We start from the raw sequence: 115,343 nt of genomic DNA, 5'->3' as shown, positions 1-115,343 counted from the left end.
AGAAGGAGTGCAATCTGAGTTAAAAAAGAACATTAAAAAGTAAACACATCTGCTTCTTAATATGATCTTTTTACAAAAAAAAGCACTTATCAATTTGATGCTAATTACCTATTCACAACGCTTCATCAGATTTCATTCACTTTTTTTGAAAGGCCGAGCCAGGGTACGATGAAGATACACGAACGCCTTTGTGTCTCAAGCGGGAGCTTTTTTTATAACGATTAGATTTTGATGGCTTTTGCTGATTTAGCTTGTTTTTGAGCAAATAGCCAATCCAATAAGCCGGGGGTCTCCACCACAGCCTCCCAAATGCCATGACCTCCATCCGGGTACTCCGTATAACGTGGCCGGCCACCAGCTTTCTGTATAGCAGAGACCATATCGCGGGAACCACTAACGGGAACATTTACATCTTTAGCGCCATGAAAAGCCCAAACAGAAACCGAGGTCATTTTCTTGGCTTGACTGGGATCTCCTTCGCCACAGACCGGTATAGCAGCCGCAAATAAGTCGGGGTGTAGGCCAATCATGTACCAGGAGCCATAACCACCGCGCGACACACCAGAGATGTAGCGCCTTTGCCCATCAATGGGATAGACCTTGTCCAGGGAAACAATTGCCTCAATAGCTAGACTAGCTATGGAGGGCGTATTGGCAACACCGCCCCATCCCGTGTGGGGAGGACAGCGAGGCACAAACACGAAGGCAGGATACTTCTTTTTGCTTTCTTGGCTACTAAGCCATCTGGCCATCGGACAAGCATCGATCTGCCGGGTGTTGTCTGTCCAGCAGGAATAAGGTAGGGCGACAACCAGCGGGTAACTTTTTTGAGGATCGTAATCAGTGGGTTTTAAGAGCCGATACAATAAGGTGTCCCCTTGAGGACTGACGTAGCGGCCCTCATCAAAAGAGTGTGCTAACGCAATTTGCCTCCTGGATATGTGAGTCAGGCCGTAGTTTTCGCTGGTCAAGGATATGCTTATAACCAGCAAATACAGGCTCAGTAGGACCAGTATGCCACGTGCCAGATGGAATCGATTCAAGGAGTCAGCGTTTTCTTGATCCGGAACAGCACGTCGGTATTCGTCCAGGAAATTTAAAAGCAACAAAACCGGCACTATTCGTTCGATTAAGAAGAGCCATTGTCGAACTGAATCAATGCTGTCCTTAACCGGGTAGGGTGGTACGTTCCTAAACCAAAACAAGGCCGATATATGGGCAAGGCAAAGCATGGCTGATACTATACCTGCTCGCTTTAACCAGGGTCTGTTGCTCGCTTTAGAAAACACCAGACTCAGTGCATACACTAGGTTGATGGTAACGCCAATTAATACGGCCGCATCCGGATGTCTTCGTAAAATGGGATACAGCGTTGCCGAAAACAAGTAGAAAAGGCTGGCAAACGTCGTTACAATAGCCACTATTCCAGTCCATAAGGCAGCCTGGTAATTTTGGTGACGATAGTAGGCGAGAACCAGAAGAGAAGTGATGAAGGAGATAACGCTGGTTGCCAGGAACCAGCTTCGAAACGAGGCCAAGGTATAGATGTCGATGCCCGCCTGAAAATGGAGCCAGCTTTGGAATAAGCCGACCATGCAGGTGAGCCCTAAGCCAAGGAGAACACTAGTATAAAAATCCCGGTTCATGCAGCTAGTTGTTCGTATCCGTGACCCATTTTGAAAGGATTCGGCATGAATAAGTTTTTAGAACTGAGGTTTTACTCGTATACCGTCGGCCGTCTTATGTGGGAGCGTTTAGAGAGAGCAATAATTGAGGGTGTTTAAAGCGATCTCTACTGACATATAGCTGTCAGTAAACCCGCTTTACTTTGTGTGGTTTAACACAAACTTACAGCTTCCATGAATTTTATCTCCGTTCGAATTATTACCGCCGATATCAAGCCCTTGGTTCGCTTCTACCAGCAGATTACGGGCCTAAAGGTAACCCAGTATACCGACGATTTTGCCGAACTACAGACGCCTTCGGCCACCTTAGCTATTGGAAGTACGCGCACTCTGCAACCCTTCGGGGGAGACCACATTGCCCAGGCTGCCCGTAATCAGTCCGCCATTCTTGAATTCCGGGTTAATGATGTGGATATGGAGTATCAAAAGTTAGCCGACATTCTGGGCGATATGATCGTTCAAACACCGACGACTATGCCTTGGGGTAACCGGTCTTTGCTGTTTCGGGATCCCGATGGCAATCTGGTAAATTTCTTCACGCCAGTTAGCCCAGAGGCACTCAAAAAACTTGATTGATAGCGCTTCAGAATGCTTTTTACTCTTAAGCAGAAGGGTTTTCTCAGAATCCTTCTGCTTAGAATAATTCACAAAAGTTTTGCCAATTTTGCCAAAAGCGATTAACCAAAAATGGACGTTACGAATCTGATTCGGCAAATCGAGTTTATTAAGGAAGTGGATAAACTCAAATACATACTTCGTAAGACGAAACTACTCGGTAGTGAGCGAAACGAGAATGACGCTGAGCACAGCTGGCATCTGGCCTTAATGGCCGTTGTCTTGGCCGAACATGCGAATACAGCAATTGATCTACTCAAGGTAATTAAGATGTTACTGATTCATGACCTGGTCGAAATTGACGCCGGTGATACGTTTATCTATGACTCGCAGAAAAGCCACGACAATACCGAAGAAGAACGAAAGGCGGCCGAGCGGATTTTCGGGTTATTACCCGCTGAGCAAGCCCGTGAGTTGATAGCATTGTGGGAAGAGTTTGAAGCCCGTCTTACGGATGAAGCCAAGTTTGCCCGGGCTATGGATCGATTAGAGCCCCTGCTACAAAATGTATCCAATAAGGGGGGTACCTGGCGAGAATTCGCGGTTGACTTCGATCAAGTTTATCAAAAAAAGCAGGTGATTCAGCAAGGTTCCGAGTCCATCTGGGCCTATGCCGAGCAGCTTCTAAATGAGAGTGTAGAAAGCGGCATTTTGAAGAAAACGAGGAGATCAGACTAAAATTGAATAAAGGCAGTAGCTTAGATAATGGGCAACTTCTGGTGCAAAAGGATTTACTAAATCCCTAAAATTCTCACCGTGTTTGCCCTCGCAACGGCCGGCATCGTATGGGTTGTAGTTGCTTAGGGTTAATGGGACTGAACAATTACATCTACTACAGCCATCACCAGCTCTACTGGTTACCTTTGCTTCAGAAGATTACGTTTGCCTTTTTTTAAGCTGGGCAGGTCTACTATACTGGGAAGTTTATAAAAAGCAGAAGTCGGTTTTGATGACAAAACAGCTTAGCTCTTGGCAGCCTGGTAACTAGACCTCGTTAGTTCCCAAATCGGGGGTAAATGAAGAACAAGCCCCTTACCTACCATACCAGTGTCACGTAGAATGACCCCTGAATGAAGTGGGCGCATCACTCACCAGTCGCTCCCCAATGAGACGAATGGTGAGTGATGCGATTTTTTATTAGTTCTCAAGTGCCATCAGTTGCCTACAGCTTAGATACAGCCAAAAAAATTAATAATATACCATTTGATAATTTGTTCATAAAACGATAACCCTCAGCTGGTACATAGGGTTATGCTACCACTCAACCAACGGGTTGATTAACAACTAACAAACTCAAGGTTATGAAAAAGATCGTATTAATGGGGGCTATGCTATTAGCCGTAGCCTCTTTCAGCGCCCAAGCCCAGTCCTCTACCAACGGAACAACATCAAATAGCGGCACCGGCAACGGAACGAATGGGTCGGCTAACCAAAATGGCACAACCACCAGTAGTGGCACTAGCAATGGGTCAACGATGGGGACTAATTCCGACAATAGTTCAAGCTCGTCGGGCAATGGCAAAATGAATCGGAATCGATCAGGTCGCCGGTCAACGATGGGCACAAACTCATCCAGTAACGGAACGATGAATGACAATTCGACCAGTGGTACGACAACCAGCAATGGGAATGCGAGTTCTCAAGGCTCAACACAAGGTCGTAGCGGCCGCCGATCGAAAAGTATGAGTGGCAGTCAGGGCAGTAGCTCTTCTACCTCTGGATCGACGGGCACTACACCGCCTAACAACTAGTTAACGAGATAGAGACCCATTAACGCAGGGTTTACTTAGCCTGGCAGAAAGGATTGTTTTTCTGACTGTTTGGCGCCAATGAGTATGAGTCGGCTACTATGTGTTGCCGACTCTTTTTTGTCTAACAAATTTACCAGAAAATGAATTTGGCTCATAACAGGGAGCGCTTTTTGGGGATAGCGGGGCTTACTAGCTGTCCAACGCTATCAGAGCATACCCCTACCCCACAACAAGACAGGGTTAATCTGTAACGATTAACCACTCCCCCAACAGAAGCACACAAGCGCCCCCGACATTACGCCATGGGGCACCCTACTGATTCCGGTGTACCTGATCCACAATGCCGTTTACCGCCCACGTTTGTGTGCTTCAGAGGCTATAAGGTTTGGCTGATCCCTTAGCATTTATTACCTATATAGGTGATAAAACCGCTTGCCGGTAGTATAAAAACAACTTTTCCAGATTCGTCTGGTGGTCGAATCGCTGATGGGCAAATGTGGTCTGGGTGGCTGTCAACCGGGCACGGTAGGAAGGTTGGAAACAACGAATTACCTCATCCGCCAAGCGGCTCACATCTGCATCCGGCAGAAGGCCTGACCCGACAGGTAACATTTCCGAAATTCCACCAACGGCCAGAGCCAGCACCGGCGTGCCTACCGCAAACGCTTCCAGTATAGCGAACGGGCAATTATCATTTAGAGCTGTATGCACATAAAGATCCGACTGGGCTACTAACGCCCAGGGGGCTGCCTGCTGGCCATAAAACCGAACCTGTTCAGCCAGATCGTAAAATCGAGGTATCCCCGCTGGCGTAGTTCATGACCAACCCTAAACAGTAATTGCTGGTTTTTCCGTTGATCGATGTAGCCCACATTGCTGATTCGGAATTGATCAGATCGACATCGGCTCAATTGGTCAGTCGTGGCCCGTAGATCGACCGTATTGTAGAGAATGTATTTGTTAAAGCTAACCGGCAAGAGATGTTTGGACTTGGCGTAAGCATACTCTGAACTGAACACATAGTGGTGGATGCTAGAAAACAGATAGCGGTACCAGCTCGAGAGTCGGGCCGTTGCCCAAGGCTTTAACGAAAAACTAAGGGCTAATTCAGTTACGGGATCGTCATTGAAATGACAGCTCAGGATGACGGGCACTTGCTTACCCAGGGCCAGCCAGGCAGCTACTCCTGAGCGGGCATCCTGGGCATGGATCAGATCGAATGTAACATGGCGCAGGTTGCGAACCGAAAAGTACACGCCCGTAAAATAGGCAAACTCATCAAAGGCCGCTCGGGCACTGCCACCCAGAGGGCGCATAATTCGTTTCAAGAGGCCCAAGCCTTTGCGCCAGATACGGGGCGTATGGGAAGAATCGACGATATGAACCTTAAAACCGGCCATGGCCAGATCAGCCGCTAGTTTTTGGTAGTATGTCACCACGCCTGAGGGTGAAGAAGTGACTAGATACGAAGCGATCAAAACGTTCATGGTGGTAGAGATTGGCACCAAACTGGGGTAGCTCAGTTTCTGGTCATACTATGTAGCGATCTAAACTACTATTCGTTAGAGGCTTACTTTAAAGGTAAGGTAGTTTGGTAGCATATAACGACCCTTTTATTATTCGGCACTTGCCGTGGTGTGGTAAAGTGACGAGAAGCATTGGAGGCTTGGTGATCGTGGAGTAATTTATGAGCTTAAAAAAATAATACCTAAGATCTAGTAGTATATATTCAATCTTAGTATATTTGAGCATGAATACTACTTCGCACCAGCTTCTCAAGGGAAGTCTCAATGCTATCATCCTCAAACTGCTGGCTCATACCGAGTGGATGTACGGCTATGAGATCTGCCAGAAAGTAAAGCAACTCACCGATGGCCAGCTTAAGATTAACGAAGGTGCCCTCTATCCCGCTTTGTACAAACTCGAAGCGGACGGCATCCTGATCACTAAAACCCAAATCGTGGAGGGCCGTGCCCGCAAGTACTATTCCATTGCCCAGGATCAACAAGGTAACGCCGTGGATAGACTGGCCCAGATTGAGCAGTTTCTTCATCAGTTACAACGCATACTTACCCCCACTGATCTTACTAAGCTTCCTATTACCTAATCAACTTTACAGCTATGACCCAGGCTCAACATGCACTTATCGTTACTTTTTTAACCCAGAAATGTGAGTTGATTGAAACCACTTTCATCCAGGAGATGACCGATCACTTTGTAGTCTCCGTAGAAGACCGAATGACCAATTCGCTTTCCTTTGAGAAGGCCCTTCAGCACACGATTGATGACTTTGGGGGATCAACTAACATCCAGAAGATGGAATGGACCTATCGGAAGGTATTTTTGAAAAGTTTGTTCCGAGACTGGTGGGCACTGGTAAAAAGCCAATTCGCTAGGCCCAAACGGGTTCGGGCACTGGTGATGGTTGGCTTGGTTACGTTTGCAAGCTTGTATTTTGGCTTGATGACTGATTTTAGGGGTGTACTTGAAGAGAAGATATTATGGAGTTCAGTTCAATGGGTAAGTATTATATGGGTTATCACATTGACTTGGTTTTTGCTCCAACGGGTTGCTCCTCGGATTAAGAAAGCAGTAATAGTGCGGTTCCCCACCTTGTTGATACGGTTGCTCACCTATCTGTTATGGGTTGGTGCGTTGTTGCTTTATTTAGGCATTAGTAGTTTGGAGATGTCCTTGCTGGCTCAAGGCTTAAGTTATTCCACTTTGTGGTCAAGTTTGGCTATATTGTATCTGGGGCTTTTAGATTACTCGATGCAAGCAGACCCCAACTCGTGGTACCAAACCAGGTAGGTAATAGATAGCTATATTGATTTCTGCTTCAGTAAACGCCCGATTTATGAAGTAAATGCATGAATGCTCTCTGGTCTTGAGTCGGAACGCTTTTCGACACAGTAGAGTATTTTGATAGTAACCAGCTTGGATAAATAACCTTGCCTGAACTCATTGCTCCCTCATGACTATTGATTGTTCTACTTTTTCGATTCGGTCCTGGCAGCACCATGACGCCCTGCATTTAGCTCAGTAGCCCAATGATAAAGACATCTGGCTAAACCTTCGGGGCCGGTTTCACTACCCCTACAGGAAGCCCCTACTTAAACACAAAGTTATACGATAGAGAGGCTATAGGAGCGGCAAAAATTTGTAGCTGATAGGCGTTGGTTTTCCCATTCTCTGCTTTAAAGAAGATAGAATAGGCATTTTTGCGGCCATACAGATTATATACCGTGAACGCCCACCGACCTTCCCACCGCCTGGTCCTCATGCCTGGGTTGTAAATAGTCCAGTTAAAATCGAGCCGGTGATAATCGGGCAACCGGCTATTGTTACGAATTTCATAAAATGGGTATTGCGCGCCATCGATGGTTACAAAACCGGTTGGCGCTGAATATGGACGGCCCGTGTTGTAAACAAAGGTGAAGCTGAAGCTATTATGGCGATCTACATCGATTGTCATGTTAGCATTCATTGAGTGGGGACGATCATAATTAGCCCGGTACCACTTGCCACTGTTTACATTCTCCTGCACCGTGGGCCCTTGGTTTACCTGATTAAGCGTTCGGGCATAGGTGTAACTCAACCAACCGGTCAGTTCTCCTTTCTTTTTAGAAATCATTGATTCAACACCGTAAGCCTTGCTGCGGCCTTGGAGAAGCTGCGTTTCAGGATACGGCTGTAATAAAAAATCGGCTCCCGGCCGGTAATCAATGATATGCTGGGTTGTTCGATAGTAGCCTTCCAGCGTTAGCTCGTAAATATTCTCACTGAAGGAATGAACAAACCCGGCTGTTACCAATTGACTGACTTGAGGCCGGATGTTTGGATCGGATGTTTTCCAGCGCGAGGTGGGCAGGGGCGTGGTTGTGTTGGTTACCACTTGTATATACTGCCGCATCAGGTTGTAGCCGAGCTTAACCGATGAATGGGCACCCAGCGTGTAACGAATGCCCAGCCGGGGTTCAGGACCGCCGTAGTGCTGGACAATCTGTCCGGCCCGATACCGGGTGGAGTCGATGACCGAGAACTCGTCGCGGGGTTCACCCAGGGCATAGTGCCGGACCAGCGATGGCCCCAGCGAGAGAAACTGAGAGTAACGGAGACCCGCCGAAATTGCTAGCCGGGTTCCTAAGCTTCGTTCATAGTCGGCATATAGGGCTAACTCAAGCGCCTTTTCGGTAGGGGTGGTTATGTAATTAACCTGATTACTTTGACCCGGCAGGAGAGTTCCCGGCTCAAGTTGGTAGTGTGTGCTGCTGATCCCGATTTCAAGTTTCTGATTGGGTAGCTGGTAGTTAAGATTTGATTTCAGTTGCCTTTGTAAGACCGACGACCGCAAGGTAACCAGATTACCACTTTGTTCAGGTGATAGAATTTTGGGTACATAATGCCCATATACCCCGGTCATTTGCCAGTTTAGCCGGGGCGAAAGCGTCCGAAACCAACGAGCCATGACGTTAACGGTCTGGTGATTATAGCGGGTCGATGTTCCATTTACATTGGGAAGGTTGGCCAGCAAGTCCGTTCGAAACACATCCAGACTGGCGTAACCCGTAACTGTCAGAGTATTCCGGTTGTCGATTCGCCAGAAGGCTTTCACGACACCATCGCCAAATTTTGCCCGGATATTGGCCAGCCGATCGGACACAATGGGCAGTAGGAAGTCGTTGAAAGCCCCTCGCCCGGTAACCAGTATACCAAACTTTCCCGGTACGATTGGCAGATCGGCGGTGAGTTTATTCGATACCAGACTTACCCCGCCCGACAGGCTAAACTGATCAAGGCTGGGATTGCGAAGCGACACATCGAGTACCGATGCGGCCCGACCGCCAAAACGAGCCGGGACATTGCCTTTGTAGAGATCGACAGTTCTCAGGGCATCGGGCGGGAATACCGAGAACAGTCCAAACATATGCGTCGGGTTGAAAATAGGGGTCTCATCCAGCAAAATCAGATTCTGATCGGTGGTGCCACCTCGAATATTGACCCCATTGGCCGCTTCGCCCACGCTCGTAACACCCGGTAGCATTTGTAGTCCCCGTAGTAAATCAACTTCGCCAAGCGCCGAGGGTAGTTTTTTTAACGTATTGATGTTTAATTGACTGGCTCCCAGAATGGGCTGGCGTAAGCTCTGGTCAAAACCTTTTGTCGTTACAACGACCTCTTCGAGCTGGCTTGCCACACTAATCATGGCGACATTGACCGTAAGTGAATCGTCGATCAAATGAATTTCCTTACGAACGGGCGTGTACCCAACCAGCCGGGCAATCAGGATATGATCGCCACCCTCTAAGGTGATCGCATAGTGCCCCTGCGCATCAGTGCTTGTTCCGGTAAGGTGCTTTCGATAGTCGATGATGACGGCCGCCCCAGACAAGGGTTGACCCGTTGCCGAATCGCGTACCGTTCCACGAACCAGAAACCGATTTGGTTGATTAAACACGGCCTGAACTCCCCCCATTACCAGAGGTACCTGATTCCGTTTCGCTGGCCCACTTAGTGGGGGCACCTGATCAATAGGTGCAGAAAGCTCTTTTGTCCGTATAAAACGTTCGGTGGCCAGTTGCTTTTCAGAAGCCGCTATCGCTTTAGTGACAGGTGGTTGGCCTAGTGCGGCAATCAGCGGCTTTGCCAGGGCAACACCTTCATCGAGTACAAGACTTCTTATGTCACTACCTGGAGAAACCAGGACCTCCCTTCCGGTAGCTACCGCACTGTCGGGTAAAAAAGCCGTTATGGACGGGCTGACAAGCTGCGTAAGTATACGCGTTTTTGAGAGGCTATCCGTTTCTGTTTGTTCATCCCATGTCCGGTGTTCAGAGCCGGGTGCTTTGCCATCATAAAGCCCGAGCATGGGCTGGGCAAATGCCAGCGTGCCAGTAAGGAATGATCGGCACAGGAGTAGGATTAGTTGAGTCATTGTAAACAGGCCTCGGGGATTGACGTTCATGAACCGTTACTCATTCCAGCCTGGCGGCAGCTGGTCTGTTCGGCTACTACTGGGTATACAAAGGGCTGATGAGGCACTACCGCCAAATGGACTGCTGCCGGGCTGCGATGTTTCCAGTCGGGGGGCGCGGCCGTTGATAGCATAGAAAAGCCCCTGGAATAAACCTGTATTGACGTCCTGACGCTTTATTTTGTGCCGACCGACGGCTACCGATGATGCAAAAAAATAACCTATTACGTTTTCGGCTGCATTCGTTACGTTTCGGATATTTCCTGAAATTGGGGCCGGGGGCGAATCGGCCAGCGTTCCCGTGTTCTGAACTTGGTCGGCAAACAGCCGATAATAACGGTAAGCATTCGCTGAAATGGAGAGTTGCTCCACCACGATCAAGGCCGGGTCGCGCTGGTAAATGGGAATGCTGGCCACCTTGTGCCCCACCTGGGGTTGCCCGTTGGTGTAGACATCGGAAAACGCATCGATGTCGGTGTTGTAAAAAATGTCCCAGCACAATCCCCGGCACGGATAGTCGAAGAGGTTGGTGGTACCCAGGGTCGAATCCCGGATGCAGCCAATAATGTCAATTGGCCCCGCTCCAACCGGACCAATATCCCGCACAACATAGCGCCCTTGCTGACAGGTAGCGCACCAGGTCTGTAGTTCATAAAGCCGCCATCGCCAGAGGTAAAAGTTACGGCCGTCGGCGGGGTCCTGCATGTCCAAATAAACATCATTGGCGGGTATAGACAAGCCATCCGCCGTTTTTCGGGGCCCCTGAGGAGTGAACTGATCGTAAACGCGCTGAATGGGGGGAACCGATACCATGGTTTCGACCGACGATTCATAAACCGTGCCTTCCGTTGTTTGAAAACGGAGTTGATAGGTGTTTCCCACTTTCCCCCTAAAGTCGGATGGAAACTGATAAGTGCCAGGCAGCACTTCGATCAAGGTTTCGCGTGTCGTGCCATTTATGAGTACCGTAACATGGGCCCGCTGAATAGGCACACTAACGTTGCTACTATCGGCGTTGGAGCGGGAGCGGCTCAGAGAAATGGTTTGTCCCTCGTTGAGGTCGGTAACAATACCACTGACCACAACCAGATTGGCATCGAGTGTCAGGTTGGGATCGTATGCGTTAATGCACCCCAGTAAGCCAAGTAATATCCAGCAAAGACTAATCCAACGAATAATGGGCGAAACTAAATGCATCTCTATACTGATTAAAATAGATACCCCGATGGCCCACCGGACTCTCAGTTAACACACTGTTATTATTATTTGCCCGCTCCGCTAACGGTTGGATAAGCCCCTTTAACGACCATTTTCTGTGCCAAAACGGGGCTGGCTACCACGACATCACCCGTTCTGAATGACCAGCGCTTATGGCCCGACATGGCATCGAGGGCATATAGATTGAAGTCGTTACTGCCTATGTAAACGGTGCTGTTTGACACAACCGGTGTCGAATAAATATCGAAGTTGGTGGCGAATGACCAGCGTTGTGTACCAGAAAGAGCATCAAGCGCGTAAAGTTTGTGATCACGGCTACCCACATAGACAACGCCATTGGCTACCACCGGACTGCCATAAAGTATGCCCTGTGTCGGAAACTTCCATTGCAGCTGTCCCGAGGCCGCATCAAGGGCATATAAGTTGTAGTCATAACTGCCTATATACACCAGGCCGTTAGCCACAACCGGACTGGCGTCGATACTCGAAGCCGTCAGAAACACCCAACGTTGACGGCCTGTAGCCGCATCGATCGCATAGAGCTTACCATTGCTACAGCCTACATAAACAAGGCCGTTGGAGACCACCGGGCTGGATAAAAAATAGCCATCGGCCGTAAATTTCCAGCGTAACAGGCCATTACCGGCGTCGACGGCGTAGAACTGGTTGTCCTGTCCGCCGATATAGACCAGTCCATCCGCCACCGCCGGGCTGGAGTAAAGCCCCAGGCCAGCCGTAAACACCCAGAGCAGGTTACCAATTGTTGCGTCGATGGCGTATAATTTACCATCCTGACTACCTACATAAACGATTCCATTGGCGATTACCGGGCTGGAATGAACGAAGTTGCCCGTTTTAAATGCCCACCGTTGTTGTCCTGTTGTAGCATCAATTGCATAAAGTTTGCTGTCATTACTGCCAACGTATACCATGCCATAGGCCACCACCGGACTTGACTCAAAGGAGGTATCAGCCCGAAAGACCCAGATCGGGGTACCCATTGCTGTATCCAGGGCATATAGCTTACTATCAAATCCGGCAACGTATAAAAGCGGAGCCGTAATGATCACCGTGGGTGGCGTTGTCGCTGTCACGGCTGCCGGGGGGGTAGGCACAGGCTTGATAATGAGCGTTGACTTCGGTGTACAGGCACTACAGGCAAGGCCAAACCCAATCAGCGTGTATCGCATAGCCACCCATGGCAAGGTAATTTGCAATCGGCTCAACCACCTACTTAGTAAGACAAGTTTATCGAAAGTAGTCATAAAGGTGGCTTATGGGATATATGAACTAGTCTACTCTCTAAGTTTTGCTTTTGAGCTACTACGGTCTAAAACAACCGCGATGAATCAGCTAATTAAGTTGAAGGGAAAATTCAGCTCAATCTAACGATTAACTAGATTAATATTTTGGATAGTCTTGTAGTAAGACAAAATAGCTTCTTTTACTCACGGCAGGAGTGCAAGAGCGATCCACTGGGGAACCTTTAGTGGCTTACAGACCCGTAGGTTCCCCAGTGGATCGCTCCGCTAGTAAAAGGTAGCTGATCACTTAAAATTGGCTCTAATTAAAGTGTATGCTACGGGTAGTAGATAGGTATTACAACAGGCGGTCACTTAAAATGCTCAAGCTAAGCAGTTGTATGAACGGTCCTTCGTCCCAAGCGGGAGCATTTTACGACACACTAACTTTTTGATATCTGTCAAACACAATCAGTCGCATATGTAAGTAGCCGCTCCTGTTCGATAGAAAACGGCTATCAGGGTGTACAGCAGATAAGGCTGGTTAAGTAAGGGCGGCAAGCTTAGGGTTCGGGTACGTACCAGAATGGAATCGCCACCAGTTCATCGGCTTCTTTTTTTCGGGGGTCTTGCAGGGCCACGCGGAGCAGGTTATGGCCTGTTTTAAGATTACCCGGTACCATTACCGTTTGCCAGCCGTGTTGCTCCTGAACCCCAGCTTTGGTGAACAGTAGATTAGGTTGAGTATAAGTCGAATCATTGACAGTAATGCGAATCAGCCTGTTGATCTGCTGGTTGCTCCAGATAGCACGCTGTTGCCGACGCGCTTGCCTCGACAGCGTATCGCTCCAGACTGGTTCGGGGACAACCTGCCGGAGCTTCGTATCAAGCGCTTTGGGATAGGCAATGAACAAGCGTAGGTAGGGTTCCCGAATCACGTCTGACTGGATGGAAGCCGTGCTAACAAACGCTCCCTCGGGGCGCTGGTTGTCATAGGCTGTCGGCTCGATGTAAAGACTATCGACACGAGCCGAGTAAAGATGTCGGCTGTTAAAAAGAGGCATCCGTCCACTGGTACGCGAGATATCGTTGGCGTATTCAAGGAAGAACACCCCAAAAAATACTATTATGAAAATCGCTGCCGTCTGAAGTAACTTGCCGGGCCGGATATTGGTATAAAACGTGTTTGTAACATAGGCCGAGTGTTTGTACATACCCAGCATCATCAGTCGCCCTACTTTCGTAAACTGGTAGTTGAGTTGAGTGCCCCTGGGTGTATCTTTTATCTTCTTCTGACTCAGTAATATAGAAGTTAGTAAGAACAAGGCCATCAGTATGCCTAAGGCAATTTTGACCCCAAACCAGACGTTGGGGGTCACATTGGGTTGAACCACTAAGTAGACCAGTAACCCCAGCAGGTAGAGTATGGCAACTACCACCAGCAGGAACACGAACTGAAAGGCAAGGGCAAACACGATGTTGCACCGTTTGTCGAGCCAGAGAATATAGCGGTCCAGCGGGCCAAATTCGTCGGCTAAGCGCTGCTGGGTATAAGGCGTAGAGAAGGGAATACGGTCGTAGTGGATGCCCGACGGAAAAACTGCCAGGAGACCTACCAGACCCACCCAAAACGCCCGCATCACAAAATTGGCCAGAAAAGCCGCAAACAAGACGTGACAAGTGGCCCGAATCAGACTATATACCATCGACGGCAACATGACCGTTGCACCCTCGGTTTGGGTCATGTAATTGTACCGGATGTAGCTAAACGCCGACTCCAGCAAATCGGGTAATTGCAGGATGGCGAACATGGCCACCCCGGAGATGGCTAATTCGAGGTTCCAGCTCTGAGTGGTTAACTCCCGGAGCTTGTCTTGCTCGTCGGGATTAAGTGGGGAAGCCGTCGATGGGTTGTTACCAGACATGAATGATCGTGTGTACTGATAATTATACGCTAAGTCGTAAAATCATCTTTATAGTAGCCAAAATACGAAAATGCCAAGCTAAATACTCATTAATACGTTGCTTCATTAAGCGCCCTATTTAAGATGCATATCCATGAACGCTCCTTCTTCTCAAGGGGATCGTTGTAGGAGACGCTGGTTTTTACTAACTATCTAACGCCACCAGTAGCATACGCTAAGGCTCCATATTCTTTGCAATAAGCTTACGCAGGCGCTCCTCATGCTGGTCACCCCATTGGCCGATCGCACCAATGATAGGAATGAGAGATTGGCCAAAATCAGTGAGATAGTATTCAACTTTCGGCGGAAGTACCGGATAAATCACCTTACCCACCAGCTCGTGACTTTCCAGTTCCTTCAACTGCACATTCAGTACTCGGCGGGATGCGCCCGGAATTTTTCGTTGTAGCTCGCTGGGACGTTGAAAGCCCTGGTGGATAAACCACAAAAGACGCATCTTCCATTTTCCATACAGCACTTCCCCGATCAGGTCCAGACCACACAGCAAGTCGGGCATCGTCTTTCGTTCGTACATACGGCAAATATAATCACAGGCTTCGCCCGCTTCAATAGGGATAAATTTATCTCTATCTGAATCGTAAGTCCGTACTTGTCAGCCCCTGCCGTACTACCGAATTTTGCCTTAAAAACGAGCTACAGTATGGACTTCAATTTTGAAAACGAACTAACCGGTAAGATCACGCTGGTAACGGGAGGCACGAAAGGGGCGGGCAAGGCAATCGCCGATAGACTGTTGAAAGCAGGAGCCACCGTGATCATAACCGCCAGAAACAAGCCAGAAGAGCCAGTCGATCGTATCCATTTCATCGCGGCTGATCTGAGCAAACCGGCAGGAACTCAGCAGGTAGTCGATCAAATACTCCACCAGTTTGGCCATCTGGATATCCTGGTCAATAATATGGGGGGTTCAGAAACGCCAGGCGGTGGATTTGCCGTGCTGTCCGACAACGACTGGGAAGCAACCATTCAAACGAATCTGTTGGCCCCTGTGCGGCTGGATCGTGGTTTCTTACCCGGTATGGTCGAACGCGGTGAAGGCGTGATTATCCACATCGCGTCCACTCAGGCAACACTACCGCTATACGATTCGACGCTCCCTTACGCGGCAGCAAAAGCAGGGCTGGTCAATTATAGCAAAAGCCTTTCCAACGAAGTTAGCCCGAAGGGCGTCCGCGTGCTTACTGTTTCGCCCGGGTGGATTATGACCACGGCTTCCAGCCGAATGATGGAACGTATTGCCAACAGCTCAGGCGGTACAGTTGAACAGGCTTATCAGGGAGTAATGGAAGCAATCGGTGGTATTCCATTCGGCAGACCCGCCAGGCCTGAGGAAGTGGCAGAACTGGTCGGTTTCCTGGTTTCGCCCAGGGCCTCTTACCTCACCGGGACCGAATATGTGATCGACGGAGGAACAATTCCTACGATTTAGAATAGGCATGGTCACCCATTCCTAAAAATAACCTCAGGTAATTAAATTAAAACCGGACAATGATTCAACTACCAGCCAGTATCGAAGGGTTTGTGCAGGCACAAAACAAACAGGACAGCACTAGATTTTCGCAATACTTTACGGCCAACGCCACCGTTTCCGACGAGAGACATACTTATTCCGGTCGGGCCGAAATCGAAAAATGGATACAGCAGGCGACCGAAACGTATCAAATGCAGGCCAAACCGATTGATTACCAGCAATCGGGTGCATCGACCATACTGACACTAGAAGTAACGGGAACATTTCCAGGAAGCCCAGTGGTGATGCACTATCACCTGGAGCTGGACGATTCATTGATCCGCTCTTTACGCATCACCGGGTAAACGGCCAAGCATGAGATTCACAGGAATGCACGTATTTTGGCCGTTCCTGCGAATCCATTCGCTATCAAACCAGACTTTTTTGACATGATCGCCAAACGTCGACTGCCCTTCCTCTTTTTCGCTTGGCTAGTTCTGCTTTTCTCAACCGATGGGTTGGCCCAGAAACAGGGGCCCATTGAGACAAGTGCTTCTTTTCAACGCATTCAAAGAGCGCCTGAGAGCGTCTTTACCCTCTTCCGCCAGGCTGGAATGCAGCCCGTTAACCGAACGTTGACACCGGTACAAAAAGAAAAGGTACGGCATGCTTTTGAGCGGTTACCGCCGGTGCATCAACGCATATTAAACCGACATTTGCAAAGCATCAGCTTTATGGACAATATGCCCAACACGGCCTTAACCTCATTACTCGACTCCGATGGCGGGACGAATAGGTTCAATATCACATTTCGGGCGAGCTTGCTGGAGGAGACGATCTCGGAATGGGCAAGCGGAAAGGAAAATACCTGTTTTGAGCCGACCGCGAATACGACGTACAGAGTACGCGTCGAAGGGGGCAACCTTGATGCTATCGTGTATGTGCTCATGCATGAGGCAACGCACATCGTCGACGCCGTCATGAACATCACCCCACACCCGGCCGAAACACAGTCGGTGGTTGAACCGACCCCCTTCACGAAAGGACTCTGGCACAAGATGAACGTACCCGACGATAAATACTTGGATACGCTGCTGGAAAAGACCCGTTTCCGAAGTGGTAAGCTGATGCCGATCCGCCAGGCACCAGCCGTTTACCAAACGCTTTCGAAGACACCATTCCCGTCCTTATATGCGATGGCGGCCTGGTCGGAGGATATTGCTGAGCTGGCTACAATCTATCACCTCACCAGCCAGTTAAACCAGCCATTTTATGTGGTCGTCACCAAAGACCAGGTCGAGTTGGTCCGGTTTGAGCCCATGAAGAGTAAGCTGGTTAAACAGCGCTTCAAGCAGCTTATGATATTCTACACCAACGAAAAGTCGAGTAGTGTTCGCTAAAGTGGCCCTAAGCCCTATTTCTTCTTCGGAGTCAGCAGCCGACCCAGCTTCGGAGAAAAATGAACCTGTCGCTTAGCCATTTATCCATTCTTCCTCGCCGTTTCTCCGGTTTTGCACTTTCTTTTAAAAAGGCTCCCCTTTGAGACGCAGAAGCACTAATATACCTGCTGCCTAAATTTGGTGTTTCACAAAATAGTAAACTTGCAAGAATTTGGCGAGCATAGTGTCAGATGCAAGTCAAAAATAAGGTAAAAAGCCACCTCCCGCAGTAGGAAACACTTTCTTAGCACTCTGTTATATACTTACTATTTGTATTATGCTTAAACATTGGTGGAAAGCCTTAACCATTCTCATTCTGGCCTATGTCTTCATAGCGGGTCTGATGAGCCCAGTGCCCAAATTACCCATTTTACACGAAGCCATCCGCAATACATTCTTCCATCCTCCTCTTTGGATCGCCATGATGACCTTGTTGTTAGCATCGGCCATTTTCTCGATCCGTTATTTAAGAAAGGGAAAGCTAGATGATGACTTAATCTCGGTGGAGTTGGCCAATACCGCCCTTTTATTCGGGGTGTTAGGCTGTATTACTGGGTCGGTTTGGGCTTATTTCGCTTGGGGTGATTTGTGGCCCAATGATCCGAAAACCAATGGAGTAGCCGTTGGCATGCTGTTGTATCTAGCCTATTTTGTGTTACGTGGGTCAGTGGATGATGAGATGCGTCGTGCCAGAATATCCGCTGTTTATAACATCTTTGCCTTTGCTGTTTTTATTCCGCTGATCTTAATCCTACCCCGATTGACAGATTCGTTACATCCTGGTAATGGAGGTAATCCAGGGTTTAACCAATACGATGCCGATAATTCAATAAAGCGTATTATCAGACCCGCCTTTGTGGGCTTCACTTTACTTGGTTTTTGGATTACTCAGCTTCGGGTCAGATTACGTCGGTTGGAAACGCTGTTCGATGAGCAGGACGACCTGAACAAAGCATCGACTAAGCAGTCATCCGATTTACAAAATATGCCAGACTTATAAATAACCTTTTATGGATCAGTTAACGGAATTATTACGCCAGGATGGTAAGATATGGGTGGTTGTAGCGGTGATGGGTATTGTCCTATTAGGCTGGTTAGTGTATCTGGTTGGGATTGGTCACCGAGTCAGCAAAATTAAGAGACGAGCTTATAGATAGTGTTTCTCAAAAAATGCTCCTATTAAAACGTAAAAGTGTTTATATAGCTACGTCTTGAACTGGCTAATACAAAAAACCACGTCTTTGGCAGGAGTCAATCAACTAAATCCAGGAGTTTCAATATATTGGACGTTGGTTTATATAAAACCGATTATACAACCCGTTTCATCAATGATTATCCGCAAAGAAACGGCTAAAGGCCTCCCCCATCTAACCGCATTGTATCAAGATGCGGCCCACATCAGTCAAGGGATCGATCGCCCGAACGGAAGGCAACGTGTCAGAACAATACATAACTAACTTGTACCAGCATATTAGCTGACAAGGTCTGATGCTGGTCAGTATTGACGCTCACACTAACGAGCTGATTGCTGAAATGCACGCGTCAAAGTATGGCCTGCGCATCTTCGAGCACATCCTGACTAGCCTGACAATCGTGGTCAAACCTAGCTATCAGGGCCATGGGGTTGGCAAAGCGCTAATCACCGCCTTCTTGAGCGAAGTGTATGAGAACTGGCCCGAAGTAGGCCGAATAGGGTTGGAGTCGTGCTCAATGAGTCAGCAGTCGATTGGTCTCTATAAAAGTTTGGGGTTCGTTCAGGAAGGCCGTATGGTCAATAAAACCAGGAATGCAGATAGTCGCTACGAAGACAGTCTACTCTTTGCGCGTACAAGGCCTAACTTTTCCTTCACTTTGCAAGTCAGCAGCTAGTAGTTCGTACACGGGTGTAGGCTCCGAATGAAGTCAGACTCGCTTTAAAAGGTACACCTCAAATAAGGCTCCCCAGTGAGAGGAACTGAACTAGCAGTTATATGTGATTAAAAAACCGGGCGATTAATTGGGCGGTTTATTGCAGTACCGGTTAACCACTATTCGTAGCATACGGCCCACTTCCTGCTGACGATATATAGCCCCTCAGATTAAACAATAAGTGCGTATGTTAATTTATACTTTTGTGGCGACTTCAACGTTCAGGGAATAAATCCTTAATCAGCTTGGCTACAGCACATGCCGCCCAATACTGTCCCTTGGTGTGTCTCCCGCTGACTACTTAGGCACAACTTCAGAAGCCTTACGCAAAACAAATCCGTTTTCCTTACTCAGCACATACGGCCTTATATGAGTATTTCACCATGGTTTTTACGAATCAATGGACTCGTTGCTTGTTGCCTGGTTTCTTTCTCGACCTGTTGGGGCCAGTATTATGCGCCCGATTCTCTCCTAAATCAGTACAAAACTCACCCCGCCTACTATTACCTTAAACCTGCATTTGGATTACACTGGTCCAATATGACCAAACAGGGAGACAACGGCTTTGCAAATGCGGATCCTTTCAATTTACGTAATTCACGATACGGTCTGCTTGTTGGTTATCATATCGGACAAGTGACTGTCGAAAGTGGAGCCATTACTCTACCAATTTATACCGGGTATCGATTTGTGGTTGATCCCAGTTTCGTTATAGGTAGTGGTACTAAAGTCACTTACTGGCAGTTCCCATTAAATATCCAGTACACCCTTTGGCGTCCTGCCAAACAATTGAACTTGAATGCCCTGGCAGGCATGGCGGTCAACACAGAGTTAGGGGAAAGCCTCCTATCGCCCACTTACCAAACTATCGCTACCAGGACGAGTCCAGGTGGTAGTCAGACGACTACTCGCTCTATCATCACTACTCTGTATAGAAAAAGTTTTCTTTCCACAAGCTTGGGCGTTAGCCTAAACTATCAGCTAGCCAGACTACTCGATGTTAATGTGCAGGTAAATCGCCTATTCAGCAGTAAGGATATTGTGAGTCGATCAGCCCAACTTCAGCAGAGTGGGAATTCATCTTTGTACAATGTTATGACAAAAGCTGGAGCTGGTGGGTTAAGCGTATTATTGGGGGTAACCTATCGATTTAAAACAATAAAATATTACAGGTTGCGAGATGATCAAGTCTACTAAACTTTACTTCGAAGTAAGTTGCGTATGTCACTAACTAAATTCGACAGTACTAAAAATCAAGGTCTCGCAAAAACGCTCCTGCATGAGCCGAGGTAATAGTCAACTATTTACTGGGTGTAAAGGACGCTTTTCTGAACGCTCAATCCGAATTGTGACTCGTGGCGCATGTTTTAATACCTGTTAACTACAATCCGCCAGATACGCATAGGCAGTACTTTGACAAGGTAAACAGATAATGGCGCTTAGCTGAATCAACGTGATCATGGATGATAAACGAGGCAGGTCGCTGTGACAGCCTGAATTAGGTTGTCGCAGCGACCTGCTTTCTTGGTCCTGATCGGATCGTTTTTCTCTTTTTTTAACCCTGGCTTCCCTCCAGAATTAGTACTAAATAGACTTACCTAAAGGGAAACTAAGGCAATCGATTTCGCATGCCAAGTAGTGAGAATCAGTCAGGCTTTTGGGTAAACAGATGGGCATTTCACGCTATCTTCTCCCACAGCAAGTCACGGGATAGCACATACGTTTGGCGACCGTTTGGCTCGATACAAGCCAATTGCACCCATCCATTTCCGAACAATTTTTGTAATACCGGTTGCGCTTGAATGATAGCATCCAGCAGCGGGCGGGGGGCATAGACAACCGTCAGTAAGCGCTGGGGCTGATGATAGGCAAGCTCGTCACTGGCGTAGACCGATTGCAAAGGTAAACCCGTCATCAGGTCACTACCATTTCCCTGCATGATGCCGATCTTGCCGGTGATATTCTGCGTTATTTTGCTCCCCCCGCCAAAAGCCACATTGTCCAGCGTAGAAAATAGGTACTGCGTATTGATCCACTCAGCGACGACCATAGGGGCCGTTAGAATCGTGGTGAGCGACGAGCCCGCTGGGTCTTGTGTATAATCGTATGAGTGCAGAAAAGAGCGACCTTGTAGATTAAGGGCTGAAGTCAGCTCACGCGGGCCGACAATAAAGGCCGCGTTACGCGCCAGTCCCCACTCGGGACGAACCTGAGCCCAGTCCTGCGACCGCAGCCAGGTTTGCTGAGCCCCACCGCTATGATCCGCGTTTTTTTGCATCTGCTTGAGCCGCTCAAGGCTGTTGGCCTGCCGCGCTTTGGCCAGATCCTGCGTCAATTTTTTACTCGCTTCGGATGCGTCATCGCCATAGAGGGTAACTTCATCCGTAGTCGTATTATGCTCAGCCGCGATAAACCGGGTGGTATCGGGTATCGCAATCCCTTGCTGACCGAGATAGGTTCTGACCTCCGCTTTATTCAGAATGCCCGCCAGAATACGGGCGTTTGGGGCTCCATGTCGTCCACCACAGGCTCCGCAGTCAAGCGCCGTTGCATAGGCGTTGTTCTGGGTCGTGCTGCCATGGCCGCAGAAAACAACCAGTGGCGCAAAATGATGGGTTAGCCCCATTACCCGCAACGCCCCTTCGGCATAAGCGCACTGATCGGCCAGCGGAAGTGTATCCAGCGATGAGACTACCGGCATCGGTTTCCGGATCGACTGGCCCACGCTGTGCTTGAGCCGGGATGCCAGGCCGGGTGTTAGGCTGCGTAATCCCATCCAGATGCCACTAGCCAGCCCCATACTTTCAACCAGCGCAAAGGGCGTCGTGAAACTATATTTCAGGGATTGATAGAGTTGCTTGAGCTTCTTCTGACGACCATAGGCCGTGCGATCCTGGGCGGCCTCGGCGGGGCTACAGCAAGGCGATTCGTGAACTGTATGTTTAGGCGCAAGGAGCACCGGACAGGAGGCATGCGTTTCGCCCGTTACGGTATCGGTGATCTGAACCGGGACACCAAAGAAACCCGCAAAGCCCAGCGTCTGGTAGTCACCCGTAGCTTCCAGGGCGCGTCGAAAGGGCTCCGATCGAACATCGATGCAGAAGACAAGTTGAGCGTCGGGCGTGCGGGATTCGGTCAGCGGCTGGGCGGCTAGTTGCTGAAGCAGTGGCATACGATACGTGTCTTCGGCCTGCTGTATGTTCGCCAGCACGTCCGATTTTGACCGAGCCTGTTCCACAGCCCCCTGATGCCAGCTCAACAACGCCTTCGCGTCCGGCCAAAGCAACTGGGTAATGATGAGCCGCATCGCCAGGTAGTCGATCTGGGTTACCGGATGGCGATGGTTGGCATCGAGTCCCGCCCAGTCGGTACGGTACCGGATGTAGGCTGCCCAGCCCGGCAGCGTTGTGAGCAGCAGGGTTAGGAGTTGCTGGTGTTCGGAAGGGGCAATTCCTGTGTGCCGCAGGTATAACTGTATGGCCTCCGCCGGATTTTCGGGCAGGGTGGTCAACCATTCCTGTTTTTGCTCATCGTTCTCATGTAAGCAGGTATCATGCCCGACAAGCTGTCGCCAGGCAGCATATAACCCTTCCTGGCGCAGGGGCATGGGTAGGGTTGCTTGACCATCGTCAAAATAAGCCTGTAACCATTTGATGGTTTGACGATTGATGGCTTCCATTGGCTCTGGTAAAGAAGCCTGCTGGAAATAGGCGCTGCCCAGGGGCAGGGCTTCCTCGAAAGGTAAATCCTCGAAGCCCTGCAGCGGATTGACCGCAATCAGATTTTTTAGGGGCCAGAAAGGCGCTATTAGTTTGAAGCTTTTCGCAACCAGACCAGCTATGTGGGCAGTGCTTAGGGCTTCGGATGGGTTTAAAAGCTGATAGTCTTCTTCGATTAAAACGGCTGTATCCATGACGGTTGTATGCATGATTGGAAGGATGGGCTTATTGATATTGATACTGGTTACGGTGTGTGGTGATGGTGTCAGGATGTGGCTGGCTCGCATTGAGCGCTGTCACGTAACCTTTCAGCATCCAGTCGGGCGACGAGGCTGCTTTCTCGGGTGTTCGTATGAATAGTCGGGACAGCCAGGCCAGTGTCAGGGCCAGTAGACCCGTCAGATGAAAACCATTCAGGGGTTGCGGCTGCATCAACGCCATTGGCGCCATAAACCAGGTAATCAGTTGTACGCTTCCGCCATAAACTATCCCAAAAAGACCCGTACCGATCAGGGCTAGAGGCAGGCTTCGCAGCGGTTTCGACTGGAGCAATGGCAGGGCGAATTGACTGGCCGTCAGGGAAGCCACGACGATTAAGACAAGTGTCGTGTCCCCGGCCAACCAGGCTTTACCACTCGAAACGGCGAAGCTGAAACTACCGGCTAGCCCACACAGAAGGGCGCAGATAAAGGCAATCGGACTGGGTAGATAGTTCTGATCAACCCGTTTTTCCTTGGCGGCACTGCCACTGGACAGGAACAAATATGCTTTGAACATGCCATGCCAAACCAAATGAGCAACCGCAGCCGGGAACAGCCCCAGTCCGCATTGCACGAACATAAAGCCCATTTGTCCCATTGTGGAACAGGCCAGCATCCGTTTTACATCCGGTTGAATAAGCTTCCATAGGGTGCCCAGCAACGCGGTACAAAAGCCAATGACGACTACTACATTCAGCAGGGACGGACTTTGCAGATACAGGGGGGCAAACCGGGCGAGTAAAAAACCTCCTCCGTTGATCAGACCGGCGTGCATGATGGCCGAAACGGGCGTTGGCGAATTGAGTGAGCTAATCAGCCAGCGGTGAAAGGGCCAGATGGCTGATTGGGTCATGGCACCGATCAGCAGGAGACCCAGTGCCAGTAAGGTGGTTGACGAAAGCGCAGGCTGGTGAATCATGGTCTGGATACTTGTTTCTCCGGTTGCCGTATAAAATAGTACGAAGGCACTCGCTACACATATGGCTCCCCCGACGAAGTTTTTTGTAGCCAGCAGTCCGGCGGATCTAGCGGCTTTCCAGCTAGTTTTATAGATCATCAAGCGAACCAGCAGCGCGTTACTCAGGCACCAGGCCATTAGCAAGAGAAACAGATGATCCGCACTGACCATTATCATGACCGAACCAATTAGCACCGCAAGCCGAACAAAAAATTGTCGGTATTGCGTATCCCCTTTCAGATACCGGTAAGCAAAGCTGCCAACACATACCCCAATGAAGACAACCAGTGCCATCATGGTCATGGACAGCCTGTCCAGATGAAATAGTTTGTCAGGTAAAAATAAAGTCATTTGATAGTCTCCTTATAAGTTATCTTTGTTTTGACGCTCAAATGTATTAGCTTTCCTAATATTAGAAAAACTCGAAATTCTAATACTTTACATTAGAAATTCTTATGAATATAGATACCATCGCCTTACAGTGTTTTATAGCCGTTGCTGAAACGGGAAGTTTCACCAGAGCAGCCGAGCGAGTAAGCCGCACCCAGTCAGCTATTAGTCAGCAGATAACCAAGCTGGAGTACTTACTGGGCAAGTCGTTGCTGGTGCGGGGCAAAGCCTTTACGCTAACTCCCGAAGGAGAAATTTTCCTGGGCTATGCGCGTCGAATTTTTGCGCTTCATCGCGAAGCCCTCGATCGGTTCAAAGAACCTGATCTTGAAGGAGAAGTTCGATTTGGGCTTCCCGAGAATTTCGCCAGCGTGTATTTATCCGACGTGCTGGCCGATTTTTCCCGTATACATCCACGAATCCTGCTCAATATCGAATGCGATCTGACCCTCAATCTATTCGATCGCTTCAAGCAGAACGAGTTTGATCTGGTACTGGTGAAAATGAACCGGCCGGAAGACTTTCCCAATGGGTTGGACGTATGGTCGGAGCCACTCAAATGGGTAGGTGATGCAAGTTTGATAGACCCGAAAACACCTGTTCCGTTAGTGCTGGCTCCGCAACCGTGCGTCTATCGCGCATCGGCTATTCAGTCCCTACAGCAGGCTGGTCGTGCCTGGCGGCTTGTGTTTTCCAGTCCCAGTTATACGGGGGCCGTTGCGGCTGTGCGGGCGGGTATGGGCATTTCAGTGATGCCTCAGACGATGATCCCTGATGATTTACAAGCCTTGGATGCGGGCGGGCTACCTAATTTAGCCGATACGCATGTATCATTGATCAAACACACGGCAAGTAACCCTGCCATCAATACGCTGGAGAAATTTGTCCTTCACAAATTGAAACATTAAAGGGAGGTGACAGGAATCTCTGTTTTGCGTATGTCAGTGATTCGATTGGACAGATATTAGAATGATAGTCAGCTAGTGTAAAACGAAATTTCTCACAAAAGGCTCCTATTTGAGACGAAGAAGCATGGATTTGCTTCAAAATGTGGGCGTTTAATTAGAAGGCCTATTTCAATGCATATCAAGTGGCCAGCAACGGCTGACAGTAGCCACTTCGGTCAAATTTACAGCTTACGCCAATTACGGATGAATACTTAGTCGATATGTATTTTGATAGTAGGTGAAACTTCTACGGTCTCGTTGCTCCCCTCTCTAGCCGCGATACCACTTATACTAGTATGGCTGAGGCAACCCATAACCCCTTCGACAACCTAAACAAAAGCGAGTCAAGAGATTATTATTTACAACTTCCCAATCTCCTGTTTGAGACGAGAAGTCTGTAAGTTTGCTTCAACAAAGGCAGGTTTTGCTGCTATGACCCCGTTACGTAGCGGGTTTTGTGATAACAATGTATGGCTCACTTAAGTATATAATAAGACAACACTACGTTAGTTGTCGAGGAGCCTGCAACTCCATAGGAGCCATGGCCAATGAGTCTATCAAAGTCAACTAAACTCATGTCCTCGTCTAAATCCTGACCAGCCAAGGGGTCCAAAGGGAAACATTCATCTTCATTCATAGCCGAAGAGTAAAAAGCGTAATCTTCCAGCTATGGCTACTAATGAGTTACCGATTTACATCAATCTTAAAAGCACACACTTCCCCCAAATCATGGAAAAGCACCCGATCCCCGTCGGCCTCCTCTAGTAGACTTGGCCATTCGGCAGGCGTCCTTTCAGGTATACCCTGCAAGTGACGCTCACCTGCGTATTATTTTTCGCTTAGGATATCCAGTGGTCCGCCCCAGCGGCTCAAACAGTATCATACGCTGGGTTATCAAAAGACCCTCCTGACCAACACAACAAGCTTCTCAATGATAAACCCTATAATAAGCCCGGCAACTCCACAAGCCAGGGCTTTGGCAAACCAGGCTACTACCGGTATTGAGGATAAACTCTGTTCTAAATCATGTAGTAAATGAGCGGTAAACGGTATGCCATGTGCAATAATTTCGGCACCTACCCAAAGCATGGCCGCTGTACCGACATACCCCAGCCAGCTCAAAAAATGAGGCATAAATTTTACTATACTACGGCCTACTTTCTGAGTAGTAAGCGGGTATTTATCGCTAGCCAGGTGTAGCCCTATATCATCGGCTTTAACAATCAAGCCAACAAACCCATAAACCGCCACCGTAATAAAAACGGCCACCGCCACCATTACCACAATCTGGTTTACAATCGCCTGGCCGGTTACCTGACTATAAGAAATGGCCATTATTTCGGCTGACAAAATAATATCTGTGCGAACTGCACTACCTACTCGTTGCTTCTCTAGTTCTTCGGGGGTAATCTCTTTTAGCTGCTCACGTTTGGTGGTCTTATCGTGGTGGCTAAACAGAGAATGAACCTTTTCGTAGCCCTCAAAACATAAGTAAGCACCACCTACCATTAAAATAGGCGTAATAGCCCAAGGGGCAAAATAGCCGAGCAACAAGGCTGCCGGACTTAATAACAGGAGCTTATTGATCAGCGATTTTTTAGCAATTTGATAAATAATAGCAAGCTCCCGCGATGGGTCCAGCCCCACCACATATTTGGGTGTAACGGCCGTATCATCAATGACAATGCCCGCCACTTTTCCGGTCGTTTTCACTACTTGAGTAGGTACATCATCTAAACTGGCGGCACTGGCTTTTACCAAAGCCGAGATATCATCTAATAAAGCAAAGAGTCCTGAAGGCATCGTTAAAAGGTTGGCTACTTATACAATTACTGAAGAGGGTACATTGTCAAAACCTTGCATTTTTAGAGTCCCTACTCATTTCCAGTAACCTCTACGGTAGTTTAACCGGCTTACCGGGCGAAAGTTGGCAACGAATTGCTAATTCACAACTGTTTTCCAACACCAATTTATAGAATGATAAATTGGTTTACCCAACTTTGACGCATCTGCTATAAATAGTACCGCGGTGGAGATGGGCAGACCCGGGCCACCACGGTCTGCCGACGCGGCACCGACTGCTGGCCACTTGTCAGTTAGTAAAACAAGCCGTTCAATTAAGCAACCTTTTTATAAAGCAAACATTTAAATCCTCTTATGTCTCACTTTGAGGAGCGTATGTTGAGAATACTCTTTTTATAATGGCTGTCTGTTGTTTTTACCTGCTCATAGGACTTGGCCTGATTACGAATCAACTCCGGCGCATAGAAGCCTGGGGCGTAGCTATGCTGGTCGCTCTATTGGTACTACATCTGGTGCTACCAATAAATATGCCCGCCTTGTATAAGTCGCTTACCGGCTGAATCGAATTTTTAAATCAGGGGCTCCTGTTCTTTGCCAGGATTCTTTTTTTATAAAATGCACAACAGCCGCGTAACGGCCCGCCGGGTGTTCCTTTTGGCTGTATGCGTAGGGCTACAGGGCATGCTTCAGCAGAACGGACACACGTTTCGTTCCATCTCTGCTGGACAACATGCCGGTATGCTGATAGGCTTTGTTGGCGTATTCTCTCTGTTTATAGCCGGACGTATGCAATGGATCGTCCACCCGCTTACCCTGTTTCTGGGCTGTATCTCCTACTCATTTTACCTCCTTCACCATTATTTGGGTAAACACGTCCTATTGCCCTGGATGGATAGCTTGGGTGTACCGTATGGCACGGCTCGTTTAAAGGCTATTCTGTTTTGTGTTATAATTGCCACTATCTTTCGTGTTTATATCGAGACACCTTCCAATACATACATACGTAACTGGTACAAGGCCCATAAACCCGTTGTGATTACCTAAGTACGCCCACTTACCCGTCTGAGCCATTTCGTTATCGTGGATAGATGATTTTGAAGCGGCCTGTGATACTCACCAGCGTGGGCAGCACCATTGGTCCTTTTTTCTCAAGGAGTGGTGCATCAACAACGGTGTACGTTCCCTCTATCACATCGGGCGTAACGCGCTGCACGTCGACCTGCCATTTTGTGCTCGCACTCGCCAGCCGATTGGTTTGTATGCGCCAGTAGCCCCCGCTCCCCTGGTCGTTGGTGAACGAGAGGTTGACCTGATCGCCCGTGTAGCTGCCCACGCCCCGGAAGGCAGGCCAGGTTATTCCGACTTGCTTCCAGCCCGTGGCCGCCCAGATTGTATTGAGCGTACACTCAAGGAAGGTTTGCCCGGCAGGCTGTTGCGCTTGATAAAGTGAACTCAGCTGACCGGTAAAACCCTCGGTTTTGCCCCCGTAGCTGACATCGCTGACAGGCGTCGTGAGCTGGCTTTGGTTGATTCGCACCCGCGTCGTTGTCGGGGAAGAGGGCGAGTTTCCCGATCGGGGAAGGTATCCCCAAGCTTCAATCATCCGGTCGACATTGGTGTAGTCCCAGAAGGGATCTCCCTCCGACTGGTTGTGCACACTGCTGTTTTCATCCACGATATTCTTGATTCGCATCGTGATGCGCTCCGGAACGGCCCCGGGCTTACTGAGGGTAAAGAGCAACTCGATATCAATGTAATCGGGGGTGATGGTTGTAATCCGAACCTGTTCGTCGGGCGTGGTTAAATCAATGATATCCCGACCCGACTGGCCCTCCGGAATCCGGATGAAGGGCGTGGCGATATAGGGATCAATCTTGCCTTCCCCACTATCGGCAGCTGCGTTGTAGATACGGTAGTTGCGTCCGGCCTCAATGGGTCCGTTCAGGTAGAGACTGATGTTATACTGATCACTGTAGACCTGAACACTTAACACCGAAGCGGCCAGATTCCGGCTATTATAACCGGCGCGGGCCTGCACCGGAAAGGCTTTGTCGGGCCCGAAGGCAATTGGCTGCCCGTCGATAGTACCGGTAATGGTACCAGTAATGTCTTCCCGCGAGCTGGTGCGGATACCCGGATGGCCCGTAAACAGATAGGAATCAGTTCGGTTAACGACTGGAGTGGTGAGGGGAGTCACCTCCTGACTCTGATCGGGAGATTGGCAGGCCGCTAACATAAGGGAAAGCAGCGCACCGAGGCAGGCATTCTGAAAAGATAGTCGCATAGCAGTTAGTCGATTAACGTTGTGTATTGATATATAATAACAGGAACGGATTGGATCACCGGTAGGTAATAAGCACCAGCATTTGCCCATCAAGGACACAGACACGCCAGCGGGCCGAGAGTGTTGCAGGTCAACGATTATTTTTTTGATGCTCGTCCATCCGAAATCCGGTATAAAAAAAACAGACTTGCTGCAACAGTTAGTTGGTTAGTTAGTGTCTATAGTCCTGGCGGGAAAGGTCCGAAAGAATCTGCCCAAATGCTTACTCAGCGATAAGTCTATGAATATACGTCGACAACTCATCTGGATTGGCTTGTTACTGAGCTGGAGCGGTTGCAATCACTATACCGATCAGCAGCCCACTCCCGACAGCGGTCCCCCGTCGGCCCGGGTTGAGGGACTAATCCAGCAGTACCCCCAGGCGCAGGACATTCTATTTACGACCCTGGCCAATAACCAGCTTTGGCAGGCTGATTTTATCCGGCAGGGCCAGTTATACAAAGCCCTGCTGAGCCCCGGGCGGCTGCTGACCACGGACCAACTGATGGAAGGCCGCGTGCCTGACTCGCTCGCCCGCGTACTGGACCAGACCGCAGTAGCTGGGGGAACCTTCAGTAATTTGCGCCTTCGGCAGTATGACTGGTTTAACAACCAGGCAACGAACGGGCAGGTGAAGCAGGTCTATGCAGACTACCGCTGGCAACAGCAACCGTACACCGCCAGCTGGACCCTCACCCAGCTACCATCCGGACAGGTGACGTATTATCTTGAGCTATTACCTTTTCAGTCGGGTGAATACCAGACCGATTCGCTGACTGAACTCCCCGAATCGCTGCAGGCAGCCCTGCGCCAGCAGGGTCTGACGTTCACCTACGCCTGGGTGCAGCTGGATGCCCTCCACCAGCGGCACGGCACCTTGTCGGTTCAGAAACAAGGGCAGCAACTCTACCTCAGCTACGATGATGAGGGGCGGCCAGTCGTAGTGAATAATCAGCCAACCGCGCAGTTTTTTCAGCAGATAGACCAGCTTCCCACCAGCATTCAAGCCTATCTCCAGCGGCCCGAATTGGCAGGATTTGGCGTGAAAGGGGCTGATGCCTCCCTCACGCACCATACGTATGCATCCCTGAGCACCTACCGCGTAAACCTGCAAAAAGACAACCAGGCCTGGCTGATGACCTTTTCAGGCCAGGGTCAGTTGATCAGTCGGTCCTTTTTGACCTACGGTTTTTTATAACTGATCGCTCAAGCCCCTCATCGCTGACCCTTTTGTACATGGCATTATTTGGCCGCAAGTCTTACCGAACCCTTACCGAACTGGTAGCAGGCTGCCAGCAACAGCAGCCCCGGGCGCAGCGAGCTTTTTACGAACGCTACCAGAGTCGTATGCTGGGGGTTTGTGTACGTTACGCCCGAACGGTAGCCGAAGCCGAAGACATCTTTCAGGAAGCCTTTCTGAAAGTGTTTGCCCATATTGACCAACTGACTAAGCCTGAGTCGGCCGACAGTTGGGTGAAGTCGATTGTGGTGCGCACGGCCATCAACTACTATAACCGGACCACCCGCTCCGAGCAGCACCTGACCAGCTACGAGGCCATCAGCGAGCCCCCCGCCAGTGAGGATCACCTCTTACTGCTGGCCGGTTACGACCAGGAAGCGTTGCTGGGACTGCTGGCCCGCCTGCCCGACGCTTACCGGCTTGTCGTCAATCTTTACCTGATTGAAGGCTATACGCATGCTGAGATCGCTAAACTCTTACTGATTCCTGAAGCTACGGCGCGTTCCCGCTTTAGCCGGGGTCGTCAATTACTGCTAACCTTTGTTGACCAACATGGCATTCAACGACATGAATTCCTGGGATGAAGACCCCGACGAGCAGCTGCGTCAGCGCTGGCAGCGGACATTTGCTGATTTTGAGGTTCAGCCCCGCTCAGCGCTGAGCCGACGTGTGCTCAACCAGCTACGGGCCGGGCGCCATCGCCGACGGGCCGTTTGGCTGGCGGCAGGGATATTGCTGCTGCTTGGCGTTGGTTTGCTTTACCCGCTTCGCTTCAGAGAACGTCCCGACCCGATGCACGCCAGCACGATACTGAGTCAGCGCGCCCAACCGAATGGGCCACTCCCCACTCGTCCGAAACAACAACCCGCTGTCCTGACCAGCCCTCCGACACAGCCCGATCAGTCGGCAACTGCTTTACCCACCAGAGAAAGCGTTAACGACTCACGGTCGGCGGTTCATTCGCCAACGGTTCCCGACCCGGAAACTACTCACCGGAAGTCAGTCCAAGTGACCATCGTACCGGCTGAAAAACTCGCCGGGTGGCACGGGAGCACGGAGAGGGCGCGTCGCCGTACCGAGTCAGGGGGAAGGCCATCCATTACGTCCGTATTCGTAGATCAGCCTTATGCCATCTCGCCCCATTCCCGTAGCACTCGCTCTTCGGTTCAGTCGTCAGATCTAACTGAAACGGTTAGCCCTGCGTTGCAATTAGCCCCGGTTGTGCTGCCGGTCAACGACAATCAGTCCGCGTTTTCACCGTCGCCGGCTAGTCAATCCGTAGCTACGCCTGAGCACATCCTATGGGCACAGCTCAACCCAACTGGCCTTTTGCACATGCGGAGCCGGCTAAGCGCCCTACCTGACTATATCCCCACCCTTGACCGGGTGGCCCGGCCACTGGCTAAATCCACCGGGGCCCAACCGGGTTGGCACTGGTTCGTTGAGGCTGCACCGCTGAGTAGCTTTCAACGGATGAGTGCCCCGCCAGTCGCCAGTTTGCACCTCTCGCAAGTAGAGACCCCGGCGGCTTTCTCCCCGGCTACCTGGGGCTATGAACTCAACGGCGGTATCCGCTTCCAGCGCTGGCAGGCCCATCTGGCAATCGGGCAAATTCGACGCTGGGCCTATTACACGGTTAACGAGAACCAGTACCGGATTGAGCCTGGTTCGGCGAATGCCCCTCGGTTAGTACGCGAATCGTACAGAGTAAACGAAAATGCAGCTCTGCCGATGATCGGTGCTGGGTTGATCCAGACGCATCATCTGGGCCATTTCGATGTAGAAGTAGGCGGAAAGTTATCGTACCTGCCATCCAGCAGCCAGATGCTGATTGGCCTGAGAGGGGGAGTTAGCCACGGGTTATCGTTAAGCCAGCGTATGGAGCTTCAAATAGGACTGAGGGGCGAATACAGCCTGAAGCGGCTGTTGAATGAACAGGGTCAACTAGCCATTCATCCGTTGCTTTTAGGCATAGGGTTCCGACTCCAGCCCCATTTCGGGCATCCGAAATTCTGACCCTGCAGGTGATTGAGTAACGTTGGCAGGTATGCTGCGGATTGTGTTGGACAGGTAGTAAAGAAAATGCCTCCACTAATCAGTAACATACGCTTTTTTTATCAGAGGCCAACTTTCGGGTACTCAGTATAACCGGTACAATACTCTCGTAGAACCCAGTTATACTTTTGATTTACAAGGACTTAGATGGCAAAATTGCAACGATTTTGCCGCTTATGGGAAAGGCTAACTAATAAGGCCCGGTAGCTTTTGTTTAATCCATCTAACCCGCCCTAATGATAATTTTTTCCCGATTTGATCTTTACTAAGTGGCATACCATATAGGTTCAGATTGGATCAGCATCAAAGGGGATTTTATTCTACTCAGTTCACACAATTAATAGTTTTTGTGAAAAAACTTTTCATAATATACTGTTTGATAGGCACTTACCCTGAAAACTGTATGTCTAGGTGAAAGTTTTGTACGGCACAGGCCGCCCTGCATTTATACAGGATACCCGATTAATGTGATGCTTTTTTGTAATAACTGTTAACGCCAGTTAGAAGCATACGGGTTTACTCTCGTTCGTACTTGATAGGTAACAGATCAAGTACCGGAGTTTTGAAAATACCTGAGCTATCCTCTAAAATCACCAAGGCATCAGAAGCATAGTCGGAAATCAATTCTCGACACATGCCACAAGGAGCCACGATCTTTCCGGTATGATAAACCGCGACAATAGAGCCTATGTCACTATCCCCCTGGGTAGCCGCTATGCCAATAGTAACGGCTTCTGCACAGACGGCTATTCGGCCAATGTAAGCTTCCAAATGAATGCCTTCAAAGACATTCCCTGACTTGGTTATTAGTACCGAACTGACCGCATGAACGTCAGGTTTATACCGACGGGTAATCAAATCCCGAGCCTGTCGAATCAGCTCCTGATCCCTATCATCAATTGGCAAACGAGTCATTATTCCACTTGTATAATTTTCATTTTGTCAGCCAAGGTATGAAATCTCAGGCTTACTACTCGTTGATAAACCGTCTCGATAATCGGCCCAACCAAACAGCAGACCCATGCATGAAAGCCCATTCGTCTCAGTTGGGAGCGAATATTGGGACAGTGATTTTTTAATAACTGTCAACTTCAATTAGTAGCCTATAGATTATCGTTGTTCTCGAACCCACTTCTAAGATCATCAATACGTTCAGCCAAAAATCGTTTGAAGTCAGAATCCTGCTCTTGCTCCAGAACTTGCTCAATGAGTGGTTTGTACGCCAAGTCGTAATGTCGGATCAAGCCTTGTAAAGCGTATAGTCTGATATTGAAAGGTAGGGTTGGATTCTGAATGGAATCAATAAAAACTTGTTTAGACACCTCGTTTCTTGCCGTTTTTATGACAATTTTCGAGGCTACTCCTGATTTACTACCTGGTTGTGGGCTTACAATCCAGTCTAATAAAACACGAGTCTGTTGTTGATTTAGTTGGAAGCCTTTGCCCACCCCATTGACTAATCCTTCCAACGCCAGAATGTACTCAAAATCCACTCAGGTTCTTGGGGTAGCGTTTCTGTGATTAAGTCGAAAAGCGGTTGAATGAAAGCCTCCTGATTTACTTCTCTGAGCACAGCTGCAAACCGATTATGATTCTCAATAAGTAGGGGGTGTTTGATCAAATAGACCAATCGTCGTATAAGCCGATGGTCTTTCTTGACCAAGATTTCCCAGAGCAGGTCGATTCGACGAGTAACGGATGGCAGCTCATTGAATTGAGCATAGAAATCATCTGTGGTCATATCTTTAATAAGCTAGAATTGAGGCTTTCTATTGTGCTGTATGCTTGCCAAAGTACAAAACTTCATGCTAAATACCATCTCTTTGAACACCCCAATCTATAGGCAAACCAGTGAAAACCCATTCGTTTTAGACAAGAGGGATTAGAGAGAATCCTAATTTTTGGTAGATTGGTGATCATGGAATTCTTTATCCTACTTTTTAGCTTAATGACACTCCAAGAAATCGTCCCCTGGGGGCGTACGCTAGAAGAATACGTACGCATGTTCGCCCTAACCCAAAAAGATCTTACTCGTAAGATTCTAGGGGTAGGAGATGGGCCCGCTAGCTTTAACGCAGAAATGACAGCGATGAGTGGCCAAGTCATCTCGATTGATCCCGTTTATGCGTTCTCCGCTCAGCAGATTGAGCAGCGTGTCCAGCAGACCTATTCTACGATTGTTAACCAAATCCGTTTAACGGCTGATGGCTATCGATGGGATCAGTTCAACGATGCCGATGAGTTAGGTCAGTATCGATTGACAGCCATGAAGCGGTTTTTGAGTGATTATCCAACGGGAAAGCAGCAGGGACGCTACTTAGCGAATCAACTACCTACTCTACCCTTTGCTGATCGGTCCTTTGACCTAAGTGTATGCTCTCATCTGCTGTTTCTCTACAGTAAGCACTTATCCGAGCAGCTACACTACGATTCAATCAAGGAGTTAATACGGGTCTCCAACGAAGTACGCATATTCCCTCTCCAGACTTTAGAAGGTAAACAATCGCCCTACTTAGATTCAATCGTAAAGACACTCACCGCTGAATCGATTCAAGTTGATCGGGTGCCCGTAGCTTATGAATTTCAGCGGGGGGCTAATGAAATGCTACGCATCCGATTGGTAGACTAAGGTCATCTTGGCTTATCCAACAAAAGACAAAACTACTTGCTAAAAGAAAACTACAAGCATTGTGCGCAAAAACGCCCAATTTGAGAAGTAGATAAACGAATGCTCAATCGTCTCCCTTAGGAGCGTTTTAAGAGAATTTGTAAATTATGAGCTAATTCCGCAAAGCCCTATTTCACACATGTGATTAATTCAATAAAAACGAAGCGGCAGACCTTTTGTAGATCACACTACCAAGTAGATTTGTAAAATGAAACGACTCTTCATCTTCTTCGCATTCAGCCTCTTTTTGGTTTTTCTAGCTCATGCCCACGAGTTCTGGCTACAACCGAGTACCTTTTTTGCCGAGCCGGGACAAATTGTTCCGGTTGAGGTGCTGGTAGGCGAGCACTTTCAGGGTGAACGCTCAGAGGGCAAGAAAAACCGAATTGTTCAATATGCGCATTGGTTCGGCAATAGCAAAGAAGATATAGCCCCTCAGCTTACCGAGGGCCATTACGGCTCGGTACCTGTAAAACTATCAACACCTGGCACCCATTTGATCGCTCTGGCGAATACGAATAAATACCTGGAAATGCGGGCCGATAGCTTCCTTTTATACTTAGAAGAAGATGGTTTAGACCAAGTCATTCAATGGCGTAAACAACGCAACCAAACTCAGAAACGGAGCCGGGAATTTTATCGGCGATGCGTTAAAACCCTAATTCAGGCCGGGCCTTTGACTACCAACGATCAGACCTATAATCGCAACACGGGTATGCCCCTGGAAATTATACCGGCTCAGAATCCGTATCGCCTAAAGCCGGGTGGTTCGCTTCAGTTGACTGTTCTGTTTCAAAATAAGCCCTTAGCTGGTGCGCTGGTGCGGTACTGGAACCGGCCATCTAACCAAAAGTCGTCTCCGGCTGATTTTACCGAACAGCAACAACGAAGCGATAAAAACGGGCACGTTCGGTTTGCTATCAAAGCAGGTAACAATATGGTCAGCCTAGTACAGATGGTGCCTTATGCAGACACCAAACAAGCCGATTGGCAAAGCTATTGGGGCAGCTTAACGTTCGGTTGCCGCTAAGTATACAATCATTCTTAATCCTGACGATTTGTGAAAAAGGGGATCTACCTTCTTTGGTTGGTATTCATGGGCTTACCTGCTTACGCCCATTTAGGCAGTCTACTCGGTACGGTTTACGACCAGTCAACGAACTTACCCATCCGCGGGGTTACGGTTCAATTAACCGGCCTGGGAAAAGCCACCTTTACGAACGAGCTGGGCCAGTATCGGTTTGATGGACTGGTGGCTGCTCCTTACAAAGTCGAACTCTCCCACGTTGGTTACAAAAGCCAGGTGACTGCGGTAACGGTCGTCGATGATCAGACGACCACCCTAAAAACCGTTCTGGTCTCCGCATCCGTTGACTTAAGCGAAGTGGTTGTGTCTTCGCAACGGCCCAATGAGCAGCAACTCATTAGTAGCCTAGACATTAAACTACGGCCAATTACCAACTCTCAGGAAATTCTTCGGATGGTGCCGGGTTTATTCATTGGTCAACATGCGGGAGGTGGTAAAGCCGAACAAATCTTTTTGCGGGGCTTCGATCTGGACCATGGTACCGATATCCGCCTGACGGTAGATGGTATGCCGGTCAACATGGTTTCTCATGCGCATGGCCAGGGCTATGCTGATCTGCACTTTGTCATCCCAGAGCTGGTTCAGGGTGTAGACTTCAAAAAAGGGCCTTACACGACAGATAAAGGTAATCTGGCCACAGCGGGTTGGGCCGATTTCAGAACCCGTACAGCCTTGGATCGTTCGTTTGTCAAACTGGAAGCAGGTCAATTCGATACCTACCGAGCCGTAGCTGGTATCGATCTGTTAGGCCAAAAAGGAAAGGATAAAAATCAGTCTGCCTATTTAGCTTCGGAGTATTCCTACTCTAACTCCTACTTCGATAATCCACAGCACTTTAAGCGTGTAAATGTGGTCGGCAAATATCATGGTCATCTATCGCCCAACACGAACCTTACCCTGACGGGTTCTACCTTTTGGAGTAAGTGGAACCACTCCGGCCAAATTCCGGATCGAGCGGTCGAGTCAGGTTTAATTGGCTGGTTCGGTTCCATCGATCCGACTGAAGGCGGGGAAACCAGCCGCACGAATGTCAATGCCCAATTGGTCACGGTTACGTCTAAGAACCATGTGATTAAAAACCAGCTCTTTTATTCCAATTATAATTTCGAGTTGTATTCCAATTTCACCTTCTTTCTAAATGACAGCATCAACGGCGATCAGATCCGCCAGAAAGAACACCGCAATCTATTCGGGTATAATGGCAGTTATTCAGTTCACTCTATCCTTGGTAAAACCAGTTGGACGACGACGGTAGGGGCTCAATATCGGCAAGATATTACGCATGGGACTGAACTGTCCCATACCAAAAATCGGGTAGAAACGCTCAACCGGATACAATACGGGAATGTGAATGAAATCAATGCCGCTCTGTATGCTAACGAGCAGGTGCAGGTGTCAAGCCGGTTTGTCATTGATGCGGGTATTCGCCTGGATTACTTTCGTTCCCAATACGAAGATTTACTACTCAATCCAGTAACGACGAAACGAGCAACGCAGTCGATTGTCTCGCCTAAACTGAATTTCTATTACACGTTTAACCCTCGTTTCCAGCTTTATTTAAATACGGGCAAAGGGTTCCACTCGAATGATGCTCGTGTGGTTACGGCTCAAAATGGCCGGGAAATTTTACCGGGTGCGTATGGCTCTGACTTGGGTTTCATTATTAAACCGTTTCCCAAGTTATTGATCAACGCAGCCGCCTGGTACTTATGGATGGAACAGGAGTTTGTGTATGTAGGTGATGAAGGGGTGGTTGAGCCAAGCGGTCGGTCACGGCGGGAAGGTATTGACTTGTCACTGCGCTATCAGCTTACCAAAACCTTGTATGCCGATGTGGATTTAAACACGGCCAATCCTCGCTCCGTCGATGCCGAAGCGGGTCAAAATTATCTCCCATTAGCGCCTGTGTTTACCTCCACCGGCGGTCTGTCGCTGCAAACGCCATTCGGGTTTAGTGGTTCGCTGCGGTATCGATACATGGCTGATCGCCCTGCCAATGAAGATAATACAATTGTAGCCAAGGGCTATTTTGTGCCGGATATGCAAGTGAATTATGCCCCGCCTGGATTGGCCCGTAAGAAGTATACCTTGGGTCTATCGGTGCAGAATCTGTTTAATACGCGGTGGAAAGAAACGCAGTTCGATACGGAGAGTCGGTTAAAAGGAGAAGCTGCACCGGTCGATGAGATCCATTTTACTCCGGGTACCCCATTTTTTGCCCGGTTAAGTTTGACCTATTTCTGGTAACAGCCGCTCCATTATTGAAGTCGATACATGCCAGTGGCTTTTCCTCAACTTTTGAGAACCTTCGTAAACCTATCCCTTCAGGATATGCCTCTGATTTACTCAGGATCATTCACTTATTGATTCGTTTGACTCGTGTAGCGAATCATTTGGACATAGTTATTGGCAATGTTGGTGGAATAATCCTCAAACATGACCGACGAATGCTCGGCAATACTCAACTTCGTTGGACCGTTGAAAACCGATAAAACATCAGCCGTCAGATTGATTCTGGGTGTGGCCAAAGTGGTCACCCTGGCACTCGTACCGGTAAACGGTATGGTAATCGTGCGAAGATTATTAATGGTTTTCTTGCCATTGTAACCGCCCCCAAAACCTCCGATGTGGTAAAAAAATAAATTGTTCTGGGCTGCGGGAGCGGCTGAGGAAGTGCCTTCCAGTTTGAGAAAAATATAGCCCGAGTTCCACTCCCAGTACATGGCGTCATGCGTACCCAGACCAGGATCAAGAACACCGGCACGCTGGCTTATATCCGCTAAACTGCGCAGACTATCCACACCAATGACAAACGATAATCCAGTATAGCTACCCGTCGGAATCGTGGAGAACGTGATGGATTGAGAGGCCGGTTTATCTTCCTGGATCAGAAAATAACTCTTATCCTGGGGTACGATATACTCCGTTCCATCGGAGCGTTTTAGCCGAAAGTTGCTCACGAAGTAATTCAGTTTAGTAACCTTGAAAGATTCACCAACGGCATTCTGGTAGGTACCCGTCCCTAATGCCAGGTCCTGACTACCGACAACGTTGTCGAAATGTACGCTAAGTGATCCTGTTTCGGGAGTACGTACATCGGGCTGACAGGCAAAAAAAGTGCTTAAACTTAAGCTCGTTACAAGCATGATTGACCAAATGGACTGACGCATACGAGTAGTTGGTTATAGTTTGGTTCATCTAAACATTAAAACTTACCGGTCACGGTTACGCCCAGCATCCGGGGACTACCGAGCATATAAGAGCCGTAGCCAAAGGCCATATAGCGTACATCCGCCAGATTCCGAACCCAAACCGCGACGTCCAGATGATGACTAGTCACACCGGCTCTGGCATTGACCATCCCATACGCTTTCTGGCTTTCGGTATTGTAAAAGTTCAGTTGGTACTCACCAATGTATTTGTATTCACCGCGTATAAAGGCTCTTATCCTTTGGGGTGATTTCGATACCGGTAGGCCATACTGAAGGGCTAGCATGGATTGAGCGACCGGATTATAGATGGCCTTATTGCCTTTGTAATCTTTGACCGAAGCGGTTTCTACATCGAAGAGTTCGAGTTTTTTATAGTCGCTATGAGAGGTGCTGGCCGTCCAGTCGAGCTGTAGATTTTTGACCGGTAGGGCCGACACTTCCAGTTCCAAACCCGCGTTATTCATATCGCCGACATTCAGGGTGGCATAGTTTACCCCATCCTGGGTAGTGGATACCTGTTGATCTTTCTGTTGAAAATAAAAGGCTGTCAGGTTTACTTTCAACCGATTATTCAGCAGATTATTTTTGATACCTACCTCATAGTTGTCCGATTTTTCCGGCCCGTAGATCGGGTTTTTTGTATTACCAAAATTAAATCCGCCGACTCTAAATCCTTTGGCATAGGACGCGTAGATCATGGACGTAGGCGTTAATTGATAACTCAGGGTGACTTTGGGCGTAAAGGCGGTAAAGGTTTTCTTCGACGTACTGTCGGCGGAAAGAATCGTAACAATCCCGGCCTTTTCAACCGCCGTATTTTGGGTAAGCTCCCGGCGTTCCACATCGTAGCGGGTACCAATCGTTAGGTCAAATTTTGGCGTTACCGCATAAGTTGCCTGACCGAAAAAAGCCATGCCCAACCCTTTACGTCTTCCATTATTAATGGAAGCGAAAGGGGCATTCGGATCGAATAGGACATAATCGGTATCAAAGTAGGTGGTATTCCCCGTTTTAACTCGTTCGCCAAACAGAAAGGAACCGAGGGTCCATCGAAACCGACTCCCATTGGCTGGCGAGGAAAAACGCAACTCCTGGGTCAGCTCGTTTTGTCGGGACCAGTTACTACCACTAATCAACTGAGCCGACGTGAAATCAAAATCAAAACGACCCGGAAACCAGATGTGATAATCAACAAAAGCGGTGATGGACGTAAAATTGAACTGACGACCAAAATATTTGACCGCTACCGACGTATTGAAGTTGGTTCTTCGCTCGGTATTGTCCCAGTTGCCAAAGACTTTGTAGGGTTCACTTCTGGCTGCGCTGTCGGAAGCTGACCACGGATACGCCCCTTTGTCGGTATCGTTTTCATAGCGCGTGTTCCAATCAATGGTCCAGTTGGACGATAGTAAATATTTCAGGTTCAGATTGCCCGTATAAGCCTCTCTACGATCAAACTGGGTGGTGTTCAGCGTTGGATTTTGATAGATAGCTCCCCGTTTGTTGAGCTGGAAACCGGCATTCATAAACAACTTAGCCTTCACCAGGGGCGTATTGAAGCCCACACTGTAGCGTTGCTGTCCATAGTTACCCAGGTCTATTTCCGCAAAGCCCGTCGTTTTGTTGCCGGGCTTTTTGGTAATGACATTAAGTACCCCACTAAAGGCATTGCGGCCATATAACGTACCCTGCGGGCCACGTAAAATTTCGATTCGCTCAATATTACTGAAATTTAATGGGGCTGAATAAAAATCAAACTGGTAGACTCCATCTACATAGGTCGCCACGGCCTGTTCACCCGTAAAGCCCATCGCCCCCCGAAAATTCAGGAAGTTTGACCCGGTACTGTTGCCATGCTCAATGGTGTACGCACTCGGTGCTAAAGCCGTCAGGTCACTAATCGTCCATACGCGGTAGTCTTCTAACTGTTTTGCATTTAGGGCCGTAACGGCTATCGGTGTTTTTTGTAAGTTGGCTTCCACTTTGTCAGCCGTTACAACCACTTCACTCAGGGCATTGGTATTGTCGACTAAGGTGACGGCAACCGGTTGCGTTTGGCTAGTCACGTTCACCGGTTGAATTTTGGTGGCAAACCCGATGGCACTGATTTGTAATTGGTATTTTCCTTGATTGAGGTCCAGGGAAAAATGACCGTCTTTATCCGCGATCACGCCGGTTGGGCTGTTTAACACAGCAATGTTGGCAAACCCGATGGCTTCGCCGGAGCTGGATTTGATTGTTCCGGTTATCGTTTGGGCAAAACTGCTCATGGCGAGCAACCAAAGCAGGACAGTACTGGTATTTTTGAGAGGCATGATGAGGGCTGATTAACGGGGATAAACTGATTGTCGATGGATCAATCAGTTAGACTTAATGGTGTCTTGCCTTAGCGTTTGAGGAAAGCCGTCGGCTCCTTTTTGAATCGATCTTTGCAAAGACGGGAGCAAAAGCCATAGGTTTTGCCCATGTATCGAGCCGTATCGGCTACCATGCCGTCTACCGACATCTGACAAACGGGATCGATCGTTGAGGTTAGTTTCAATTGAGCCTGTTTGGTGGCAACCGTTTTTTTGACCACCGTTGGTTTGGTGGCAATTGGGTTGGCTTTCCGTTTTGATTGAGTCCGAGCCTTACCCACAACCAACCCTGCTTGGGGCTCCCACTTATCGTATTCCATAATGCGGGCGATCTGCTCAGCAGCCGCCACGCCTTTCAGCCGGGACACGACATGTAGGGCTCCATCAATACCCGCCGAGACACCCGCCGTCGTTATGATCGATCCCTGATCCACGAACCGGGTGTTCTCCATCACTATAGCGGTAGGTGTCATTTGCTGCAACATATGCGTTGCGGCCCAGTGGGTCGTCACGGTTTTACCGGTCAAAAGTCCCGCCTTACTCAGCAACTGAGCCCCTGTACAGACCGACATCGTTAGTTTGCGTTGAGCTGTCGTGCGACGTATCCAATTAACGACGCTACTGTCCTGCATCACTTCTTCCATTCGTCCACCCGGTACCACTAAAATATCGGCTTGGGGTGCGGTTGATGGGGTATATTCCGGCACAACGGTCAGCATCTTTTGCATAATGGTCATGGGTCCCGATTGAGCGGCTACGGTATACACCCTAGCGCCTTCCATGTGATTAAACACTTCGAGTGGTCCTGCAAAATCGAGTAGTTCAACGCCCGGAAATAGCAGAATCGCGACGCGTATTGTATCTCTGGCGGTTGCTGTCTGAGCCTGAGTGGATCGACTTGTATAAATGGTAAGCAATAAGAGAATACATAAAGATTGACTAATCTTTTTCATAGGATTTGATTCGTTAATCCAACAGTTGCCAGAAATGAAATGGGTTTCGTCTAGCTCTGCTGGAATTTAGAAATAACTGATTGTCAGCGAATAATTGGATGTAATAGCGATTGACGTTGTCTGATCTGTTTCGATTCAGGCAACGTAATAGCAGCATTGGCCAGTACCCAGACCAGGTACGACCATGTTCTTGAACGAATGAGAAATAGAGCCCTCGGATTGGAGGAACTAGGTTCGATCAGCCAATAGAAAATATGGATAGATTCTATCGCTTACTCAAACAGCCAGGAATTGACAAGGGGGCTTTAGCAACCAACGGGCTGGCGTAGCGTATGAGCCAGTGAGATAGGCAAAGTTGGGAGTTGGAATGAACGTCGTTGGTTTACCAAAATTAAAGGTAAGCTGCTCTTCGCAGAACAGTTGAAGGGGTGCTGTTTGTTGAACGCGCTCGGAAGTTTCCTTATCCTGTCTGTCCTGCTCGGCTTTCAGGCGTCTGGCTAGATAGCATTGACCATTGCAATGCAACTGGGGTTTATCCCGATTTACGCAGAGATTACGAGCAATATAGTCCTGATTGAGATGATAATAGGCAATCGTTCCCCAAGGGCTAATGCTAGGCAGTAGCACCGCTATTAACAGGATATAGGTCAATAGAGAACGCATGATGCGACAAAAGTAAGTCAGATTTAAGAATTGTATTTCTTTTCTGAGCTATAAACTGTGAGAAATAAATAATTCCCGTTCTGTATAGGATAATAAGTAACTGATAAACGAGTGTGTCATCAGTATCGGAAATCGCCCATTTAAATAGACAATTTCGCTTTTAAACTTTTGCTTAAGAAGTGAAAGGGGCAACCATAGAAAATTGGATAGCCGCAGTTAGGTTAATCAAGTACGCTTTGTACTTTGGAGTAGCTCCTGATAATTATCGGGCCTGTATAGGCTAATCCCCTTCACACGCTCGAAATGCTTTGGATTAAGTGTAAATACCGGCACGTCAAAGACTAAGGCCGTACTTATCGTATAAGCATCCCCCACACCGGTATCTGGCCACCGACGGGCTACCTCTAAGGCTTGCTCACTAACGCCATCACTGTTCAAAACGATGTAATTGTCCAACCGCTTTCGATGCCGGTCATACTCGGCCCGGCTAATGGGCATGGCTAGGCCCCGTTGAATGAGTAACCAATGTTGTAACTCAATGAATACCGCCGTGCTAATGGTTTCCTGAAACTCCTCAATAGCTGTTTGATACGCTTCCAAGAAGGGTGATTTAGCCAGGGAAACACGGCTCAGCAGGCCCGTATCACACAATAGGGCAGGCTTAGTAACTGTAATCAAGGAATGGGCGTGGGATCAAGGTGTTTATGTTTACCCAACTCATTGGCAATAGCTAGTCCAGGGTCTTCGGTTGACAGATGACCCGATGGAATCAGGCCTTCGATCACCTGACCTGATGCGTTTAGTAGCTTCACCTTGAGGGGCCTCCTAGCTTTTGATTTTATGTTAGTCGTTGCCATAGCTTGATCGATGTTTACAAAATTAACAAAAGTTGGGGCTAATACCTCTCAGTTGTTCAGTATCAAAACCGGTTGATGAAAGCTGAGCCTAATACACGCTAGCTGTTACTCAGGAACAGGGCAGACTCTGTAGTAGTGTTGGCCAAATCAGTTTCTATAAATGCTCGTCCTTGAAACCCACTTCGTCTCAAGGAGGAGCATTTTGTGAGAATAAACGGATTGTTGCCGCCATTACGATAACCTAACGGTTGCTTACCCTGATATCCAGCAAATCTAATAAATGGGAGCCATGGACTTGTGCAGGGCTTACACAGTTAACTTTCTGACTCACAAGGCAGCGATTAACCGGCCCTCATCACTCCCTACTACAGGCAGTACCAATACCTCATTTTCTATTCAGATGTTTAACTGCCTTAAGGACAAAAGAGTCTTTTGAGGATAAGTCAAGGGCTTGACCGATGCGACATACCTGCTCGGTAAGGAAACCTACAAAAAGACTGACTAGTATCGCTTGGACGAGTGATGCGCACAGCGCTAAAACGAATTAACCATAAACGCTAAACGGCAAAATCCTATGGTAATGACAGGTGTAATCATTATTGCCGCCCTATTTATGGGCTGGCTTTTTAGCGGCTATGCCCATGTGCGAACAGGTAATGTCAGTCACCGGGCCGATGAACTCCATACGGAAACCGATGCCCGTGAGGCCGCCCAATCTGAGCACGAACCGCAAAGTAAATTGCGTAGGTACTTGTTTTCAGAAGATCATAAAACGATTGCCCGACAGTATCTGATTACGGGCATTAGCTGGGCCATCATAGGTATTTTTTTATCCGTCCTGTTCCGGCTTCAACTGGGGTTTCAGCACCTGAATCTCGATTTCCTGCGTCCGCTGCTGGGTGACTGGATCAACCAGGACGGTAAGCTCGATCAGGACTTTTACCTTCAACTCGTCACCATGCACGGTACCATTATGGTCTTTTTTGTGCTCACAGCCGGGCTCAGTGGTACGTTTTCCAATTTCCTGATTCCGCTGCAAATCGGTGCCCGCGACATGGCCTCTGGCTTTCTGAACATGCTGTCGTACTGGTTCTTTTTTACGGCGAGCGTAGTCATGTTATCGTCCTTCTTTGTGCCGTCGGGGCCGGCGGGCACGGGCTGGGTAATTTATCCGCCCCTCAGCGCCTTGCCCCAGGCCCATCGGGGGTCTGGTAGCGGACTAACGCTCTGGCTGATCAGTATAGCCCTGTTTATTATCTCCCAATTGCTGGGCGGCATCAATTACATCACCACGGTCATAAACCTACGCACACGAGGCATGTCGTTTAGTAAACTTCCACTGACGATCTGGTCTTTCCTGCTAACGGCGATCTTAGGGTTAATTTCATTCCCGGTCCTCTTGTCCGCGGTGCTACTACTCATTTTTGACCGCCATTTCGGGACGAGTTTTTATTTGTCCGAGATTTATATCAAGGGAGAAGCATTGCCCAATATGGGCGGAAGCCCCATTTTATTCCAGCACCTGTTCTGGTTTTTTGGTCACCCCGAAGTCTACATTGTTATTCTACCGGCCCTGGGGATCACGTCCGAAATCATCGCGACCAATGCTCGTAAACCCATTTTTGGGTACCGGGCCATGATTGCCTCCATGATCGGGATTGCCTTTCTGTCGTTTATCGTCTGGGGACATCATATGTTCGTGTCGGGTATGAACCCGTTTCTAGGATCTGTGTTCATGTTCCTGACGCTGATCATTGCCGTCCCCTCCGCAGTAAAAGCGTTTAATTACATCACGACCTTATGGCGAGGTAATATTCGCTTTACACCCGCCATGCTGTTTTCCATCGGTCTGGTATCGTTTTTCGTTTCCGGTGGTCTCACCGGCATCATTTTGGGTAATTCGGTTTTAGATATTCAACTGCATGATACGTATTTCGTGGTGGCTCATTTTCACCTGGTGATGGGAGCCGCTTCGGCCTTCGGACTGCTGGCAGGTACGTATCACTGGTATCCCAAGATGTTCGGCCGGATGCTGAACGAAAAGCTGGGGTATGCGCACTTCTGGCTAACGTTCATTGGCATCTACCTGGTCTTTTTCCCCATGCACTATCTAGGTATTGCCGGTTTTCCCAGGCGTTACTATGCCTTTACCAGCTATGATTTTACGAAAGGTACATTTGCCGACATGAATGCCTTCATCACGATAGCCGCCATTGTTACTTTCACGGCTCAGTGGCTATTCATCTGGAATGTTGTCTATAGCTACTTTAAGGGACAAAAGGCTCCCCAGAACCCCTGGCGGTCGAACACCCTCGAATGGACGGCGCCCATCCACCCGGGTCATGGCAATTGGCCGGGTAAACTACCCGCCGTTTACCGCTGGCCCTACGATTATAGCAAGCCCGGCGCCATCGACGATTTTATTCCGCAGAATGTACCTTACTCACTGACCCACTCGTCTAATCTGCCGCACGAAAATGAGCAGATTGCGCTAGAGAAAGAAGTTGAGGCCCAAAACCTAAACGATCCGTTTTCCCAGCCACACTGATTAAGGGTGTGGTAGAAACCGAACAAGGACTTTCCTTTCTGTCCGAAGCGATTATTGACACGCCCATTAGGCAGCGCAGCCGCTTTCCCCGCCTTACAGAAGCCCTGTAGCGTAATCCGGGCTTGCTGGTTATTGGCCTTCGCACCGACTCCGGCCTGGTAATTAGTCAGGGAAATATCCTGCGGGCCATTGGGTCAGGGGGCGTGTTTATGATCGATTCCGACAACATCAAGGACACGATTTTTCATGCAATTCCTGAACTTCAGTCCGTATATGTCAGTAACCTGCGTGTCAATATCCTGGCGCAAGGGGCGTCGTGCTTTTAGCAAGACCGGATATTCGTAAAAAGTGAAGAGATCGTTTTTTTTACGAAATCAATAGAATGCTGATTTTCTATGATCTTGATGATTTCAATAGGTTTCAAATCATCAAGATTGCATATTTCGGAGAGGTTGTTCTGAGTCACTTAAATCTCGGCTTGCTGCTGTTTGCGTTTGGTAATATCCCCGAATATCAAGCAGATGTATGATGATTTTATCTTCTCATTTGGGAGGGTTTTAGGGGACGATTAGATTATGAAACTTTTCGTGTAATAAGTGAAGCCGTAAGCGTTTGAGCTAACTTTAAAAATACTACTATATCGATCGATAATGGAACTGCTCACTCACTTAGGGCCTATTGAAGGAAACTATCGCTTATACACCGAGCCCTGGATTATCGATCAGATCCAGCAGATTGAAAAAAAACTTTTTACGACCGAAACTTTCCATTACAACCGAGACTTTGCCGAGTTTCCATTTAGACGCCCTTTCGACTATTACTATTTCGGTGAACACAACCGTCTGTTTCGGCGTGAATCAGATTACCAAGTACTTACTACCTTTTTGAGAGCGATTAACTCCACTTCTTTTTTCATTTCGGCACCGGCTTATGCGGCTTTGTATCCCTTGGAAATGTCTGTTGAATGCCCCTTTTCAATATATAGGGATACACCAGCTTATATTTTAGAAGAACTAATGGACTCGGGACCGCGCCCCCTTCAGCATCCTCGTTCTGGAGTAGGCTTTGTGACTATTCCACATGTATTTATGTTCGACAAAACTCAACAATGGGCCATGCTCAATGATGATGGCAATCAAGTGGTGACGATTGGCATTAGTCAACCGATTAAGACTCAGTTTGAGCAAGCGTTTAACAGCTTACCCCTAGTATCCGCTGGAGAGGCTTTGAGCATCATGGAACGCTTTCACGGTGGCAAAGTGTATGATGATTACCGAAGCCGTTTTTGTGCTTTGTACGAAAATCAGGTGTAGGGTATGCTACGGATACTGGTTGACAGTTACTAAGACAAGCTGTCCAATTAAATGCCCGTTTTTATAGGACGTTTCTTCACTTTCTCAGTCAACATGCTAAATCAGCGCGAAAAGTCTCAAATTGCTATCTCAGGAATCTACGTTTCAGATCTTGTACTAGATTTAAGTATGTGAGAAAGTCAGGAAGCTTAAGTTGGTAAAGAATACGCCACTACTCCCCTGCCGGGTATAACTGAAACTCGCTTATGCCGACACTACCCCAGGAATCCAAGATGACGAATCGAAAGCGCCGGGCGGTTACGGACGAGATCTTCTTTCGCCACTGCCCACTCAGTTGCCCGCCCGAGGCCAGGGTAACCCACTGACTGCCTTTTTGATATTGCACTTCGAAACGGGTGATGGCAGAAGTGGCCTTTCCATTATTTTTGCGTGCAAATTCACTGACAAACACTTCGCCTACCGACTCGGGCTGCCCCAAGTCGACCTCCAGCCAGCCCTGTTTCTCAAATAAAGCTTTCAGCTCATCCGAATCATACGATAGGGTTTTCCCATAGTATCCGGCAAAGTCCACGTCTTTCCGCCGACCTAATTTCCAGTACGTATTCGGATTATCATCGACGGTAGCCGGGGCATTATGTAGAAAATCGCCCAACTGACTGGACGCTACAGCTTTTTTAGCATAAGCCAGCGAATTCGACTGACTAAAGGGCGGAATTAATACCGATGCAGCAACGGGTTGATTGATTGTTAATTCAACAATTGTCGCCACCGAATCCCGCCGGTCGGTTGGAACGCTTACCGTTACCTGCTTACCGGACTGGGTAAACGCCAGAGCTGGCCCGTTGAGTAGGGTAGCAGATTTGATAGTCGACGGAAGAGGTGGGAGAACGACCTTATCTCCGGTTTTGCTTAGTAGATACAAGAAAACCCGGTTGCCTTTCTGACTGCAAACGTAATCGTTTGTTGGTAGATACGGCCCACCACGGGTCCCGTAAATGGCCCTGGCACGGGGATTGAGCCAGGCACCGATGTCGTTTAGCCGGTCTGCGAACAGGGCCGGAATCTGCCCCAGACTGTCGGGGCCGACGTTGAGTAGGAGGTTACCATTGCCTCCGATACAGCGTAGCAAAGTATGGACCGACTCTGTTACGCTGCGGGGTGTATCGTTGAATCCCCACGCCCACTGATGCCCCAAATTTGTACAGGTCTCCCAGGGAACGTTGCCAAAACCGGCTACAAATCCCTCGGGCGTTGCATAGTCGCCAAGCTGGCCGGGCTGGCAATGCGACTCGTCGGGGCTGAACGCTTCGAGCCGATTGTTCAGGATGATGCCGGGCTGCAGCCGATGCGCCAGATCGTACACTTTTTTGGGCTCGGTTGGGCAGGGAGAACCTTCATAATCGATCCACAACAAACTGATTTTACCGTAGTTAGACAACAGTTCATTGAGCTGCCCCATCATCCGGCCAACAAACACATCATTTGTGGCAGGGTTGCGGCAATCGGGGTCTTTCCAGTCGGCAACGGAAAAATACCAGCCCAGTTGAAGCCCTTCGGCATGAACGGCATCGGCCAGTTCTTTACATACATCCCGCCCAAACGGCGACGACATGATGTTGTAATCGGTCGTTTTAGTGTTAAATAAACAGAACCCATCGTGGTGTTTAGCCGTGAGCACCACGTACTTCAGCCCATTCGCTTTGGCCAGTTTCACCCATTGGCGAGCGTTAAATTTGGTGGGGTTGAACCGACTGTACAGCGAATCGTAGCGACCTTTGCCGTATCCCTCCCGCGACCAGCTTATTTCATTTCCGGTAGCCGTTACGGGTCCCCAGTGAATAAACATCCCAAAGCGGGCGTCGCGCCACCACTGCAACCGCTGGTCCTGCGGCAGTGCTTTCTGCGCCGTGGCTTGAACAGTGACAAATAGAAAAAGACATATAATTTTCGCTTTCATACAAAAGGGCCGGGATGAAATCAGATTAGGTTCGTTGCCGATCAGTTGCCGTAAAGATATCAGAAGCAGTCTCTCCTTAAAACCTCCTGTAAACGGGCTACCACTCCGGATAACCAATACGCTGGTAATGATGGACGATTAGATACTTTCGGGACTCTACGCACGTCTAAGAATCTACCGTTATACGCTATCCCTCTACCCTTTTCTGATCCCTTATGCCGTGTTCGCTTATCTTTAAAATGCTGCCTCTGCTAATCGGCTATCCGCTGATCATGCGGGCACAATCCAACATTAACAGCTCTAGCCTAACCTACTGGATCAACTACACACAACCATACATTAAAATACCCGTCACTGAAAACGGCCTATACCGGATCACACCGGCGGAGTTACGCCTTGCCGGTATGCCAACCGATCTGATAAGCCCCAAAACGATTCAGCTCTTCCACCGGGGTGTCGAACAAGCTATTTTTATTCAGGGTGAAACCGATGGCCGCTTCGATACCAGCGACTATATGGAGTTTTACGGGCGCCGGAATGATGGCGTAGCGGATTCGCTTCTCTACCACCCTCCTTCGGCACAGCCTCATCCGTACTACAGCCTTTTCACCGATACAACAGCTTATTTTCTAACTTGGGGCGTAGATACAGCCGGGAAACGCATGACCGCTTATGCCGATTCGTCGGGGGCAGGTCTGACACCCGAGTCATACCACTGGGCTGAGGATTTACGGCTTTTTACCGATAATTATCCAGGCTGGCCAAACGGCATAATGCCCAAAACAGAGTCCAGTTATTACGAAGCGGGTGAAGGCTACACGGGGGCTATCCAGCAGAAAGACAAACCCTTCCAGTCTATATTTTCACTCACCAACGCAGTTCGAAACGGTCCAGCTCCGCAAATAGCGGTCCTGGTGGTAGGTCGGGATTACGCAAACCATCGGGTCGACTGCCTGCTCGGACCAACGCCCGATAACCTGCGACTGGCCGATTCAATCCGTTTCCCGACTTACGACAATGCTCTGCTTCAACCGTTGCTAACCTGGACTGACGTTGGGGCCGATGGAAATTTGATTGGCTCGACCATTTCGCGGGGCGAAAATATCTCTGCCGATAACTATTCGATCTCGTACATCCGCGTTCGTTATCCACAGACTTTCGCGATGAACGGCCAGCAGGAGCAAACTTTCCAGCTGGCTGCCAATCCCGTTGGGCGGTCGTTGATTTCCATTACAAACCTGATGCCCAATACCCGTTTCTGGGATATTACCGACCCGACAAATCCAGTTCAGCTTAGCCATTCGATTCGTTCTGATTCGGCCGGGCTGGTTATTGATCACACAGAAACCGCCCGAACGCTCTTCAGCACCAGTCAGCCCAAACGGGTATCGAAACTTCTTCCTATACGCTTCACGGACTTGTCGAGTCGCAGGCCAACCTATGTGATCATTACTCACGAAGCCTTGATGACGCCCCTAACGGACTCCTTGACCGGTCGAGTTACTAACGCCATCCAATCTTATGCCGCTTATCGGGCCTCGGTCGCTGGTGGTACGTACGACACACTGACGGTTACCATGCAACAGCTTATCGACCAGTATAACTACGGCGAACGAAGTCCGCTGGCCATTCAGCAGTTTATAAACCAGATGCGGCAGCAAAGCAGCGAACACTTACGCTACCTGCTGCTTATTGGCCGGTCACGCAGCACGCCCGGTGTGCGCAACAACCCGAACCAGGCTTTACTGGATATGGTCATGACGGCCGGTTATCCCGGTTCCGACGGTTTATTTACGGCTGGGCCGGATGGGGTACCGGCCATTCCAACGGGTCGCATCAATGCCGGAACACCGATGGAGGTAATGAATTACCTGAACAAGGTGAAAGAATACGAAGCCCAGGCCGATAACGCTGGCTGGCGGAAGAGCGTGCTCCACCTGAGTGGAGGACTGTCGTTGGGCGAGCGGGATTTGTTCCGTCGGCTGGTAGACAGTTACCGGCTAACGGCAACGGCGGAATCGTTAGGCGCAAACGTATCGACGGTTTCCAAAGAAACGGATAACCCGGTTGAGTTCATCAGCCTGACGAAACAGGTCAACGAAGGCGTTGGGTTGATGACGTTCTTCGGCCACTCAGGATTAGCGATTACAGACCTAGCGATCGGGTTTTGCTCCGAAGATGCGCTTAATTACCGCAACAAAGGCCGCTACCCGCTCCTCTTTGTCAATGGTTGCGCCATCGGAGATTTTTTCTTCGGTCGGCCAACGCTCGCCACCGATTGGGTACTAACGCCAAACCGGGGAGCAATTGCCGCTTTAGCAACCAGTCACCTTGGGCAGACCGATGTAATGCACCGCTATACAACAGCATTTTATAGCCTGCTGGCCGACAGCGCCCAACTCAACAAATCCATTGGGCAGCTTCAGCAGGAAACCATTCGTCGGGTTCTAGCCAACTCAACCGACGGGCGCGATCTGGCGAACTGCCAGCAAATGGTTTTACAAGGCGACCCGGCCGTCCGACTTTTTCCATTCAGCACGCCCGACTATGCCCTCACCACCGGCGGGCTAACGGTTCTGGGCAAAACCGAATCCAGAAGCGGGCAGTCGTTAACGACGCTGAGCGATTCGGTACAGATGCTGGCTATTGTTGAGAATGCCGGGCTGTACCGAAATAGACCGCTTCCGGTTCGGGTGCGTCGCTGGGTGAATGGACAGGAATCAGGCGTGTTTAACCTGATCGTTTCATGTTCTGTTGCGTTTCGGGATACACTGGTGATTAGCTTCCCCAATGAACGTGATGCGGCAGGAGAGAACGAATTTGAGGTAACCATCAATCCGGCCGACTCCCCTCTGGCGCAGACAGAACGTAATCAAACGAATAATCAGGCCCGTATTCGCCTGACAATCCCCGGTCAGAATCCCGTTCTGATTTATCCGTCCCCGAACGGCATCGTTCACTCATCCGCTATCCAGCTTACGGCTTATTATCCACCCAATAAACCATATAATGCTGATATTGAATTAGATAGTACCATCAACTTTAGCAGTACCTTCAAACAAACCTGGCGAGTAACCAATACGACTGCTATCAGCGTTCCGGTACTATTGCCCACTCGTCCAGACGTTACCTATTACTGGCGTGTCCGATTGGCTAACAGCACCGCGTCCGGCCCGACGAGCGCCTGGTCGGCCGGTTCGTTTGTGTATTCACCCGCGAGTACGGCAGTGGGATTGCCCGAGGGCCAACTGTGGCTGGCCACTTCATTACCGCCGGATGTTCAGCAAGGCGACGTTGTTTCTGTTCAGGCGCTCTTTGCCAACCTGAGTCCGGTTTCATTTGCGGATTCGCTGGTTGTTCAGCAAACAGTTCACGCAGCGGGTCTGACAAATCCACAAACACAGCGGTGGACAATTGCCCCGCCGGTACGTGGCGATACAATCCGAATAAATATCCGGATCGCCACCAAGAAGCTCCCCGGCCTCAACCGGGTTGTGTTAACGGTTAACCCGCGCCTGCAACCCGAGTATTCGTTCCTCAACAACTCGCTTGACCTGCTGTTGCCGGTTCAGCCCGACCAGTTACCCCCCCTTTTGGAAGTTGCCGTAGATGGCGCCCGACTTACGGATGGCGCGGTTGTTTCCGCTCGCCCGGTCATTGATTTGCTGCTTATCGACGAAAATCGTTCGCTAATCTGGCAAGACACGTTGGGTGTAGACTTATACTTGCAGGGGCCGGGACAAAAGACTGGTTTTGACCGGCTGAACTGGCACGGCTCCATTATTCAGCCGGCAACTGCAACGAATGAATTCGGAATACGGTATACCTCGCCCCTGCTGGCCGAAGGAAATTACCGGTTGCTAGCTACTGGCCGAGATGTGGTTGGAAATCCGGCAGTACCTTATCAGATAAGTTTTCGGGTCGTCAATGACCGGCACCTAACAAACCTTACCGTTTACCCAAACCCGTTCCGCGACAGGACCCTCTTTTCAGTTCACCTAGCCGGCGAAAAAGCCCCGGCCAACCTGACCATTCAGTTATTGAATTTGGCTGGTCAACTCATGCGACGGATAAGCCTGTCTCCCCGCATTGGTTTAAATGAGTGTATATGGGATGGGCGCGACGGTGTCGGCAACCTGCTTCCGGGTGGTGTTTATCTCTATACGATCAATCTTCATGATACCTTTAATTGGCCCATTTCCGACAGTCTGAGCCGTAAGTTGAGCGGCCGAATCATTCTCCTTCGCTAATAGAGACGAAATCCTTATGGCGCTGTCAGTTGCAAGAAACGGACCATACAAAACGCAGCTAAATGGTAATGTCATCGCAAACAATGAGGCCAGGATTAACCCAGCGTAACCGGTTCAATATACACTTGCCTGACCGAGGGCTCGGCCGCCTGAATCGTTTGGCGAATCCGGTTGATCCCGTCGACAATGGCATCTGTTTTAAGCTCTGGCTGGAAAGCAACCCGCTGAATCAGCACAACCTCTTCCGGTCCCATTTGAAACGTGAACGCGTTCACCGTTTTGACTACGTCGGCATCGGCCTCTGTCAGCGTTATCGTTTGTTGAACAATGGCGGGAGAAGCGGCTTCTCCCATCAGTAAGCTACGGCTTTCGCGGGCTAGCAACACAGAAACGGCCATCAACAAAATACCGATCAGAATAGACGCGATACCGTCCAGATAGGGGTTGTTCAGCTGATGCCCAAGGAAAACGCCCAGGAAGGCGATGATAAGGCCAAGCACATCGGACACGTCTTCAAATAGCACCACAAACGTAGCGGGGTCTTTACTTTCTTTCACCGCCGACCAGAACGGCTGATCGCCCCGCTGCGCATTGAATGCTCGAAAAGCCGTTACCATGGAGATACCATCCAGCACGATGGCTATACCCAGCACGATGTAATTCCAGAGCGGGTTTTCAATTGGGTTTGGATGCTGTAAATGGGTTATTCCTTCGTAAAACGAAACCCCACCCCCTACGGCAAAAATGAGCAGCGAAACCACAAACGACCAGAAGTACAGTTCCCGTCCGTAGCCGAAGGGCCGTTTGGCATCGGCCGGTTTCTGGCTTCGTTTCATACCCAGGAGCAGCAATACCTCATTGAGCGTGTCGACAAGTGAGTGAATCCCCTCCGAAACCATGGCGGAGCTGCCAGTAACGCCAGCGGCTATAAATTTGGTGACGGCTATTGCCAGATTAGCCCCTAAGGCCGTATAAATCGCAGTTTTGGTTGATGCCATGCCCCTTGAACCGTTTTTCCGGCGATATGTTCAAGTTTGCTGTCTTGTCTGAGGCACACCAAAATAAGGAGTTACATCTATCTTACAGGACTTTATAGTTTATCTGCTTATTTAGTCCCAGCACTCCATGATGAGCAGATCGCCAGTTTGGGCTTCAACACGAACGAACCCGTCCTGTGCGGCTTCGTTGCTGCTGCTGGTGTTGTAGCCGAGTGTGAGCGTGGCGTCCTGAAGATCGTATTTGAGCCCCTCTGAGGTATAGCCCGTTACGGTGCCCACAGGAATTAGGGAGATGGGCGTTCCGGCTTCGTACCATTTCTCGAACCGACCGACCAGCGGAAAAACCTTCGAGTGGTCGTCAATCATCACGATACGAATCTGGTCTTTATATCGGACAATGTTGGTCATGTTGGTCAGGCTGTGGTCTGCCCGCCGGCCGGTGGCCCAAACGATGTTGACCGCCGGATATCCCCGCTCGATCAAATACTCGATCCCTTTATCAAGATCAGTTTTGTCCTGGTTGGGCGTGTGAACAATTTCCAGCGGGTATTGCTGCTCCCGAATGGTGTCTAGGTCCAGGTCGTGGTCGAAGTCACCTAAGAGCACGTCCACTTTAATACCCAGTTCGAGCACCCGCCAGATAGCACTATCGAGCACGACTACCGTTGGGCTCCATTCCAGAAGCTGCCCTAACAACTCGGCACTACAGGCTTCGCCGTTGGCAATCAGCAGGGCCGGTTCCTGCTTTTCGCGGACGATATGGTGTGATGACATTACAACAACTCTTCAGAAAAAGATAGCGAACTTTTGGTGTACAACGACTTTTGCTGAATTAGTGATGAAGGCGGTTCTCAATAAGTGATAAATACGATCTTTCTAACCATCGAACATCAATGCTTTACTGACTGTGTTATTGCATGCTCATCTTTAGCATTAAACCGAGATGCAACAGATGAAATCTGAAGGATTTTTTCAACATCGCCCGGTTCGTCAACGCAATAGCTATGATAGTTAGTCTCTACTAATTTAATTGTATAACCAGCTTCCAGCCAGCGTAATTGCTCCAAGGACTCGGCCATTTCCAGGCCCGAAGGAGGAAGTTGTGTAATTTTATCCAGCACATCAGCACGGTACACGTACATACCTACCTGCCGATGATAGTGATAATGCTTATGCCACTCCGATGGATCTATACCCGCTAAATAGGGCACAGCCAGACGACTAAAATACAGGGCTTCATTGTTAGCGTTGATAATAATTTTAGCCTCCTTAGGGTCGTGCAAAGACTCCGCTGTCTCAGCCGTTGTCATTTGAGTGGCTATTTCAATCGTTCCATCCAGAATAGTGGTCAGTTCTTCAATCTGATTAAAATCAAGAAAGGGTTCATCTCCCTGGATGTTGATAATATAGTTGGTCGAATCATCAGGCACTGATCCATTTTCGATAAGACGACTGTACGCTTCCCAACAGCGGTCTGTACCACTGGTATGATCTGTACGCGTCATAACCGCTTCAGTTCCGGTTCGGCGCGCCACTTCTGCAATACGCTCGTCATCCGTTGCCACAACCAGTTTATCCAGTGAAGTTGCTTTCAGGGAATGTTCAATAACCCACTCGAGCATAGTTTTTCCAAGAATGTCAAGTAGGGGTTTGCCTGGGAAGCGTGTTGAGCCGTAACGGGAGGGGATAATGCCAATAATCATTTGCTATTAAAGAAATGTCAAATATACAAAATAGCCGCAATTTATCCTTTATAATCCCATCCGATTCTATTGACTCTACCCGGTTATATGGACTCTGGAATCACTACATTAACAGAAGCACCACAGTTGATACCTGATACTTACCGTATTATAAATAGAAGATCCTTCTTTCATTAAAAAGTCTACCTTAGAAGTAAATCAGCACCACCCAATTGAAATGATAAAAAATACATTAAATGTACTCGCATCTGGTGTACTCACTTGCTTATCAAATTCTGAGGTACAAAAAGTACTTACCGACGTACATAAGATTGATCTACCCGGATCTAAAATTGTGTTAGCAATAGGCAGCACCCTAATTTCAGCAGTAGCTCCAAACATACTTAATAAAGTAGCAGAATCAATTACATTTGAAAAAATTAAACATACTATAAAGGAACCACATCCTGGCAAATTGAATCATGATCTGGAACACCTAATCGCAAAATCTGCTATTCAATCTGTTGGCTGGATAAAGAAATTATTCATCGAACAATTAAAAAACGAATTAAATTTAGGAAAATTTGAAACATATTCAGAATTCACTTCTAGTGATATCGACACAGTTGAAGAGGTGCTGAACACTATGCAGGGAGACTTAAAAAGTTATTTTGAAATTAATCAAAACGAAAAAAAAATTCTAGAAAACCCTGTTGACAATTTAAAAGAAGTAACAGACAAATTATTTATTTATACCAGTTACTTACCTAGTGGAGAAAAACGAAACGATGACCATCCTGTCTGGAATCGACTTAAAGAATTCTTCAACAATCAATTACCACTTTGTTTTGACCTTGCTTTTAAAGAAGCATTAAAGGATAAAGATAATGACAAAGAGCGAACAGCGTTTCAAATTTGGATTTGGGAAAACATACAGGCTGAGGTAAAAGAGAACAATCGATTAATAAATGAGCTTAGAGAAAATTTAATCAATAAAATACAGAACGAAATTAAAGTCCTTAGACAGGAGAATAATGTCCATACGGAAAGTACTCAATTTCTATTAAAATCCTTAAGAGAAACTGTTGATAAAACATATATATTATCGATAAAAATCGCTAATATAGTAGACATTCTGCTAGTAGGGCAGGTTCTGGAGAAGGAGACACTAGAAAGATGTGAAACAAAATTAGATGAATTACTCTCTGGACGTAGCAAAAAAGGCTTAGCAAAGCTAATACAAAACGTTGACAAAGAAGCTTTTAAATATGCACAATCTTGCTATTTTAATGCGGATTTAAAGTACATAAATAACGCGTTAGCTATTACGAAGGATAATGTAAATGAGAAAATTTCCGACAATCACAAGATTTGCATAGTTGGCGAACCGGGTATGGGAAAGTCATTTTTGGCACGTCAGGTTGTATATTCTATTTTTCTGGATGAACAGCAGAAAACCGACAGCCGAAAATATGACATTATCTGGTGGATCGACGCTGACACAAATAAAGTTGAAAATGAATTGATTGAACTAGCTGAAGAAGTTTTTAGCAAAAATACAGTCTCAAAATGGTTGGCAAAAGCAGGTACTGGTGACGCTATTGGTAACGTTGGTGTGATCAAGGAATTGTTCAAAGAATTGAAAGACCAGTCTTGGCTAATTGTATTCGACAACGCAATGGATACAGACATGAACACCCGCTTTGGTCCTGAACCTGTTACGTTTGAAGAATATGCAAAAAAGTACCTTCCGCAGACCACTACTAAAGGTCATTTACTACTCACCAGCCGAAACAAAAGCTGGGTTATACGGAGCAAAGTAAAATACCCTTTCCAACCGCTATACCTAGAAAAATGGACCGATGAATCAGTAAAAGCTTACCTGGAAAAATCTGAGAATCCTAAACGGAAAATAACAGTTAGCTCACTTGAGCAAGTTCGTATTTTCCAAGGGCTTCCGCTGGCAGTTAGTATTGCAAAGGCCCGCATATTGGAGATAAACAACCCAAATAGATTTGCAATTTTTTATCAGGCTTGGAGTGAAGGATTTAAAAAAATTGAGAAAGAAGATTATGATACAGATCGAAACTTACTTACAACCATAGATGTATCCTATCAAACCCTTTCGGGCGATCTAAAGCATTTAATTAATATTTTGGTCTGTTTTGCCCCAGATGATCTGCCCGTTTTATCACTTTACGAACACAATGTTGATATTGAAGACACCCTTGACTATATTGAACGTTTGTCATTGGGTAGATATGATGAATCCGCTAAACCGCCTTTGTACTCTATGCACCGGCTGGTGCAGGAGTGTATAAAAGAACTCCAGGTGAAAAACGGTACGCTGGATACCAGCTACCGCTATGCTATTAACTTACTGGCCAAGCGGTTCAACGCAATTTTTGGTAAAGACAATACATTAATTAGTTTATTGCTTTCTCATGCCGATGCACTTGCATACGTCATGAGAACTGAACAAAAATCTTTTAGCATGAGTGAGTTAGAGAAAAACGAAGCTGCGCTACTTTTTATAAATGCTGGACAGTACCACTTCGATGCTGGTGATAATAAACAGGCTATTGAACAGTTTGAGTCTGCAATTAGTATAACAACCGATGAAGTACTAATTGCAAAGGCGAAGAAGGGCCTTGCCAATGTGCTGTTTTTATTAGGAAAAAGTCACCTTGATGAAGCAGAAGAATTTGCTAGAGCGGCAGCTGATTACTTCAAAAAATTACCTAACAAGACTGATTACATAGACTGCCAAAACGACGTTGTAGGAAAAATCCTTCAACGTAAATGTGAATTTAAAGAGTGTGAGGAAATTACACTGTCAACCGATGTGATTGTCAAAGAATACATTTACAATAACGTGGGGGAGAGCAATGTATTCGAGCATATTGTTGAGAAATACGTACGAAATGAAGTCGATAAAATAGCCGAAAAACAAGGCAGTGTATACCATAATCTAGGCTCACTTTACTGGACTTGGGGACGGCCCGGTAATGGCGATATTAGCGATTATGAACGTGCACGTAACTACTTCGTCCTAGCAATTGGTTTCCAACAAAAAATGGTGGATGCCCTCAAAAGGGGAGTAGATCGGTTTACGGATAAAGATATACGAGACAGGTTAGAAGTAGCCGTCGGCAGAAAAACGTTTTTCCTAAACGTAAGTCGTATGATTTATGGAGCCGTATTGGGTTTATCGAAACTATATAGTGGCGAACAGGGTCAGTGGGCGCAACACCTGGCAGCTTTTGATGATTTTAAAGAGCGTGCTTTTGAAAAAAGACGATATGCTTATACGGCTTATTATAAGCTTGCGTTTAGTTGGGATAGAGAAGTATTATTAAAGGAATTGCCTGATAAGTTTAGCAAAAACGACTTGATACAGGAAGTTTTACGCTATGATGACGTTTTAACTGGCAATGACGAGAAGTTTGACCTGATAAAAAAGATAGTAAACCTGCGTGAAGCAGTTAGAATACCAACTAAACAGAATGTAGCTGGAAGTTACTACAACGACCTTAAAACCCAGTTGGAAGCAATGAAATATGAGTTTAACCGGGACGGACAACCAATTTTCCGGTACTATGACGTCGATACTTTCTCAGTAAGTGCTATCCTTGATTATGCTGCTTTTCTGTCCATCAATGGATACCAAACTGAAGCTCAAGAAGTAGCGAGCTATGGCCTAAAAGTAACTAATGGGATTGACTATCCTCGAATTGACGAATTAGAGGCTTTAGCAGCAGGAAACCAATAAATCAGACTATTTAGGTTCTGGCCCATTCATGCCTACTGTCCAGTAGCTTGGCTCGACAGCCTGCCGCTGCTGATAGTACTGGTCGTATACAGGCTTGTACCGAAGCCGTTCGGCCATAACGGTGTCGAACTGGCCAAGAAGACCCAATAGGAGTTCGCACCCTTCCCGAACGGCAAACTGCCCGCTCTGGTTACCAGTGATATAGTCCGCAAGGCCATTCTTACTTACGTAGTTCGTGAACAGAGGATTGGCCTGCCGGCGAACCATAATGCGAACACCCACTATTTCGGCCACAGAAAGGTCCAGGGCATCATCAAAGAAAAAGGCAACCTCCTTTGGTTCCAGTTGGTGCTCTTCGAGCAGATGGGCCAGCACATCCACTTTATGCTTAGCCTGCGAATAACAGGCATGAAAATGCTCACGACCCACCAGCGTATCGGCCAAGCCATTGGTTACGCCCGTGATCACAGCGGCCACCGGCAGATGTCCATTATGCTGTAACCAAAGCCCGAACCGGAGCAGATTTGTTCCCATCGAATCGACTTCGCTGAACGAACTACTACCCGCTTCGGTCTTGATACCGCTGTTGAAGACACCGTCCCAGTCGAAGACAATGGCCTTTACTGACCGAAGCTTTTCGGTCAGCGCGTCCGCGGGCGTAACAAATTGACCGCCCAGAGCGGTGAAGGTATTTTCTATGTCAACCATGAGAAGGATGTATGATATAGGTGAATTGGGTGATGTTGTACCTACAGGTTTCAGCCCGTAAGTCAGCACGTTTAGAACAGCAGTCTTAATTACGGGCTGAAATCACTCAATTCACCTATATTCTACATCATTTAAGCCAATTCCGGTAAAGTGTTGCGGTACTTTACTTCAACCGCGTGTAGTTCGATGAGGGGTTTCATGAACTCTTCCAAATAGCGAATATCCAGTTGGCTGGCAGCATCGCAGAGAGCTTCAGAAGGACAGGTGTGGGTTTCAACAAATAGACCATCTACACCAGCAGCCACACCGGCGCGAGCAAGTACGGGCAGGTATTCCCGCGCCCCACCTTTTGCATCGGCCGACGGAATACCGTACTTCCGAATGGCGTGGGTAACGTCGAACACTACCGGGTAGTTGGTGCGGGCCATATGATAGAAAGCGCGTGGATCAACCACCAAATCATTGTAACCAAACGTAAACCCACGCTCGGTCAGGATGATTTGCTCGTTACCCGAATCTTCAATTTTTTTAACCGGGTGCTTCATGTTTTCCGGTGCCAGGAATTGTCCGTGCTTCACATTGACAACCTTACCTGTTTGGGCAGCTGCCACTACGAGCATTGTCTGCATACACAGATAGGCCGGAATTTGCAGCACGTCGACCACTTCGGCAGCGGGAGCACACTGGTCCGGGTAATGCACGTCGGTGAGCAACGGGAAACCGAACTGCTCTTTTACTTTAGCCAGAATCTTGATACCTTTTTCCAGGCCGGGACCGTTGTAGTAGTTCAGGCTGGAGCGGTTATCTTTCTGGAAAGACGACTTGTAGATGATCTTGATACCGAGCCGCTCCTGGATTTCACGGAGCTGCTCAGCTACCGTCATCATAATTTTTTCATCTTCAATAACGCAGGGACCGCTTATGAGAAACAACTCATCGGAACCGCATTCAATGTCGCCAACGCGAACGATTTTTTTGGACATAATTGTAAGGGGATTATGACACAGACCGAACCGCCGGAGCGGATGCACAGAGAGTAAAGGAGATGCACAGAGATTTATTTTCTCTTTACTATCTCAGTGTATCTCCATGAACCTCCGTGCATCCGCTCCGGCGGCCCGGTCTGTGGCAAAACTTTTAATCTACAGTCTTCGAAACAACTCCTTCAGCACGTCGATGGTGATGGTTTCCTGCCAGTTGTCACCGATGGCGTGTAACCACATGTGCGGCAAGTTGTACGACACGTGCGCCATTTGGGTAATGGTGTCATCACTCCAGTCTTTCGATAAGCCCTGCGGCAGGTCTATCTGGTGGTAGGCGACCATCTCTTTGAACTCGGCAACCCCCTGCGGATAATAATCTTCCAGGTGGTTCATGATCAAACAATTGGCATAACAATGCCGGGTTCCCAGAATCTTCGACAGGCCGTAGCTGAGCGCGTGACAAACGCCCACTTCGGAATAAGTCAGGCTTAAACCGCCCATCATCGACGCCACCATTAGCTTATCGTCGTTCTCGGGGGTCTGGCCTGAGTTTTCGCCCAGATAAATTTCCCGGCAAAGTTTCATGGACTGTTCGGCAAAAGCGTGTGAATACGCGTTGTTCAGTCGCCCATTCTCCGATTCAATACAGTGAATGTACGTATCCATGCCCGTGTAGAACCACCAGTTACGGGGTACGCTGGCAATGAGTTCGGGGTCGAGCACAATCTGGTTAAACACCGTCCATTCGCACTTCAAACCCAGTTTTTTAACCGGACCCGTCAATACCGCTGTCATCGACACTTCGGCACCGGTACCCGAAATGGTGGGTACGCCAGCGTGGTAAACGCCCGGCTTTTTGATCAGATTAAGCCCCTGGTACAAGGTGGAAGAGCCTTCGTTGGTGAGCATCAGCGACAAGGCTTTGGCAATGTCCATGATGCTGCCGCCACCGATGCCGACAACACCCGATGGAAGCCCCTTCTTCGCCAGAATTTCGTCGCGAAGCTGATCGATCTGGTCGGTGGTAGGTTCGTGTTCTTCGACGCTGATGTAGTACGTCAGATCTTCGGCATGTGCCGGAACCTGTCCTTCAAGCGGTTTACCTTTGAAGTAATTGTCGACCAGAAAGACGAAATAGCCTTCGTTTTCAGTCCGGACAGGCGCGATGATTTCGTCGAGCTGCGAGAAACTCCCCCGACCGAAAACAGTTTTCTCGACCCCTTTAAAATTTTTATGCGTGGTTTGTGTTGCTACCATTGTATCGTTAAGCCGTAGTGGCTGAAAAAAGTTACGCTTCAACCAGGGTTGCTTTCCGGATGGCGGCTTCAATATTCGACGCCAGGGTTGCCACTTCTTCCGATGTCCAGGTGGCCCGGATACCGAACGAAATCAGCCGGCCAATGGTCGCCTGGGCGTTAGGAATGTCCAGATTTTTGTAGTCCTGGGGCGCACCGAATTTTTCGATGGGCAGCGTCGACGCCGTCCGCATTTCCTTTATATGATCCCACTGGTTAATGAAGTGGTACATGTTGGTAAACCAGTAGTTGAATCCACCAATACCGGCCGCGTTCATTTCGGCGACAACCCGCTGGGCTGTTTCCGTGTCGGGCAGGAGCATGTTCAGAAATGTAGCCGAATCGCCATCAGCGTCGGGAATACGGGCGAACTCCACACCGGAAATCTGCCCCAGAGCTGCCATTAGCTGGCTTTTGTGGGCGTTGTTGCTCTCGATGATTTCGGGCACCCGGCGTGTTTGCACCAGACCAACAGCCGCATGTAATTCGCTGATGCGGTAGTTGAACCCTAAAATGGGGTGTTGCTCCATGCCCCGGTTGCTGCCAATGTGGTCGTGGCCGTGGTCGGAATACGAGTCGGCATGTTTGTAGGCTACTTCATCGTTAGTTACCATGATGCCACCTTCGCCTGCCGTTGCGATCTTGAAAAAGTCGAATGAATAGGCACCGGTTTTACCCCATAAACCCGTCGAAACACCTTTATAGCTGGCACCCATTGCCTGCCCGGCATCTTCGACCAGCACCAGGTTGTGTTCGTTGATGACCGCCATGATGGCATCCATATCGGCCATTTGTCCGCACATGTGTACCAGACAAACCCCTTTGGTACGGGGGGTAATCGCCTTCCGAATACCTTCGGCACTTAAACAAAGCGTTTCGTCAATGTCGGCGAAAACGGGCAACGCGCCAACCATCAGTACAGCTTCGATGGTGGCAATGTAGGTAAAGGGCGGCACGATGACTTCATCACCAGCACCGATACCGGCCGCAGCCATCGCACATAAAGCCGCCGTTGACCCGCTCGAAACGGCATGAGCGTACTTCGCGCCAACTAGTTTGGCCACTTCGGCCTCAAACTCGCGGGCTTTGTAAATATTGTTTCGTTGTGCTTCGTGATTATACCGAAACAAGATGCCGGTCTCGAGCACATCGTTGATCTCTGTGCGCTCAGCCGCTCCGAAAAATTCCATTCCTGGCATGACGTAATCCGTTTAGAGGGTCGCTTGGGGAATTACTTTTGCTCAGCGACCATTTATATCGCAAAAGTACGGGTTTTCGCCCGAGAACGAATACATAGATTTACAGGTACGTCTCACACGTTAATAAGGAATTCGCTTTTCTAGCGCCACCCATTCCTTGAAAACAGCCTCGGCTTCGTCGCGCAGGAGCTGGTGCATGGGTATGTGTCGGTGTTCGTGCGGTTTGTCAATCTCTTCGTAAATAAACTGATCATCAAAACCAACATTGGCCGCGTCGGTATGTTGGGCGGCATACACCACACGACTCGGACGCGCCCAGTAAATGGCCCCAAGACACATCGGACAGGGTTCGCAGGAAGCATATAACGTACAGCCATCCAGTTGAAAGGTGCCCAGGTTATGGCAGGCATCGCGAATGGCTACCACTTCGGCATGGGCCGTTGGATCGTTGGTCGAGGTGACCCTATTAAAGCCCTTTCCAACAATTTGTCCATCGCGAACAATGACAGCGCCAAACGGCCCGCCCTGATCGGTTGTCATCCCTTCGCGGGCGAGCTGAATGGCCTCCCGAAGAAAAACTTCATCCTGATTAATCATGATTACTGATGAATAGTGGTCAGATACTCTGTAACGATTGTCTGTGCTTTTCGATTTTTAATTAACGTAACCGGCGCCAGTTTGTCCCGTAATTCTTCATATAGGTTCATGGCTTCGGTCAGGCTCAGGCACAGACTTACCCGGTTCGCGCTGGCAACGGTTTTTAGCAGCCGATCTAACTCGTCTGACGTAAATGTCGTTTCGGCACGTCGCACTCCTCTTGGCTGTCCGTTGTAGTTGAGATGCAGCAGCGGCCCCAGCACCCTGTCGCGAATAAACGACAAAAAATCCATCGCTTCGAAAAACTCGCCCCGGCCAATTTTAAGCGCGGCATAATGCATCCAAACCCAGAAGCGATCTTCCGTCCATTGAAAATCGAACGGAGGATATACAGCTACCGACTTCTCCATAATCGACGTTAGCTGTTCATCTCGCTCCCATAGAATGACCGGATTCTCCACCCGCTCGTAGAACTCATCGAGTGTCAGAAACTTGATATCCACGTGCAGCAAGGGAGATTCATACAAGGCAATCAGCAGGCGCGGCTCACCCACGTGGTCGCCCCGGAACGATGCCAGCAAAGGACCGATCCGGGACGCATACGCCTGCATCTGCTCTACGTCTGGTGCCACTTTTCGGCTGAGAAGCAGCACCAGATCCAGGTCGGAGTAAGCATCCAGTTCACCCGATGCCCACGAACCACCCGCTGCCAGACCAATTGCTTCAGGGTCCTGTTGACATACGTTAATGGCCGAGTCGATGAATGGTTGAAAAAGCGATAAATGAGCTGTCATAGGCTAGTTGCGATTAGTAAATTATCGCATAACAGCCCCTCATTTTCTTTAGTTCAGCCCCATCTACCGAACAGGCAAGACAACACCGATACCATCGGGGGTGGCAGAGAGGAGCAATCGTTCCTGTTTATCGCCCCGGTTCTTAAAAATGAAGTAGTTGACCAGATCAAACGCGAAAAGAAACCCGCCCTGAAACATAATTGACTTACCGTAACCCCGCAGTTGGTCGGCCTTGTCGGGCTGATTAGTGCCCCGTTCCCGGAGGTAAGCACCACCCACAACATAAGCGACGTCAAGACCGGTGTTGAGCAACAGGATTTTCTTCATGTTCTCATGCTGTTTCACCGCATCGGCCAGTGTTTCAGAACCGACCAGCGTTTTGCGTGAACCGAGCAGTCCAAACCCGGCAATGCCGAGGTTGACCAGGTTCCAGTACACGTTCATTTTATGAAAATACTTCGTCTCGCCTGAGGTTTGTCCGGCGGCTACGGCCCCAACGGCAATGTTAGCCAGCGCGTAGCTGCCGAGGGTAAGGCCAAGGGTTTTCTGATGCCGGATGCGCTGCTCGGTGAAGTTTTGCAATTCGGGCGAGGGTGTTGCTCGCTGGGCCGAGGCTCCTCCACTCAAAAGTAAAGAACCAGCTGCAAGAAGTAGTTTATTGATTTTTCTCATAGAGATGCACCGTACCGGCGGACCGGGAGAAACTTAGAGATTCACGGAGTTTTATTCTTAAATCAATATATATAAGTAGGAAGTTAACTGCGTTGTTTCAGAGCCGCCCTGGCTTCGGGATCATTGATGTTCACCAGTTCGCGACGATCCGGCACGGAGATGATCTGCACGTCATTTTGCCGGAGAAGCTGCCGGGGCGAAACGGCTCCCTGAGCAAACGCCCGCTGAAAAATCGGCCCGAAAGCCGATTCATAAATCCCCAGCAACGGTTCGGGCAGTTGTCCATCCGAATCGTAAAAAACGGTCGCCATTTTATCCGGTGCGCGATTCGCCAGCAGGGCGTCGATGGACGAGGCTGTCAGCAATGGCATGTCACAGGCCACTACCAGCCAGGCCGCCGACGGGTCGGTTTGAAAGGCCGACAGTATGCCATTCAATGGGCTGACCAAATCGTATACATCAACAATTATCGGCTGATTTGCTCCAGCAAGGTCACCCGCCTGATCGGCATTGACTGACCAGAAAACCGTTTGGCAATAGGGTTTGAGCAACTCAGTCAGGTGTTCGCGCTGGGATTTGCCGTGGTAATTCAGCATGGACTTATCCTCCCCCATCCGGGTACTCCGCCCCCCCGTCAGGATAAGTCCGTTCAGGTTAAGAGCAACGGGCGAATCCACGCCGGGCGAATCCACGCCGGACGAATCCACGCCGGACGAATCCACGTCGGACGAATCCACGTCGGACGAATCCACGTCGGACTTACTCACGGTGAAAGTCCCGTTTACCACCCGTTTTTTCCATCAGCTTGGTTTCTTTGATGATTATGTCGTGCGAAAAGGCTTTGCACATGTCGTAAATCGTCAGGGCTGCTACCGACGCCCCCACCAGTGCTTCCATCTCCACGCCTGTTTTTCCTTCCGTCGACACTAAACAACTCACAATAGCGTCATCCCCATCGGTCGTAATGGTAATCTGACAGTTATCCAGACCAAGCGAATGGCAAAGTGGAATTAAATCGTCGGTGCGTTTGGCAGCCATGGTTCCGGCAATGATGGCTGTTTGAAAGACCGGACCTTTTTTGGTAGCAATATCAGCTCCATTCAGGTGTTGCATAATGGCGGGGCCGAGCGTAACGATTGCCTGAGCGCGGGCCGTCCGGCGGGTAACCGTCTTGGCACCCACATCGACCATGGCCGGGTTGCCGTCTGCATTGAGGTGCGTAAATGAGTTCATAGCTTTTAAAGAAAACAGATAAGGCAAAGGTAAACGCTCCTGCTCAGGATTGTGTAACCGGTGACGTGATACGCCAGAAGAGGTCGGCCGGTGGCGACTCTTTTTTAGTTCTTACGGCCTTTACCTCACTAGTTTACAACCTACAGCCAAACTCCTAGTATTACAGGATGACAAAGCTACAGTTCTATTTTTTTCATCTTTTACTCAATGAAAAACAGTTTCATGAACAACCTTAAAACACCTTTGGAGCTCAGCACTCCCAGGCGTGCATTTCTGCGCACAGCCACCGCTGCGGCCGTTACGGGTGGGCTGCTGACTGCCTGTTCGACGGCTACCCCCGACATTAGTCCGAATGGCGGACGGGTACCGGGCGATGTAATTACACTGCCCGGAGGTGATCTTGGCATTCTTAATTATGCCTTTGTGCTGGAACAGATCGAATCCCGTTTCTATGAGTTAGTACTGGCCAATCCCTATGCAGGAATGACCGCCATGGAAATGCAGTTATTTCAGGATCTCCGTAATCACGAAGTAACGCACCGGGCGTTTTACCGGGCCGCTTTAGGCAGTGCCGGTATCCCCGATCTGACGCTGGATTTCAGCGACATCAATTTTAAGGAGCGTACGGATGTATTGGAGGCCTCCCGGAAGTTTGCCGAAATTGGAACGGCAGCTTACAACGGGGGCGGCAAGTACCTCACCGACCCCGAAAACCTGGCAGTGGCGGGTAAGATTGTTTCGGTAGAAGCCCGGCACGTGTCCATCATCCGCGAGATTGAGTACATGAATCAAACGGCATTCTCCGGCGACAATATCGTCATCGAGGGCCTGTTCATTAAACTCGAACCGGCTGAGGTAGTCCCGATTGCTCAAAAATATGTCCTTGAAATTATTGATGCCCACAACCTGCCGTCAGTCGCAGCCTAACCCGTTTGACCAATTATGAATTTACAATCCATTTTTACCGAACTCCAACAGGTTGACGGCGAATTTTTCGACCGGCTGGAGCACGTATCCCGGCGGAGCCTGTTCAGTACCATAACCCGTAAAACGGTGGCATTGGCGGCTCCGGCAATCATGGCTTCGGCTCTGACGAACGCCTACGGACAAAGCAGTCAGTTACCACAAAACGTAGTGGACGTTCTGAACTTTGCCCTCCTGCTCGAATACCTTGAGTCGGATTTTTACGAAATTGGCACCAACACGCCCGGCCTAATTCCGAACCAGCATAAACTGGCGTTCGAATACATTCGCCGGCATGAGGAACTTCACGTCAAGTTGCTCAAAAAAGTGCTGGGCGATAAGGCGATTCCAAAACCCGCTTTCGATTATTCTGCCAAGGGTGCTTTCCCCGACACATTTTCTAATTTTCAGACTTTTGCAGCCGTTTCGCAGGCGTTTGAAGACACGGGCGTTCGGGCCTATAAAGGACAAGCCCCGAATCTGATGAATGACAAGCCGATTCTGGAAACAGCCCTTCAGATTCATGCTACCGAAGCGACACACGCGGCCCGTATTCGTTACCTGCGCGGTCAGAAAGGCTGGATACCGCTGGCCAGCCCTTCTGGATTGCCGCAGGCAGCTGCAGCCGTTTACGCGGGCGAAGACAATGTCGTACAAAAGGGAATCAACCTCGCCAGTTTATTGAATGGGCAGGTACCACTGGAAGGCATCACCGAGGCTTTCGATGAGCCGCTGACTCGTGAACAGGTGACCGCCATTGTGGCGCCATTCCTGGCGTAACGTGCGTAAACTATATTTTCAAATGAAGCCGCCGGTCATTTAAACGATGTCCCGGCGGCTTCATTCGTTGCATAGTCGTCAGGTTGAGATCGATGTGGTCAGGCTTTGTTGTTGCCATCCTGTGGCGGGCCGTTTGTAGGATGGTCTGTTTTGGACGTAACTTGTCGTGACATTTTCGCCTTTACCAACTATGATTTCCGTTGCCGACGCCTTTGCCATCACTCAACAACATCTAATGACACTCCCAGCCGAAACGGTACCCCTACCGCTCGCCAACGGCCGGGTACTCCGCGAAGCCGTCCGGGCCGACCGCGATTTTCCGCCGTTTGACAGGGTAGCGATGGATGGTATCGCCATTCGGTTTGCTGACTATTCAGCCGGCCAGCGCACGTTCACTGTGACGGGTATCCAGCGCGCCGGTCAGCCCCAGCAAACGCTGTCAGAAGCCAACAGCTGTCTGGAAATAATGACAGGGGCCATGTTGTCCACTGGTGCGGATACGGTCATTCGGTATGAAGATGTGGACATTACCGATGGACAGGCGACCATTACGATTGACGATGTACAGCCGGGTCAGCATATTCACCCCCAGGCAACGGACCGGCAGACGGGCGATGAGCTATTGTCGCCAGGAATGCGCCTTGGTCCATCTGAACTAGCGGTAGCCGCTTCGGTCGGGCAGATTACGGTACGCGTAACGACCCTGCCCCGCGTGGCGCTGATCTCTACCGGCGACGAACTGGTCGATATTGCCGATACGCCCCTGCCCTACCAGATTCGCCGTTCGAATACGTACATGCTCCGGGCGGCTCTGGGCTCGTTGGGTATTGATGCCTCTCTGCACCACATTATTGATGATGAAACTATTCTGGCCAACCAAATCGACGGTCTTCTGGCAGCTAATGATGTGTTGATTCTGAGCGGGGGTGTCTCCGCCGGAAAGGCGGACTTTGTCCCTGCGGTTCTGGCGCAACTGGGCGTGCAGAAGCACTTTCACAAGATTGAACAACGACCGGGGAAACCACTCTGGTTTGGCACAACCCCGACGAAAACCGTCTTTGCACTGCCCGGAAACCCTGTATCGACGGTGTTGTGTGCGTATCGATATGTGCTGCCATACCTTCGAGCCTCGCTTGGGTTACAAACGCAGGCAACGCATTATGCTCAACTAGCCGAACAGGTTGTGTTTAAACCAGCCATCACTTATTTCTTACCCGTCCGGTTAACATCCGAACCCGACGGGCGTACGCTGGCCCACCCTCTACCCGGCTCCGGTTCCGCTGACTCTGCCAACCTGTTAGCCGCCGACGCCTTCATTGAACTCCCCGCCGACCGTACTGAATTTGGTGCAGGGGAAGCGTACATGATTTGGGAAACGAGATAATTTTTAAACAGGAAGCTCACTGACGGAGTAATACGCATTGGGCATAGTCTCTGGCCGGCGGCTGTCTTCATTAAATTTTACCCTACTACTTGTATCATTTGCTGAAGAACAGGAATACGGTCAGGAACGCCAGAATGGACGTTACAAAACCAAACATAAAAATGGTGTAAGCAACCCGCAGAAGCTTGTATTTTTTCGCTAGGACAAGGCCCAGATAATATATGTCCCGGGTCATGGTGTCGTAGAGGTAACGGCTGTCCTGCATTAGTTCCTGGATGCCCCACTCATATTCTCCCAGACTCATGCGGTGGAAATTGCCAAAGAACAGCAGATTCCCTTTCTTCTCTAGAATGTCTTCGTGGCTGAATGTACCTTGTGTAACGTTTGGGCGGGTAGCCAGAATGGCGAAAACGATTGTCAACACAGATGTTGTCAGGAACAGGGCAGTCGGCATCATCAGGTTAGGGTTCTCCTCGATCCGGCGCGGAAGAATAGACACCAGAATAGACACCATGATCGAGTTCACCGAAATCATGATGTTAGCTTTGCTATCCGCAATTTCACTCAGCCGCAAGTGATTGGACGAGGTTGTCCGAAACATGGTTTCAATGCCCCGGTCAGATTTATTGTCCTTGCTCTTTTTCTTGTCTGTTGCTGGCTCTGTCGCGGCTACTTCCGGGTTTACAACTGATTGCGGACTTACGACCGCAGCCGTTTTGGCTTCCGGCTTACTATCACTGTTCTTTTCAGCCTGCTTTTCTTTCAACCGGCGTAGATTATCTCCCTGCCCTTCCTGCAAATGGTTTCGGGCATATTTGGTGAAGTACTCGTGCGTTTCGAGCAGCGCAATGTTCTTTTGCCGCCATTCGCTTCCCGAAATAGCCACGCCCGTCAGGTTCTCCTTCTCTTTGCGGAGTAATTTTTGTTTGTCCTTATAGTCGTCACTGGCTAGGTGGAACATGTCGGCATCGCAAAGGATCTCTTCCAGCCGGTTTCGTGGCGACTGTGGCAGTTTGGTAGCGCGGATACAGCCTTTCACCTGCTCAATGATTCCCACAGATACTCCCTGCTCCATCAGAAACTGGGCAGCGAGCTCGGCGCTTCGTTCCTCATGATTCTCGGGCGAGCCGCTCAGGTACCCAACATCGTGAAACCAGGCAGCCGCCAGCACGACCAAATCCTCCGTTTCATCCAGTTTATAATGCTTGGCCAGTTGTTCCACGGCGAGAACAACTTCCCGGGTATGGGCGAGGGTATGATACGTCAGATCGGGCCGGGGATTATCGCCGAACGCCTGAACGATGTGGGTCTCAATCTGGTGTACAAGTTTAGCAGTCATAAGAGAACGGTTGATATCAGAATCGGAAACCCAGCGACACATATGGCAGCGCCCCTTCGTCCGAGAAGCCAACGGAGGCCGTTACCAGCAACAGGCTGGCGGGGGTTACATACAGGCCACCTCCATAGCCGTTGTGCCATTTTTTCGAATTTTCGCCTTTGAGCCATACCCGTCCAACGTCGTTGAACGCTAATAAGCCTACGCTCCCCGGAAAGAGGAACGACTGAAAATCGAACAGTTTTAATCGAGCTTCCAGATTGTAATAAAATAGGTTGTTTCCGGCAAACCGATACGTTCGAAAGCCCCTCAGGTTATCCTGTCCGCCCAGATAAAGTAACTGATAAAACGCCGGATCACCATAGGTCAGTCCTCCACCAACCCGGTTGACCAATACAAAATTAGCCGCCTGACTGAAACTGGTGTATACCGCCAGCTCCGACCGTAGTTGCGTAAAGTGATTCGCTTGCTCACTAAAGCCCTGCATTCCCAGCAAATTGGTGTTCCAATAGAACCCTCGGGACGGCTGCACAGGTCTGTTGCGCTGATCAATCTGCAACCCAGCCTGCAGCCCGCCGTAGCTTTCCCGTCTCAGAAACTTCTCCGAATTAGGCAGTTGGTTGACATAACGCTCAATAAAGCGTCCTTTATTTTCATCGGTGTCCAAACTGAAGTGCTGAAAAACCGGCCCCACCGATACCTGCATGTGGGCACCAACATCCCGTTTAAGTAGCACAGCGAAGTTGATCAGATCGTAGCGGGTCCGGTAGTAGCGAATTCGGCGCTCTTTCTCAAAGATAGTTTCGTTGCCGGGACCAAAGAAGTTGGTCACATTGTCGGGTGCTTTGACCGACGCATTTATCCACAAGTCATTCTTACCAATAGCATCGGTAAAAATCCCATCGTACTTAATCGAAATCGCTTCGGTAGCCAGCGCCCGGCTGATCATCAGGCGGTTCATCGACGCATAGGGTGTTTTTCGAAAGCCCTGTTTTATCCATTGCCCCCCCACGCCAAGCAGCAACCCATCATCCAGATTATAGCCGATGGTTGCGAGGGGCAGCAACCTGTCATATTTGAACACATGGGGGTCGTATTTATTGACGGCTTTATCAGTCGACAGATGCAAATGGGCCAGGTGGGGAGCCGGTAGTATGTTCGCTTCTGTACTCAGATCATAAATCAGCGGTTTCCCAGGATGGCCCTCTACACTAAACGTATCCTCGCCTTTTCCGCCGATCAGCCGAACGACGATGCTGGCCGCTTCCGAGCCGCTCACTTCGAAACGATCGTCGCCTTTCTGGCCGTACAGCCGAATCTCTTTCGTAATCGACGCATCGAACGTGCGGCTGTACAGTTGCGGTCCAACCGACCCATCCTTGGTTATTTTGAATACCGAAACGATCAACTGATCGTCGTTGATATGCTGCACCCGAAACAGTTCTTTTTTATCCGAACCGGGAATGTCGACCGCTTTGGCCAGAAACCGGTAATATTCCAACGCTTTTTCGAGCAGCCAGCCTCGCCGGACTTTAAGCGTTTCAAGAATCCGGTTGCCCGATTCCTGCCGGATGGTGTCGGGAAGTTGATTGATGGCCCGTTGCAGCACCTCGTCGGTCAGCAAATCGCGGAGGTCGGCAATTTCGACCATCCACTCATCGGCGCTAAGTTCGTGCATGAAGAGCCGGTCGAAGAACCGGCCGTTGTTCATGAACCCGTTTATATTACCCAGTTTGGTCGTGAAACCCTGAAATTTGGGTTGTAGCCAGGGCACCGAGGCTATAGCCGGAAATAACCCGCCCGCCCGGAAAAACACCTGGTCACGGTCGCGGGGAATGGGATAATAAATTTTACCATTGGCTGTTTTCCGGCTCCCCCAGCGCCACTGGTCTTCGTGGCGGTCCCAGTCGCCAATGAAGAGATCGAGCATGCGGGCCCGCAGAACGGCACGCTGATCGATTCGGTCGTCATTATCCTTTTCGAGGGCGTCGAGGACTTTTATGGTGCTGATGGACTTGCCATCACCGGGATTTCGCTCTTCGAAGAGGCAAACGGTCTTGCCAAAATCGGCCTGATAGATGCCTAGCGCCGGATCGTCGGGAACATACACGAGCTTCGGATTGGCGTGGGGTAGGCCGACGGCTTCCGCCAGTGTGGGGACTACCAGGGGCGCAAACGGGTGACCAGCCGAAATCTCATCCTGCAACACATCTTTGGCAATGGTTTCGCGCAGCGGAGCGGGCAACGCCCCGGCCGGGTCTTTCTGGATACTCCTCAACACCCATTCCTTCCCGCTGGCATCTTCCAGCCGCAGCGACTTTGTCTGCTGACCGCCCCCCCGCTGCAAAATTTTAAAGCCACCTTGAGTACGGGTCAGGTCGAAGACGGGCAACTTTACGGTGGTAGCCCACTCTTTCCGATAATTGGCACCAAATAATAGACGATGAATGGAGCCAACGCTATCGTAGGCCGGGGCAATAGCTACTTGTACGCTATCCTGCCAAATTGGCGTTTTCACCATTGACGTTGTTGAATCACCCATGGGTGGAACGGCGAAAAGTCTGGCGACATGGGCTTCGGTGGCCGCAGCGGCTTCATCGACGGTGTAGAAAGTCGCTTTTAGTGTCCCATTCGTTAGCTCATCCAGCAGCACATACCCCCATTCGCCACTCACAAACCGGGCCAGCGTCCCGTTTTTCACTCGCTCGCGGTTGATGCCGGAACCACTCACAATGTAGTTGCGCGACCCGTCGACAATGTGTTGAATGGCATGATCGTGGCCCGACACAAACACCACATTGGGCGCTGGTGCCACGGCTTTCTCCATCACCTCTACCATGTGCTTATAGGTCGGATTCGGCAAATCCTGAATATTGCCAAACACTCCGCGCACCAGCGGGTAGATGGAGCCAATAACCGGCAACGGAATGTACAGTTTCGATGAAAACTCCGTCAGCGGAAAAATATGCTGCTTGAGGGTGTAGTACCCGCCATGAATCCCGTAGCTACGAAAGGGATGGTGCGTGGCCACAATAATGGCCTTTCCCTTGTTCCGATACGCAATATCCGACAGCCGGGCAATGACTTCATCCTGACTCTTGCAGGCGCAGTCCGAATCCTGACCCGGTTTTGAGTAGGGATGAAGCCACCACTGCGTATCCAGAATGACTAACAGCAGGCTTGGGCTTAGGGTAATCTCTTCCGGGCCGGGGCACCCATCCGCCGGAAGCAGACGGATATTCGGCACGTTGAGACTATCGATCAACCTACCCTGCCGAACAATCCGCTCCCAGCCGTCAGTACTGCCCTGACCCCAGTCATGATTACCAGGTATTAATAAGACTCTGGACGATTTAGCCCCATTTCTGGACCACAAGCCGGGGCTTATCTGATACCGCAGGATGGCGGCCTCTGTCGTATAATCGGGACTGCTTTCGTCGGAAACCCCATGCGGGTACACATTATCGCCGAGGTAGAGGAGCGTCGTTCGGGAATTTGAGAAATCATAACGAGCCCGTACGGCATCGACAACGGGGTTTTTACCATTTCGTAACCGACCGGCATCGCCAATGAGCACAACCCGATGCCGAATGGAATCAGCCGGAACCGACTGCCCCGAAACGCTTGTCGGGTGGCCTATCAAACCAACTAAGCAACTAAGCAAATACATTACTGTCTCCGTTTTTCTCATCATTGTGCGGAGTCAGTGTAGTTGATATGAACGCGCAGTGCTTTCAGGTGAGCCACGCCCTGTAGGGGCTCAAGGTCAAGGTATTCCAGCTCGGGCAGCAGTGCCCCACTAGCCTGCATATCGGCAATAAGCGGCAGATAATCCGTTACTTCAGATAAATGACTGTACACAATTGCAATGGTGTTGGGTTGAGTGAGCCGCTCCTGCGTTCCTTCTATATATGCTTTATCGATCCGTTTTTTCAGCACTTCATAGCGAATGCTGTACGAACCTTCTACATCGAACCGGCGCTCGTCCTGCCGGAAGCTAATGTCGACGGGCTGGGCATAGGCCAGAATCAGCTGAGTCGTTTGCAACGGGAGCGGCAGACCCGACAGGAGCCGGTGCGTCAGATGAGCCACCTCAACCATAGAGGTCAACTGCCACTGTAACAACCGCAGCCGAATGCCGGGGGTGAAGGGCATATCGGGCGCGATGGATTGACCGAGATAGATCGAGTACTCCGTGCCATCGGTCCGGTAGCGTTCGAAGTAATGCGGATAGATTGTTTGCAGATTCTTCTCTTCCTCGTCGATGTATTCATTGACGGCGGCATTGAGCCAGTCCATGCTTCGTTCGTAGCGTTTCAAAGCCTGATTAAAAAGCCCCGTTACTGGATCGGTTTGTGCGAAATACTGTTGAATCGGCAGTTCGAGCAGTGGCTGAAGCGGCTGTAAATACCGAAAATAGGCATTCACCTCTTCAGTTAAAAAAAGGGATACCTCCTGTTCATCTTCGGGCAAGAGTCCGGCCATCAGTTTATGGCGGCATTCGAAATTTTCGTCCCTGAGCTTTTCCGGACGAGACCAGTTCGAGGGAAATTCGGGAAGCGAAAAAATAGCTTCTACAGCGGCTACCTGCCGAGCCAGATCCTGCTGAACAGCCTTGTGCCGCTCAACCGATGAGTTACGGATATCGACCGCTCCGTAGAGCGGATACACCGCCGGAAACCGTACCGGAATGGCTTCGTTCAGGCCGCCAGCCCGTTGTTCCTGATTAAGTTGAGACCAGGCTGCTTCGTAAAACTTCCACTCGACGGCGGGTTGCAGGGGTGTAAATTTTTTTCGTATAAGCTGTTCCAGATTCGTGTTGAACTGATTGAGTTGATAGCGCAGCAATTCCTGAATAAGGGGAAGAATGCGCTCAATTTTAGTCAGCATATCGTCGTTTAGGGCGAAGGGCTGCGGACTACCCATTTCCAGTATGCCCAGTACTTCATTGGCCGACCCGATGGGATATAGCATGAAACTTCGGATGCCTTTCCCAACCAGGGCCTCCTGCACCGGTTCGGGTAATCCGCTCAGGTCAGGGAACAGGTAAGGCACCGAACTACCGGTTAGCTTCCGGACCATTGCCTGTGCCATAGGATTCTTGTAATCCATACCCGAAGCACCCGCATACTGGAGAAAAATGCTCCGGCTTTTGCTGTTGGGCGGATACACAAAATGGCCGTTCACCTGCGGCATGGGTATAATGCCGATCTGAAGGTCGGGCTGGCCGCAGAGATTCCGCAGGGCCGACTCGAACCGATGGTAGATTATGGGTTCGGTATCGGAATGGAGGTGAACAAAGACCTCCCGTAACTGCTGAATAGTTTCCGTTTCGGTGACGTCTTCCAACTGAAAAAAAGAGAACCCTTCGAAGGTAAACAGCTCCAGCGGCAATGCCTCCCCGTTGGTAGGTAACGGACCTACTCCCTTTGCAAAGTCAATCCAGCCTGGTTGCAGGGGTGGCAGCATCTGCCCGACCTGCGGCTGAACAAAGGAGTTATTGATGTCGAGCCGGAAGTATTTCGTTACGCCGTTCAATTTTTTCTGAAAACGAAACGACTGCCCGGCCACCTGATCTACATGAACGGCATAACATTTCTCCAGTATCATCTGGTAAGCCAGTCGTTGCCGGTCTACCTGCTGTATTTGATCCGGCAAGTCGACCAGGAAGTCCGGGAACTGGTTAAGCAGGTTCTCAAACGCCGATGAGTAATGAAACAACGTGAGCGGAACCGGTATCCCAAACGCATATGGAATTTGGCGTTCGGTATGATTCAAGGGCAACACGGCCAGCGTTGCCAGTTGAAAAAGCTCCGTCAGACGTGACTCGCTGATTGCATCCGACTCCTCATCGAAAAGACCCGTGGCCGCCGTAAACTGGCCGATCAGGTAGGTGTATAATTCGCTGAGCCCCCCTGTTGGCACCAACTGCCGCTGTTCTTTCAAAAAGCTGACAAAGGGGGTGAATGACAGCCGAAACCGAAGCGATAATGTATCTAATCTTGGGAGAGTAAATGTTGTTTCCATACCAATTAATCACTTGTGGAGCACCAGTACATTTTCCGCATCGGGAGTAAAGTATCGGTTGATAATCCGAAAGCGGCAGGCACTTGCTTAAAGCCATTGCCGACGTCCCGATTTAAGGAACCCCACGGTAATACCGACGTAAATAACCTGATCCCACTTCTTCTGTAATAAATCGAACGGTCTGGTTTATGACAGTACCAGCGATGAATGAACATCAGACTCGGGAAAGCAGGTGAGATAGATTTGTTGTTCAACAACAACAGGGTTGTGGTAGTTCGTAAAACTAACTAAGAATACCTATTTAGCAGACTTGTAACAACAATACATTAAGTGGCGTGGATAGTTCGCCATCCACGCCACTTAATGTATTGGACAGGTTGATACCATACCTTTCCAGTAGAGTTCGCTTGCCCGAAGTCATTAAAACGATAAAGACTATACGTCCTGACTAATGTGTCGTTACCGTTTTCTAAGCCAGTCGACTCCCGTCAAGCAGTACTTCTCCGGCGACATACTCCTTCAATTGTCCAAACGTTTCTAACTTCCAGAAATCTTCGTCTGGAATACGAATACCGAAATACGTTTCTACCTGAAGTAACAGATCCGTAATATCCAGTGAATCGAGACCTAAGTCCCGGCTAAAATGGGCTCCGTCAGTCAATACATTCTGATTGATACCCATATCTGCCAGCACTTTATACAAGCGATCGTTTAGTTGAGAAAGTGTCATGATTTACGGTTTGGGATTTTACAGTTTTTATAAAAGTCAATTGACTCGCCCCCGTCACGGCTTACCGTTTGTGGCGGGGGCAAGTGACCTAATGAATTGGTTCGGCCTGAACGGGTTCGGCCTGAACTTGCTCGGCTTGGATTGGCTGGCCGATCTGCTTTTTTGACCGAAAGGCCACCCACTTCTCCCCTATCCGATCCACAACATAATACATCATGGGAACGAGGTAAATGGTGAGCACCATTGAACTGCTCAATCCGCCAATGAGCACCCAGGCCAGTGAGTTTTTCCACTCGGCACCGGCCCCTGATGCGGTGGCAATCGGAATCATCCCGATCACCATGGCAATGGTCGTCATCAAAATTGGACGTAGTCGTTCTTCGCCCGCATGCAGGATGGCCTGCCGGAACGGAACACCCTGCTCTTTCTGCTGATTGGCAAAGTCAACAATCAGAATGGCGTTTTTCACGACCAGACCAATTAACATCAGCATCCCCAGCATGGCAAAAATACCAATGTTCGAGGAGGTCAACGCCAGGGCCAGCAAGGCACCAATGACCGCAACAGGCACCGAAAAGAGCACCACAAACGGATAGACGAAACTGTCGTAGAGCAGCACCATGATGAAGTACACGAGCATCAGACCGGCCAGCATGGCAATTCCCAGCGATCCGAAGCCTTCACTCTGATTCTTGGCATCGCCACCCCAGCTAACTGTTACCCCGGCGGGCAACGGATTTTTAGCCAGATCGGCCTGAATCACGCTGGTCAGCGTACCTGAGCCCGTACCCAGCGTATTGGCCGTCACGGTCACCGAAGAGCGACGATTTTTCCGCTCCAGCAACGATGGTCCATTACTCAGGGTAACATTGGCAAACTCAGCCAACCGCACCGGACGGTTGGTAGACGGACTAAAAAAGTTGATGTTCTTGACATCGTCGGGGTTCTTCCGGTCGAACGCATCGAGCATCACCCGGATGTCGTAATCCTCGCCCCCATCGCGAAACTTAGAGTCGTCGTTCCCGGCAAAGGCATTTTGCAGGGTGCCGCCAACGGTCTGAATCGTCAAGCCCAGCTTCGCCATTTTTTCGCGGTCAATATCGACCCGCACTTCGGGGTTGCCTGACTCAACGGATACATTTACGTCGTTGGCACCGGGGGTTCTGCGGATTCGATTGGCAAGCTCTTCGGCAGCGGCCAGATTCTCGCTCACGTTGTTGCCGCTTAGGAATATTTCAATTGGTGCCGAACCGGAGTTGACCATCCCCACCACCGAGGAATTGAACTCGATGGCCGGAAACTCTCCTTCAAGCTCCTGCCGAACGTCGATCATATACTGCTCGGTGAGTTTATGGCCGGGGCGTTCACTGGCATCGGCGAGTTGAACGGTCAGTTCCGTCCGGTTCGTTTCGCCCTGCCCGGTGCTATTCATGCCAGTACTGGCACCGCCCACGTTGGCGAAGATCGTTTCGACTTCCGGTTTCTTCCGCAGGTAGTTTTCGATGTTTCGGGCCATCAGGTTGTTTTGCTGAAGGGAGGCACTCTTATCGAGTTTCATCGTGAGCAAAAACTTACCCTGGTCGCCCTGCGCTACGAACTCCGAGCCAATGATTCCCAGACTCATAACCCAGCCGGTGAACACGAAGATCGCCACCAGTATGCCGGTAAACGCCAACTTATGTGTTAATACCCAACCTAAACTGCGGTGGTAGACGCTGGTTAACGCAGTCAGTCCTTTTTCGAACCAGAGCAAAAAGGCCTGGAATGGATTTTTCGGATTCAAATGCTCCAGCCGGGCCATCTTCGACGTCAGCCAGGGCGTCAACGTGAAACTAACGACTAAGCTGACCATCGTGGCAAACGCCACCGTGAGCGAGAACTGCCGCAACAGGTCCGCAATGACTGAGTTCACGAAGGTAATGGGAACGAAAACCACCACAATCACCAGCGTAATGGCAACGGCCGCGAACCCGATTTCACTGACGCCGTCGAGGGTAGCCCGCCAGCGGTCTTTGCCCATTTCGAGGTGTCGCTGAATATTTTCCAGTACTACAATCGAGTCATCGACCAGAATACCGATCACTAGCGAAAGGGCCAGCAACGTCATGAGGTTGAGCGAGTAGCCCATTACAAACATGAACAGGAAGGCCGAAATCAGCGAAGCCGGTACCGAAATCATGACAATGAACGCATTTCGGAAGCTGTGCAGGAACAACAGCATCACAATGGCCACCAGACCAACGGCCAGCAGCAAATCGTGGGTTACGGCTTCGACAGAGGCCAGTGTAAACACGCTGCTATCGTATGCAATAGCGAAATGAACCTTGTCTTTGGTATTCTCTTTTTCAATCTGTGCCAGTTTCTCCTGCACGATCCGGCTTATTTCCACCGCGTTCGCATCCGACTGTTTTTTGATAAACAGTCCGATACCATCCTGCCCGTTAAAGCGGCTGATGCTGGTGGCTTCGGTCAATCCGTCGGTTACGTTTGCCACATCGCTCACCCGAATGGGGCTGCCATTCGCCGGGGTGACAATCACCAGCTTGCGAATGTCGTCCAGTGAGCTGAATTTACCCGCCAGCCGGAGCGTCATATTCTCGCTGTTGCTTTTCACTTTCCCGGTCGGGAAATCGAGATTAGCCTGGTTAATGGCCTGCGAGACCTGGAGCAACGACAAACCGTAATAATTCAGTTTGTCATCATCAACGTTGATACGGATCTCACGCTTGTCGCCCCCCACCATCGTAATATCGGCAACGCCTTTAATCTGCTGGAGAACAGGCAGGTACTTATCTTCAACCTGCTGATAGAACACTTCGTTGGGCAGCGTAGAAGTTGCCAGCAACTGCATGATGGGCTGATCGCTGGGTGATATTTTCGACAGTGACGGCTGTTCGGCATCGTCGGGCAGGTCGCTCACCATTTTATCAATTTCTCGCTGGGCGTCCTGCAGAGCCAGGTCAATATCGGTTCCGGCTTTGAACTGAACTACGAGTACCGATGCATTTTCGAAGGAGTTGGACTTCACATCATCGAGATTATCCAGACCCGATACCGCATCTTCAATCTTTTTACTAATCTCCGTTTCCACTTCAGACGGAGCGGCTCCCGGATAAATGGTCGTTATGGTGATAACTGGCGTTGAGAATTCCGGCAGCAACTCATAACTCAGCAACCGATACGAAAACAGGCCGCCAATGGTCAGTATCGCAAACAACACGATAATGAGCGAGGGGCGTTTTATGATGGTTTCGACAAATTTCATACGTGTAGTTCTATTGAGCCGTTACCGGTGTACCGTTTTGCAGATTGATCTGTCCGCTGGTCACGACCTGATCGCCAGCGTTAAGTCCCTTCGTTATTTCGTAATATTCGTTCGTGGTGGTTCCGATACTTACCGGTTTCAGAACTGCTTTCCCCTGCTCGATCACGTACACCTGCGGCTGTTTCTCCGACCCGACAATGGCTTGACGAGGTACGGCCAGCGTTTGCCCTTTCAACTTGTTGGTGTTAGCAATGGAGCCGTACATACCCGCCCGCAGTTGGTTTTTACCTGAGTTCGGCACCGTAATTTCAATGGGGTAGTTGTGGGCCGCATCGCCCTGAGCCGCAATCATCGAGATACGACCCACGAAGCGGGCGTCGGGATAAACCTCCGTCGTAATGGGCAGCGACTGCCCCACGCGAAACTGATTGATGGCTTTTTCGGGCACCTGCACCACCAACTTCAGCGTCGAAATGTCCGTTATTTTGGCAATGGGCGACCCCACCGAAACCACCGATCCTTTCTCAACCATTTTGTCGGTAACAATTCCCGAGAAGGGCGTCGTAACGGTTGTGTTAGCCAGTTGTTTCTGAAGCTGTTTAATCTGCGCCTGGGTCGAACGGATGCTCAACTCGGTGCGCTCTAGATTAATAGCGGGGGTAGCGTCGCCTTTTACCAGCACTTCATAGCGTTTGAGGTCATTCTGGTAGCCTTCCAGCGTCACCATCAGCCCTTCAATCTGGTACCGCAATTGTTCGTCATCCAGTTTAGCGATCAGGCGACCGGCCCCCACCGTCTGCCCTTCTTCAATGGGCAGCGAAACGATTTGACCACCGGCCTGTGGTCGGATTTCGATTTCCCGATTTGGCGAGAACGAACCCAGGAATTCCGTTTCCTGCGAGAGATTCTGTAGGGAAGCTACCGCCGTCCGAACGCCTACTTTCTGGTCTGGATTCGGCTTGTATACTTTTTCTTCAACTTCTTTTTTGTTATTGACCAACGTCCAGGCCGTTAAACCCAGCGTAGCTATAACGGCTAGTACTGTGATAATCCGTTTCATCGCTTTTTTCAGGTTATTGATTGATTAAGCTTCCAGTTGCCTTTTTCCAGTCCAGTTCGGCCGTGCGCAGGCTCACCAGCGTATTGAGGAAATTATTCTGTGCTTCGCGGAGAGAGTTTTCGGCCTGCACCACGTCGGTAATGTCGACCGTGCCTTCTTTAAATTGCAGTTGTGTTTGGGTGTACACCTTTTCGGCCAGGGCCACCTGTCCCCGGTTAGTGCCCAAGTTCCGCTGCTGTACCAGAAATTGATTCCGGGAGTTAGCAATGTCCATGGATATCGACTCGCGGGTCTGGCGAAGCTGGACGTCCAGTTTCTGATCGTCGATGCGTTTCTGGCTTAGCTTAGCCTTACGGGCCATGCCATCGAACACATTCCAGTTCAGTTGCAGGCCCAGCCAGTAGCCGGGTACATTTTTGATGTAAGAATTGTCGCCACCCGTAGCATATACCGTGCTGTTTGCCAGTCCATAGGCAGAGACAGTCGGCACAAAACCCGCTTTAATGTTTCGTTGTTCAAGCCCGTTCAGGTCTTTTTGGCGGTCAAGCAATTGCAGGTCGGTGCGGTTGATGGTGTATTCGTTGGCGGGCGTTACGGGAACCGTCTCGTCGATGGCCGTTCGAACAGTAAGCGAGTCTGCCTGGGGAATACCGGTCAGTAGTTTCAGCGTATTCAGCAGTTGATTATACGTTGCCTGAAGTGATTCAATCTGCGTTTGTGACGATGTTTTACTCAGTTGTAAGCGGTCTACATCAATTCCCTTAGCCAATTTGTTTTGCCGAAGGAGGTCCGTAATCTGAATAAGTCTCTCGGTCGAAGCGAGGTTTTTCTGGAGGAAGGCAATCTGTTGAGCTGTGGTCTGGAGGTTATAGTACGTAGCAGATACATTGTAGGCTACGTCTTCTTTAGCTTTCTGCGTTTGCAGGGCCGACAGATCCCGGCTGGTTTTCGCCACTTTTGTCGCAATCATCAGCGACTGGTTGTATAAAGCCTGCGATGCCTGCACACTGGTGGACAGATTATACGGCAAGCCGAAAGCCAGCACTGAATATGACCCTTCCGGCCCGCCAAAGGCCGAGGCAGGTACTACTTGGCCGGGTATTTTCAGATATCGCTTGTAATCGCCAGTGAGGTTGACCTGCGGACGGGCATTGGCTCGTACCTCCGCGATTTGCGCATCGGTTTTAATTTCATCCAACCGGGCTGCCTGAACACTGTAGTTACCCGTCAGGGCTTTATTAATCAGCTGATCCAGGGTAACGTCCTGCGCGTTCACCACAGAACATCCCAGTAAAAGGGCGGTAGACACATACCATCGAAAAATTTTCATAGCACTTTTAATCGTTTCGTTTTAAATAAATCTATTAATTTTTCATTTTAAATATTTGTTTAATCATTGGGCAAAAAAAAGGATTACTCCTTTTTAAAATCGAACAAATAAGACGTAACCATGTCTATGACGATCTGCTTGTGTTGATTGATAAAATCCTCAAAAGCAGCTTCATCCATTTGCCACATTTTCATGTGCATCTGTTTTCCGATAAACAAGAACTGAATATTGGCAAACGCCATGGGCATTACATGCAATGCTTTAATAGGCCGTACGTTACCCAGGCTGATCTCATGCTGTAGCTGTTGCTCGAACATGGAGTGATGAATTTCTTTCATTACGCCAATGCAACTTGCCATCCGATCTGGATTCCGATGAACCTCATTCATGATGAAGTTCGACAGGTTGGGATTGTTCTTGAGCAATTGAAAGTCATGTTCGATCAACTCGGCAATTTTGTCACGCAAACTGATCGGTTTATTCATGATCTCGACCATACCATTGAAGAACAATTGAACCAAGTCTTCAAAGATTTGCATGAACAGCTTTTCCTTACTGCGGAAATAGTAGTTCGTCAGTGCAATGTTGATACCGGCCGCTTCGGCAATGTCACGCGAGGTAGCCCCGTCGAATCCTTTCTCAAGAAAGACCCGCTCGGCGGCTTCCCTGATGCGTAATTCGGTTGACTTCGACGATAGACAATCCATGGGTTTTTTCATTTGACGTGTCAAAAGTATGTTGTGTATAAGTAACAAACAAAATATTCAAATGGTTTTTTTAAACAAGTGTTTAAATACCAAAAAACAGTCAAAATTACCTAAAAATAGTTATAAAATTCAAGATAAAAGAGAAAGGCGGGCTAGTAGACAGGGTTCACGAAAGGGTACACAGGTGGTTGACTCTTCGGACATTACCAGTTAAAACCCGTATCTTTGCGGTTGACTAACCGCCTATGAACGCCACTTTCGCTAACAATCTATTCCGTCAGAGTATTCAGGACTATCACCTGACCGACCACGTCGATACACCGATCAGCAACCCTTATTCGCCTGAAGATGTTGCCTTTTTACTGTACCAGAAAAACTGGATCGATACGGTTCAATGGCATCTGGAGGATATTATTCGGAGCCCAAGCATACATCCCGATGAATTGGTAGTGGTAAAGCGACGGATCGACCAGTCGAACCAGGATCGGACTGATACTGTAGAGCAAATAGATAGCTGGTTCTTCGGACAGTTTCAGGTTATTACACCAAAACCCGGTGCCCGCTTAAACTCCGAGACGCCCGCCTGGCTTCTGGACAGGATGTCGATATTGCAGCTTAAAATTTATCACTTCCGTGAGCAGGTCGACCGGCCGTCGGTATCCGATGAACACCGCCAGAAAGCCAGCCAAAAACTAGCCGTGCTTCTCGAACAGGAAAATGACCTAGCTCAGTGCTTCGACGAACTTCTGGAAGACATTCGCAACGGCGACCGGTATATGAAGGTGTACCGACAAATGAAAATGTACAACGACCCCACGCTAAACCCGGTTTTATATACCAGTCAGGTATAGACAAAACCTGACCACGAATGACCCTTTCTGATATTTTATGAAGCAACTGCTTCTTCTACGTTTCTCAGCCATGGGCGATGTTGCCCTGCTGGCCCCCGTTGTTCAGTCCTTTTCCCAGCGTTACCCTGATGCCACCATTACGTTGGTGACACGGGCCAAATTTGCCGTATTCTTTGAGCAGCTTCCGGGGGTTCGTATCATCGGAGCAGACTTTGAGGGTCGCCACAAGGGACTTTCAGGGTTGCTTCAGTTGGTGAAAGAACTTCGGCAAATTGCTTCGTTCGATGTTGTTATTGATGCCCACCAGAATTTACGCTCTGCCGTTCTGAAGCGGCTGTTTCAATTGACAGGGGTGCCATCCTTTACAATCAACAAGGGCCGCGCTGAAAAAAATGCGCTGACCCGAAAGACCAATAAAATCCGCAGGCAACTAACGCATAGCGTAGACCGATACGCCCGGGTATTTAAGACCGCTGGCTTTGACCTTGACCCCATAAAGCCATTTACATTTCCGCCAATACCCGCTGCCGAGAAGGAACTGGCTGCTTTTTTAAGAAATCCGTCGGTTCGTACCGATACGCCCTGGCTGGGTATTGCTCCTTTTGCGCAGCATACTCAAAAGATGTGGCCCTTTGACTACGTTGCGACTTTACTGCCTCAACTGTATGACCAACAGCCCATTACCATCTTTTTATTTGGGGGCGGCCCCGATGAAATCACCCGACTAAAAGACCTGCAACAACAGTTTCCACAGGCGGTTCTGGTAGCGGGTCAGCTTTCGATGGCCGCCGAATTACTCCTGATCAGCCGGTTGACAGGGATGGTTTGCATGGACTCCGGAAATATGCATCTGGCCGCGTTGAGCGGGGTGCCGGTGGTGTCCATCTGGGGGTCCACCCATCCTGATGCGGGTTTTGGTCCTTGGGGACAAGGGGAAGAAGCTGTCGTGCAAATTTCTCCTGATGTACTTCCCTGCCGCCCGTGCTCTGTTTTCGGCAACAGACCCTGCTTTCGGGGCGATTTGGCCTGCCTGAACTGGATCACCGTCGATATGGTAGCGAATCGGGTTCAGCAACTGCTAGAGCGTTCACGCTCGACCAGCACAAATTGATACCTTTGTCTATACATTCAGCAACGCATGATTTGGACTACCCGCGAACAGCCGAAAATTGACCCACTAGCCTGTTCGTGGTTTATCCAGCGATTCATCGACCCAACGGCCGACATTCGGTTTGTAGCCGAATCGTAGGTTATTGCCCAGGCTCAGGAGCTGGATGCTGTTCTTTTGACATACCGGATGTTGAATACAGTCACTACGAAGACCGGTGCACGTTTGATTATATCCTGCAAAAGCATAAACTCGATGATTCGGCGCTGTACCGCATTGCCGCCTTCGTACGGGGTGCCGATACTGACGATCATATAGTAGCGCCCGAAGCGGCTGGTTTATGGGCGATATCGGCGGGATTAGCCTTCAATATCAGCACCGATCAGCAGTTACTCGCCCAGGAGCTACTGATCTACAATGCACTTTACAGCTGGGCCAAACACCTACAGTCGGTCAAACAAACGCAAAGCCCTACAGAGCGACTCCTGCGGAGGATTCTGCACACCTACCAGGCCGCTCCGGGCAAACGAAAGACGCCAGACTGGGGGCAACTGGCGCTGTTTGTTGCCAAAGCTGGGGCCTTTGCCTTCGGAAGCGGGCTGGCTATCGTGCCGTTTCTCTATTGGGGTGTTGTGAAAGAGTATGGCTGGCTCAACGAACAGCAGTTTTTAGATGCTGTAGCCGTAGCCATGATTACGCCGGGGCCCGTGGTGATCACGGTTGCCTTTATTGGGTATCTGGTGGCTGGCTTTCCTGGTGCGTGTGTTGCCGGGATAGCTACATTTTTGCCCTGCTATCTATTCACCATACTGCCCGCGCCTTACATCAAACGGTGGGGAAAACATCCGGGTGTCAAAACCTTTGTAGACGGAGTAATCATTGCTGCCATCGGAGCCATTGCCGGTGCCGTCGTTGTACTGGCCCGACGGAGGTTAATTGATATACCCTACCTGTTGATCGCACTGATAACCGTGGGTCTACTTTACCAATTCAAAAAAACGCCTGAATTAGCGGTAATCGGTGGGGCTGCCGTCGCAGGCTTACTCCTTCGGTCTATTAGCTAAACAACTGATGGGACGCGTTTCCTGTAGTCCGCTCTCTTTACTCGAAATTCTTCTTTTTCGTGCGCAGCTCCTTCACATCAAAGTCGAAGGATAGCGTGTTCATGCAATTGAAGTGTTTCATTGGGCACTCGTCAGCACCTGTAGCGGAACACGGACGACACCCCAACCCGGCGGCTTCAAGTCGAACGTGCGGAGTTTTATACGGGTAAAACCCGAGTTGAGGAGTCGAGCTTCCCCAGATTGAGTAGACTTTTTTACGAAAAGCTGCGGCAATGTGCATCAGTCCGGTATCATGGCTGAATACAAGGCGAGCCCGTTTTAATATGGAGGCCGACTGGTTGATATTAAAATAACCGCAGGCGTTATAAATCTGCCGTTCGCCGATGGCCTTCATAATGGCGTTACCCACCTTCCGGTCGTTTTTATCACCCAGAAGTACTATCGGGTAATTTATTTTGCGGCATAGTTCAATCATCCGGGGCAGGGGCAATCGCCGGGTCAGGTGCTGTCCTCCAATCGCGAAAGCCACATAATCATTCTGGTGGGTGGCCGGTAGCCAGTCGAACTCGACCTCATCCTTATACGGGATGAAGTAGTCCAGCCCCCGTCCGTCGTTCTCAACGCCCAGCGGCTGCACCGTTGCCAGGTATCGTTCAACGACGTGTTGTTCGGAGAGAGCATTCACTTTACAGTATACGTAAAGCCAGTTCCGAAACGACTGTTTTTTAACGCTGAAAGACTGAACGCCCAAGGCGGTTTTAATCAACCTGCTGGTGAACGTATGCTGCAAGTCAATTACGTAGTCGAACTTTTGAGCCCGTAGCGTCCGAATCAGCTCGACTACGTTCCCATCCAGATAATGCCGTTCGGAAATATATGGGTTATGTAATACTATTGGCTGATAGTCAGCTTTGGTGCAGAAGTGAATTACAGCATTGGGAAGTTGTTGCTTCAGGCAACGTACAACCGGCGATGTCAAGACAACATTGCCTATGGATGCAAATTGTAGAATCAGAATATTTACCGGGGAGGCCATGGTGTAATCATTTCTACAAAACTATTTTATTTGTCGCATCTCACCAAACCGGTTAATAAGTCCAAAAACGGGGTTTATTCGGCGTTCGGTACAGACTGTTTTCACAAACGATACAGGAAGGGTTTGTCGGGTAGGGTATAACCGTCGGCAAGTCCAGATTGGGCCCTCCCTGACCTGTGCTCCGGTCTACATACAAATAACTAACAGAAATGCCAACAGCGCCAAAATACCCATAAACGGGTTCTCCCGGTGTAGTTGTACATTTCATATTACCCGGCACCGACGAGGGAGCTACATCAAATAATCCGCCGGTATTTCCGGTCAACTGCTGCACACGTTTCCAGAACTGATAAGCACTCTTGCTCAGAGCCTGCTGTTCCACTTCCAGGTAATATCGACTAAATGAAGTAAATGGAACATCCGTAATGGGCTGGCGGCTGATCGCTTTTCCGTTAATATTGGCATCTGAATTAATATTGACGCAGGTATAACAACGGGTGATGTCCCAGCAATCGGAGCAACACGAGATGCCGGTATAGTAATTTCCGGACGCTACGAAGGTTTTCTTACAGGCCGTAGGCATCTCGTAGTGGGTCCAGTTCCACTTATAATAATTTCCAAGGGTGTCGGGGTCTTTGGTATCCAGATAGACGGCCCAGGTTTGACGCTGACTAGCTATACCGGTAGCCGGTGCGTAGTTGGATTCGTAGTATAATTTCTGAATCGGCGGAGCGGCCGGCATCACTTCTGACTCCGACACGTAACGCTTCCCAGCCCTTGTCTGAATCGTCAGGGTATATCGTCGGCCCGGCACACCCCGAAGGCCGCTGGCACTCGTTTGGTACACGCCCCCCGGCGACTGTTCGTTCAAAGTCTCTTGATTACCCAGATTGTCCGCAATAACGACTGTAGCACCGGGCTCTAGCAAATTCACGCTCTTGATCGAGTAATCAGACGTACGTGTAAGCCTCACGGTGTAGGGGCCAGGCTGGTCCGTAATCTGCCCATCGACAATCAGCATCGGCTCGACACGAACCGTATCTGGCTGAAAGGGAGTTATGCAGGAAAACAGGCAAGCTATAAGTCCCAAAAAACCAAGGCCTTGTTTCAGTATCCGTGTTGAGGCTAACATTATTTCCGTATTCATCATAATTACCACCAGCGCGGCTTATTGGGTGTTCGGTATAGATTATTTTCACAGGCAGCACAACCTATGGGTTGGAAAGCCGTGACCGGCGGGTCAGCATCTGGGTATCCTTCACCCGCACTTCGATCAATTGTAATGGAATGTTCGGATATACCAGTGGCCCCGAAATAGCCGTAAACCATTTCGGCCGGATCGCTGGTACAATGAATATTACCCCGAACAATTGAGGGAGCGGCATCGAACAAGCCACCTGTATTTTCGGTCAACTGCCGGACGCTTTTCCAGAACGTGTAGGCTCCTGCACTAATCGCCTGCTGCTGAATTTCAAGGTAATAGGGACTTGTCGATTTGTAGGGCACCCGGCTAATAAACTGGCGACTAATCGCTTTTCCGTTGATATTGGCATCCGAATTTATATTGACGCAGGTATAGCAACGGGTAATATCCCAGCAATTCGAACAGCAACCCAGTCCGGTGATTACTCCACTGGCTGATTCCCGTTTCGAGCAGACCGTAATGAACTCGTAGTTCGTCCAGTTCCATTTGTAATAATTGCCCAGTGTATCGGGGTCTTTAGTATCCAGGTAGACGTTCCAACCCTGCTTTTTTGCCAGGTTGAGTCCATCCGGCTCTTTGGTGTATTGATAATAAAGGTTGAGAATTGGCGGAGCGGCCGGCAGTACTTCTCTATCCGATTCATACTTTTTTCCTGATTGAGTCTTAATGGTAAGCTGGTACTTGTGTCCAACTACGCCCCGAAGGCCGTTAGCGTTGGTCAGGTACACCCCGCCCGGTGCCTGCTCTTTCAGGGTTTCCTGATTACCTAGATCATCCAAAATAAGGACCGTAGCACCCGTTTCGAGCAGATTCAGGCTTTTGAAGGAATAATTGGCCGTGCGGGTAAGCTTAATGGTATACGGCCCCGGCTGGTCGGTTACCTGCCCTTCAACAACCAGGGATGGCGGAATACTGACCGCTTCCGGCTGAAATTCCGTTACGCATGAAACCGTGAGCAGTATTATCAACATCCCGGCGTAATGCCCTATTTTCAGCATAATACCCTCATTTTTAATATGTTAAGTCAACTATCGGCATTAAATCTTGGCAGACCACAGCCTTCAACCGGAAGGGTATGGCTACTTACAAGCGCCTTTCTCAAAACTTGAAATTATAGGTCAGCGATGGGAAAGCGGTTCCAAAAATTGACAGCTTGTAGGCATCTGTAGCCGAAGCCGGACTCAGCTTATAAAAGATCGAATACGCATTTTTACGGGCGTACACATTATAGACGGAGAAGACCCAACTACTCTGATTCTTCTTTTTCTTGAGGGGATTTTGCTCAAATGTCATGGAGAAATCAAGCCGGTGATAGTCCGGTACGCGTTGCTGGTTTCTGTCGAGGTAGATAGGGACAAGTATACTGGCTACACGGGCAATAGCGGATGGCTGAGTCGTTGGTCGGCCTGTACTATAGGTAAAATTCAGCGACAGGCTGAACCAGCTCGTTGGGCGGTGTGTCGCCAGAATGTTCAGTGTATGCGGCTTATCGTAATTAGCTGCGTAGGGATTCCCATTATTTACGCGTTCGCTCACATACGGGCTGTTCATGGTCAGGAAGGTGCGGGCGTAGGTGTAGCTCATAAAGCCTGTCCAGCGGCCTTTGTTTTTCCGGAGCAATCCTTCCAGGCCATAAGCTTGCCCACTCCCCTGCACAATTTGTGTTTCAACGGCCTGCGCCAGTTGCAGTTCGGCACCGTCGCGGTAATCAATGGCGTTGGTCAGGGTTTTATAATACACCTCGCCAGATGCTTCAATGGCATTGTCGGTGGTGTTGGTAAAGTACCCCAGCGACCATTGATCGGCAATAACGGGTTTCGTGAACATGTCGCTCAGGTGCCAGCGCGAGGTTGGCAGGGCCGCTGTGGTATTTGTCACCTGCTGAATGTACTGGCGCAGGCGGCTATAGCCCGCTTTTATGGCCCGGCCGTCGCCCACCGTCCAGCGAATCGCCAGCCGGGGTTCCAACCCACCCGCCGTATGGTACACGTTACCGGCGTCATAGCTTTTTGTTGACGTTACCGCTTCGTCTTCCTTCGGCCCATTTTCCAGGTAAGTTCGTACAACAGCCGGTCCTCGGTTAAGCAAAGCAGAATAGCGCAGACCTGCGATAATGGCAATATTCGTATTCAGTTTCCATTCGTCCTGGATATAAGCAGCCAGTTCATAGGCCCATTCACGGGCCAAGTCGACGGGAAGAACGTTTGAGTACGGGCCTGGTATGCGCGTATTCGGCTGCACCAGGTAATCGATAGCGCTCACGCCCACCTGCCACTGGTGAACCTGGTTAGGTGTAAACGTCAGATCTGACTTAACCTGCCGGTGCCACACCCCGGATTTCAACTGAAAAGCGTTGGCCGAATCGGGCGACGATAAATCGGCCTGGTACCGGCTCAGAATTAAGGATGTAGCCAGATTGAGCTGCTTACTCATGAAGTAATTCCAGCGCAATACCGCGTTCATGGTCTGGTAATTGAAGCGAGTCGATGATGCGTTGATTTCCTGACCGGACAGTGAGTCGGAGGCTAGTTTGAAGACGTCGGTACTGACGTATCCGGTAAGGGTTATCGTGTTTTTCTCGTTAGGCTGGTATTTGAGTTTCGATGTCAGATCATAAAAATTGGCCTGTGTCCCTCTCAGGTTTGGCGGGGCCAGCTTAAAGAGAAAGTCGTTGAATGAAGCTCGTACAGCGGCTAGAAAAGACAGTTTGTTTTTGATGATCGGCCCCTCAACACCCAGTCGGCTCGAAATAAGCCCAATTCCGCCATTGATACCCCATTTCGTGGCGTCGGGTTCCTTTATTTTCACATCCAGTACCGAGGAGGCTCGTCCGCCAAAGGCAGCCGCTACCCCACCCCGATTCAGTGTGACATCGCGAACTACGTCGGGATTGAATACCGAGAAAAAGCCCATCAAGTGGCTCGAATTAAATACCGGGGCTTCGTCGAACAAAATCAGGTTCTGGTCCGCACCTCCCCCCCGGACATTGAAACCCGGTGCGCCTTCGCCTACCGTTGTAACACCGGGCAACAGCAGCAGCGAACGCACAACATCGACTTCACCCATCAGTGGCGGAATCCGCCGAATACTGCGAATGGTCAGTTGAGAAACCCCAATTTCGACTTTCCGAACATTCCGGTCGGGGGTTTCGCTGGTAACCACAACTTCGTCAAGGTCTTTGGCATCATCGTCCATAGCGACTTCACGAAACAACGTTTTTTGCAGGGAGATGGTGTCCTGCTTAGGGCGGTAGCCTACGTGTGAGAAGCGGAGAATATAATTTCCTGGCGGAAGTTGTACCGTATAAAAACCATCTTTAGCCGTAACGTACCCTTTCGATACGTTCAGCACTACGATATTGACGCCCTGAATCGGCTTACCCGTCTTTGCGTCCCGCACATAACCCGTTGCAGAAAATGTAGCCGTGTTGCTACCCGAATCATTTTTTTGCTGAGCGAACGCCCCATTGAAAAGCCATAAAGACAGCAACAGTAAACGTAATAAATACATAGAGCCGGGTTTAGGAAAGGCTGAATTAGGCTGGCCAGTTAACTGATAACTAACATGATAAAGTAATAAGTCAATATATTTACCCTATTCCCTATCTTCATTAACTAATAATTAATCCTTCTTCAGCCTAATTCTTCTTCACTTACGTATCTCGGCCCGTGTTTTTTTTAAATACTCCGTCATTTCAGCCAAGGTCAGTGCATTAAAGGTCATGGCTTTGGTTAAGCCTCCTTTTCGGCCGACGGCTACTCCATAATGCATGTCCAATAAACCGGCAAAATCGTGGGCGTCGGGGTTTATACTCAATTTGACGCCTTGCTGCATGGCGTACTCGATCCAGTGCCAGTCGATGTCGAGCCGGTAGGGGCTGGCGTTGATTTCTATAATGACGTTATGTTCTGCACAGGCGTCGATGATGGCCCGGTGGTCGATGGGGTAGCCTTCTCTGGCGAGGAGTAAGCGGCCGGTTGGATGCCCTAAAATAGTGGTATATGGATTCTCAATGGCCCGCAGCAGCCGGCTAGTGGCCTTTTCTTCCGACATGGTCAACGTTTGGTGAACTGATGCGACTACGTAATCGAAGGTAGCCAGTGTCTCGTTATCATAATCTAACGAACCATCGCCCAGAATATCCGATTCAATGCCTTTGAAGATGCGAAAATCAGCCCCAAAGCCTTTATTCAACTCGTCAACCTCTAGTTGTTGCTGACGAACACGCTCAGCATCCAGCCCGTTGGCATACGAAGCTGTTTTGGAGTGGTCGGCAATGCCAAAATACGTTAAACCCAACTTCTGGCAATAGGCAGCCATATCCGCCACCGACTGCTTCCCATCCGACCAAGTACTGTGGTTGTGCAGCGTTCCTTTCAGATCATCCCAGGTAACAAGCTCCTCATTTCTGTAGCGACTGGCCCAGCGAAAGGCAAAGTCATCTTCGCGCATTTCAGGCACGATATACGGCAAACCAGCTTTTTGGTAAATGGCCGTTTCTACTTCCGTTACGTTGGCCGCATCGGCAGATTCGGACAGGACACTTGAGTAGGCTACCTGCAACAAAGGAACGCCCCCCGTACCGGCCTGTTTCAAATGCGCATCGGTGGCCGTTTGAATGAACAACTGTCGGCTGAGTTGTTCAGCAGGGTAAAACAGCAATTCGACCAGCACATCGAAACCGGCCAGATGTCCACGCCAGACAAAGGGCGACGAGTCGGGGACATTCTGTTCCAGATTATCCAACCCATTCAGCGTCAGCATGGCTGAGACAGGGTCGCTGGTCTGGATTAGGAGTTGAATAACATCCACTTCCTGCGCTTTCCGGCGCACCTGACCACTAATTTCAACGCGCTCATAATGGGGCGTCAGCCGCTCCACGAGCAGATTGGCAATCATGGCGGCTTTATCCATGCGGACTTTACCTTGCTGTTCCTGAAGAAATTCCAGAGCGGCCAGGATTTTCTCCTGCGTACTGGCACCGAATCCTTTGATCTTCGCAATCTGACCGTTTTCACCCGCCAGCTGGAGATCGCGGAGGTTTGTTATTCCCAACTCATGCCAGAGCGTCCGCACCTTTTTAACGCCCAACCCCTTGATACGAAACATATCCAGAACCCCCTGGGGCGTTTGGGCCAGTAACTCATCAAGTTCCGTCAGTCGGCCCGTTTCGGCGATCTCACGAATTTTCTGCGCAACGGATTTTCCAACGCCCTGTAGCTTCACCAGTTCTTCGACGGGCAGATTACTAAGGTCGGCTGTGGATTTATCTAAATTAAACGCGGCTGTCTGGTATGAGCGCGTCTTGAACGCATCGCGGTCGTGGAGTTCCATTAACCGGCCGGTCAGTTCGAGCAGGTCAACTATTTCAGAATTGGTCATGCTAATAGGGGGATTCACTCCGCAAGTTAGGCAATTGGTCAGAATTCAGGGAAGTCTGCTGTCAGAGCACACCATCTTTATGCCATCGAAACACATGATTTAATTAAAACGCATCAAGCTCATGGAAACGGCACAAAATACACCCCAACGAGATCCTTATTTATGGAAACAAGCGAAAGCCCGCGTCGGTTTTCGGATGCACCTGCGGGCTTATCTGGTCATCAACACAGGTTTATGGCTTATATGGGCGTTCAGCTCGTTTGTTATCAATACAACATCGACACATTCAGGCACTCTTTTTCCTTGGCCAATTTTTTCAATGCTGGGTTGGGGTATTGGATTGGCGACGCACTATTTCACCATTTTCCGTAATAACGAACGGGACATGATCGAACGGGAATACCAGAAGTTGGTAAGTCAATAATGATGTATGATGTATAGCCTGGCCTACATCATACATCATTATTCACACTGCTACCGGTGCTTTTATAGCTGGATGTGGGTTGTAGTTTTCGAGCGTGAAGTCGGCGTAAGTAAAGTCGAATATCGAACGAACATCGGGATTCAGGCGCATGGTTGGCAGGGGCCGGAAGTCGCGAGCGAGTTGGGTTTCCACCTGATCAAGATGGTTCAGGTACAGGTGCGTATCGCCCCCGGTCCAGATAAATTCGTGGGCTTCCAGACCGCACTCCTGAGCAATCATCATGGTAAGTAATGCATAACTGGCAATGTTGAACGGAACACCCAAAAACACATCGGCACTCCGCTGATAAAGCTGACAGGACAGCTTGTTATCGGCCACGTAAAACTGCATCAACAGGTGGCAGGGTGGCAAGGCCATGCTGGGCACATCGGCCGGATTCCAGGCCGAAATGATGATCCGGCGCGAATCTGGTGTGTTTTTAAGCTGGCGCAACACGTCCTGCAGCTGATCGATAACCTGCCCTTGCGGACCAGCCCAACTGCGCCACTGTTTACCATATACCGGTCCTAAATCGCCATTTTCGTCGGCCCACTCGTCCCAGATCGAAACACCATTGTCTTTCAGGTATTTAATATTGGTATCGCCTTTAATGAACCATAGCAATTCGTGGATGATCGACTTGGTGTGTACCTTTTTGGTGGTGAGTAGTGGAAAACCATCCTGTAGGTCAAACCGCATCTGGTAGCCAAATACGCTGATGGTTCCGGTACCGGTTCGGTCGGTTTTGCGGGTGCCGTTGGCCAGAATGTGGCGAAGCAGATCGTGATACTGTTGCATGGACAAAAATCGTCATACAAACTTTATAAAAAAATAACCCCTCGCCAAAAAGGTCGAGGGGGGAGGAAAAGTACATACGGTAGTGAGGAATTATGCCTGTGCTTTTTTCATGCAGCAGGCATGAGTGCTTCCCTTTTCGCAGGAAGTTTTCTCGCAATTTTCCGTTTTAGCTTTTTTCGCTTTCTTCTCTTTCCGGATTTCACCGGCAAATGACAAAGTAGTGAGTGTAGTCAATAAAGCAACTCCCAGAATGGCCTTTTTCATGGTAAAAGCAGTTATTTAGGTTCTTAACGCATTAACGCGATTCGACCAAATTTATGCAAAAACTAAGCCATTGTTCTATCAGCATAAATAATGGAAAGGTAGATTGTGTCAACTACCTACTCTACTAAATTCATTCCTGTATCTCAAACGAATAGGTAATGTCGGCCGATGGGCGAAACTGGGCCGTTGCCGAGCAATATTTATCCATTGACAGGTCAATCGCCCGCTTCACTTTGTCCGCATTCAATTGGCCTTTCAGCAAGTATGTAATGTGAATCTTCTTGAAAGGTGCGGGCACAGCATCTTTTTCCCGCAAGCCATCTACTTTAAGCCGGAAATCTTCGATAACCTGCTTTTGCTTCTTAAGAATCAGGATCACGTCAATGGCCGAGCAGCCGGCCAGTCCCATCAGCAACATTTCCATTGGACGAGCCCCGGCATTATGTCCACCAATGTCGGTGGCGGCATCAATGTGCTGGGCGACGCCCGATTTGCCAACTGCTTCAAAATGAAACCCATCGTCGACGCGCACCAGCTCGACCTGCATTGTATTAAATTCATGAGTGGTCTCAACCGGTTGTGTATCAAGCATTGTCTTTTTTGCGTTTAAAGTAAAGAATTCGTATTTTCACCTGCCCAAATGGCAGAAAATCATGTCCGAGAAATTCACAGACGACCTTTTCGACCTTAAAAACGATCGGCGGCTCAGCATCTACCTGTATCGGGCAGGATTTGCAGCCTGGCTGCTCTACATCGTGTCCGGGGCGCCGTTCATGCAGTCTGTGCGTGTGTATCGAACAGATTTTGGGGTGTTCTCGTTCTTTTTGATGGTCATGGGCTTATCGGCTTCCATGATTTACGATTACTACCACCACCCCGCCGAATTCGCCCAAAAAAGAAAATGGCTGGCATTCAGCTATTTAGTATTGGGATGTCTGGTTTATTTTCTTATTCTGCACAATAAGCCTGTCGCTCTGCCGCATTTCTTCGGGCAGGGTGTATTCTAGTAATTTTTCCAAATTAAATAGTAGATGCGATTTCGTCTGGGCCAAACTCTGGCTTGGACTTTGTAATTGCTATGACCAAGCCAAAGGTTGTTCCAGATAAAATCGCATCTCAAAAATTGACATAACTATTAAATTGGATGAACACTTGTACTCTTCCGGCTTTTGTAATTTAGTAGATTAGTACACGGCTACTGTTCGGTTTAGACCTATCCGAATTAACATTTTCGGGTACGCTTTAGAGTAGCGTTCTGGCTTCCGGCTCTTTCTGGTTTTAGATTATTCCCGGATAAACTAGTACCCATCGAAAAACGGAAACGCCCCGCTTCAATGCTGATTAACGATTCTTTACAACCTACAGACCTTTCATCGAAACTTGACCATTTCTGGGCGCTTTCCGGCCAGAAAATACAACTAATTGACAACGAATACGATGTAAGCCAAGGCTCTCCCGTTTTTACGGTACAGGGAAAATATACCACCCGTGGCTGGACCGAATGGACGCAGGGTTTTCAATTCGGATCAGCGATTTTGCAGTTCGATGCCACAAACGAAACAGAATTTCTGGACGCAGGTCGCCAGAAAACGCTTTCCGTCATGGCTCCTCATATTAGCCATATCGGTGTTCACGACCACGGATTCAACAATGTGAGCACTTACGGAAATCTGCTTCGCCTTATGCGGGAAGGCCGAATTGAATTCAATGAGTGGGAGAAAAACCTCTACGAACTGGCCCTCAAGATTTCTGGTGCCGTACAGGCCAGCCGCTGGACACCCATCAAGAGCGGCCCGGATGGCGCAGCGGGCTTCATCAGCTCATTCAACGGTCCGCATTCGCTTTTTGTCGACACCATCCGTTCGTGCAGGGCGCTGGTGCTGAGCCATTCGCTGGGCCATGTTTTTCAGGGCGAAGGCGACGTAAAAATTAACCTGCTCGACCGGGCCCTTCAGCACATCAAAGCCACCGCCGACTACTCCGTTTTTTATGGCGAAGGCCGCGATTCCTACGACATATGGGGCCGTACGGCGCACGAAAGCGTGTTTAACGTTCGAGATGGCAATTTCCGTTGCCCAAACTCGCAACAGGGGTATTCGGGCTTTACCACCTGGACCCGCGGCCTGGCCTGGGCTATGTGCGGTTTTCCTGAACAGCTGGAATGGCTCGAAACCCGCGACGATGCCGAGCTGGATGCCTTCGGCGGCCGGGCGTACATTGAAGCCTATATGCTCAAAGCAGCCACCGCCACCTGCGACTTTTACATCGACCATACCCCAACCGATGGCATTCCTTACTGGGACACGGGGGCGCCCAACTTACACCGCCTGAGCGACTACCTCAACCGCCCCGCCGACCCCTATAATGACTTCGAGCCGGTCGACAGTTCGGCCGCTGCCATTGGCGCACAAGGGCTCTTACGGCTAGGAAAATACCTGATCGCCAAAGGCAATTCTGAAGCAGGCAAACGGTATTACCAGGCGGGCCTGACCGTACTGAATACCTTATTCGATGAGCCTTATCTAAGCACCAACCCGGCGCATCAGGGCTTACTACTTCATTCGATTTACCATCAACCCAACGGCTGGGATTATGTACCCAGTGGCAGCAAGATTGCCAATGGAGAGTCGAGCATGTGGGGCGATTACCACGCCCGCGAAGTAGCCCTTTACCTGCAACGCATTATCCGTAACGAACCGTACTACACTTTCTTCAATCAGATCGCCGAACCGCAGATCGCCGAACCGCGGATTGCTTAATTGAAGAACCTAGAAACGACCCTACCGCAATGAGTGAGAAATACAAACCCGCCTACCCCCGCATGGCCCAGTTAAAAACGGCTGATGATCTGCGGAACTACCTGACAAAAAACGACATCGACCTGCCGTTCGACGATACTTTACTATCTCCAACCGAAAGCCTCTTCAACCGGCCGATCTCACTTAATTCGGGTAAAACTATCGGCAACAGCCTTTGTATTTTACCAATGGAAGGCTGGGACGGAACCCTCGACGGTCGCCCTACCGATTTTACCCGCAACCGCTGGAAGAAATTTGCGATCAGTGGAGCTAAATTATTGTTCGGTTGCGAGGCTGTTGCGGTCTGCCATTCGGGAAAAGCCAACCCGAACCAGTTGGTCATGAACGACGAAACGTTCCCGGATTTTGTCGAACTGCGCCAACTGCTTCTCGATGAGCATACCGCAGCATTCGGGCAAACGGATGATTTAGTGATTGGTCTTCAGCTAACGCATTCGGGACGTTTTTGCAAGCCAAAGAGTCATAAGGCGTTTGAATCCAAGATTCTGTACAGCCACCCGTTTCTGAACAGCAAGTTCGGCATGGAGGCCGATTACCCGACACTTACAGACGACGAAATCGACCGCATCATTGAGCAATATGTAGAAGCGGCTGTGCTGGCGCAGAAAGCCGGGTATGACTTTGTGGACATAAAACACTGCCACGGCTATCTGGGCCACGAGTTTCTCAGCGCCGTTAGTCGTGAGGGACGCTACGGCGGATCGTTTGAGAACCGAACACGTTATTTGCGAAACATCGTTGCGGGTATCCGGGAGGTTGCTCCGGGGTTGGGCATCGGCATTCGGTTGAGTGCTTTCGATATGTTACCCTTCAAAAAAGGGCCTGCTGCGGTGGGTGTTCCCGAAACTGCGGACCAGTATCCGTTTGCCTTTGGTGGTAACGATAACGGTCTGGCACCTGACCTCACGGAGACTAAAGCCTTCCTGTCACTGGCACAATCGCTCGGCATTCAGTTGGTGTGCATTACTGGAGGAAGTCCCTACTATAACCCGCACCTGATGCGGCCGGCCCTGTTTCCGCCTTCTGATGGCTACCTCCCTCCAGAAGATCCGTTGCTGGGCGTGAAGCGGCAAATCGACGTGACAAACGAGCTGAAGCAGGCATTTCCCGAACTAGTCTTTATTGGCTCAGGCTATTCGTACTTGCAGGAGTGGCTACCCAATGTGGCCCAAAGTGTACTGCGAAATGGCATGGCCGATAGTGTGGGTTTTGGGCGTATGGTACTCTCATACCCGACCATGCCTGCCGATATGCTGGCGGGCAAGTCGCTCGTCCGTAACCTCATCTGCCGCACTTTTTCGGACTGTACTACGGCGCCCCGCAATGGGCTTATTTCGGGTTGTTATCCATTGGACACACTCTACAAGAAAAGCCCCGAAGCTGAACAACTTAAAGCGATAAAAGAAAGCCTGTAAAGAATGGAACGTCGTCCGGTAGCATTCATAACAGGGGGTAGCCGTGGAATTGGCTACGGCATTGCCGAACAATTGGCCGATGCTGGTTTCGACCTGGCCATTAATGGCGTTCGGCCAGAAGATGCCGTACGGGACGTCTTGGACGCGTTACGAAGCCGGGGTAGCGATGTGCTTTACTGCCCCGGTGATATTGCCTCGCGTGAAGCTCGCGCAGACATGATGGCCTCGATCAATGCTCATTTTAGACGCCTTAATGTACTTGTCAACAATGCGGGCGTGGCGCCCAAAGAACGGCGGGACATTCTGGAAGCGACCGAAGAAAGTTTTCAGTATGTGTTGTCGACCAACTTGCAGGGAGCTTATTTCCTGACGCAGGCAGCAGCCAACTGGATGATTGCCCAGCGTTTCGAACAGACTGATTTTTGGGGTTGTATCATCAACGTATCGTCCGTTTCGGCCACGGTGGCGTCGGTAAATCGGGGCGAATATTGCGTAGCGAAAGCGGGCCTGAGTATGGCTACCCAGCTCTTTGCCGCCCGACTGGGGGAGTATGACATTCCGGTCTACGAAGTTCGGCCGGGCGTTATCAAAACAGATATGACGGCTGGCGTAACCGCCAAATACGACGCACTGATCGACAGTGGATTGACCGTACAAAAACGCTGGGGATTGCCCTACGATGTAGGCCGCGCTGTTGCCTCGCTGGCTAAGGGCGATTTCCCCTACTCGACCGGACAGGTTATTCTGGTCGATGGAGGAATGACAATACCGAGACTATAGCTTGGTTGTGGTTTGTTGATGCCTCAGCTAACGATAAATAAGTAATGAGGTTGACAAAAATCTCCGTGAACCTATCCTTACTCCGTGAATCCGTTTCGGCGGCTCGGTCTGTGAATTACCTTTCCTAAACCAATTCAAAATCATGAACGAAAAACAAGTTTCCCGACGGTTCGTCCTCAAGGCGGGGGCCGTTAGTTCGCTGGCAGCCATCGGTATGCCAACGTTTGTTCCGGCGAGTGCGTTTGGTGCTAACGACCGGGTGCGCGTAGGTGTTATTGGTATCAACGGGCGCGGTAAAGATCACATTCAGGGCTTTTCGCGCCTGAAAGATGTAGAAGTAGCCACACTTTGCGATGTCGACAGCAATGTTCTTCAGGCTGGGGCCGATGCGTTTGAGAAGAAGTACAACAAAAAGGTAAAAACTCAGGCCGACCTTCGGCAGGTTTACGACGACAAGGACATCGACGTCGTGAGCATTGCCACCCCCAACCACTGGCATGCGCTGGCAGCTATCTGGGCGTGTCAGGCGGGTAAAGATGTATATGTCGAAAAACCTGGTGCCCATAACCTGCGAGAGGGCCGAAAACTGGTCGAAGCGGCCCATCACTACAAGCGAATTGTGCAGCATGGTGTACAACTGCGGAGTTCTGTAGCCATTCAGGAAGCCATCAAACACCTGCGCGACGGATTGATTGGCAATGTGTATATGGCTCGGGGGCTTGTGTATAAATGGCGACCGGATATCGGAAATCAGGGCACCTCCCCCGTTCCGGCTGAACTGAACTGGAATATGTGGCAAGGCCCTGCCCAAGCGAAGGAATTCAGTAAAAACTACGTTCACTATAACTGGCACTGGTTCTGGGACTACGGTAACGGCGACATTGGCAATCAGGGTATCCACGAAACCGACCTGTGCATGTGGGGCCTGGACGTAGGGCTTCCCGAGGAAATCACCTCGGCGGGCGGCAAATTCCTCTGGAAAGACTGCAAGGAAACGCCCGAAACCCTGACCTCGGTTTATAAATACCCATCATCGGGCAAGGTGATCCAATTTGAGGTTCGTCCCTGGATGACCAATAAAGAAGACGGCGTTGAAATAGGTAACATCTTCTATGGCGATAAGGGCTATATGGTCATCAATGGCTATTCGGACTACAAAACCTTCCTGGGTAAAGAGCGGGCACCCGGTCCGGCCCGTAACGAAGGGGGCGATCACTACCTGAACTTCATCGAAGCCGTTCGGGCGCGGGACACAGCAAAGCAAAACGGTCCCGTCGAAACGGCGCACCTGGCGTCGGGCATAGCTCATCTCGGCAACATTGCCTACCGTCTGGGCCGCACCCTGCATTTCGATCCCAAAACCGAAGTATTTGTTGGCGATAAAGAAGCGAACCAGATGCTGACCCGCAAATACCGCGCACCATTTGTCGTGTCGGAAAAGGTATAGCTCCGCTTTATTGTAGTGTAGCTGGTGTTGTGTTGTCGGCTCCTCAGACCCGACAACACAACACCAGCATAACAGTCCGCCATCAAAATCAATTTAATTGACTCTTCCATTAACGCTTATAGATATATGATTACCCCTGCACCACCTTCGACAAACCGAACCGTCATCAGCCAGTTGCTGCAACTGCCGGTACTGGTTGCAGCTCTTGGTTATCTGGTTGACATGTACGACCTGTTCCTGTTCAGTGTTGTGCGTGTGCCTAGTCTGAAAGCGCTGGGTGTGGATGGTGACCGGTTACTGAGCGAAGGTATTTTACTGCTCAACGCGCAAATGGCGGGTATGCTGATCGGTGGAATATTCTGGGGCGTTCTGGGCGATAAACGTGGGCGGCTTTCCGTTCTCTTTGGGTCTATCCTTTTGTATTCACTGGCCAATATTGCCAATGGGTTCGTTACCTCGCTCGACCAATACGTATTGCTCCGGTTTATAGCGGGCCTTGGGTTGGCAGGCGAACTGGGTGCGGGCATAACGCTCGTTACAGAAATCCTACCCAAAGAAATTCGAGGGTACGGCACTACACTGGTGGCTACGATGGGGGTTCTGGGTGCCATTCTGGCCTACTTCATGGCCGACCTGTTCGATTGGCGTATCTCGTATTTCATTGGTGGCGGCATGGGTCTGTTGCTGCTGGTGCTACGTTTCAACGTGCTGGAATCAGGGTTATTTCTGAACTCACAACGTAAAGAGCTGTCTCGCGGCAACGTGCTGATGCTATTTTCTAACCGAAAGCGACTCGTCAAATATATTCAAAGTATACTGGTCGGTTTACCCATCTGGTTTGTGGTTGGCATACTGATCACGTTCTCGCCGGAGTTCGGCAAAGCCCTGAATCTGAGCGAACCTGTGGTGGCTGGAAAAGCTGTCATGTTAAGCTTTTCAGGGCAGGTACTGGGCGATTTAGTAAGTGGGTTTCTGAGCCAGTCATTGCAAAGTCGGAAACGGGTCATCCGGCTGTTTATGCTGGCGTCACTGGCGTTTATGCTGGTCTATTTGCTGGGACCAGTGCATGATATTACATTGTTTTATGCCGTCTGCGTTTGTCTGGGTTTTGCCAATGGCTACTGGACCTTGTTCATCACCATTGCCGCCGAACTGTTTGGGACCAACCTCCGTGCCACCGTGGCTACCACCGTACCGAACTTTGTTCGGGGTGCAACCATCCCGTTGAGTGCACTTTTCATTCAACTGAAGCCCGCTCTGGGTACTATCTACAGTGCATTAACGGTGGGGTTGCTTACACTGGTCGTTGCGCTCGTTGCGCTGGCTTTTCTGGAAGAAACCTTTACGAAGGATCTGGACTATGTAGAAGAATAAACTATACCCTATAAATCCCGAATGTACTTTTGCCCACCCAGATAGCGCATCTGCCGGGCAATCTGCCGGGTTCGGCGCTGAATGTAACTGGATGGTTTTTTGATGGAGAATAAACGCGGGTTTGGCAATACAGCTGCAATCCGTGCGGCTTCATCCCGGGAAAGCGACGCGGCAGAATGCCCGTAATACCGCTGCGACGCGGCCTCCACACCAAAGGTCATCGGCCCGGTTTCGGCAACGTTCAGGTAGACTTCCAGAATGCGTTTTTTGCCCCAGATCAACTCGATCAGGGCGGTAAAATAAACCTCAAGTCCTTTTCGGATATAACTACGGCCATTCCAGAGAAACACATTCTTAGCCACCTGCTGGGAGATCGTACTGGCCCCGCGGGGCCGCTTGCGCGTCTGGTTTTCCTTGATGGCATCCTGAATCTCGTCGAAGTCAAATCCCCAGTGCGTTGGGAAATTCTGATCTTCCGATGATACTACGGCCAAAGCGGCTTCTTTGCTGATTTTCTCGTAGGGTCGCCATTTTTTATACACATGGCTGTTTTCATCCGTGCCGAAGGTCTCTACCCAGCGCGAAACAACCAGTGGCGTCACCCAAACGGGTACGTACTTCAACACAATTACATACCCGAATGAACCAAAGAAAAGCCAAAGGAACGTCTTCAGCATAATCCAATAAATCCGCTCCAGCAGTGGTTGCTGACGAATGAACCGGCGAACCTTCGCAAATCTGCCCGAGTCCCGTTTTTCTGTCGATGAAGCACGCCCGGATGACGCTGGGCGCTGGGTAGACGCATTCCCTGCCTTCGGGCGTGGCCCTTGCTGGGGAGGTGTACGGAAGGTATTGGCAGGACGTTGCGGGTTCATACGAGTGAGGGCATACCGCGAAAATAACAGTAAGGCGGCTGGAATCCCGCGCTTTGGTGCGAATTAACAACTAATTGGCAAAAAAAGGTGATTTACGCGTCTACGAATAAGGAAGCGGCTACCCGATCGGCAAAGAGTTTACCGGCCTGAGTCAGCAGAAGTATATCGCCATGCCGAACCAGCCAGCCGGTTTTGTACATAGCAGCCAGATCGCGGGCCTGTATCGCCGAAAAATTGCCCCCCAGCATCGTATCGAGTTCCGTCAGGGAACAGCCCCACTGGGTCCTCAAACCAGTCAGCAGGTATTCATTGACCTGATCGGCAACGGTCAGTTCCTCCCGCGTGGTGGGAAGCTTTCCCTGGCTAATCGCTGCAATATAACGGACATTATTGGCCAGATTGTATTGCCGCGAGTGGCCATTGTACGAGTGGGCACTCGGCCCGATGCCCAGGTATGGCCGCCGTTGCCAATAAGCCGTGTTGTGCCGGGCGTACTGGCCATCCCGTGCAAAGTTCGATATTTCGTAATGGGCGTAGCCTGCCGTTGTTAGCGCACTTGTTAACTCCTCAAATTGTCCGGCGGCAATGTCCTCATCGGCAGGGGGCAATTTCCCTTTTTTCTGCCAGCGCCCAAAAGCGGTGTCGGGTTCAATCGTCAGGGCATAAGCCGAGAGGTGGGGCACGTTGAGTGCCAGTATTTTTTGCAGATCAAGCTGCCACGCCTGGTTGTCTCTATCCGGAATTCCGTAAATCAGGTCAACGCTCATATTCTCAAATCCCGCTTGCCGCGCCAGCCCAATGCATACTTCTGCTTCCGTGGCGGTATGCGCACGGTTCATCCAGCGGAGCGTAGTCTCATCGAACGTTTGAATGCCAATACTGAGCCGGTTAACATAGCGACGCAACATCTGAAGCTTCCCAGAATCAAGATCATCGGGGTTAGCTTCAAGGGTGATTTCGGCCGTTGGCGAAACTAAAAAATGAGCGTGAATGGTTTCAAAAATCTGCGCTAACTCGGCCTCCGTCAATAAGGAAGGTGTGCCTCCGCCAAAATAAATAGTTTCCAGTGCCTGATGGGGCAGGTAGCTTTTTTGCAGGGCAATTTCCGTACAAAGCGCATCGACCAAAGCTGACTTCTGCCCCAGACTGGTACTAAAATGAAAGTCGCAATAATGGCAGGCCTGTTTGCAGAACGGTATATGAAGATAGAGATGCATCTGCCCTAATGACAACAAAGAAAGGGCTTGGGTTCCGTTTACAACCGCTTCTCCAGAACAATGGTGAGCCCGTGTTTACCCTGCACAGTGCCGGTGATGTCGAAGCCGTGCCGGAGGTTAAGCATCAGCATTCCGCGCCACTGATTGTAGGTTTGTGTACGGATAGTTTGGTAGCCCTGCTGCCGGCACCAGTCATGCTGCCGACGCATGAGTTCGGAGGCAATGCCATGACTCCGAAAGTTGGGGTGAACGCCACCAAGCCAGCTATAATACTGACCAGGCTTACGTTCGTAACCCAGTTTGCAGCCAATAACCCGACCATCGTTTAGGGCCAGTATGGTTTGCAGACCAGTTCGGGATATCTGATAGGTTAGTTCTGCCTGTATTTCAGCAGCAGATTGATTGGAGAATATGTCTCCAAGTAATGCGAGTAGCGACGTTAGATTAGATTCCGACGGTAACTCCTGACAAAGTAGATAACTCACTTCCATCGGACGAACAGGAATGACAAGCAGTATCAGATCAAAATCGAATATCCATCAATCCGGACACTTCTTACAGCGTTTGCCCTTTTTATATTTTTTGCAACACTTTTTCAAGATACACTCCTGACTCAGAAAAGGATTAGTCTGAATGAGGACCTTCGCATTGGCAGATAATTCAGTATACTCCGATAAAGTTGATTCGACAGTCATTTGTACTCGTTGTTTAAGGCAACAAAAGTACGTCTATTTAGATTTATTACAAATTAAAATAGTGTAGAATTTTTATCAGGGATAGAAGCGTAGATCGAACGGATACAAGTCCGTTCGATCTACGCTTCTATCAGATTTTACAAATGAATTTCGCCGGTTAGGTACAATTGAACTTGCCCCGAAATATCGACTCGGGCTGGTGTTTCGCCGTTGTCGTTTAGCTTACAGCGCAGATAGCCTCCCCGTTTGGAAAGCTGCCGGGCGGTGAGTTCAGTTTTGCCGAGTTTTTCGGCCCAGTAAGGCACCAGCGTTGTGTGAGCTGAGCCAGTCACCGGATCTTCATCGATGCCGGACTGCGGACCAAAGAAACGGGAAACAAAATCGACGGCATCGCCCCCCGCATCACCCGGTGCCGTTACAATGACACCCCGAGCGGGTACACTGCTCATCTCCCGAAAATCGGGGTCCAGTGCTTCAATCTGCGCCTGGGTTTCGTAAACAAGCATGTAATCGGTTTTGCCTTTAAAGATGGCCAGCGGTTTTTCGCCCATACTGGTAATAAGGGAAGGGGGCTGTACATTGGCTTTCTGCACCACATCGGCCGGAAAATCGAGGGTTAGCCAGGCATTTTCACCCCGACAAACTTTCAACTGACCACTGCGGGAGTTAAAATAAATCTGGTCCGTTTCCAGCGCTTCATTTTCCAGAAAAAATACAACATAGCCAGTAGCCAGCGTCGCATGACCGCACAGGTCTACTTCTACAGTAGGCGTAAACCAGCGGATATGGTACGTACTCTCCTGGTCCGTTTTCACGTAGAAAGCCGTTTCAGCAAGGTTGTTCTCGGCAGCAATTCGCTGCATCTGCTCATCAGGCAACCATTCGCTGAGCGGAACCACAGCCGCCGGATTACCGGCAAACAGCTTGTCGGTAAAGGCATCGAGTTGATAAATTTTCATACAATTTATAGAGTGCACAAGGCACGGTTTAGGAATTGGGAAAGCTCATTTGTTCACTAGAAATGTCTCAAACAGATCGGCCGAGAACGCCGTAAGAGAAGGGATGATCCGGTCGGCGATAGTAAATTTCGGGTCGTTGTATTCAAATTCGGCAGGTACGGCTACCGTATGCATACCCGCAGCATAAGCCGATTTGAGCCCGTTTCCAGAGTCTTCAAACGTAATACAAGTGGCGGGCAACACATTCAGTTTTCGGGCAGTGCCCAGGTATACATCGGGGGCCGGTTTATTACGAGCCTCCAGTGTAGCCGAGTGCCACAAAGTCAATAGAGGCCGAATACCCAGCCGATTGACAACAACTTCGATCAAACTCATGGGAGAAGCAGAGGCAATGGCGGTTGGGATGCCCCGGTCAGTAAAGAACTGTAATGCGTCAATAGCACCGGGCATAGGTTCGGCCAGATTAGCAATTCGTTCGTGAACACCGTCGGTAATGGCATTGGCCAGGTCCTGATGGGTTCGTCCGGCTGCGGCCTCTTCTGTCCAGGGAGCACGGGCAAACCAATAGTGTATTACATCGGGAATGGGCAGCCCTGTCGTTTGTTTACACTCATCATCAGTCAGATGCAGGCCAACTGTGGCAAAAACAACCCGTTCCATAGCGCGCCAGTGGGGCTCAGAATCCACCAACAGCCCATCCATATCAAATATTGCTGCGTTTATCAAAATTCGTGCTGTATTAATTAAGGTTTACTCTTAGGTAATCAACGGGCGTGCTCTGTTTGTTTAAAACGGGCCGTATCATTGACTTCCAGCGTATCGTCATCAACCACGGTTGTGTCGATGGGGACCGTCGCCGTACTTGTTTCTGTCTTCTGCCCACAGGCCGACAGGGTTCCCAATGAAATAAGGAGGATAACGGCGCAGTAGATTGACCGGAATGCGAAGACGTTCCTTTTAGAGGCTGTACAGCTTGACTCCGGATTACACATCTGCCTGACGAAACGGTTTTGTATCCACTTTTTCCCAAACGCCCTGTACGATATAGGGATCTGTTTTGAGATACGCCTGAAGTTGCTCTTCGGTATCGAAATCCAAAAGAAGCATCGACCCGATCATCGTCTCTTCGGGACTTATGAGTGCGCCACCCAGTATAAACTGGCCTTTTTCTTTCAATTGACGGACGTAAGCAAAATGGTCGGGGCGGGCGGCCATCCGGCGGGCGAGGGCGTTGGCATCGGTATGGTCGTAAGCGTGTATAACGTACTTCATCGAATGGATTACTGGTTCATTAAGCAAGATACCATCTTTCAGAGTCCAGCCAATACTACTCAATCGGATTTTGAGCAAAATAAGCGATGGTCTGCTCATAGAAAGTCTGGGAATCCCCAAGTAGCAATTGTGCCTCAACTTCACTCAGAAAAGCCTCCATATCATAGTCAGCCGATTCACGAGCGGCAAAACTATTACCAACAATCTTACTGGCCTGCACATCAAATCGACCTGTTTTAACAAAGAATTCGCTGAATTTAGCTCTGGCAGCCTGGTGTTTCTTCGTCGTTATTCCTTCTGTAGCCAGTAAGGCGCATATGCAATAAAATATCGCGTAATAAGCCCTGTTCGCCAGCGCCAAAATTCGGCATACGTGTTCACGTCCTCGTCGTTCAGCAAAATCATGAGGTCAATATCCGATTCGTCGTAGTCGCCACGAGCGTACGAACCGTAAAGAACCACATCGCCCAGACGGTCACCGTAAATGTCCTGCAAAGCCGCTTTAAACTCCCGAACAATGGGTTCAATGGCCGGATTAATGCGCGTTTTCCTAACGAAAAGTAAGTCTTTCAGCCTTTTCTTCCTAATTTCCGGTTTTTGCACATTCTCTCACTTCATTCGTCAATGCATCGTCTCTACGCTTTGTTTGCGCTGCTGTCCAGTGCATCCGCTGTTGCCCAGTCTAGCCCGCAAAAACCTACACCCCTCACCGTCGAAACCATCATGCAGGACCCGAAAAGCTGGGTCGGCACATCCCCTTCAAACCCCTTCTGGTCCGACGATTCGAAAACCCTTTATTTTAACTGGAACCCTGACCGTACTCTGGGCGACTCGCTCTATAAAGTAACGTTCACCAGTTCAGCTCCACGTTCCGGCCGTGCCAGATTGCTGGCCGCATCGCAACCAGTGAAAGTGAGCCCCACCGAACGCCGAGCCCTGCCTGCGCCCCCGGTGTCGGCCTTTAACTTTGCCTATACGCAACGGGTATTTGACCGGCAGGGCGACTTGTTTTTACTCGATCTTAAATCCGGCTCGGTGCGACAGCTAACGAATACCGTCGAAGTCGAAATGGACCCCACTTTTTCCGGTGATCAAAAACAAGTAATTTTCCGTCGAAGCGGGAGCAACTTGTTCAGCATCGACTTAAAAACCGGCCAGCTAACCCAACTTACCGACTTTAAACCAGGTTCGAAAAAGGCGGATGCGAAACTCACCGACGAAGAGAAGTTCCTCAAACAGGACCAGCTTCGCCTATCGTCCGTCCTGAAAGAACGCAAGGAAAAGAAAGACGAAGCCGACCGAATTAGTAAGGCAGACCAACCCAAACGCCCAAAAGAAATTTATCTCGACGATAAAACCCTCGTTAATCCGACGCTCAGCCCCGATGGTCGTTTTATCACTTACCGGCTCATGAAGCGGCCCACCAATGCCAAAACAGCACAGGTGCCCAACTACATAACCGAATCCGGTTATACTGAAGAAATTGCTGCACGAACGAAGGTTGGCGCGCCCGTGGCCAGTCAGGAATTTTTTGTTTATGACATTGCCAAAGACACCGTTCAGACGGTTTCGGTGAAGGATATTCCGGGCATTACAGATAAGCCCGCGTACCTGCAATCGGCTAAGACGGTAAAGGCCGATACCGCTAAAAAAGTGCGTCTGGTGGCTATCAGCAGCCCGGTGTGGTCGGAAGATGGCAAGTTTTGTGTGGTCGTCGTCCGCTCGCTGGACAACAAAGACCGCTGGATTATGCGACTCCAGCCCGAAACCCAGAAACTCTCTTTGCTCGACCGCCAGCATGAAGATACCTGGATTGGCGGCCCGGGAATCGGTTCGCAAAACTCGCCGGGCAATGTGGGCTTCCTGGGCGATAATCAAACCCTATGGTTTCAGTCGGAGGCCGATGGCTACTCACACCTGTACACCGTCAATGTGCTTACCGGCGAGAAAAAGCAACTCACTTCGGGCAAATTCGAGGTGCAGCAGGCGCAATTGTCAAAAGACAAACAACACTTCTATCTGCAAACGAACGAAGTTCACCCCGGCGAGCAGCATTTTTATCGGATGGCGGTGAGCGGAGGAGAACGTACGCGTTTGACAAATATGACCGGCGCAAACGATGTAACCCTCTCGCCCGATGAAACCCGGATGGCCATTCGGTACTCCTCCACCAATCAGCCCTGGGAGTTATATGTGATGGAGATCAACCAAACCGGCACTGACCCTAAAACGGCCAAAGCAGCTACTGCCAATCCGGCCATTAAACTGACCAACTCGCTAACCGACGCCTTCAAAGCCTACCCCTGGCGGGAGCCTTCGCTGGTAACCATCCCTGCCCGCGACGGACAGTCGATCTACGCCCGCTTGTACAAACCCGCTACGCCTAATGGGAAGTCGGTGGTTTTTGTACACGGTGCCGGATATTTGCAAAACGCCCACAAATGGTGGAGCCAGTATTTTCGGGAGTATATGTTCCATAACTTGCTGGCCGATAAAGGGTACACTGTCCTCGACATCGACTACCGGGCCAGTGCTGGCTACGGCCGCGACTGGCGCACGGGTATTTACCGCTTTATGGGCGGCAAGGATCTGGAAGACCATGTCGATGCGGCTAAATGGCTCGTTCAAACGCAGGGCGTCGATGTCAAACGAATTGGTATCTATGGCGGCTCTTATGGTGGGTTTATTACCCTGATGGCCATGTTTACCACGCCCGATGTTTTCAAAGCCGGGGCTGCCCTCCGACCCGTAACCGACTGGGCAGCCTACAACCACCCGTATACAGCCAACATCCTGAACGAACCCCAAACCGACTCACTAGCCTACCGACGTTCCTCGCCCATTAATTTTGCCGAAGGACTAAAAGGTCACCTGCTTATCTGTCATGGCATGGTTGATGTAAACGTTCATTTTCAGGATGCAGTCCGGCTGGCTCAGCGGCTCATTGAACTGAAAAAGGAAAACTGGGAACTAGCCCCCTACCCCGTTGAAGACCACGGCTTTGTTGAACCCACCAGTTGGATGGATGAATACAAGCGGATTTTGAAGCTATTCGACGAGCGATTGTGAAGTTATGATGGTTCGCTTAGTACACAGAGATGCACGAAGGCAAAGGAGATACATAGAGTTTTTATATCTCTTTATCTCCGTGCATCTGTGTGTAACAACTCTTCTATTCGACTAAAACCCGAAGTACCGATTGGCTTTTGTCCGCACTTACTTTCAGCAGGTATTTACCGCTCATGGCACCTGCCAGTGGCCACTCGGCCTGTTTTTTACCCGAAAACGCTGGTAACTGACCCGTCATGATGAGTCGGCCCGAAGCATCTACTAACTCAACCCTAATGGCCGACCGATCAAGCTGTTCGATTTCCAGCCGCAACAGGTCTACGACAGGGTTTGGCACCACCCGAACAGACAGTGACGAAACGGGTTCGGGCAAGCCTGTCAAAATAAAATTTATAGGATCGGAAGGAGCTGACGAACAACCGTTTGCAGTTACAATCACATAATACTGTCCACTCTGGAACGGCGTCAACGCGGCACTGGTTTCGTTGGGGATAGCCTTACCGGGCTCATTCCCTAATCGCATGTACCACTGAACGCCTGCCGACTGGTCGGCTACCAGCGTACTACTCCCGATTGCGGAAATTGTTGGTTTTGCGGGTACAGGAAACTGAGCTTTTATAGGCACAAAAAGCGTAGTTGAGGAGCATCGGTTACTGTCAACTACGCTCACTGTATAAGTTCCGGCAACCAGGCCTGTTTGGGTGGCCAAGAAGGGTCTGAGTGTATCCTGTCGGTCGGTTGCCCAATAATACGTAAACGGTTTAGTACCGCCCGCCACCTGAATGGTCGCTTCTCCGTCGCTGCCCCCGGTACAGGTTACATCTTTGAGTTTACCAACAGACAATGTGAGTGCTTTTCCATCAGTAACTACCGCCACGGTCGTATCTGCACAACCGGCTTCATCGGTCAC

Annotated in this window: 100 protein-coding genes (1 of these 100 running past the window's edge); 41 read left to right on the top strand and 59 right to left on the bottom strand. The window is 49.6% G+C overall.

The features are described 5' to 3' along the window. Positions 1-221: 221 nt before the first annotated feature. Positions 222-1,646 (bottom strand): peptidase, encoded by a 1,425-nt coding sequence (locus tag NT073_RS14565; protein ID WP_297374759.1) that lies wholly within the window; start codon positions 1,644-1,646, stop codon positions 222-224. 213 nt (positions 1,647-1,859) lie between these two features. Here NT073_RS14565 and NT073_RS14560 point away from each other — a divergent pair, with 213 nt between their 5' ends. The 3 genes from NT073_RS14560 (at position 1,860) to NT073_RS14550 (ending at position 4,051) form a co-directional block, all read left to right on the top strand. Then, a complete protein-coding gene (locus NT073_RS14560) occupies positions 1,860-2,261 on the top strand; it encodes a VOC family protein (protein ID WP_297374756.1) in 402 nt (133 codons plus the stop codon). 111 nt (positions 2,262-2,372) lie between these two features. Continuing rightward, positions 2,373-2,978: an HD domain-containing protein gene (locus NT073_RS14555; protein ID WP_297374753.1), complete on the top strand. Its 606-nt coding sequence runs from the start codon at positions 2,373-2,375 to the stop codon at positions 2,976-2,978. Positions 2,979-3,601: 623 nt separating this feature from the next. After that, entirely contained in the window at positions 3,602-4,051 is a 450-nt protein-coding gene (locus NT073_RS14550; RefSeq protein ID WP_297374751.1) for a hypothetical protein, read from the top strand. A gap of 411 nt (positions 4,052-4,462) precedes the next feature. Here the strand turns inward: NT073_RS14550 and NT073_RS14545 are convergent, their stop codons facing one another. Both NT073_RS14545 and NT073_RS14540 read right to left on the bottom strand, forming a co-directional pair. Next, positions 4,463-4,834: a glycosyltransferase gene (locus tag NT073_RS14545; protein WP_297374792.1), complete on the bottom strand. Its 372-nt coding sequence runs from the start codon at positions 4,832-4,834 to the stop codon at positions 4,463-4,465. Next, on the bottom strand, positions 4,783-5,538 hold the full coding sequence (locus NT073_RS14540; RefSeq protein ID WP_297374748.1) for a glycosyltransferase: 756 nt from the start codon (positions 5,536-5,538) through the stop codon (positions 4,783-4,785). The genes NT073_RS14545 and NT073_RS14540 overlap by 52 nt, the downstream gene beginning before the upstream one ends. Before the next feature lie 263 nt (positions 5,539-5,801). Between NT073_RS14540 and NT073_RS14535 the strand changes: the two genes are divergently transcribed. Together NT073_RS14535 and NT073_RS14530 are read left to right on the top strand one after the other, a co-directional pair. Next, positions 5,802-6,158: a PadR family transcriptional regulator gene (locus tag NT073_RS14535; protein ID WP_297374745.1), complete on the top strand. Its 357-nt coding sequence runs from the start codon at positions 5,802-5,804 to the stop codon at positions 6,156-6,158. Between the two features lie 14 nt (positions 6,159-6,172). Next, the gene (locus NT073_RS14530) at positions 6,173-6,862 is read left to right on the top strand and encodes a hypothetical protein (RefSeq protein WP_297374742.1); all 690 of its coding nucleotides are present in this window, start codon (positions 6,173-6,175) and stop codon (positions 6,860-6,862) included. Positions 6,863-7,160: 298 nt separating this feature from the next. Here the strand turns inward: NT073_RS14530 and NT073_RS14525 are convergent, their stop codons facing one another. The 5 genes from NT073_RS14525 to NT073_RS14505 all read right to left on the bottom strand — a co-directional run bounded on the left by NT073_RS14525 (position 7,161) and on the right by NT073_RS14505 (position 14,983). Continuing rightward, the gene (locus NT073_RS14525) at positions 7,161-9,986 is read right to left on the bottom strand and encodes a TonB-dependent receptor (protein WP_297374740.1); all 2,826 of its coding nucleotides are present in this window, start codon (positions 9,984-9,986) and stop codon (positions 7,161-7,163) included. A gap of 36 nt (positions 9,987-10,022) precedes the next feature. After that, positions 10,023-11,222: a DUF4249 domain-containing protein gene (locus tag NT073_RS14520; protein ID WP_297374737.1), complete on the bottom strand. Its 1,200-nt coding sequence runs from the start codon at positions 11,220-11,222 to the stop codon at positions 10,023-10,025. Positions 11,223-11,287: 65 nt separating this feature from the next. Beyond that, positions 11,288-12,433 carry a PQQ-binding-like beta-propeller repeat protein gene (locus NT073_RS14515; RefSeq protein ID WP_297374734.1) on the bottom strand — a complete coding sequence of 382 codons (1,146 nt, stop codon included), beginning with the start codon at positions 12,431-12,433 and terminating at the stop codon, positions 11,288-11,290. A gap of 614 nt (positions 12,434-13,047) precedes the next feature. Further along, positions 13,048-14,409 (bottom strand): hypothetical protein, encoded by a 1,362-nt coding sequence (locus NT073_RS14510; protein WP_297374731.1) that lies wholly within the window; start codon positions 14,407-14,409, stop codon positions 13,048-13,050. Between the two features lie 214 nt (positions 14,410-14,623). Then, complete coding sequence (locus tag NT073_RS14505; RefSeq protein WP_297374728.1) at positions 14,624-14,983, bottom strand: helix-turn-helix domain-containing protein; 360 nt, start codon at positions 14,981-14,983, stop codon at positions 14,624-14,626. A gap of 126 nt (positions 14,984-15,109) precedes the next feature. Here NT073_RS14505 and NT073_RS14500 point away from each other — a divergent pair, with 126 nt between their 5' ends. The 7 genes from NT073_RS14500 to NT073_RS14470 all read left to right on the top strand — a co-directional run bounded on the left by NT073_RS14500 (position 15,110) and on the right by NT073_RS14470 (position 20,463). Beyond that, positions 15,110-15,898, top strand: a complete 789-nt coding sequence (locus tag NT073_RS14500; RefSeq protein WP_297374724.1) for an SDR family oxidoreductase — start codon at positions 15,110-15,112, stop codon at positions 15,896-15,898. A gap of 59 nt (positions 15,899-15,957) precedes the next feature. Continuing rightward, positions 15,958-16,284 carry a nuclear transport factor 2 family protein gene (locus tag NT073_RS14495; protein WP_366107312.1) on the top strand — a complete coding sequence of 109 codons (327 nt, stop codon included), beginning with the start codon at positions 15,958-15,960 and terminating at the stop codon, positions 16,282-16,284. Positions 16,285-16,368: 84 nt separating this feature from the next. After that, the gene (locus NT073_RS14490) at positions 16,369-17,319 is read left to right on the top strand and encodes a hypothetical protein (RefSeq protein WP_297374721.1); all 951 of its coding nucleotides are present in this window, start codon (positions 16,369-16,371) and stop codon (positions 17,317-17,319) included. A 316-nt stretch (positions 17,320-17,635) separates the two neighbouring features. Next, positions 17,636-18,358, top strand: a complete 723-nt coding sequence (gene ccsA / locus NT073_RS14485; protein WP_297374718.1) for a cytochrome c biogenesis protein CcsA — start codon at positions 17,636-17,638, stop codon at positions 18,356-18,358. A gap of 10 nt (positions 18,359-18,368) precedes the next feature. Next, positions 18,369-18,515, top strand: a complete 147-nt coding sequence (locus tag NT073_RS14480; protein ID WP_297374716.1) for a CcmD family protein — start codon at positions 18,369-18,371, stop codon at positions 18,513-18,515. A 331-nt stretch (positions 18,516-18,846) separates the two neighbouring features. Continuing rightward, complete coding sequence (locus NT073_RS14475) at positions 18,847-19,227, top strand: GNAT family N-acetyltransferase (RefSeq protein ID WP_297374714.1); 381 nt, start codon at positions 18,847-18,849, stop codon at positions 19,225-19,227. Positions 19,228-19,806: 579 nt separating this feature from the next. Then, the gene (locus NT073_RS14470) at positions 19,807-20,463 is read left to right on the top strand and encodes a hypothetical protein (protein WP_297374712.1); all 657 of its coding nucleotides are present in this window, start codon (positions 19,807-19,809) and stop codon (positions 20,461-20,463) included. A 481-nt stretch (positions 20,464-20,944) separates the two neighbouring features. On the opposite strand, the gene NT073_RS14465 is transcribed toward NT073_RS14470, so the two are convergent. Together NT073_RS14465 and NT073_RS14460 are read right to left on the bottom strand one after the other, a co-directional pair. After that, a complete protein-coding gene (locus NT073_RS14465) occupies positions 20,945-23,194 on the bottom strand; it encodes a DUF2309 domain-containing protein (RefSeq protein WP_297374710.1) in 2,250 nt (749 codons plus the stop codon). Positions 23,195-23,210: 16 nt separating this feature from the next. After that, entirely contained in the window at positions 23,211-24,554 is a 1,344-nt protein-coding gene (locus NT073_RS14460) for a proton-conducting transporter membrane subunit (protein WP_297374708.1), read from the bottom strand. A 104-nt stretch (positions 24,555-24,658) separates the two neighbouring features. Between NT073_RS14460 and NT073_RS14455 the strand changes: the two genes are divergently transcribed. After that, complete coding sequence (locus NT073_RS14455) at positions 24,659-25,501, top strand: LysR substrate-binding domain-containing protein (RefSeq protein ID WP_297374706.1); 843 nt, start codon at positions 24,659-24,661, stop codon at positions 25,499-25,501. A 933-nt stretch (positions 25,502-26,434) separates the two neighbouring features. Here NT073_RS14455 and NT073_RS14450 read toward each other — a convergent pair. After that, positions 26,435-27,343 (bottom strand): DUF808 domain-containing protein, encoded by a 909-nt coding sequence (locus NT073_RS14450; RefSeq protein ID WP_297374704.1) that lies wholly within the window; start codon positions 27,341-27,343, stop codon positions 26,435-26,437. A 398-nt stretch (positions 27,344-27,741) separates the two neighbouring features. On the opposite strand from NT073_RS14450, the gene NT073_RS14445 reads away from it, so the two are divergent. Both NT073_RS14445 and NT073_RS14440 read left to right on the top strand, forming a co-directional pair. After that, on the top strand, positions 27,742-27,903 hold the full coding sequence (locus tag NT073_RS14445) for a hypothetical protein (protein ID WP_297374702.1): 162 nt from the start codon (positions 27,742-27,744) through the stop codon (positions 27,901-27,903). 55 nt (positions 27,904-27,958) lie between these two features. Continuing rightward, the gene (locus NT073_RS14440; RefSeq protein ID WP_297374701.1) at positions 27,959-28,387 is read left to right on the top strand and encodes a hypothetical protein; all 429 of its coding nucleotides are present in this window, start codon (positions 27,959-27,961) and stop codon (positions 28,385-28,387) included. A 31-nt stretch (positions 28,388-28,418) separates the two neighbouring features. Here NT073_RS14440 and NT073_RS14435 read toward each other — a convergent pair whose 3' ends face one another. After that, positions 28,419-29,627 (bottom strand): hypothetical protein, encoded by a 1,209-nt coding sequence (locus tag NT073_RS14435; RefSeq protein ID WP_297374699.1) that lies wholly within the window; start codon positions 29,625-29,627, stop codon positions 28,419-28,421. A 280-nt stretch (positions 29,628-29,907) separates the two neighbouring features. On the opposite strand from NT073_RS14435, the gene NT073_RS14430 reads away from it, so the two are divergent. Genes NT073_RS14430 through NT073_RS14420 form a run of 3 tightly spaced genes read left to right on the top strand, consistent with a single transcriptional unit; the run spans position 29,908 to position 32,922 of the window. Then, entirely contained in the window at positions 29,908-30,864 is a 957-nt protein-coding gene (locus NT073_RS14430) for a hypothetical protein (RefSeq protein ID WP_297374697.1), read from the top strand. A gap of 38 nt (positions 30,865-30,902) precedes the next feature. After that, positions 30,903-31,490, top strand: a complete 588-nt coding sequence (locus NT073_RS14425; RefSeq protein ID WP_297374695.1) for an RNA polymerase sigma factor — start codon at positions 30,903-30,905, stop codon at positions 31,488-31,490. Then, a complete protein-coding gene (locus NT073_RS14420; protein ID WP_297374693.1) occupies positions 31,459-32,922 on the top strand; it encodes a hypothetical protein in 1,464 nt (487 codons plus the stop codon). Before NT073_RS14425 ends, NT073_RS14420 begins: the two co-directional genes overlap by 32 nt. A gap of 555 nt (positions 32,923-33,477) precedes the next feature. Here NT073_RS14420 and NT073_RS14415 read toward each other — a convergent pair. Both NT073_RS14415 and NT073_RS14410 read right to left on the bottom strand, forming a co-directional pair. Continuing rightward, positions 33,478-33,876 (bottom strand): cytidine deaminase, encoded by a 399-nt coding sequence (locus NT073_RS14415; protein ID WP_297374691.1) that lies wholly within the window; start codon positions 33,874-33,876, stop codon positions 33,478-33,480. A gap of 188 nt (positions 33,877-34,064) precedes the next feature. Then, on the bottom strand, positions 34,065-34,454 hold the full coding sequence (locus NT073_RS14410; RefSeq protein ID WP_297374689.1) for a hypothetical protein: 390 nt from the start codon (positions 34,452-34,454) through the stop codon (positions 34,065-34,067). A gap of 455 nt (positions 34,455-34,909) precedes the next feature. Here NT073_RS14410 and NT073_RS14405 point away from each other — a divergent pair, with 455 nt between their 5' ends. The 3 genes from NT073_RS14405 (at position 34,910) to NT073_RS14395 (ending at position 38,963) form a co-directional block, all read left to right on the top strand. Beyond that, positions 34,910-35,590, top strand: coding sequence for an SAM-dependent methyltransferase (locus NT073_RS14405; RefSeq protein WP_297374687.1), 681 nt, complete (start codon positions 34,910-34,912; stop codon positions 35,588-35,590). A 247-nt stretch (positions 35,591-35,837) separates the two neighbouring features. Continuing rightward, entirely contained in the window at positions 35,838-36,659 is an 822-nt protein-coding gene (locus tag NT073_RS14400; protein ID WP_297374685.1) for a DUF4198 domain-containing protein, read from the top strand. 66 nt (positions 36,660-36,725) lie between these two features. Then, positions 36,726-38,963: a TonB-dependent receptor gene (locus NT073_RS14395; RefSeq protein WP_297374786.1), complete on the top strand. Its 2,238-nt coding sequence runs from the start codon at positions 36,726-36,728 to the stop codon at positions 38,961-38,963. Positions 38,964-39,076: 113 nt separating this feature from the next. Here the strand turns inward: NT073_RS14395 and NT073_RS14390 are convergent, their stop codons facing one another. From NT073_RS14390 to NT073_RS14365, 6 genes are all read right to left on the bottom strand, one after another. Beyond that, positions 39,077-39,886, bottom strand: coding sequence for an MbnP family protein (locus NT073_RS14390; protein WP_297374683.1), 810 nt, complete (start codon positions 39,884-39,886; stop codon positions 39,077-39,079). Positions 39,887-39,921: 35 nt separating this feature from the next. Further along, on the bottom strand, positions 39,922-42,243 hold the full coding sequence (locus NT073_RS14385; RefSeq protein ID WP_297374680.1) for a TonB-dependent receptor: 2,322 nt from the start codon (positions 42,241-42,243) through the stop codon (positions 39,922-39,924). Between the two features lie 71 nt (positions 42,244-42,314). After that, positions 42,315-43,238, bottom strand: a complete 924-nt coding sequence (locus NT073_RS14380; protein WP_297374677.1) for a DJ-1/PfpI family protein — start codon at positions 43,236-43,238, stop codon at positions 42,315-42,317. A 276-nt stretch (positions 43,239-43,514) separates the two neighbouring features. Further along, the gene (locus tag NT073_RS14375) at positions 43,515-43,901 is read right to left on the bottom strand and encodes a hypothetical protein (RefSeq protein WP_297374674.1); all 387 of its coding nucleotides are present in this window, start codon (positions 43,899-43,901) and stop codon (positions 43,515-43,517) included. Between the two features lie 225 nt (positions 43,902-44,126). Beyond that, a complete protein-coding gene (locus NT073_RS14370; protein ID WP_297374671.1) occupies positions 44,127-44,501 on the bottom strand; it encodes a hypothetical protein in 375 nt (124 codons plus the stop codon). Between the two features lie 74 nt (positions 44,502-44,575). Further along, complete coding sequence (locus NT073_RS14365) at positions 44,576-44,758, bottom strand: hypothetical protein (protein WP_297374668.1); 183 nt, start codon at positions 44,756-44,758, stop codon at positions 44,576-44,578. A gap of 574 nt (positions 44,759-45,332) precedes the next feature. On the opposite strand from NT073_RS14365, the gene NT073_RS14360 reads away from it, so the two are divergent. The 3 genes from NT073_RS14360 to NT073_RS14350 all read left to right on the top strand — a co-directional run bounded on the left by NT073_RS14360 (position 45,333) and on the right by NT073_RS14350 (position 48,619). Next, positions 45,333-47,306: a cbb3-type cytochrome c oxidase subunit I gene (locus tag NT073_RS14360; protein WP_297374664.1), complete on the top strand. Its 1,974-nt coding sequence runs from the start codon at positions 45,333-45,335 to the stop codon at positions 47,304-47,306. A gap of 122 nt (positions 47,307-47,428) precedes the next feature. Beyond that, complete coding sequence (locus tag NT073_RS14355; RefSeq protein ID WP_297374661.1) at positions 47,429-47,632, top strand: hypothetical protein; 204 nt, start codon at positions 47,429-47,431, stop codon at positions 47,630-47,632. A gap of 324 nt (positions 47,633-47,956) precedes the next feature. Further along, positions 47,957-48,619, top strand: coding sequence for a hypothetical protein (locus NT073_RS14350; RefSeq protein ID WP_297374657.1), 663 nt, complete (start codon positions 47,957-47,959; stop codon positions 48,617-48,619). A gap of 211 nt (positions 48,620-48,830) precedes the next feature. Here NT073_RS14350 and NT073_RS14345 read toward each other — a convergent pair whose 3' ends face one another. Then, positions 48,831-50,576 carry an alpha-L-fucosidase gene (locus NT073_RS14345; RefSeq protein WP_297374654.1) on the bottom strand — a complete coding sequence of 582 codons (1,746 nt, stop codon included), beginning with the start codon at positions 50,574-50,576 and terminating at the stop codon, positions 48,831-48,833. A gap of 239 nt (positions 50,577-50,815) precedes the next feature. Between NT073_RS14345 and NT073_RS14340 the strand changes: the two genes are divergently transcribed. After that, positions 50,816-54,826, top strand: a complete 4,011-nt coding sequence (locus tag NT073_RS14340) for a C25 family cysteine peptidase (protein WP_297374652.1) — start codon at positions 50,816-50,818, stop codon at positions 54,824-54,826. Positions 54,827-54,921: 95 nt separating this feature from the next. Here the strand turns inward: NT073_RS14340 and NT073_RS14335 are convergent, their stop codons facing one another. The 3 genes from NT073_RS14335 to kdsB all read right to left on the bottom strand — a co-directional run bounded on the left by NT073_RS14335 (position 54,922) and on the right by kdsB (position 57,527). Continuing rightward, on the bottom strand, positions 54,922-55,824 hold the full coding sequence (locus NT073_RS14335; protein ID WP_297374649.1) for a cation diffusion facilitator family transporter: 903 nt from the start codon (positions 55,822-55,824) through the stop codon (positions 54,922-54,924). A gap of 111 nt (positions 55,825-55,935) precedes the next feature. Continuing rightward, complete coding sequence (locus tag NT073_RS14330; RefSeq protein WP_297374646.1) at positions 55,936-56,598, bottom strand: thiamine diphosphokinase; 663 nt, start codon at positions 56,596-56,598, stop codon at positions 55,936-55,938. Positions 56,599-56,714: 116 nt separating this feature from the next. Continuing rightward, on the bottom strand, positions 56,715-57,527 hold the full coding sequence (gene kdsB / locus NT073_RS14325; RefSeq protein WP_297374643.1) for a 3-deoxy-manno-octulosonate cytidylyltransferase: 813 nt from the start codon (positions 57,525-57,527) through the stop codon (positions 56,715-56,717). Positions 57,528-57,744: 217 nt separating this feature from the next. Between kdsB and NT073_RS14320 the strand changes: the two genes are divergently transcribed. Then, positions 57,745-61,278, top strand: a complete 3,534-nt coding sequence (locus tag NT073_RS14320; protein ID WP_297374640.1) for an NB-ARC domain-containing protein — start codon at positions 57,745-57,747, stop codon at positions 61,276-61,278. 6 nt (positions 61,279-61,284) lie between these two features. Here NT073_RS14320 and NT073_RS14315 read toward each other — a convergent pair whose 3' ends face one another. The 9 genes from NT073_RS14315 to moaC form a co-directional block, all read right to left on the bottom strand. Further along, complete coding sequence (locus tag NT073_RS14315; protein ID WP_297374637.1) at positions 61,285-61,986, bottom strand: phosphatase; 702 nt, start codon at positions 61,984-61,986, stop codon at positions 61,285-61,287. Positions 61,987-62,117: 131 nt separating this feature from the next. Beyond that, positions 62,118-62,969 (bottom strand): 3-deoxy-8-phosphooctulonate synthase, encoded by an 852-nt coding sequence (kdsA, locus tag NT073_RS14310; RefSeq protein WP_297374634.1) that lies wholly within the window; start codon positions 62,967-62,969, stop codon positions 62,118-62,120. A 159-nt stretch (positions 62,970-63,128) separates the two neighbouring features. After that, positions 63,129-64,226, bottom strand: a complete 1,098-nt coding sequence (locus tag NT073_RS14305; RefSeq protein WP_297374632.1) for an iron-containing alcohol dehydrogenase family protein — start codon at positions 64,224-64,226, stop codon at positions 63,129-63,131. A 31-nt stretch (positions 64,227-64,257) separates the two neighbouring features. Next, positions 64,258-65,463, bottom strand: coding sequence for a DegT/DnrJ/EryC1/StrS family aminotransferase (locus NT073_RS14300; protein ID WP_297374629.1), 1,206 nt, complete (start codon positions 65,461-65,463; stop codon positions 64,258-64,260). Positions 65,464-65,583: 120 nt separating this feature from the next. Next, positions 65,584-66,060, bottom strand: coding sequence for a nucleoside deaminase (locus NT073_RS14295; RefSeq protein WP_297374626.1), 477 nt, complete (start codon positions 66,058-66,060; stop codon positions 65,584-65,586). A 2-nt stretch (positions 66,061-66,062) separates the two neighbouring features. Beyond that, positions 66,063-66,854 (bottom strand): aminoglycoside 6-adenylyltransferase, encoded by a 792-nt coding sequence (locus NT073_RS14290; RefSeq protein WP_297374621.1) that lies wholly within the window; start codon positions 66,852-66,854, stop codon positions 66,063-66,065. A gap of 63 nt (positions 66,855-66,917) precedes the next feature. Next, a complete protein-coding gene (locus tag NT073_RS14285) occupies positions 66,918-67,526 on the bottom strand; it encodes a hypothetical protein (RefSeq protein WP_297374618.1) in 609 nt (202 codons plus the stop codon). A gap of 83 nt (positions 67,527-67,609) precedes the next feature. After that, positions 67,610-68,293, bottom strand: a complete 684-nt coding sequence (locus NT073_RS14280; RefSeq protein WP_297374615.1) for an NTP transferase domain-containing protein — start codon at positions 68,291-68,293, stop codon at positions 67,610-67,612. After that, complete coding sequence (moaC, locus tag NT073_RS14275) at positions 68,286-68,759, bottom strand: cyclic pyranopterin monophosphate synthase MoaC (protein WP_297374611.1); 474 nt, start codon at positions 68,757-68,759, stop codon at positions 68,286-68,288. Before moaC ends, NT073_RS14280 begins: the two co-directional genes overlap by 8 nt. A gap of 207 nt (positions 68,760-68,966) precedes the next feature. Between moaC and NT073_RS14270 the strand changes: the two genes are divergently transcribed. The 3 genes from NT073_RS14270 to NT073_RS14260 all read left to right on the top strand — a co-directional run bounded on the left by NT073_RS14270 (position 68,967) and on the right by NT073_RS14260 (position 71,886). Then, entirely contained in the window at positions 68,967-69,686 is a 720-nt protein-coding gene (locus NT073_RS14270) for a ferritin-like domain-containing protein (RefSeq protein ID WP_297374608.1), read from the top strand. 15 nt (positions 69,687-69,701) lie between these two features. Beyond that, positions 69,702-70,502, top strand: coding sequence for a ferritin-like domain-containing protein (locus tag NT073_RS14265; RefSeq protein ID WP_297374605.1), 801 nt, complete (start codon positions 69,702-69,704; stop codon positions 70,500-70,502). A gap of 190 nt (positions 70,503-70,692) precedes the next feature. After that, complete coding sequence (locus NT073_RS14260) at positions 70,693-71,886, top strand: molybdopterin molybdotransferase MoeA (protein WP_297374602.1); 1,194 nt, start codon at positions 70,693-70,695, stop codon at positions 71,884-71,886. 94 nt (positions 71,887-71,980) lie between these two features. Here the strand turns inward: NT073_RS14260 and NT073_RS14255 are convergent, their stop codons facing one another. The 8 genes from NT073_RS14255 to NT073_RS14220 form a co-directional block, all read right to left on the bottom strand. Further along, the gene (locus NT073_RS14255; protein WP_297374599.1) at positions 71,981-73,225 is read right to left on the bottom strand and encodes a Pycsar system effector family protein; all 1,245 of its coding nucleotides are present in this window, start codon (positions 73,223-73,225) and stop codon (positions 71,981-71,983) included. A gap of 16 nt (positions 73,226-73,241) precedes the next feature. Next, positions 73,242-76,916: a BamA/TamA family outer membrane protein gene (locus tag NT073_RS14250; RefSeq protein ID WP_297374596.1), complete on the bottom strand. Its 3,675-nt coding sequence runs from the start codon at positions 76,914-76,916 to the stop codon at positions 73,242-73,244. Beyond that, positions 76,913-79,249 carry a GAF domain-containing protein gene (locus tag NT073_RS14245; RefSeq protein WP_297374593.1) on the bottom strand — a complete coding sequence of 779 codons (2,337 nt, stop codon included), beginning with the start codon at positions 79,247-79,249 and terminating at the stop codon, positions 76,913-76,915. Before NT073_RS14245 ends, NT073_RS14250 begins: the two co-directional genes overlap by 4 nt. Positions 79,250-79,718: 469 nt before the next feature. Then, positions 79,719-79,979: an acyl carrier protein gene (locus tag NT073_RS14240; RefSeq protein ID WP_297374590.1), complete on the bottom strand. Its 261-nt coding sequence runs from the start codon at positions 79,977-79,979 to the stop codon at positions 79,719-79,721. An 88-nt stretch (positions 79,980-80,067) separates the two neighbouring features. Then, a complete protein-coding gene (locus tag NT073_RS14235; RefSeq protein ID WP_297374587.1) occupies positions 80,068-83,244 on the bottom strand; it encodes an efflux RND transporter permease subunit in 3,177 nt (1,058 codons plus the stop codon). Between the two features lie 10 nt (positions 83,245-83,254). Continuing rightward, positions 83,255-84,304 carry an efflux RND transporter periplasmic adaptor subunit gene (locus NT073_RS14230; RefSeq protein ID WP_297374585.1) on the bottom strand — a complete coding sequence of 350 codons (1,050 nt, stop codon included), beginning with the start codon at positions 84,302-84,304 and terminating at the stop codon, positions 83,255-83,257. A gap of 13 nt (positions 84,305-84,317) precedes the next feature. After that, complete coding sequence (locus tag NT073_RS14225; protein WP_297374583.1) at positions 84,318-85,634, bottom strand: TolC family protein; 1,317 nt, start codon at positions 85,632-85,634, stop codon at positions 84,318-84,320. Between the two features lie 83 nt (positions 85,635-85,717). After that, a complete protein-coding gene (locus NT073_RS14220; RefSeq protein WP_012927364.1) occupies positions 85,718-86,353 on the bottom strand; it encodes a TetR/AcrR family transcriptional regulator in 636 nt (211 codons plus the stop codon). A 233-nt stretch (positions 86,354-86,586) separates the two neighbouring features. Here NT073_RS14220 and NT073_RS14215 point away from each other — a divergent pair, with 233 nt between their 5' ends. The 4 genes from NT073_RS14215 to chrA are packed head-to-tail and all read left to right on the top strand — an operon-like array spanning position 86,587 to position 89,364. Then, complete coding sequence (locus NT073_RS14215; protein WP_297374578.1) at positions 86,587-87,192, top strand: DUF4254 domain-containing protein; 606 nt, start codon at positions 86,587-86,589, stop codon at positions 87,190-87,192. Between the two features lie 37 nt (positions 87,193-87,229). Beyond that, positions 87,230-88,303, top strand: coding sequence for a glycosyltransferase family 9 protein (locus tag NT073_RS14210; RefSeq protein WP_297374575.1), 1,074 nt, complete (start codon positions 87,230-87,232; stop codon positions 88,301-88,303). Between the two features lie 27 nt (positions 88,304-88,330). Continuing rightward, positions 88,331-88,441: a chromate resistance protein ChrB domain-containing protein gene (locus tag NT073_RS33375; RefSeq protein ID WP_366107297.1), complete on the top strand. Its 111-nt coding sequence runs from the start codon at positions 88,331-88,333 to the stop codon at positions 88,439-88,441. Further along, positions 88,396-89,364 carry a chromate efflux transporter gene (gene chrA / locus NT073_RS14205; RefSeq protein ID WP_366107319.1) on the top strand — a complete coding sequence of 323 codons (969 nt, stop codon included), beginning with the start codon at positions 88,396-88,398 and terminating at the stop codon, positions 89,362-89,364. Before NT073_RS33375 ends, chrA begins: the two co-directional genes overlap by 46 nt. Positions 89,365-89,401: 37 nt before the next feature. On the opposite strand, the gene NT073_RS14200 is transcribed toward chrA, so the two are convergent. The 5 genes from NT073_RS14200 to NT073_RS14180 form a co-directional block, all read right to left on the bottom strand. Continuing rightward, positions 89,402-90,400, bottom strand: a complete 999-nt coding sequence (locus NT073_RS14200) for a glycosyltransferase family 9 protein (RefSeq protein ID WP_297374569.1) — start codon at positions 90,398-90,400, stop codon at positions 89,402-89,404. A gap of 52 nt (positions 90,401-90,452) precedes the next feature. Then, complete coding sequence (locus tag NT073_RS14195; RefSeq protein WP_297374566.1) at positions 90,453-91,532, bottom strand: DUF4249 domain-containing protein; 1,080 nt, start codon at positions 91,530-91,532, stop codon at positions 90,453-90,455. Positions 91,533-91,552: 20 nt separating this feature from the next. Beyond that, positions 91,553-92,602, bottom strand: coding sequence for a DUF4249 domain-containing protein (locus NT073_RS14190; RefSeq protein ID WP_297374564.1), 1,050 nt, complete (start codon positions 92,600-92,602; stop codon positions 91,553-91,555). 100 nt (positions 92,603-92,702) lie between these two features. Further along, positions 92,703-95,114 (bottom strand): TonB-dependent receptor, encoded by a 2,412-nt coding sequence (locus NT073_RS14185; protein WP_297374562.1) that lies wholly within the window; start codon positions 95,112-95,114, stop codon positions 92,703-92,705. Between the two features lie 138 nt (positions 95,115-95,252). Beyond that, the gene (locus tag NT073_RS14180) at positions 95,253-96,986 is read right to left on the bottom strand and encodes a helix-hairpin-helix domain-containing protein (RefSeq protein WP_297374559.1); all 1,734 of its coding nucleotides are present in this window, start codon (positions 96,984-96,986) and stop codon (positions 95,253-95,255) included. A gap of 121 nt (positions 96,987-97,107) precedes the next feature. Between NT073_RS14180 and NT073_RS14175 the strand changes: the two genes are divergently transcribed. Beyond that, positions 97,108-97,410 (top strand): 2TM domain-containing protein, encoded by a 303-nt coding sequence (locus NT073_RS14175; RefSeq protein WP_297374556.1) that lies wholly within the window; start codon positions 97,108-97,110, stop codon positions 97,408-97,410. A 42-nt stretch (positions 97,411-97,452) separates the two neighbouring features. Here the strand turns inward: NT073_RS14175 and NT073_RS14170 are convergent, their stop codons facing one another. From NT073_RS14170 to NT073_RS14160, 3 genes are all read right to left on the bottom strand, one after another. Further along, positions 97,453-98,247, bottom strand: coding sequence for a thymidylate synthase (locus NT073_RS14170; protein WP_297374553.1), 795 nt, complete (start codon positions 98,245-98,247; stop codon positions 97,453-97,455). Between the two features lie 90 nt (positions 98,248-98,337). Beyond that, positions 98,338-98,511 carry a hypothetical protein gene (locus tag NT073_RS14165; RefSeq protein ID WP_297374550.1) on the bottom strand — a complete coding sequence of 58 codons (174 nt, stop codon included), beginning with the start codon at positions 98,509-98,511 and terminating at the stop codon, positions 98,338-98,340. A gap of 130 nt (positions 98,512-98,641) precedes the next feature. Beyond that, complete coding sequence (locus NT073_RS14160) at positions 98,642-99,103, bottom strand: OsmC family protein (protein WP_297374548.1); 462 nt, start codon at positions 99,101-99,103, stop codon at positions 98,642-98,644. A gap of 61 nt (positions 99,104-99,164) precedes the next feature. Here NT073_RS14160 and NT073_RS14155 point away from each other — a divergent pair, with 61 nt between their 5' ends. From NT073_RS14155 to NT073_RS14130, 6 genes are all read left to right on the top strand, one after another. Continuing rightward, positions 99,165-99,518 carry a hypothetical protein gene (locus tag NT073_RS14155; protein WP_297374545.1) on the top strand — a complete coding sequence of 118 codons (354 nt, stop codon included), beginning with the start codon at positions 99,165-99,167 and terminating at the stop codon, positions 99,516-99,518. 327 nt (positions 99,519-99,845) lie between these two features. Further along, on the top strand, positions 99,846-101,270 hold the full coding sequence (locus tag NT073_RS14150; RefSeq protein ID WP_297374542.1) for a glycosyl hydrolase: 1,425 nt from the start codon (positions 99,846-99,848) through the stop codon (positions 101,268-101,270). Between the two features lie 29 nt (positions 101,271-101,299). Further along, entirely contained in the window at positions 101,300-102,745 is a 1,446-nt protein-coding gene (locus NT073_RS14145) for an NADH:flavin oxidoreductase (RefSeq protein ID WP_297374538.1), read from the top strand. Between the two features lie 3 nt (positions 102,746-102,748). Next, positions 102,749-103,525 carry a 3-ketoacyl-ACP reductase gene (locus tag NT073_RS14140; protein WP_297374536.1) on the top strand — a complete coding sequence of 259 codons (777 nt, stop codon included), beginning with the start codon at positions 102,749-102,751 and terminating at the stop codon, positions 103,523-103,525. A 142-nt stretch (positions 103,526-103,667) separates the two neighbouring features. Beyond that, positions 103,668-104,972 carry a Gfo/Idh/MocA family oxidoreductase gene (locus NT073_RS14135; RefSeq protein WP_297374533.1) on the top strand — a complete coding sequence of 435 codons (1,305 nt, stop codon included), beginning with the start codon at positions 103,668-103,670 and terminating at the stop codon, positions 104,970-104,972. Positions 104,973-105,098: 126 nt separating this feature from the next. Further along, complete coding sequence (locus NT073_RS14130; RefSeq protein ID WP_297374530.1) at positions 105,099-106,346, top strand: MFS transporter; 1,248 nt, start codon at positions 105,099-105,101, stop codon at positions 106,344-106,346. Between the two features lie 8 nt (positions 106,347-106,354). Here the strand turns inward: NT073_RS14130 and mtgA are convergent, their stop codons facing one another. The 9 genes from mtgA to NT073_RS14085 form a co-directional block, all read right to left on the bottom strand. Beyond that, the gene (gene mtgA, locus NT073_RS14125; protein ID WP_297374527.1) at positions 106,355-107,221 is read right to left on the bottom strand and encodes a monofunctional biosynthetic peptidoglycan transglycosylase; all 867 of its coding nucleotides are present in this window, start codon (positions 107,219-107,221) and stop codon (positions 106,355-106,357) included. Positions 107,222-107,313: 92 nt separating this feature from the next. Further along, a complete protein-coding gene (gene hemW / locus NT073_RS14120) occupies positions 107,314-108,438 on the bottom strand; it encodes a radical SAM family heme chaperone HemW (RefSeq protein WP_297374524.1) in 1,125 nt (374 codons plus the stop codon). A gap of 38 nt (positions 108,439-108,476) precedes the next feature. Continuing rightward, complete coding sequence (locus NT073_RS14115; RefSeq protein ID WP_297374521.1) at positions 108,477-108,929, bottom strand: GNAT family N-acetyltransferase; 453 nt, start codon at positions 108,927-108,929, stop codon at positions 108,477-108,479. Between the two features lie 341 nt (positions 108,930-109,270). Next, positions 109,271-110,092, bottom strand: a complete 822-nt coding sequence (locus NT073_RS14110) for a PhzF family phenazine biosynthesis protein (RefSeq protein ID WP_297374518.1) — start codon at positions 110,090-110,092, stop codon at positions 109,271-109,273. A gap of 45 nt (positions 110,093-110,137) precedes the next feature. Then, positions 110,138-110,818 carry a hexitol phosphatase HxpB gene (hxpB, locus tag NT073_RS14105; RefSeq protein ID WP_297374515.1) on the bottom strand — a complete coding sequence of 227 codons (681 nt, stop codon included), beginning with the start codon at positions 110,816-110,818 and terminating at the stop codon, positions 110,138-110,140. A 38-nt stretch (positions 110,819-110,856) separates the two neighbouring features. Next, positions 110,857-110,994, bottom strand: a complete 138-nt coding sequence (locus tag NT073_RS14100) for a hypothetical protein (protein WP_297374512.1) — start codon at positions 110,992-110,994, stop codon at positions 110,857-110,859. Between the two features lie 82 nt (positions 110,995-111,076). Further along, a complete protein-coding gene (locus NT073_RS14095) occupies positions 111,077-111,463 on the bottom strand; it encodes a YciI family protein (RefSeq protein ID WP_297374510.1) in 387 nt (128 codons plus the stop codon). Next, the gene (locus NT073_RS14090) at positions 111,420-111,725 is read right to left on the bottom strand and encodes a HEPN domain-containing protein (RefSeq protein WP_297374508.1); all 306 of its coding nucleotides are present in this window, start codon (positions 111,723-111,725) and stop codon (positions 111,420-111,422) included. The genes NT073_RS14095 and NT073_RS14090 overlap by 44 nt, the downstream gene beginning before the upstream one ends. After that, entirely contained in the window at positions 111,653-111,967 is a 315-nt protein-coding gene (locus tag NT073_RS14085; RefSeq protein ID WP_297374505.1) for a nucleotidyltransferase domain-containing protein, read from the bottom strand. Before NT073_RS14085 ends, NT073_RS14090 begins: the two co-directional genes overlap by 73 nt. A gap of 21 nt (positions 111,968-111,988) precedes the next feature. On the opposite strand from NT073_RS14085, the gene NT073_RS14080 reads away from it, so the two are divergent. Beyond that, positions 111,989-114,433: a prolyl oligopeptidase family serine peptidase gene (locus tag NT073_RS14080; protein WP_297374502.1), complete on the top strand. Its 2,445-nt coding sequence runs from the start codon at positions 111,989-111,991 to the stop codon at positions 114,431-114,433. 103 nt (positions 114,434-114,536) lie between these two features. Here NT073_RS14080 and NT073_RS14075 read toward each other — a convergent pair whose 3' ends face one another. Further along, positions 114,537-115,343: the final stretch of a T9SS type A sorting domain-containing protein gene (locus NT073_RS14075; protein ID WP_297374499.1), read on the bottom strand. Its footprint extends 1,473 nt past the window's final position; the window shows 807 of its 2,280 coding nt (coding positions 1,474-2,280); the start codon falls outside the window, past its right edge; it ends in the stop codon at positions 114,537-114,539.

Origin of the sequence: Spirosoma sp., from assembly GCF_026391055.1 — a bacterium.
GTDB lineage: Bacteria > Bacteroidota > Bacteroidia > Cytophagales > Spirosomataceae > Spirosoma.
This window is presented reverse-complemented; position numbering and strand designations above follow the sequence as displayed.

What these genes read in the sequence shown, in the direction of transcription:
- NT073_RS14565 (WP_297374759.1), bottom strand. Translation starts at nt 1,646, where the DNA reads ATGAACCGGGATTTTTATACTAGTGTTCTCCTTGGCTTAGGGCTCACC.
- NT073_RS14560 (WP_297374756.1), top strand. Translation starts at nt 1,860, where the DNA reads ATGAATTTTATCTCCGTTCGAATTATTACCGCCGATATCAAGCCCTTG.
- NT073_RS14555 (WP_297374753.1), top strand. Translation starts at nt 2,373, where the DNA reads ATGGACGTTACGAATCTGATTCGGCAAATCGAGTTTATTAAGGAAGTG.
- NT073_RS14550 (WP_297374751.1), top strand. Translation starts at nt 3,602, where the DNA reads ATGAAAAAGATCGTATTAATGGGGGCTATGCTATTAGCCGTAGCCTCT.
- NT073_RS14540 (WP_297374748.1), bottom strand. Translation starts at nt 5,538, where the DNA reads ATGAACGTTTTGATCGCTTCGTATCTAGTCACTTCTTCACCCTCAGGC.
- NT073_RS14535 (WP_297374745.1), top strand. Translation starts at nt 5,802, where the DNA reads ATGAATACTACTTCGCACCAGCTTCTCAAGGGAAGTCTCAATGCTATC.
- NT073_RS14530 (WP_297374742.1), top strand. Translation starts at nt 6,173, where the DNA reads ATGACCCAGGCTCAACATGCACTTATCGTTACTTTTTTAACCCAGAAA.
- NT073_RS14525 (WP_297374740.1), bottom strand. Translation starts at nt 9,986, where the DNA reads ATGACTCAACTAATCCTACTCCTGTGCCGATCATTCCTTACTGGCACG.
- NT073_RS14520 (WP_297374737.1), bottom strand. Translation starts at nt 11,222, where the DNA reads ATGCATTTAGTTTCGCCCATTATTCGTTGGATTAGTCTTTGCTGGATA.
- NT073_RS14515 (WP_297374734.1), bottom strand. Translation starts at nt 12,433, where the DNA reads ATGCGATACACGCTGATTGGGTTTGGCCTTGCCTGTAGTGCCTGTACA.
- NT073_RS14510 (WP_297374731.1), bottom strand. Translation starts at nt 14,409, where the DNA reads ATGTCTGGTAACAACCCATCGACGGCTTCCCCACTTAATCCCGACGAG.
- NT073_RS14505 (WP_297374728.1), bottom strand. Translation starts at nt 14,983, where the DNA reads ATGTACGAACGAAAGACGATGCCCGACTTGCTGTGTGGTCTGGACCTG.
- NT073_RS14500 (WP_297374724.1), top strand. Translation starts at nt 15,110, where the DNA reads ATGGACTTCAATTTTGAAAACGAACTAACCGGTAAGATCACGCTGGTA.
- NT073_RS14495 (WP_366107312.1), top strand. Translation starts at nt 15,958, where the DNA reads ATGATTCAACTACCAGCCAGTATCGAAGGGTTTGTGCAGGCACAAAAC.
- NT073_RS14490 (WP_297374721.1), top strand. Translation starts at nt 16,369, where the DNA reads ATGATCGCCAAACGTCGACTGCCCTTCCTCTTTTTCGCTTGGCTAGTT.
- ccsA (WP_297374718.1), top strand. Translation starts at nt 17,636, where the DNA reads ATGCTTAAACATTGGTGGAAAGCCTTAACCATTCTCATTCTGGCCTAT.
- NT073_RS14480 (WP_297374716.1), top strand. Translation starts at nt 18,369, where the DNA reads ATGGATCAGTTAACGGAATTATTACGCCAGGATGGTAAGATATGGGTG.
- NT073_RS14475 (WP_297374714.1), top strand. Translation starts at nt 18,847, where the DNA reads ATGCTGGTCAGTATTGACGCTCACACTAACGAGCTGATTGCTGAAATG.
- NT073_RS14470 (WP_297374712.1), top strand. Translation starts at nt 19,807, where the DNA reads ATGACCAAACAGGGAGACAACGGCTTTGCAAATGCGGATCCTTTCAAT.
- NT073_RS14465 (WP_297374710.1), bottom strand. Translation starts at nt 23,194, where the DNA reads ATGCATACAACCGTCATGGATACAGCCGTTTTAATCGAAGAAGACTAT.
- NT073_RS14460 (WP_297374708.1), bottom strand. Translation starts at nt 24,554, where the DNA reads ATGACTTTATTTTTACCTGACAAACTATTTCATCTGGACAGGCTGTCC.
- NT073_RS14455 (WP_297374706.1), top strand. Translation starts at nt 24,659, where the DNA reads ATGAATATAGATACCATCGCCTTACAGTGTTTTATAGCCGTTGCTGAA.
- NT073_RS14450 (WP_297374704.1), bottom strand. Translation starts at nt 27,343, where the DNA reads ATGCCTTCAGGACTCTTTGCTTTATTAGATGATATCTCGGCTTTGGTA.
- NT073_RS14445 (WP_297374702.1), top strand. Translation starts at nt 27,742, where the DNA reads ATGGCTGTCTGTTGTTTTTACCTGCTCATAGGACTTGGCCTGATTACG.
- NT073_RS14440 (WP_297374701.1), top strand. Translation starts at nt 27,959, where the DNA reads ATGCACAACAGCCGCGTAACGGCCCGCCGGGTGTTCCTTTTGGCTGTA.
- NT073_RS14435 (WP_297374699.1), bottom strand. Translation starts at nt 29,627, where the DNA reads ATGCGACTATCTTTTCAGAATGCCTGCCTCGGTGCGCTGCTTTCCCTT.
- NT073_RS14430 (WP_297374697.1), top strand. Translation starts at nt 29,908, where the DNA reads ATGAATATACGTCGACAACTCATCTGGATTGGCTTGTTACTGAGCTGG.
- NT073_RS14425 (WP_297374695.1), top strand. Translation starts at nt 30,903, where the DNA reads ATGGCATTATTTGGCCGCAAGTCTTACCGAACCCTTACCGAACTGGTA.
- NT073_RS14420 (WP_297374693.1), top strand. Translation starts at nt 31,459, where the DNA reads ATGGCATTCAACGACATGAATTCCTGGGATGAAGACCCCGACGAGCAG.
- NT073_RS14415 (WP_297374691.1), bottom strand. Translation starts at nt 33,876, where the DNA reads ATGACTCGTTTGCCAATTGATGATAGGGATCAGGAGCTGATTCGACAG.
- NT073_RS14405 (WP_297374687.1), top strand. Translation starts at nt 34,910, where the DNA reads ATGACACTCCAAGAAATCGTCCCCTGGGGGCGTACGCTAGAAGAATAC.
- NT073_RS14400 (WP_297374685.1), top strand. Translation starts at nt 35,838, where the DNA reads ATGAAACGACTCTTCATCTTCTTCGCATTCAGCCTCTTTTTGGTTTTT.
- NT073_RS14395 (WP_297374786.1), top strand. Translation starts at nt 36,726, where the DNA reads ATGGGCTTACCTGCTTACGCCCATTTAGGCAGTCTACTCGGTACGGTT.
- NT073_RS14390 (WP_297374683.1), bottom strand. Translation starts at nt 39,886, where the DNA reads ATGCGTCAGTCCATTTGGTCAATCATGCTTGTAACGAGCTTAAGTTTA.
- NT073_RS14385 (WP_297374680.1), bottom strand. Translation starts at nt 42,243, where the DNA reads ATGCCTCTCAAAAATACCAGTACTGTCCTGCTTTGGTTGCTCGCCATG.
- NT073_RS14380 (WP_297374677.1), bottom strand. Translation starts at nt 43,238, where the DNA reads ATGAAAAAGATTAGTCAATCTTTATGTATTCTCTTATTGCTTACCATT.
- NT073_RS14375 (WP_297374674.1), bottom strand. Translation starts at nt 43,901, where the DNA reads ATGCGTTCTCTATTGACCTATATCCTGTTAATAGCGGTGCTACTGCCT.
- NT073_RS14365 (WP_297374668.1), bottom strand. Translation starts at nt 44,758, where the DNA reads ATGGCAACGACTAACATAAAATCAAAAGCTAGGAGGCCCCTCAAGGTG.
- NT073_RS14360 (WP_297374664.1), top strand. Translation starts at nt 45,333, where the DNA reads ATGGTAATGACAGGTGTAATCATTATTGCCGCCCTATTTATGGGCTGG.
- NT073_RS14350 (WP_297374657.1), top strand. Translation starts at nt 47,957, where the DNA reads ATGGAACTGCTCACTCACTTAGGGCCTATTGAAGGAAACTATCGCTTA.
- NT073_RS14345 (WP_297374654.1), bottom strand. Translation starts at nt 50,576, where the DNA reads ATGAAAGCGAAAATTATATGTCTTTTTCTATTTGTCACTGTTCAAGCC.
- NT073_RS14340 (WP_297374652.1), top strand. Translation starts at nt 50,816, where the DNA reads ATGCTGCCTCTGCTAATCGGCTATCCGCTGATCATGCGGGCACAATCC.
- NT073_RS14335 (WP_297374649.1), bottom strand. Translation starts at nt 55,824, where the DNA reads ATGGCATCAACCAAAACTGCGATTTATACGGCCTTAGGGGCTAATCTG.
- NT073_RS14330 (WP_297374646.1), bottom strand. Translation starts at nt 56,598, where the DNA reads ATGTCATCACACCATATCGTCCGCGAAAAGCAGGAACCGGCCCTGCTG.
- kdsB (WP_297374643.1), bottom strand. Translation starts at nt 57,527, where the DNA reads ATGATTATTGGCATTATCCCCTCCCGTTACGGCTCAACACGCTTCCCA.
- NT073_RS14320 (WP_297374640.1), top strand. Translation starts at nt 57,745, where the DNA reads ATGATAAAAAATACATTAAATGTACTCGCATCTGGTGTACTCACTTGC.
- NT073_RS14315 (WP_297374637.1), bottom strand. Translation starts at nt 61,986, where the DNA reads ATGGTTGACATAGAAAATACCTTCACCGCTCTGGGCGGTCAATTTGTT.
- kdsA (WP_297374634.1), bottom strand. Translation starts at nt 62,969, where the DNA reads ATGTCCAAAAAAATCGTTCGCGTTGGCGACATTGAATGCGGTTCCGAT.
- NT073_RS14305 (WP_297374632.1), bottom strand. Translation starts at nt 64,226, where the DNA reads ATGGTAGCAACACAAACCACGCATAAAAATTTTAAAGGGGTCGAGAAA.
- NT073_RS14300 (WP_297374629.1), bottom strand. Translation starts at nt 65,463, where the DNA reads ATGCCAGGAATGGAATTTTTCGGAGCGGCTGAGCGCACAGAGATCAAC.
- NT073_RS14295 (WP_297374626.1), bottom strand. Translation starts at nt 66,060, where the DNA reads ATGATTAATCAGGATGAAGTTTTTCTTCGGGAGGCCATTCAGCTCGCC.
- NT073_RS14290 (WP_297374621.1), bottom strand. Translation starts at nt 66,854, where the DNA reads ATGACAGCTCATTTATCGCTTTTTCAACCATTCATCGACTCGGCCATT.
- NT073_RS14285 (WP_297374618.1), bottom strand. Translation starts at nt 67,526, where the DNA reads ATGAGAAAAATCAATAAACTACTTCTTGCAGCTGGTTCTTTACTTTTG.
- moaC (WP_297374611.1), bottom strand. Translation starts at nt 68,759, where the DNA reads ATGAACTCATTTACGCACCTCAATGCAGACGGCAACCCGGCCATGGTC.
- NT073_RS14270 (WP_297374608.1), top strand. Translation starts at nt 68,967, where the DNA reads ATGAAAAACAGTTTCATGAACAACCTTAAAACACCTTTGGAGCTCAGC.
- NT073_RS14265 (WP_297374605.1), top strand. Translation starts at nt 69,702, where the DNA reads ATGAATTTACAATCCATTTTTACCGAACTCCAACAGGTTGACGGCGAA.
- NT073_RS14260 (WP_297374602.1), top strand. Translation starts at nt 70,693, where the DNA reads ATGATTTCCGTTGCCGACGCCTTTGCCATCACTCAACAACATCTAATG.
- NT073_RS14255 (WP_297374599.1), bottom strand. Translation starts at nt 73,225, where the DNA reads ATGACTGCTAAACTTGTACACCAGATTGAGACCCACATCGTTCAGGCG.
- NT073_RS14250 (WP_297374596.1), bottom strand. Translation starts at nt 76,916, where the DNA reads ATGATGAGAAAAACGGAGACAGTAATGTATTTGCTTAGTTGCTTAGTT.
- NT073_RS14245 (WP_297374593.1), bottom strand. Translation starts at nt 79,249, where the DNA reads ATGGAAACAACATTTACTCTCCCAAGATTAGATACATTATCGCTTCGG.
- NT073_RS14240 (WP_297374590.1), bottom strand. Translation starts at nt 79,979, where the DNA reads ATGACACTTTCTCAACTAAACGATCGCTTGTATAAAGTGCTGGCAGAT.
- NT073_RS14235 (WP_297374587.1), bottom strand. Translation starts at nt 83,244, where the DNA reads ATGAAATTTGTCGAAACCATCATAAAACGCCCCTCGCTCATTATCGTG.
- NT073_RS14230 (WP_297374585.1), bottom strand. Translation starts at nt 84,304, where the DNA reads ATGAAACGGATTATCACAGTACTAGCCGTTATAGCTACGCTGGGTTTA.
- NT073_RS14225 (WP_297374583.1), bottom strand. Translation starts at nt 85,634, where the DNA reads ATGAAAATTTTTCGATGGTATGTGTCTACCGCCCTTTTACTGGGATGT.
- NT073_RS14220 (WP_012927364.1), bottom strand. Translation starts at nt 86,353, where the DNA reads ATGAAAAAACCCATGGATTGTCTATCGTCGAAGTCAACCGAATTACGC.
- NT073_RS14215 (WP_297374578.1), top strand. Translation starts at nt 86,587, where the DNA reads ATGAACGCCACTTTCGCTAACAATCTATTCCGTCAGAGTATTCAGGAC.
- NT073_RS14210 (WP_297374575.1), top strand. Translation starts at nt 87,230, where the DNA reads ATGAAGCAACTGCTTCTTCTACGTTTCTCAGCCATGGGCGATGTTGCC.
- NT073_RS33375 (WP_366107297.1), top strand. Translation starts at nt 88,331, where the DNA reads ATGATTTGGACTACCCGCGAACAGCCGAAAATTGACCCACTAGCCTGT.
- NT073_RS14200 (WP_297374569.1), bottom strand. Translation starts at nt 90,400, where the DNA reads ATGGCCTCCCCGGTAAATATTCTGATTCTACAATTTGCATCCATAGGC.
- NT073_RS14195 (WP_297374566.1), bottom strand. Translation starts at nt 91,532, where the DNA reads ATGTTAGCCTCAACACGGATACTGAAACAAGGCCTTGGTTTTTTGGGA.
- NT073_RS14190 (WP_297374564.1), bottom strand. Translation starts at nt 92,602, where the DNA reads ATGCTGAAAATAGGGCATTACGCCGGGATGTTGATAATACTGCTCACG.
- NT073_RS14185 (WP_297374562.1), bottom strand. Translation starts at nt 95,114, where the DNA reads ATGTATTTATTACGTTTACTGTTGCTGTCTTTATGGCTTTTCAATGGG.
- NT073_RS14180 (WP_297374559.1), bottom strand. Translation starts at nt 96,986, where the DNA reads ATGACCAATTCTGAAATAGTTGACCTGCTCGAACTGACCGGCCGGTTA.
- NT073_RS14175 (WP_297374556.1), top strand. Translation starts at nt 97,108, where the DNA reads ATGGAAACGGCACAAAATACACCCCAACGAGATCCTTATTTATGGAAA.
- NT073_RS14170 (WP_297374553.1), bottom strand. Translation starts at nt 98,247, where the DNA reads ATGCAACAGTATCACGATCTGCTTCGCCACATTCTGGCCAACGGCACC.
- NT073_RS14165 (WP_297374550.1), bottom strand. Translation starts at nt 98,511, where the DNA reads ATGAAAAAGGCCATTCTGGGAGTTGCTTTATTGACTACACTCACTACT.
- NT073_RS14160 (WP_297374548.1), bottom strand. Translation starts at nt 99,103, where the DNA reads ATGCTTGATACACAACCGGTTGAGACCACTCATGAATTTAATACAATG.
- NT073_RS14155 (WP_297374545.1), top strand. Translation starts at nt 99,165, where the DNA reads ATGTCCGAGAAATTCACAGACGACCTTTTCGACCTTAAAAACGATCGG.
- NT073_RS14150 (WP_297374542.1), top strand. Translation starts at nt 99,846, where the DNA reads ATGCTGATTAACGATTCTTTACAACCTACAGACCTTTCATCGAAACTT.
- NT073_RS14145 (WP_297374538.1), top strand. Translation starts at nt 101,300, where the DNA reads ATGAGTGAGAAATACAAACCCGCCTACCCCCGCATGGCCCAGTTAAAA.
- NT073_RS14140 (WP_297374536.1), top strand. Translation starts at nt 102,749, where the DNA reads ATGGAACGTCGTCCGGTAGCATTCATAACAGGGGGTAGCCGTGGAATT.
- NT073_RS14135 (WP_297374533.1), top strand. Translation starts at nt 103,668, where the DNA reads ATGAACGAAAAACAAGTTTCCCGACGGTTCGTCCTCAAGGCGGGGGCC.
- NT073_RS14130 (WP_297374530.1), top strand. Translation starts at nt 105,099, where the DNA reads ATGATTACCCCTGCACCACCTTCGACAAACCGAACCGTCATCAGCCAG.
- mtgA (WP_297374527.1), bottom strand. Translation starts at nt 107,221, where the DNA reads ATGAACCCGCAACGTCCTGCCAATACCTTCCGTACACCTCCCCAGCAA.
- hemW (WP_297374524.1), bottom strand. Translation starts at nt 108,438, where the DNA reads ATGCATCTCTATCTTCATATACCGTTCTGCAAACAGGCCTGCCATTAT.
- NT073_RS14115 (WP_297374521.1), bottom strand. Translation starts at nt 108,929, where the DNA reads ATGGAAGTGAGTTATCTACTTTGTCAGGAGTTACCGTCGGAATCTAAT.
- NT073_RS14110 (WP_297374518.1), bottom strand. Translation starts at nt 110,092, where the DNA reads ATGAAAATTTATCAACTCGATGCCTTTACCGACAAGCTGTTTGCCGGT.
- NT073_RS14095 (WP_297374510.1), bottom strand. Translation starts at nt 111,463, where the DNA reads ATGAGCAGACCATCGCTTATTTTGCTCAAAATCCGATTGAGTAGTATT.
- NT073_RS14080 (WP_297374502.1), top strand. Translation starts at nt 111,989, where the DNA reads ATGCATCGTCTCTACGCTTTGTTTGCGCTGCTGTCCAGTGCATCCGCT.